This is a genomic window from Bacillus cereus group sp. MYBK101-2, assembly GCF_051918845.1.
GTDB classification, from domain to species: Bacteria; Bacillota; Bacilli; order Bacillales; family Bacillaceae_G; genus Bacillus_A; species Bacillus_A paranthracis.
The window spans coordinates 1-112,763 of sequence record NZ_JBQAIE010000012.1; the positions used below are offsets into that span (position 1 = coordinate 1).

A 112,763-nucleotide genomic window follows, 5' to 3' on the forward strand; every position below is an offset into this window, starting at 1 on the left:
CAAAGTCTCCTTTCATTTTAGGTTCTGGATAAACCTAGGGGGTACTTTGCCTTATTTTTTGCCTAAAAATGTTTACACATACTTTTATACATCATCGATATATTTTGAAAATCGCCGATATAAATTTCATGTACTATTGATTTTTTAAGTTATACGATTATTCCGTTACAACCGAAGCAATAAATGGTAAGTTACGATATTTTTCTGCGCAGTCGATGCCGTAGCCAACGATAAATTCGTCTGGAATTTGGAAGCCAACATATTCAGCTTTTAAGTCCACTTTACGACGCTCAGGTTTATCAAGTAGCGTACAGAATTTTAATGCTTTTGGTTTATGCATAAAGAAGTGATCTTTTAAGAAGTGAAGTGTTAAACCAGAATCGATAATGTCTTCTACGACAATTACGTTTTTTCCAGTAATGTTTACATCGATATCTTTTAATAGTTTTACTTTTCCAGTTGTTTCTGTTTGATTTCCGTAGCTAGATGCAGAAATAAAGTCGATTGTTACATCGTTTTTAATGTGACGAATTAAATCAGCAGCGAATACGAAAGATCCTTTTAATACAGCGATTACTACGATTTCTTCTCCCTCAAAATCACGTTCGATTTGAAGTGCTAGTTCTTTTACTTTTTCTTGTAATTGTTCTTCAGAAATTAAAGTGTTTTTTATTTCAATATTCATTGGAGTCCTCCTACAGTGTAAAACTTGTGAACATTTCGACTGTAAAGGATAGAAAGGAAAAAGTCAAAGGAGATAGTAATTTTTTACAAAATACCGACAAAATCATCTGATGATATGATATACTAATTACATTAAGAAAACGCTTCCATAAAGGGTGATTATAATGAAGAAGAAACAGTACACAACTGTAACATTTATAAAAGCATTACTTTTAACAATTGTTCTTGGATTGTTGGCTTATATAATTGATGTACCAGCAATTCGGATTTCACTAATTGGAATGACTTTAGTATTAGGCGCAATTTCCCATGGTATGATGTCGCAGCTACAAGAAGCTGGAATTGATGATGTGAAAGATCATATAGATAAGAAATGAGAGACCTTCACATAGGCATAGTGAAGGTTTTTTGTTTCTTACAAAAATGTAAGGTAGTTGTAAGGGAAATCGATAGTTGCATAGTAGTGTTTTGGATAAACTATGGGTGTAAGGTAAAAGGCAAGCATATTTTAGGTAAATTCAGTTTTAGGCACTCTATATGTGAAAAAGGAGTAGGAGGGCATGGAGAAACGTTGGACGACCTTTTCTTTGTTAGCAACTAGCAACACCGTAATGCTAGCTGGCGAGATGGATTTTTTGCACTTGTTTGATCGAGAAGACGATCATTCTTCTTCTAAATTTACAATGAAATGGAATAAATGGAGCGAAAGTTGTAGGTTGGAAGAAGAGGCCCCTAACGAAGCGCAAAAAATTATTTTGACAAACCCTATTAAAGCGTGGGTTGTTCAACGTCGTAAGTGTAACGTCAAAAATCACTTAAAGAAAACTGAGCCGAGACAATTAGTTATCGCTCCGGCCCATTCTACTTCTAAATCACGCGAAAGTAACATGTAAATATTGAGACACACACCCGAAAAAACATCGTATATATTGCGATGTTTTTTTATTTTTCTACAATGAAATCTTTAAATGAAATATATTTTATCTGCATCTTATATTTATATCTCTTGTTTATTCTAGTGATACATCCGATGCGAAGTGATGTAAAACGTATAAAAGGAGAGAAATAAAATGAAAAAGAAACTATTACCGATCTGTGCAATAGCACTTTTAACAGTAGGATATTCTTCAGTAGCAAGTGCGGATACTGGAACAGTAACGAAGGAAGAAGCAACGCAACAGCAGCAAGATAAAGCTAAAAAAGAAGAAGCGATTAAGATACAGCAAAAGAGTGATGCGGAGAAAAAGCAAGCGGCACAAGTACAAGAAAAAAATGATATGGCTAAAAAAGAGGAAGCAATAAAAGCTGAGAAAAAAAGTGAAGAAGAGAAAAAGAGAATAGCGCAAGAACAGTTAAAAAGTGATATGGCAAAAAAAGAAGCCGCAATTAAGGAACAGCAAAAAAATGATGTAGCAAAAAAAGAAGTAGCAAAGCCAGTTGTACAAGGTGAAAAATTACCAAACACAGCTTCTAATAATGTAGCAATGATGGCACTAAGCGCATGCCTTGTAGGGCTAGGGACATTATTTGGTTTGAATCGTCGCAATAAAGTTAAGGCGTAAATAAAATATTCTCCTATAAAGAATGGAATAATTTCATATATTAAAAATGGTAGGTTATTCCTACCATTTTTGGCATGGAGGGATGAAACATGAAGTTACTCAATTATATCGGTATCATATTGATGGCTATAGGGCTATTTATGGGATCATATTACGCTATAGAATGGTATAAAGGAAAAAGCTCTGCTCAGCAACTGACAGAAGAAGAAATAAAGAGTCTTAACAATATACAACATAATCAACTTTCACATGAAACACCCGTAACTTCTCAAGTGCCTTCTTCTCAAACAGAGCATAAAGAAGGAGAAAAGGTAGCGATGTTACATATACCGAAAATAAAAAAGAAGTTTTCTATATATTGGGGAGCAGATGATGCAACGCTGAAAAAAGGGGTTGGAATGTTCGTTAGTGACGTAACGACAACACCATCTGGAGGGGGACATACTGTACTAAGTGGACATCGAGATACTGTCTTTACAGATTTAGGAGAGTTAAAAGAAAGAGACACTCTTATTTTAGAGTATGATAATAAAACTTACACATATGAAATTCAAAAAACATGGATTACTCATGCGGATGATCGTACTGTTATTATAAAAAAAGAAGAACCGATATTAACACTGACAACTTGTTACCCATTTGATTATATAGGGGATGCACCAGATAGATATATTATAGAGGCGAAGTTAACTGGCAGTTATTCAAAGTGAAATTATAGTTTCTGAAAGCGAGAGGGGGATATATAAGTTATGTCAAAAAACATTTTAATTGTTGAAGATGAAGACATATTACGTGAAATATTAAAAGATTATTTTTTAAGTGAACAATATGTAGTGTTTGAAGCGAGGGACGGGAAAGAGGCTTTAGTTGTATTTGAAGAAGAAGAGGTTGATTTAGTTATTTTAGATATTATGTTGCCAGAACTCGATGGATGGTCTGTTTGCCGAAGGATTAGGAAGACGCCCGAGGTGCCTATTATTATGCTGACGGCACGTGTAGATGAAGACGATACGTTACTTGGTTTTGAACTTGGAGCAGATGACTATGTGACGAAGCCGTATAGTCCTCCAATTTTATTAGCAAGAGCGAAACGATTATTAGAAAGTAGAAAAGCATCGAAGAAACCTTTAGAGAACGAAGATGATACGTTATCGATTCATGGCATCCATGTCCATTTTCCGTCGCGTACTGTTACTGTTGATGAGGCAGATGTTAGTTTAACGCATACGGAGTTTGAAATATTGGTGTATTTCATGAAAAATCAAGGAATCGTTTTAACGCGAGAGCAACTCATTTCAAGAATTTGGGGATATGAATTTGCTGGCGATGATCGAACGGTTAATAGTCATATTCGTAATTTAAGAAATAAATTAGGAGAGAAAGCAAAGTACATTACAACTGTAGTACGAACTGGTTATAAATTTGAGGGAAATGTATGAGAAAAGGAATTGTACTAAAATTATTTACTCTTACAACAGCATTATGTATGTTGATTTTAGCGACGATATTTATTGGACAAACGATATTTTTTAAACAATATTATGCGAATCGAAAAGTGGAAGATATTAAAGTAAATTTAAATTCCTTTGAGAAGAATTATTTAAACTACACAGGAAACGTAGAAGGAATTCAGAAACTTGAGCAAGACTTTTTAAGAGAAAATAATACGTGGATTACGACATTAGATAAGAACGGGAATTTAAAACACGCAGATGATTTTTATTTTGAAGTAACAATAGATCGTAGGCAACAAAAGAGCTTTGGACAACAAATATTCAAAATTCCCTTAGGTAATCTCGTCAATATAGAGGAAATTGATAATAAATTATCAGAGCAGTTTTTAGGACAAGAAATTTATTTTTCTGGAGTGAGAAAAGAAGATAGTTTTATTCCATTCTCTTTTTCTTTATCTAAGCAGAATTTAAGCGGATCTAATAAACCGTTAGAAAAAGCATTTCAGGAGAAAATAAAATTAGATGAGGAGAAAAAGAGAGCGGCTGGGGAGCAACTTGCTAAGGAAAAGAAACCAGCTGTTCAGGAAGAAGCTGCTCAGGAATTAGGCGTTTACATAGGAGGACGTGTTACAAAAGTACAGTTACCAGATATAAACGGTCCTGTGAATCCAATTTATAAAAATAGCATATTTTTAGATAATATTAAGGGTTTTCAAACCGATTTATTATTAAAAGAAAGCAATAAAATACGATATACAACACAAACAATGGACTATGAAAAAAATGATATTAAATATAAATTATTAATGAAACCAATAAAAGAAAAAGACGGATCAGTAACATATATTTATGCGATGGCTTCTTTACAGCCCGTAGATGAAGCTGTACAAATGGTGCAAGATTATTACATCTATATCATTGCATTTGTAGTCGTTCTTATTTTTTTAGCTTCGTTCTATTACTCAAAACAAATTGCCAAACCGTTATTAAAAATAAATGATACGACGAAGAAAATAGCACAATTAGATTTTACAGAAAAAATACCGATTACTTCAAAAGATGAAATTGGAGATTTATCGAAAAATATTAATGTGCTATCGAATAAACTCAATTCGCATATTGGACAGTTAGAAGAAGATATTGAAAAGGAAAGAAAGTTAGAAAAGACGCGGAAAGAATTTATTTCTGGTGTTTCGCATGAATTAAAAACACCGCTGAGTATTATGAAAAGCTGTATTTCTATTTTAAAAGACGGGGTAGCTGAGCATAAAAAAGAGTATTATTTTCAAGCGATGGAGAGAGAAGTAGACAAAATGGATACATTAATTTTGGATATGCTTGAGTTAGCTAAATTTGAGTCAGGTACATATAAAATGAAAAAGGATCCATTTTATATTGATGCTGTAATTGAAGAGATATGTGAACACCTTTCTGTAGAAATAGAGAAAAAAGAACTTCGTGTTCATAAACATATAGGTCCATTTGAAGTAGTCGCAAATCAAGGACGGATTGAACAAGTCATTGTGAACTTCATTACAAATGCGATACGTTACACACCAAATAAAGAAGAGATTATTATTTCTACAATAGATGAAAAAAATCGTATAAAAGTATGTATTGAAAATAAAGGTACTCACATTGAAGAAAAGCAATTAGATAAAATTTGGGATCGTTTTTATCGCGTGGATGCAGCTCGTCAGCGTTCGCAAGGTGGAACAGGTCTTGGGCTTGCCATTTCAAAGAATATTTTAGAACTACATGATGCTGAATATGGAGTAAAGAATACAGAAGATGGTGTATTATTTTATTTCTACTTATTGAAAAAAGCGTAGATGATGCATGCTACGCTTTTTTTATTTATTTTCATATTATCTTTACCTAATCTTTATTTTTAAGAGATATAATCTGGTTAGAAAATGAGGTTATGTAAGGAGTAGATTAGCCGTGAATAGCAATTTACTAGGTATGGTAGTATTTATTTTTCTTTGCGCATTTATTGTATTTTTAATTGATATTACGATATGAAAAAAGAGCGCTCATTAAGCGCCCTTTTTGTTTGCATTTATTTGATAAGCATTGATGCTCTTGAATAAGCGTGGTGAAGTAAGGAATAAAAATATAAGTAAAACGGTACATAGAATATAGGAACCAATCATTGTACTACCATTTACGATTAATGAATATAGCACAGCTGATTGACCTTTCGGTGCATATTGTCCCCAGAAAATGATACCGACAATAAAGTGACAGAAGTAGCGGGCAAAGCTACCGATAAATGTAGCAAGGATAATATAAGCAAGGACTTTCTTTCCTTCGTTTTGTTTTGATGAAGGTTTGTCTTTACGGCTACCTAAACTTGATTGTTCTAAGTTATTTTCATTAGAAGTTAAAAGTGCTTTTTGAATTGGACGATAGAATAAGCCAGCAAATCCGATAAAAGCAAAGGCAATGAAGTACTCAATGAATGCTTGAACAGGTGTTAAAATGTAAGCATCTCCCACAACAATTTGTAATAGTCCCCAAACTAAACCACCTAAGAAAGCTGATTTAAAGCCCCAGCGGTAAGCAATAATAAAAATAGGAATCATAGCAAATGAAATGGAACCGCCTGTTGGAAGTTTAATTGATAATGGTAAAATATCGATGATCATGGCGAAGGCTGCAAGAATAGCAGATTCGATCATCGCTTGTAAATTGGTGTTACGCATGTTGTCTCCCCCTAAATCCAAGTTGTACAAAAAAGAATAGATATCATAGGAGGATACGAAATACGTAAATAAAAAAGAGGTATGTATTTCGGACGTTTGCACAATCCCTGCGTTAGCATTAACTAACAGGTTCGAAGGGTCGGAACGAAGTGTTCCCTCTCAGCGGCATGGCTCCCCCAGTGATAACGAGATTCTTTATTTGCTATTGTTTATTGTAAGCGAAATGGATGAGAATGGCAAACGAATACAGTATGACAATAATTGAAATAGAATTGTAGCGAAATGTTAATAAATATGAAGCAAAAGGGTATAGTACAAGAGAAATTGGGTGTGGTATAATTTTTTTGAAAATAATTATCATTCTCTTCTGAGGGGGAAGGTTATGAGCTTAGTAGATATTAAAATTGGAGAGAAAGTGTTAGTAAAAAGTATTCAGTCTTTAGATCAGCTATTAAAGCGTAGACTAGCTGCTTTCGGTCTTGCTGAAGGAAGCGAACTTCGCCTGAAACAGAAAGCGATGTTCAAAGGTCCTTGTACATTGGAGTGTCGTGGACAGTTAATTAGTATTCGTCATTGTGACGCGAAAATGATAAAGGTGGAATTAGCGTGAATAAGGTAGCTTTGCTAGGGAATCCGAATACAGGGAAAACATCATTATTTAATGCACTTACTGGTTCTTATGAGTATGTAGGAAACTGGAGCGGTGTAACAGTAGAAAAGAAGGTTGGTAAATTAAAAGATAAGCAAGGAACATTAATTGATTTACCAGGTGTGTATGATTTAAATCCAGTTTCGCGTGATGAAGGTGTTGTAACAAACTTTCTATTAACAGAAGAATTTCAGCATATGTTAAATATTGTAGATTCTTCGCAGTTTGAACGAAATATGCATTTAACGTTGCAATTACTTGAATTTGGTAAGCCTGTTTCAATTGGTTTAAATATGATTGATGTGGCGAAGCAAAGAGGAATTGTCATTGATGTAAAACGATTATCAGAACTATTAGGTGTGACAGTCGTTCCTGTCGTTGCAAGAAGTGGAAAAGGCTGTGAAGAACTGCTTGCGACTCTTAAAGAAAATGCCAAAAAAGAGAAAAAGCCATTCCATATTTCATATGGTGTACAAATGGATGAAGGAATTGGAGAAGTAATTTCTCTTTTAGAGAAAGCGAATTACGAGCATCCGAGATGGTTAGCACTTCAATTTTTAAGTAATAACGAAGTAGTAGAAAAAGAAATGAAAGCATTACCAATTTATAAGGAACTCATAGCCATTCGATCTCGCTTAGAAGGAAAACTTGATTGTACGTTAGAAGAGCACATTTACAAAACTCGTGAAGCGTATATTGAAAAGTTAAAAACAAATGTTATGAAGCATGAGAAAGAAGGAAAAATTCCTTTTTCAGAAAAAATTGATAGATTAATTACACATAAAATTTTAGGACTTCCAATCTTTTTAGCAGTTATGTTTTTTATTTTTCAGGTTACGTTTACGTGGATTGGGACACCTTTATCCGATATGTTAGATGAGTTTTTTGGTGGACAGCTTACAGATTGGGTGACAGCTGGGCTTACAAGTGTTGGAGCTTCTGATTTTATTCAAGCACTCGTTACAGAAGGTATTATTGCTGGTGTTGGTGCTGTATTAGTATTCGTTCCACAAATCTTTGCACTATTCTTTTTCATTTCATTATTAGAAGACTCAGGATATATGGCGCGAATTGCAGTTGTTATGGATCGAATTATGGAGTTCTTTGGTTTAAACGGAAAAGCGTTCATTCCGATGATTATCGGTTTTGGATGTAATGTTCCAGGTATTATGGCAGCGAGAACGATTGAACAAGAAAAAGAACGTTTACTTACAGTTCTTGTAACACCGTTTATGTCTTGTTCGGCACGTTTACCTGTATATGCATTATTTGCGGGAGTATTCTTCCCTCAAAGTCAGGCAACTGTTGTATTTTCTTTATATGTAGCAGGTATTGTTCTGGCATTACTTGTTACAAAAATTATGTCTCTTACCATTTTGAAAGCGGAAAAATCTATTTTCGTTATTGAACTACCGCCTTACCGCGTGCCACAAGCGAAAACGTTATGGCTAAGTACGTGGGAGAAAGGGAAGGGATTTGTTCGTAAAGCAGGTACATTTATCTTTGGTGGTTCTGTTGTCATTTGGCTATTAAATTATGCAGGTCCATCAGGATTTGGTGTTGATATGGGAGACAGTTTCTTAGCAATGATTGGTGGATTTATCGCACCACTATTTGCACCGCTTGGTTTTGGAACGTGGCAAGCTGCAGCTTCCCTTTTAACAGGATTTTTAGCGAAGGAAGTTGTCGTTTCTACAATGGCCATTATTTATGCAGTGAAAGAAGATGTGCTTGGAAATGTAATGGGAGCACATTATACAGCATTATCAGCTTATGCATTTATGTTCTTTATTTTATTATATGTTCCGTGTTTAGCGACGGTAGCTGTTATTAAACGTGAAACAGGATCAGCGAAATGGACGATTTTCTCAGTCGTGTATCCACTCGTAGTTGCTTATGTATTAACGCTCATTATATACCAAGTTGGATCCCTACTCGGATTCTAGAAGGAGATGTATTGTGATGATGGTCAATATTATAATTGGAGCTATCATTTTTGGTTATGCAGCATACACGTTAGTTAATTTTGTAAAGAGAAGTAAAAAAGGAAAATGCGCGGCATGTTCTTTAAATAAGTCATGTCAGTCGAATACTTGTAGTCCGGATATGGAGCAAATTGCTCATAAATAGAAAAAAGCTTTTCGAATTTGAATTGAACCCAAAAAGTTAGACAAATATATTAAGCAGCTAGCTACTAAGGATTGAACTCTGTATTGCACAGGGGGCAATCCTTTTAGTTTTGCTTTAATTCTTTTGTGATTGTAGTAATAAATATAAGTTTCTAGTTCTTGCTTAAATTGTTCCATTTACTGCTTGTATTTTATCCTTTGAAGAAAATTTAGCCATTTAATTATGTGTCTAACAATTGGAGGGCACTTCATTACAGACAGTCTTTTTAATCTACTTCAATATCTCGGCCTTCTGTCATCACTTTATTTCTCCAAAGCAAAAGTAATCTCCTAAATTCTGAAGTTTCTAATTTACATTGATTATTTGGTGGGCTAATGTAATAATTAATCGCGCTTGTATATTTAGGTTCAATAAATACAGCAGCAGCATTGTATTCTAGTTCATAACTAGGGTACTTTCCCTCTACGACATGGTCTAAAACTTCTATATATTCATCTGCTTCATCTTCATCTAGGTTTTCTATAAAGTCAGATACAATAGCAATTTCTTTTGGTAAACGAATTCTTAGTCCACCAAATGGGTCACGCCAAAATTCATGTGAATAATTCATTAATACAACCTCACTATCTTCTCGTATATTTTGGATAAGCAGTGGTAATTTCTCCATTTTCAATAATCATCTCAACCTTAAATCTAGAAGAAGTTTGCCCTACGTATTATTTAGAGCGATTTGAACACGATTGGTATATGCTTCTTTAATAGAATCAACTACCTGGACTCTATTCCAATCCTTAGGGAAAAATGCACCTCCAATTGTTAATTATGTGTCTAACAATTGGGGTGCACTTCATTTCGTGAAGCTGTTTTGTTTTACTTCTTAATTTTTACAAGTTGTGATGATTCTACACCATTCTTTCCAGGGAACTCTTTACTTGGATCTTTATCGAATTTTAATACACCTACAGATTTTTCTTCACCTTTTACATTTCCGTAAGTTGCATCATCAACAATTGCGAACATGTCGGCATATGCACGGCCACTTCCGATAATTGTGTTGCCTTCATATTTTAATTTTGCTCCATCAAGTGTAGCATTTTCTACTTTTTCTTTAGCAAATAATACACCTTGCTCTGCTGTTACAGCTGGTAATTTATCAAGTGGTTTCGTGTCGTCTTTTGCATCCACTTTGTTAAGTAATTCTTTCTTCACCAGTTCTTCACCAGTTTTCTTATCCATGACAAGAACTTTTTTACCTTCTAATGTTGTCATTTTCATTTTATAGAAGTCTTTTTCTTTCACTTCTTTTTTGTTCTTATCTGTAATTTGTTGAATTTGTTCTTCTGATCCGTACAGTACAAAACCGTTTGCTTTATCTCCTAATAAAGAACAACCTGATAATGCTCCGAATGAAATTGCTGCTGCTAATCCGATTCCTACTAATTTTTTCATGATGAATTTCTCCTTTTATATGTTTTATAGTTAATACATTTTTGTATTAGTTCTGAAATGATGAGAAGCTTGTTCGTTGCTTCTGGTATTAGTGTATAAGAAATATTGCAACGTAACTATCGAGTTAGCTTACAGTAACATTACAATAATGTAATTTAGTGAAATTGCATAAAAATAAGTTAATTCTCACAAGGATTAATGAGAATATATTAGGAATACAATGTTTTATATGGAATGTCATATTATAATGGATGTATTTTGGAAATAACATGTAAGGACATATTAGTTTTGTTATAATAAACACGTAGGCTGTAAAAATGAATATTCTTTACTGTTAAGGAAGATTTTTCAGTTTTCCAAGTAGTGAATTTGAAATATGAGGTATATTATAGGAGGAATTTAGATGTCTGTATTTAAACGATTAAGAGATTTAACAATGTCGAATGTATATTCATTAATTGAAAAAGCGGAAGACCCAGTTAAGATGACGGATCAATATTTACGCGATATGCAAGCGGATGTACAAGAAGCTGAGAAAAGTGTAGCAGCTCAAATTGCACTTGAGAAGAAATTCAAAATCTTATTTGAAGAGCAAGAAGCGCTTGTGAAAAAACGTGAAGAGCAAGCTCATATGGCTGTTCAAGCTAACAACTTAGATCTTGCGCGTCGTGCATTAGAAGAAAAACAAAATGCAGAGCAAAAGATGAATGAGTATAAAGCAAGCTATGAGCAAAACAAAGTTGCTGCTGATAATCTGCGCCTGAAGCTAGAAGAAATGCGTAAGCAATTAACTGAGCTAAAAAATAAACGTGAAACACTTGTAGCACGTGTAAATGCGGCGAAAGCACAAAAGAATATTAATCAGGCGATGTCTGGATTTGATTCAAACTCAGCAAAAGCTGGTTTAAGCCGTATGGAAGAGAAAGCTCTTCAATTAGAGGCTGAAGCAGAAGCGAGCGGTGAAGTGTATAAAAAAGAGAAATCATTAGATGATGAATTCGCAAGCTTAAACAAAAATTCTGCTGTTGACGATGAATTAGCTCGTATTATGAAGCAGTATGAGAAATAATATAGAATAGAGACAAATGAACCGACATGTCTAAATAAATTCATGTCGGTTTTCTATTACCCCGCATTAACGGGCAGTAAGACTCCCACCTTTACTTTTTGTGAAAGCAGAGAGGTGGGGGGAGATCTACTGCCCGTAAATGCCCGATTGGTTCAACTAATAATCAGCGGGGAATGAACACCTCCCCACTGATTAAAGTTTCACTTTATATTTAGAGGAGGTTTTGCAATGACATGGACAAATGTATTAGCGATGCTTGTATGGACTGGAGCGAGTGCAATACTTTTATTTGCAATTATGTGGGTTGATTCAATTTTTACTAAATACAATGATTTAAAAGAAATAAAAAATGGGAATACAGCAGTAACAACTCGTTTCGTTATGAAATTATTTGCGCAAGGGTACATTTTATCTCAATCGATAACGAAAGCAAATGACTTATGGCAAGCGCTACTTGCATCAGCAGTTTCTTTCGTTATTTTATTAGTGGTAGAAATGTTTATCGAATTTGTGTTAAAGAAAATGGCTGGTTTAGATTTAGAAGAAGGTACGAAAGAAGGCAGTGTTGCTCATGCGATGTTGGCCGGATCATTACATATTGTTGGTGCACTTATTTTAGGTGCGTGTTTATAAAGAGAGAAGGAGGGGTAGATCATGAGTTTATTTAAACGAATTAAAAATATAATGAAAAGCCCAGAACCACCGAAACCAGAGAAAAGTTTGTTAACGTTAGCTCCTGGCGATATGGTTGAAGTTTCATTAGTCATGTATGAATTAATTGGGAAAACGAGTATGCATTCTCGTAAAGAAATTGTTTTAACACTGCAAGACGGGAAAGATATTCGTTATTTAAAAATTGAAGACCGTGAAAATACGTATTACAAATTGTATACACCAATTGATGGTCGTTTAGATTCAATTGATGAAATTCCAACGACAATTGAAATGGATGATACAGAGTACCATATGGAAGAGCAATATAACGGACGGGTTGTTGTGATGGGAAAAACACCATTCTCAGCTTCAGAAGAACAGTATGTATGGGAGTTCCAATCAGATAATCGAAAATTATTGCGTATTGAATGGCAAAATGGTCGCACAATGATGTATGAGGGAGAAGCAATTATTCCTGCTGATGTACAAATTATAAGAGCAAAGTAAGGGGGCGTAATCATGTCAAACCGATTGTTTACCATGATTAAATCGTTCGTGATCCCTATACTTGCTATCGTTACATTACTTGTTGTTGCTGGATATGCCTTATCAGGTTGTCAGGGCGGGCAGACAAAGTCGATTCAAGACCGTTATCCGCTTGAATCTGTCGCAAAGGAAGGTAAACAAGAATCTTACGTGTATAGGGCCGCCAATCGGTCAGTTCCTGAAGTCGCGAAGGAACTCATGAATGAAAGAGAACCGAAGCAAGCATCTAAAGAAGACGAAAATCAAATGTTCCTCGTTTATTCTGATAAGATTTATAATCTGCAAAAGGATAAAGAGAAGCCATCTGATACGTTAATTGAAATAAGTAATAAAGAGTTTGTCCGTCAAAATTACCAACCGTCCTTCCTGCAAGGATATATTATGGGTAGTATATTAAATGATATATTCGGTTCACGAAAATCATCGTACGGTGATTATCGCGGATATAATGACAGACAAAATCATAAACCAGTTATTCCAGAGAGACCGCCTACGAAAGAAGAAAAGAAAACCCCGCCTCCAATTACGAAGGAAGGGAAAGGATCTATCATTAAGCGAGGCGATAATGTAGATTCGAAATCTTCTGTAGGAGATACAGGAAGTATTACGAAAAAAGGAAACAGCACGCCTCCGCCTTCTACTGGAAGCAAAGGGAAAATTACGAAAAATCCAGGTGGTTCAAGCGGATCAGATGTGAAGCCAAAATCATCTATTAAAACGCCGCCAAGGAATACATCTCCCCCGAAAACGAGGGTCGGAGGTTCAGGAAAGATTACGAAGAGAAGATAGTGTAGAGACCGAAAAGTGAAATTTGCTTTTCGGTTTTTTTATGGAAATCAATTCCTTTTAGCTGGTACAATTAAGTTATAAGGGGGGGATAGTATGACTATGTATAAAAGATTTAGTGTAATTATGTTCCTCGTATTATTCTTAAGTTTATTCATTAGTACAACGATGAAATTTCACTTTGTAGTAGGTATTCTATGGATACTATGTACATGTACCCTTTTTCTATATGTTCCGCTACGCTTTCAACAAGAAGTGCCCGCCTTTCAAAAATATGTAGCATGGATTAAGAGAGGAAGAAGATGGGGAGAGTAAAATTATATCAGCGATTATTAAAATATATCGACTTACCGACAAAAACTGACAACAATAACAGAAGAGGGTGTGCCAGCATATTGGCACACCCTCTTCTTTCATAATGATTAATGAATATCACGTTTCTTAAAGTTACCGCCTTTTACTTCTGCTACGTCATAAACTGTAATAAAGGCGTGTGGATCGATTTCATTAATAAGTTCTTTCATTTTACTTTCTTCTAAACGGTTAATTACACAAGAAATTTCTTTGAATTTCTCTCTAGAATAACCGCCGTATACTTCGTTATATGTTGCACTTCGGCCTAAACGATCACGAATTGTTTCTACCATCAATTCAGGCTCTTTCGTAATGATTTTAAATGCTTTCGAACCACTTAAACCAACTTCAACGATATGAATCACTTTCGAAGCAATAAAGTAAGCAATTGCCGAAAGGATAGCTCCTTGAAGGCCGAATACGGTTGATACGAAAATAAATACGAACATGTTTAAGAATAAAATAAGGTCACTCGTTCCGAATGGTAACTTACGAGAAAGCAATACAGCTAGCATATCGATTCCATCTAATGCCCCGCCGTTACGTAATGCTAGTCCCATACCAAAACCGATGATAATACCACCAACAACTGTAACTAATAATGTATCGCCTTCAATAATAGCTGGTATTCCGTGCATGACAACGGTACCTATTGCTAATGAAGCAATCCCGATAATGGAATAAATCGCAAAGCTTTTACCAATTTGCTTATATCCTAACCAAACGAAAGGAATGTTAATAATTGCGATTAGAGCTCCTAATGGCAATCCAAATAATCTCGAACTAACGATACTTAAACCAGTCACACCACCGTCTGATACGTTATTTGGAATTAATACTGCTTCTAATCCGTACGCTGTGATAAATGCCCCAATAATAATCATCAAAGCTTTTGAAGCGATTTTAAGCTTATTGGGCTTGTTTTTCATAATTTTCTCCATGTAATTTCCTCGTTTCAAACTAGTTTCTTGTTTGTTACATCATTCACACCTAAATTTTATTTTAACATTTAATTTGAAAAAATTCTCCTTTAATGGATGTATGCAGGGAATATTATGACCATATTAACTTTAAAATATTTTTGAAATGAGTATAAGAAATCCCATCCTTTCAAAGGATGGGATGCTATTAAGAAATGATAAAACTAAGCACGGATAGGAATAAAGCGAAGCCTAAAATAGTTCCACATATTTTCATATGGCGCTTACGTCCCATCACAACAATTGCGACATATTCACGAATCATTGCATTAGGCCAGTAATAAAATGCAGTTTTTGATCCGATTCCTTGGCTATTAAGACCTGCTTGTCTTGCATATATACCAGCGCGGAATAGGTGGAAGTTGTTCGTTGTAAAGATACTATTATACTTACCTTCAGGCTTTAAAGAATCCATAATTTCTTTAGAGAACAACATATTTTGATATGTGTTTACAGAGCGATTTTCTTGCACTGTATGTTCAAGCGGAATTCCTTTTTCAACAGCGTACTTTTGCATCGCTTCTGCCTCTGGAAGGCCTTCATCTGGACCTTGTCCACCAGAGAAAATAATTGTTGGTGGCGTATTTACAGCGGCTTGTTTCCAGTAAAAGTCGATTGCTTTATGAATACGACTTGCAAGTAAAGGTGGTACTTTATCATTAATTAATCCGCTACCAAGAACGATAATGAAATCTTGATTACGTCTTGGTCTGTTGAATTGGTATAAAAAATACGCGCTTAAGAAGTTAGATAAGTGTATAAAGAAATACATAGTTATAAGAGATATAGCAGCAAAAATAAATTGAAAATGCTCTGAGAATAAACTTGCTGGATTTATAATAGGGAGCATTATAAAGAATAAAATCCCTAAAGCAGCAATTAAAGTTAAAGAGTTTGTGAAGCGTCTTCCTTCACGTTGCATTAAAATTTTTGCATTAAGAAATAGCCCAAACATTAAAGCGACTATAGCAAAAGGTATCATTACAATGAGCGCTAACATCGGAATAATAACGATAAAATGTAAAGAATTACTACCAGACTCATATGAGGCTATAGCGCAAAATAATAGAAATGAACAGATAAAGGCATTAAATAAAAACCCATTTATTATTTTTCGCGGATCCTTTAAGTAAGAGATAAGAAAAATAATAAACAATATAAGGGGAATAATTCCGAAATACATAAATATAGTACACCTCAATTTGTATAAGAATTTGACATACCTTTTATATTACATGATTTTATAATTGAAAATGAAAGAAAAAGGATTTTGAATTTTCTCAATAAAATATATGGATACATATGTTACAATGTATGTAAAGCGATATATTAAAAGTAAAATGGTTGAAGGGGCACTCTATGGAGTGTCTTTTCTTTTTTTGTATGTAATTATGCATATTAGATTTATTTTCAAGTGAAGAGGATTAAAATATAAGTGGTAGACATACTTTATAAAACAGAATGTAATACAAACATTTCCCTCTACTTTTTGTATCTAACAATCGTATAACAATAAATAATTCTGTTTTATAGTGTCTGTTTATGGAAGGTGCCTTCTTTGAAGGCGCCTTTTTTGTTGTTTCATGTAGATACTTTTCACTGTTGATATAGTGGAAAGTATCTATACTAAACATTAGCAATCTTCCGTATAAATATTATCAATTTACTATATATTCCAGTAGTGTTAACCTACATATGAAAGGCTTTCTTTTTCAAAATATTACCCCTAATAAATTTTTGAAGAAGTCAACTGTCTCCAAAATTGCCATTCATGCTTAACAAAAAAGAATCCTGCAGGATTCTTTTTTGTGTTCGACAGAATATGACAAAATACATTTGAATAAATTGTTATATTGTTAAATGGTTATTATGGAAAGAGAAGGAGACTTAAGTATGAGATTTAAAAAATTAATTTTAACAGGTGCACTTGTTGCAACTACAGCATTTACTTCAATTGGAACAGCGGGGGCAAGCGCAGGTTTTAAAGATGTTCCAAACAATCATTGGTCTTATAAAGCAATTATGGATTTAGCAAATAAAAACGTTGTTGCTGGATACGGAAATGGGATTTTTGGATTTGGTGATAATGTAACGCGTGAGCAAGTTGCAGCTCTTATGTTCCGCCATTTAAAACCGACAGTAAAAGAACAGTATAACAATCCATATAAAGATGTTACGGATCGTTCAACTATGTTTAAAAAAGAGATTCTTGCTTTAACAGAGATGGGCGTATTCGTTGGAGATAACACAGGGAAATTCAGACCGAAAGATGCGTTAACTCGTGAAGAAATGGCACAAATTTTGACAAGAGGATTTCAATTGCAAATTAGAGGGGATCATAATTTCCCGGATGTAGATAGAAATGGATGGGCGAATCCTGCGATTACTGCAATTAAATCAAATTATATTACAGCTGGAACTGGTGACGGTACATTCGCACCTAAAATGCATGTAAGTCGTGAGCAATATGTTCAGTTCTTATATAATGCAACGTTACCACTTGAAGAAAGACCAGGAGCAAAACAACCACAGCCACAACCGAAACCGGAAGTAAAACCGGAAGTGAAACCAGATCCGAAACGTTTTGCTAACTGTAAAGAAGCAAACGATGCGGGATATTATGACATTACAAGAGATAGCCCGTATTATGGTAAGCATTTAGACCGTGATGGCGATGGAATTGCTTGTGAGAAAAAGAAAAAAGGTAAATAAGAAAAAAGCACTCAGTTTGAGTGCTTTTTTCTTATGGAAACATGCTATTTTTTTAGGCGCTTTTCATAAAATGAAAGTAAGGAAATGAAAGTAGGTGACAAAATGCCGTCAGTTGTGGAAGGGGTTATTATTGAAAACTGCAATGGAACGATTAATTTAGGGGATAAATATAACGTGCAACCGATTGAAAAAACGAAAGCTTATAACGGGTCGGGATCATCGAATACAGGAATGAAAGTACAAACATTTAGTGGTATTAGTACAGCGGATGTAGGGGATAGCGACGTGAATGATCAAGGAATACAGTTTACTTTATAGAGAAATATGCAAAGTTGCATAAAATGATGAACTTGCTCTGTGCTACAATCTAACTGTGAGCTGTTAATGATTCTTCTGTATTATAGTTGTTAGATTAGAAATATAACATCCTATCGAAAATCATACGTATAAAAAAGACACTTCAAAGGAAGTGTCTTTTTTCATTTTAGTGGTACCCTTTAGCAGAGTCTTTATGAATTTTATTTTTAAAGATACTGTAACTCCAAAGTTGATATCCAATAACAATTGGTACCATAACCATTGCAACGAAGAACATAATTTTTAAGTTTAATTGACTACCAGCTGCGTTATATAACGTTGTGCTGTATGCGTCGTTAATACGTGATGGTAACATTCTTGGGAACATACCTGCAAAACCAGTTGTCATAAACATTGCGATTGTTAAGCAAACGAATGTGAATGCAAGGCCGATTTTATGTTTGTACACCATAATAAGTGCGAGTACACTCATTAACATTGCAAGTACTGGAAGAATGAATAGTACCGGGTACTCTGTGAAGTTTTGGAATAAATTTGTACGATTTGCAGTTGCTACATAGAAAATAGCTAAAATGATAGCAGCTGCCATTGAAAATGGTCTTGCGATTTTATAAGCACGGTCGGATACTTCACCAGTCGTTTTAATCATAACCCAAAGGGCACCGGATACGACGAATATAGCAGTGAAGAACAACCCTCCTAAAATACCGTAATGATTTAGTAAGCTAAGTAAATTTCCTTCATAGCCATTTTTTCCGATTTGCAGTCCGTAATAAAGATTAGCAAATGTAACACCGAATAGGAAAGCAATTAAGAAACTACCAATTGCAAATGCCCATTTACAAGTTTTTTGCCAAATTGGTGAATCATCTTTATGCATGAATTCCAGTCCAGCAGCCCGAGCAAATAGTGCAAGTAATACTAAGAATAACGGTGTATATAAATAACTAAACATATTTGCATAAGTGACTGGGAAGGCAGCAAATGTTGCACCACCAGCTGTAATTAACCACACTTCATTACCGCCCCAGAACGGGCCAATTGCTTCTTGTAATTGATTTCGTTCTTGTCGATCTTTCGTAACAAAAGGAAAAATCATTCCGTTACCAAGTGCATACCCATCAAGAATGAAGTAAACTGTCCAAATCACGCCCCATAGACCAAACCAGATGATTGCAAGCATATCATGAGACATGAGCCACGCCTCCCTTAGTAGCAGGTTCTTCTAATGCTGCTGGTCCTTTTTTTGCGAACTTCAGCATTAAATATACGTCTGCGATTAAAAGTAAAGTGTAGAACAAGATTAAACTAATTAAAGAGAACCAAATTTGTGGGACAGATATAGGTGATACAGATTCTGCTGTACGCATTAGTTTATAAACTGTCCATGGTTGACGACCTACTTCGGCAACAATCCAACCAGCGTTAATTGCGATATATGGTAGTAAAACAGACCATATTGTAATTTTTAAGTAACGTTTTGAGTTTTCCAGTTTTCCTTTTCGGTTTAAGTAGAAACCGTACCAAGTTAATGCCATAAAGAACATACCAAGTGCAACCATTAAGCGGAAGCTATAGTACACAAGGTTAACATTTGGACGATCTTCTTTCGGAATATCTTTTAAACCAACAATTTCGCCATCAAATGAATTTGTATAGAAGAAACTTCCTAACTTTGGAATCGTAAGGAATTCAAGGTTCTTTTCATTTTTTACATCAGGAATTTGAACAATCGAGAAGCCTTGTCCTTTCCCAGTTTCCCAAACAGCTTCCATCGCAGCACCTTTAGCTGGTTGATATTTAGCTGCTGATACACCAGATTGATGTCCTATAAACGGTGTAATTGTTGCGGCGAATAAGCCTAACAGTAAACCAAACTTAAATGATTTTTTGAAGAATTCAACTTCATTTTTACGTAATAAGTGATAGGCACTAATTGCCATAACGAAGAAAGCACCAACAATATAACAACCAACTACAGTATGGAAGAACATATTCCATGCATATGGATTTGTAACGAGTGCCCAGAAATCATTTAATTCAGCGCGGCCGTTACGCACGACGTAGCCAACTGGGTTTTGCATAAAGCCGTTTGCTGTAATAATCCAAAGGGCGGAAATATTTGTTCCAAGTGCAACCATCCACATACAGAAGGCACGGAACTTTGGTGAGATTTTGTCTTTACCGAATAACCATATTCCCATGAAAGTAGATTCTAAGAAGAAGGCAACGAGTGCTTCGATTGCGAGAGGGGATCCGAAAATATCTCCCATATATTTGGAGTACTCAGACCAGTTTGTTCCAAATTGGAATTCCATCGTAATTCCGGTTATAATCCCCATTACGAAGTTAATTGTAAATAATTTACCCCAGAAATTTGCCATTTTGCGGTATGTTGGATTCAATGTGCGGGCGTATTGAGTTTCCATACATGCTACTAAAATGACAAGTCCGATTGTCAAAGGTACAAATAAAAAGTGATAAAAAATAGTAATTGCAAATTGAAAACGACTCAGTAACAGAACGTCGGACATAATAAATATTCACTCCTTTTTTACATTATCTACAATTAGTTTATAGTGAAAATAGGATTATAGTATGTGAGACTTGTTACAAAGCTGTGTGTATATTTTGAAAGAATTATGTCGATTATCTGAAAATATCTTATTTTTACTATAAAGCGATATCCTTTTTGAGTTTTTCATATTTTGGTACACTATTTATGTAGTGTAAACGAGAGAAAAGAGGGCCCTTTACTATGAAGTCATTAGAAGAGATTTTGCAATACAATGAGAAATTTGTTGAAGAGAAAAAGTATGAAGAGTTTGTAGCGGGGAAATTTCCAAACAAAAAGATGGTAATTATTTCTTGTATGGATACAAGACTTGTTGAACTATTGCCGAAAGCGATGAATATGCGTAACGGCGATGTGAAAATTATTAAAGTAGCAGGTGCTGTTATTTCACATCCGTTTGGAAGTATTATGCGTAGTATTTTAGTCGCTGTATATGAACTTGGCGCTGATGAAGTATGTGTAGTTGGTCACCATGATTGTGGTATGGCAAAGATTCAAGCGAGCAGTACAATTGAGAAAATGAAAGAGCGAGGTATAACAGAAGAGAAATTAGATATGCTTCGTTATTCTGGAATCGATTTAGAACAATTCTTGCGCGGTTTCTCTAGTGTAGAAGAAAGTGTAGAACATAGCGTATCAGTACTTCGCAACCACCCATTACTTCCGGAAGAAGTACCTGTTCACGGTCTTGTTATCGATCCTGATACAGGAAAATTAGATTTAGTTGTGAATGGTTACGACAATTAAGAATTTACTTTGTCATCCTTTTTATCTGGGACAGGATCAAATCCTCCTGGGTGGAAAGGGTGACATTTTAATATACGCTTACAAGTAAGCCAAAAGCCTTTGAATGCGCCATGCTTTTGAAACGCCTCTAATCCGTAATGAGAACAAGTTGGATAGAAACGGCAAGTTGGCGGTGTCATTGGAGAAATGAACTTTTGATAAAAGCGTATAATTCCAATAAAAATCTGTTTCATAATGGTCTCCTTTTCGGCATATTCTTAAAGTATTATAGCACGACTGTACATAATACTTTACTAATGTGCATTTCCGTTATATCATATTGGATATAACGGAATTAAATTAAAAGCGGGAGAGATGTTGTATGCCATCAGTAGAAAGCTTTGAATTAGATCATACGATTGTAAAGGCACCTTATGTAAGACATTGCGGAGTTCACAATGTAGGTAGTGACGGTATTGTAAATAAATTTGATATTCGTTTTTGCCAACCGAATAAACAAGCAATGAAACCAGATGTTATTCATACGTTAGAACATTTATTAGCATTTAATTTACGTAAATATATTGATCGTTATCCGCATTTTGATATTATCGATATTTCACCGATGGGCTGCCAAACAGGATACTACCTTGTAGTAAGCGGAACACCGACAGTTCGAGAAATTATTGATTTATTAGAATTAACATTAAAAGATGCGGTTCAAATTACAGAAATTCCAGCTGCAAATGAAACACAATGTGGTCAAGCGAAGCTTCACGATTTAGAAGGAGCAAAACGCTTAATGAACTTCTGGTTAAGCCAAGATAAAGATGAACTTGAGAAAGTGTTTGGATAAAGTGAGACTGCCTGTGAAAGGGCAGTTTTTTTTGTGGCATGATAATAAATGAAATTATATAAACGATTTTTCGAATATATCGACTGTAACTTGAAATATATAAACGATTTTTTTTATATATCGACGTTTCGACACTGGATATCGACTTACCGACAAAAGTTGATAAAAAATAATCCCTATTTTATTACGTGCTTGTAAATGCGAAATTGCTCAAGATTTCATTCTATACGTAGCGAAGGTAGTTTGATATGAGAACGAAGAGTGTAAGAATAGAGACGAAAAAAAACGGAATGCTCATTGATTTTCGTCCGGATATAATTTCGTTAATTCTGACAATAATAAAGAAACAACTGAGAATAAATTGTACTTATGGGAGAAGTGAGGAATGATCGGTAATCTGGATATAAGTGCAAAGAGAGAGTATGAGAAGCGTGAAAAGTCCTAAAACAATCCGTAATCCAATTAGCATGTAATTCCCCCTTAAATAGATTATTTATCGGAATATTTCTGAGAAGCTAAGAAATAAAGCACCAGCTCCAGCTATGAAAGCAAATATACCACTAGATTTTCTGTCTTGTTTTATTTCTCCTAGTCCTATAGTGAAAGCCATTAATCCTAAGAAAATGAACATGTAAGGCATCATTTCTCTATTATCAGTAAAATATCCATATATTGTTATGCACAATGCAATGAGTGCAAAAGTAATCTGTAATCCTTTTAGCATATATATTCCCCCTGTTATTTTATATAGCTACTGATGAAAACAATCCAAATGAAAGCTCCAGCAACAATACAAATAACTCCTGTTCCGGAATCCTTTTTCTTTATTTGTTCAATAGCAATGAGAAACATTAAAGCTCCTAATAGAAATTGTGAAAGGGGGAGAAAGGTATTTTGCCCCGTATAGAGTCCGATTGCTGACATAATAATTACAGTGAGCGCGATTCCGATGCGAAGTATACGAAACATATTATGAATTCTCCTTATTATTTTTTGTATAAGGATTATCTTCTAGTTTATCGACGGAATGTTTATAAGCGTAGCCTTTATTAATCGTCATGACGGAGAGTACTAATATGACTAGGACGATTATAATACCGATAATTAATATTTTAAACATGGAACCCCTCCTTTTCTTTATTTTACATAATTTTGTAATTGATGAAAACAATAGAAATAAAAAGGATGAAAGAAGGGTGTTACATGGAGCAGAAAAAAACATATTATATATCAATAGCAAACGGTCAAATTTCACAAGTGAAGACAGCGGATACGTATAATTTTGAGATTTCCGCAAATGAAGAGGAAATTACGGAGTTAAGAGAGTACTTTGATCAAGCGTATGTAGAGGATTTAGGTTCATTTGTACGCTCCCACGTTCCATTTGTTGAGTATCATCATGATTCAAATAATGACCGATATGATGAACAACTACAAAAAGCATATAAAATGATTTACGATTTAGGAAATCATGAGACGAAAGAATTAGTCGCACAAATGGGAATAATCAATGGATTATAATTGGATAATATTATGCAGAAAAGCGAGAATATGCTACAATTTGTGGTAGGAAAAACTTGTAACCATCAATAGGGGAGTAATGGCATGTACAAATTTAAAGATTATTACCACAACACTGTACAATTATCGTTTGAACGTTATCCATTTTCTCCTGAGCCAAAGCATGTTTGGGTTGTATGCCGGTACGGGGATCAATGGTTATTAACGCATCATTTACGTCGCGGTCTTGAATTTCCAGGTGGTAAAGTAGAACTCGGGGAAACACCGGAAGAAGCGGCAGTTCGAGAGGTTCATGAAGAAACCGGTGGCATAGTTTCTGATTTAACTTACTTAGGACAATATAAAGTATCTGGAAAAGACAAAATAATCATTAAAAACATTTATTTTGCAACAATTAGTGCGGTAGAAGAACATACGCATTACGAAGAAACGAAAGGATCTGTTTTATTAACAGACATTCCTGACAACATTAAAACGGATAGAAAATTTAGCTTTATAATGCGCGACGATGTATTGGCGCGTACGATGAAACATATAGAAGAAATCGGCTGTTTTACGAAGTAAAGTGGCCGGTTTCTTTTTTTGTGTGTAAAAATGTAAATATATCTTTACATTATTTTGGGTATATTATACAATTTTTGTAAAGATATATTTACATTTTAGGAGGGGGAAGATGGATAAAAGAAAAGAAACGATTGTTACTATTTCGATGGTTAAATTAAATGTCTATGCATTTCTTATAATATTTGTTTTGGCATTTGGAATTAGTTTTTTGCATGCATTTCTTTCAGGCGGGGTTCAATTTGACTTTACATTGCCTGTTATGTTTCTTTTAATTATTGGAATGATTGTTCTTGTTTGTATTCATGAAGCGATACATTTAATAGGATTTCGTTATATCGGAGGCGTTCCGTGGAGTGAGTTAAAATGGGGTGTCAATTGGAAATTGGGTGTTGCATATGCTCATTCTAAACAGGCGATTACAGTAAAGCAAATGAAGAAGGTGTTAATGCTTCCGTTTTTACCGACTGGAATTTTGCCAATTGTAATTGGGTTAGCTACGAATATGCCATTAATCTCATTTTTAGGAATTCTACTAACAGCAGGTTGCATGGGTGACATTGCCTTATATCAAAAAGTTTCAAAGTTTCCAGATGATGCGCTAGTTAAAGATCATCCGAGTAAACCGCAGTTTACAGTATATGAATCATAAGGGAAGAGGAGGCGTCGGGGAAACGAAGCCTCCTTTTACTATTGTCTTGTTTTTGTCTCTATCTCTAAAAACGAAAGCACCTCCAACAAATCATCCACCACACGCGAATGCTCAAAATCACCCCAAAATGAATCTCTTTTCCAAACACCAAGAATTCCTACTTGTTCAGAACCCAGTACATCATTTTCAGGATGATCCCCAACGTAAAGACATTCTTCCGCCTTCACATCTAGCTTTTTTAAAGCTCTTTCGAAAATTTCAGGATGCGGTTTTTTAATTCCTTCCGCTTCTGAAACGAGAATTGTATTTGTATACGTATGTATGTTTAGTGCGCGAAGATTATTTATCTGAAAGTCAGTAAAGCCGTTTGTAATAATACCAATTTTAATATTTTGTTGTGTTAAACGTCGAAGTAATTCATGCATGTTTTGGAAAGGGATACAATGATGTTGAAAATTTGTAATGTAGTCGTGCAGCAGTTGCTCTTGCGTTAAAGTAGTAATGTTGTATTCGGAAAGGAGAGTAGCATATACTTTATCCTTCCACGTATAGCCATTATTATCTAGTTCGAGAAATCGAGAACAATACTCGGATTTTTCTATGTTTATTAAATGAGAGGTAAAGCGATTATATTGATCATGAATAAATTGTTCTAAAGATTGACGACGATCTAATAGTGTTCCATCTAAGTCGAATAGGACTGCCCGAATCATAGGAAACCTCCTTACAATTTTTATAATTTATTATCGCATATTCGTTAAAAAATGATTATGATATTTTTGTAGAATGTATTGATGGAGGAATGTATGAAGAGACTGTATGGCAAGTTAGTAGGGGTTATCGTTGCAATCGGCTTACTAGCAGGATGCGAAAGTTCTATGAAGAGTGTGAAAGAAAAAGAAGTGTGTAAAACAGACGAAGAATGTGTGGAAATAGGAGATAAGAAACTTCAAAAAGTATATGAAAAAATAGATGGATTATCTGAGCTTGAAGCAGTAGAAGATTATGAAATAGAAGAGCATGAAAGTGCGGATATGAAAGAGGCAGAGCAGAAAAAAGAAGATGGTGATGAAAATTATTTCTTTTTAGCTTCTTATTATATTGATGGTGATGAAATTGTAGATCCTTATTTTGAAAAAATAGAACGGAAACGTTTAAATAAAGTATTTGCTGATGATAAAGAAGCGAAAGAAGAGGTGTTACAACAACGTCAAGATAGAGGGTATCATGAAGATTTATGGGATATGTATCGCACGCTTATTCCAGCTAAATATCGCGGGAATATAACAGAATTTGATCTAATAACGGATGGTTATGACGGTGTTGTTGCTCACGTTATGCCTAGTATAGAGAATCCGAAAGAATGGACTCTTAGCTTAGATACGCTTGATTCCGCGGTAAATATTGATGAAGTGATGAAAACATTAATTCATGAGACGGCTCACGTGTTGACGCTCGGGCATAAGCAAATACCAGTAGATGAAAACTATGTAAAGGATTTTGAAGAGGATAAAGATATTTCAACGTACCGAAATAAATGTGGAAATCTTTTCTTACAAGAGGGATGTGCGAAGGAAAACTCTTATATTAATCAATTTTATAATTCTTTCTGGAAGCCTATTGAGCAGGAGTGGACAGAAAAGAAAGTAGAAGAAAGTGAAGAAACGCAAATTGAATTTTTTAAAGAAAAACATGATGAGTTTGTATCACAGTATGGAACGACAAATGTAGCGGAAGATATTGCAGATACGTTTACAGCGTTTATTTTACAAGACTCAAAAAAGGTGAAAGAAGGAACAGAGTTAAAATATAAAAAAATCGCCTTTTTCTATCAATTCCCTGAGCTTGTAAAAATGAGAGCGGAAGTGTTGGCAGGATTATATGATGTTTCGAAAACGATAGAACAACGAAGTGGAAACTAATGCGGGTTATATATGTTAGCTAAGAAAACGTAAAGAATTGTAGTGCTTTACGTTTTTTATGTTGATAAAATTGAAAATTCTGTATTTTTGTTAAAAAGAAGAAGGAACTACCATTATAAAATAGAATTAGTATAAAAATGTCACAATTTAGACACAATTATAATGCGCGTGTTATAGGGACTATAAGTTTACTCTCGAGGAGGTAATGAAACGTATGAAAACGATTCTTGCTGTCGCTGGTCTCATTTGGGTAATGTCTCACGGTTTTCCGATTTTTGAAGGGGAGCAAATTCGTAGTGCATTGGATAAAAAGTTTAATGATTATCATGTAATAGATCGAAAAGATAATGTCGTTACAGTACGTGTGAAAGATTGTTTCCATACAGTTACGGTTGCGGATGGAAATGTTAAAAATGAAACAAAGATGTGTGATAAAAAGTAAAAGAAAGAAGCTGACTATAGTCTATCGCTCTAAGTCAGCTTCTTTTTCGTTTCCCAATTAGAAGTTTTTCAAATGCCTCAACAAACACATACATAAGTGTTGCGAGGACGCATGTGAGTAGTACGCTTAGTAAGACAAGTGTGAAATTAAATACTTGGAATCCGTAGCTAATTAAGTAGCCAAGGCCTTGTTTAGAGACGAGAAGTTCGCCGAATATAACACCGACCCACGATAATCCAACGTTCACTTTTAACGTTGAAATAATGGCTGGGAAAGATGCAGGGAGAACGACTTGTTTATAACATTGCCATTTATTTGCGCCAAATGTGTCCATCACTTTTATATAGTTAGAATCGACTTCTTGAAATGCGCTGTAAATAACGAGAATGGTAATGATGATAGAAATGATTACTCCCATTGCAATTGACGAAGAAATATTTGGGCCGAAGATTACAATGATAATCGGACCAAGTGCCACTTTTGGCATGGCGTTTAGGACGACGAGATATGGATCGAGTACGCGGGCGAGAAGTGGTATCCACCAAAGGAAAGTAGCAATAATGGCCCCGAGCACTGTTCCAAGAATGAAGCCTACTCCCGTTTCAAGTAATGTCGTCCATATGTGGACCAAAAGCGAACCGTCAAGCCATTTACTAAGGAAGAGCTCCCAAATGCTTGAAGGAGAGCTAAAGAGTAAAGGGTCAATCCATTCCTTTTTGCTAGCTATCTCCCATAGTGCAAAGAAAAGAATGAGCAGTAAAAGCTGTAAAGACCGTGCTAACCATGCGCGCCTGCGTTCTTTTTTCCGAAACTGTTCATGTAGTTGCTTTATATTATCCAAGTCGCTCCAGCTCCTTCCATATATTTTGGAAGAGGGATGGGAAGTCATGGTGGTGGCGTGATTGTAACGGTGATAAGGAACGGATGCTTTCTGGGACGATAAATGTTTTTGCAATTTTTCCAGGGTTCGCTTGTAGTAAATAAATACGATCACTCATCGCAATGGCTTCTTCAATATCATGTGTCACGAGTAGTGACGTTTTCTTATATTTGCGTAATAAGCTGAAAACGAGATCTTCTAGTTTCAATTTCGTTTGATAATCGAGCGCCGAGAAGGGTTCATCTAGCAATAAAATTTTCGGATCGGTCGCTAACGTTCGAACGAGAGCGGCACGTTGACGCATACCACCGGATAGTTCACGAGGGTATTGCTGCTCTACATCATGTAGACCGACTTGCTTTAAAAGCTGTAAAGTATGTTCTTTCGTCTGTTCATCATAAATGTTTCGGATATGAAGTCCAAGCATAATATTTTCTTCAATTGTCTTCCAAGGGAACAAGTAGTCTTGCTGCAACATATATCCCATAGATGAAGTTTTCGTTGTAATGGGCTCACCATCTAAAAAGACGATACCTTCAATTGGATCAAGCAGCCCAGCAATAATGGAGAGGAGTGTCGTTTTGCCACAACCACTTGGACCGAGTATCGAAATGAATTCGCCTTCTTCCACTTGTAAACTCATATCTTCAAGAATCAATTTGGCATTCTCTTTTGCGAAAAAGCAGTGAGAAACGTTACGTATTTGTAAAAAACTCATACACTTCGCCTCTATTTCTTAATAACGCTTTCGGCAATTTTTGTATTGACGAGCGCTTCATGTGGAACTTCTTTTTGTAATTCGCCAGCGTCTTTCATAATCGTTTGGAGCTGTTTCCATTCTTCAGCATCTAATAGCGGATTTGTCGCATAAGAATGTTGCTTTTTATACCGTTCAATTACTTTTACTGTAATGTCTTTTGAAGTGTCTTTAAATAACGGAGAAACGGCATCAGCAATCTCTTCAGGGCTATGAGTATCAACCCATTGTTGTGCTTTATACAGCGCCCGTGTGAATTTTTCAGCAGCAGCTTTATCTTTCTTTAAGAAACTTTCCTTTGCCATGAACGATGTATATGGAACAGTACCAGATTCATTTCCGAACGAAGCGACGATATATCCTTTTCCTTCTTTTTCGAATATACTTGCAGTCGGTTCAAAAAGCTGTACAAATTCTCCCGTACCAGATGCGTAGGCATTTGCAATATTAGCAAATTCGATGTTTTGAATTAAGTTTGTATCTTTGTGAGGGTCAATGCCATTTTTCTTTAAAACGTATTCTCCAACCATTTGCGGCATACCGCCTTTACGCTGTCCTAAAAACGTAACACCTTTTACGTCATTCCAATTAAAAGAGTCTAATTTTTTACGCGAAACTAAAAATGTTCCATCTGTTTGTGTAAGTTGTGCGAAGTTAATGACGGGGTCTTTTGCGCCTTGTTGATGAACGTAAATGGACGTTTCAGAACCGACGAGAGCAATATCAATCCCGCCAGATAATAAGGCAGTCATCGTTTTATCTCCTCCAGCTGTTGTTTGGAGGTCAACATGTAATCCTTCCTCTTTAAAAAATCCTTTTTCAATCCCGACATATAACGGGGCATAGAAGAGAGAGTGGGTAACTTCGCCGACTCGAACATTTTGAGTTTGTTCTTTCGTATCTTCTTTTTTACTACTGCAAGCAACAAGTGTGAAGACAGCTAGTAACATGATACAAAAAACAGCTATTAATTTTTTCACTATATAACACCTCCTAGAAGTCACTCTACAAGCATGATATGTAGGTAAGTGCCCACATGTGAGTGTAGATAGCAGGAATTTTTTGGGGGATAAAGAAGTACAAATATAAGGGGTGATAAAATGGAGTACGAATATGATGATAGCGTACATTTACATCTGGATTATTTCGGAACAGAATGTGATATGGAATCGATTGCTTATAAGCGGAAGAATGAAGACGTGTGGGATGTATATTTTAATTTTGGAGCATATGGTCTTCAGAAAGATGGGATTGAGACGGGGAAATTTATGGACGAATATGCTGGTTATTACGTTTTTTCTGTACATGCTCGTGATCTTAGTTGGGAATTTGGAAGTGCTCAATTTGAAGAGTGGGTTTTGAAAAATCATATCGTAGAAAAATCGCTGCAAAAATAGGGAGGAATTTTGTGGTCGATTTTCTCATTTTCTTGTTCATTTTTGTAGTCGGATTTTTTATTATGCAAGTACTCGTTTACCGATTTGCAAAGAAAAACATCCAAAAATACACAAAAATAAAATGGCTTCATATGTGGCTAGAGATGAATATGAAAAAGGGTCCGAGATTAGATTTTTTTGATTTTGTAGTTATTGTACTCGTATGTATCGTATGGAAAATATGGCTGTTTCCTTTTATATAATACACATGCTAAGGATTTTTTCTTTTATCATAAAATAACGAAAAGAACCTGTCTTGTGGCAGGATTTTTTCGTTATAGCAATAGTTGTAAAAAACTTGCATTTATAAGTAAAATAGTGAGTAGTATTGTGAAAGATATTTTGACAAATATAGAAACACATACATACGGAATTAAAGTGTGATTACAGAATGGACAAATTGGCTGTTTGCAAAGTGTGGGGTAATAAGAAAGAGGTCGTCCACCGTTGGACGACCTCTTTCTTATTATGCTTGGTTCGTGCGGAAGAATGGAAGCTTCTGCACAATGTGAATTAATCCGTATGCAAGAATTAAGCACATAAGGGGATTAATGAAAAATCCATAGCGATTAATTGCTAAGAATAAGTTTGAGAAGATAATGTAAATAATAGAACTTGCTACTAGCATCATAACGCGTTTATGTTTAAATGAATTTAGCATGAAGCAGAAGCTGCTCAAGAATGTACCGATGATAAACACTCTATGACATAGTTGCATAAAGTTGTGAATACGGTATTGGTCTACAGCAGGAGCTGTTTTGAATAATTCAATTGTTTTACCGACAGTGAACCAAGAGAACCAATAAGTGAAGTCCGTCTTAAAGCCGTTCTTGATTAATTCTTTTGCGTATGCCCCTTTGTCATCTAGGCCTTTGGCTCTCATTTCATTTACTATATTTTCATATCCAATTTTATTAAATGGATCAGCACCGGCAATTAGTGGATCAGCACCTTGGGTTGAGAATAAAATAAATTGGTTGAGTGCTAAATAGTTACGAACAACCCATGCACCAATAATAAAGAAAGGTCCGATAAACCATAACAATCCGATTCGAATGGAGTCTTTAAATCCATATGTAAATAATACAACAAGAACAGGAATGAGCATCATTGGAGCTGGATTTGGACGGAACATAAGTAAAATTGAAACGACAATTCCAAACCATATATGGAATTTCACTTTATTGTATTTCCATGCGAGAACAAATACATATACACATAACGCTAATAAGAATATGGATGGAACTTCTGTTAGCAATGTACGGAAGTATGTATAGTTACTTGGATAAATAGCATATAAAATACTTGCAACAATTCCATAAATGTTTTTTTCGAACAATTCTTTTCCTATTAAGAATACTAATAGCACTGTGCATAGGTTCATAATCATGTTAATAACAGTTGCTACGTAATAGTAAGGAATTGATGTAATATCAGAAATAATCATAGCGCCAGCTAATAGTAATGGCTGACCTGGTGTGATATATGCATTTTTCCCTGGAACTTCACTAGGTTCTAAATACACATAACCAAATACACCATGTTTTAATAGTTGTTCAGCTGTTAACGAATAGTTAAAGGCATCATTTGCACCATATGTTACTTTGACTAACTCTCCATCTAATCCTGGCTGTTTTACTAAACAAAAAACGTGCAACAGGAAAGAAAGCGCCAAAATTGCATATACCGCTTTAGGCAAACTCTTAAACTTAGTAAGCAAAAATGAGCAACTCCTTTTTTATTAATTCTTTCGTATTTTCATGTGAAATCTTTAATAGTATTAAGGATTTCCAAAACATAGTTATTATATCATAAAGTGGAATGCTGAAATTAAGTTTTTCAAGAATGAGTAATTTGTATGGCATAATTTAAATGTTTATTAAGGGAATATTAAGACAATACATTTATGATAGAAGCAAGTATGCAGACGAAATATGTCATATATGTTATTTTAATAGAAATAGTTCTTTCGATGCGGGGGAAATTAAGACATAGAAACGAGGGAATGAATTGAAGTATGGTTCTACACTTTTTGATCTTCCAAAAAGAAATATATTAATTTCTAGCATTATAAGTAGTATGGTGACTTTATTAGTAATAACTATGCTGTTTATGCTTTTAAAGGTTTTTAATTTAGACATAATGAAAGCTCATTTAAATCAAAATCTTGTTTTAATTGTTATGATGATTTTCATATGGGGCATAACATTTTATATTTCACATTTTAATAAAAAAGAGATGTCTACACTTAGGGCATCCCTACGAGTGCATTTTGTATTATTTTTACTAGCTCATACAGTAGCGTTATTTTATATTGTCATGCAAGTTAATATGAGTTTTATAGAGGCAATGAATTGGATTTACTTGTATAACATGCAGTTTATATTAAGTTTTGTAGCAATTTATGCAATATACATTCTTGTTTATAATTTAATAGGCAAGGTTTTTCTAAGTATGATTTTAACGAGCTGTACGTTAGTCATTTTAGGTATTGTGAATTATTTAAAGCTTATTTTTAGAGGTGATCCGCTGTATCCTTCTGATTTCACACAAATTATGCATATGCAATCTGTTATACCGATGGTGATGGACTATTTTAGCTGGAGTTATATTTTTGTCATTATCTTAAGTATCGTGGCTTGTATTGTAGCAGGGATATATATGAGAAGGTATATTCAAAATGTAAAGACTCATCTAGGAATAAGAGCCTTATTAGTAGTAGGTTCTATTTTTGTTCTATATGCGTACGGTAATTTTGCGAACACATTTATGAATAAAGTATTTCAAAAATCAGGTGTAGATTTTGTTTTGTGGGATCAAAATGAGAACTATGCTTCAAATGGTTTTGTACTTGGGTTTATTAGCAATTTAGATACAACAGTTATGGAAAAACCAAAAAATTATTCTAAAGAAAATATGCTTCAAATAGCAAACGATATAAAAAAACAATATAGTGGAAATATAGGGAGCCAAAAGAAAAAAGAGAAACCGAATATTATTTTTGTAATGAGTGAATCGTTTTGGGATCCGACGAAAGCAACTAACCTTTCTTTTAGTGAAGATCCTGTACCAAATTTACATCATTATATAGAAAACTTTCCTGGTGGACAAACTATTTCTCCTACATTTGGGGGAAATACGGCGAACGTTGAATTTGAGGCATTAACGAGTTATTCAATGAGTTTGTTAAAGCCAGGTTCTATACCATATCAGCAGGTTATTACAAATAAGAAAGAAATTCCATCAATCCCTACGGCGTTGAAAAAAGAAGGGTATTACACAAGTGCAATTCATTCATTTGGTCGCACATTCTTTAAACGTGATGATGTATATAAGGTGTTAGGATTTGATAAATTTAATGCAGCTGATACGATGGAAAATGTAGATGTTGATGGAGATTATATTAGTGATTTAGCGATGAGTAAAGAGATAATTGCTGAGTTAGAGAAACAAAAACAACCTACATTTATTCATGCAGTTACGATGCAAAATCATTTTCCATTTACAGAGGGCCGATTTGGTGAAAACCTAATAGAAATTAGCGGGCTAGAAAATGAAGAATCAAAGGGAGAATTAGAAACGTATACAGAAGGGTTAAGACGTTCAGATGAGGCCCTTCAATATTTAATAGAGCAACTAGATAATTTAGATAGACCTACATTATTAGTATTCTTTGGAGATCATCTTCCATCATTAGGAACAAATAAATCTTTTTATAAAGAGAATGGGTATATAACGAATGAAAAAACACCGAGCGAACGTTTAGCGATGGCCCAAACGCCGCTATTAATGTACGCAAACTTTGATATGCCAAATGATAATTTAGGTGTAGTAAGTCCAATTTATTTTTCTAATCTTATTTTTGATTATGCAGGATTAAATAAATCTTTATTTTATCAATTTTTATCGGCATTTTACAAGGAAATACCGGTGCTTAGAGATGAATTAAAAATTGATAAAAATGGAGAAGTAATCAATGATTTAACAAAGAAACAAAAAGAAATGTTAGAGCAATATAAAATGCTCCAATATGATTTACTCGTCGGAAATCAATATAGTAAAGATATCCTCTTTAAGTAAAAGAAACAAAAAGAACTTGTATAACGATACAAGTTCTTTTTTATAGTATTTAACGGGGTAACCAGACAAGCTGGGTTTAGGGAGTATTACCTGTACATTTAGTATAAATGAAAATGTAATCGTTTTATCAGTTGATTTGTGAGAAATGTGTGAATTTTAACGTTTTTGAAAACTACGTTCCTATCGATACGATTTGGCATAGGTTTTTATGAATGCAAAAACTTTATAAGTTCTTCGTTTAATTCATCCGCTTGATCGATTGGGGAGCCGTGACCACTATTGGTGAGAGGATGTAACTGAGAATTTTTAATCCGCTTTTGCGTAAGTTCAGCGCTTTTGTATGGGATAAGTTGATCGTGAATACCGTGGAATATTTTTGTTGGCACGTTAATTTTACTTAAATCTTTCGTTACATCTTCATTTGCAGCTGCTTGCAATATTTTGATGAGGGCATAGGAAGCAGACTGCATACCGAGATAAGAAAACCATTCTAACGTAGCGGATCCTAAGTTTCTATTAAAAAATGATAAAGATACATCATTTAAAAATTTAGGGAGATTGGCATACATTTGATTAATGAGAGTATCTGCTTGTTCTTTTGGGGTGATTTTCCTCAAATGTTCGATTTATCTTTGTTTGTATAAGAAAATCATTTATTATAATAAATGGTATTCTTAGAGATATTATGTTGAAGGGGTGTTGAAGTGAAAGAAAGTTTTCTATCATATAAAGAAGAAGAAAGGAATGCCAAAATCTTTTTGTGGGTGCTATACGTCATTGTTGTTTCATACCAAATTTTCTATGCAATCGTATTAGAAAATAAATCACTAACGGATAAGGGACATAGCATACTATGGCAAGTTATTTGCGGAACTGCAATACTCGGTGTAAATGTATATTTAATAAAAAAAGAGAAAGTGAATTTTGTGAAATATGCATGTGTATTTGCATACATAGGAATAGAAATTGCTAACATATTTTCGTATATGCTTTATAATGAGGCGGCATTTGATGGGGGAAATATAATAGAAATTATTTTCATCTTCTTTGTACCTATATTTTTAAATAAAAAATATTTTGTGTTTTTACTTTCAACTATTGTAGGGAAATATGTAATTTACTTATTTGTATTAAAAGAAGTAAAAGGATTTATGTTCCTCATTATGTATACACTCGTATTAATAGCAGCATACATTATTTTAAATCGATTTATACAATACCTTTCAGCGGTAAAGGAAAGTATTAAGATTGCTAGTGAATCACAAAAATTAGCAGTAATCGGAAAGATGGCAGCGACAGTGGGACATGAAATTAAAAATCCACTTGCTTCATTGAAAGGGTTTACGCAATTACAACGAGAGAAGCATGAAGAGGACCCTATTTATAAACAGATGATTTTTGAAATAGAAAATATGAATAATATGATAAGTGAATTGATGGAAGTTGCTACATGTAAACCCTCTATTTATAAAAAACATAATATAGGTGAAATTGCATTACAAGCAGTAGCAATTCTTCGAGAAAAAATGAATGAATCTACTGTCCAGCTTATGTCTAATATCGAAGAAAAGATAATAGAAGTTGAATGTGATGAGCGAAAAATAAGAGGAGTCTTTCTATATGTCATAAAAAATGCTCTGGAGGCAATGGAGCAAGGTGGCACATTAGAGTTACGATTAGAAAATAAAGGACAAGATTATGTAATATTAAGTGTAATCGATAATGGTTACGGTATTAAGAAAGAAAATTTGGCTCGTGTTACAGAAGCTTTTTATACAACAAAACAGGATAAAATTGGTTTGGGACTTACGGTAGCAGATCGAATTGTCAACGAACACCTTGGTACGTTACATATTTCAAGTGAAAGAGATAAGGGAACGAGAATAGATATTATTCTTCCAAAAAAGTGTGGAAATAATGAAATACAAGTGGGAGAAAAGCTAGGAGTTACCATATGAATAAAGACGATATATTTAAAAATGAAGAAATGAAGGCGCTGAAAATATATTTAAGTTTATTTTTCATTATATTTTTTGTATACGATCTTGCCTACGAATTTGTTGTACCTTTAATAGGAGGAGAGCAAGAAGGAGTAGGACAATTTGAAGATGGTTTAGGTTTATGGCTTTATTTTCTGATGGTGGTTTTATTTTGCATTGGAATATACTTTATGAAATGGAAAAATCCATTTGCAGTAAAGTATATTATTCTAATTGGATATAATCTATTAGATTTTATCCATAATATTATGATTTACTACGGTAGTGATGCTGAGTTTGATGGTGGAAATATAGTAGAAGGATTTTTTATTTTATTTGCCCCACTTTTTGTGAATAAAAGATATTTTTGGTTAGTTCCGAGCATACTTGTTGGAAAATATGCTCTTATAGGAATCATGATTCACTCATCACTCGTTTTAATCCCGATGGCATTATATAGCGTATTTACTATCATATGTTGGATTATGTTTTTAAGGTTCCAATCTTACGTTCGTACGCTTGAGATGATGAATAAAGAAATACAACAAACAGAAAAGTTAGCAACTGTTGGGAAAATGGCTACGGTTATTGGTTCCAAAATTAAAAGACCTTTAGCTAATTTAGATAAATTTGTAAATAAGCAAGCGGTTAAATATCCAGAGGATAAAATATATAGTGATATTATGAAACAAGAAGTAGAACGAATTCATACAATCGCTACAGAACTTAGTGGATTTGAGAAATCTAAATCAATAGAATCAGAAGTTCATAATATAGAAGAAATTATCGCTTATGTTATTCGAGTTATGGGGAAGCCTGCTTTAAATCAAGGTGTGCACATACAAGGTATTTATAGTAAAGACATACCATCGATTACATGCGATGAAAAACGATTAAAACAAGTGTTTTTTAATTTAATTAAAAATGCGATTGAAGCAATGTCAGTTGGCGGAACGATTACGATTAAAGTGACTGTAGAAGATGCAATCGTTGTTCAAGTTAAGGATGAAGGTTGCGGCATTCCAAAAGACAAAATCCCGAAGCTAAATGAAGCCTTTTACACAACAAAAGAAACGGGAACAGGTTTAGGCTTAGTAGTTACAGAAAAAATTATTAAAGATCACAACGGTAAAATGAGTTTTGAAAGTGAAGTTGGGGTTGGAACGACGGTGAAGGTTGTATTGCCGATATCATGAAAAGTTATTTTAAAAAGGGAGATCACTTATTTGAGAGTGAACTCCCTTTTTTTGGAATAAAAATTCAAAATTGTTCACACTATTAGTGCAGTATATGGAAAATAAAATCCGAAATATAGTTATTTTGCAGTGAAAGTATATAATGAACTTGTCTGTTATTTGTTAACCCGAATCTCGGGTCTTTTTTGTGGAATAAATGGTTTTAAGTGTGAGTTTATAGATCAGTGATTAGGAAAATAGAATATACAGCACTCGCAGTAATTCCAGGGTTAATATAAAGGGATATAGCATCCCCTCTTGAAACGGGATTTCCAGTTGTAATGCTAGTCCAAGTTACAGTAGCGGGACCTACTGCCGGAGTAGGATTAAACACTTGAATTTGTCCCGATCCAGTATCCGTCGGTTTAATGGAAAATACTATAGTTCCGGTAATTTTGTCTGTGGTAGTTAAAGTAATAGTAGTTAGAATGTAACTGGAAGTAGGAGCGGTGAGGTTTGTAGGGACATTCCTGCAAATATTAATCGTATAAACAGCAGCAGGTAAGTTATTTACATTTATAGACGCAGCAAAGCCAACTATGCTACCGGTCCCAGCAGTGACATACGGAATAACATTGGAGTCAATTCCAGGAGATCCGGCTATACGTTGAAAACCAGCATTTGTTCCTTGAAACACAATACTTTTTGCTGAAGCACTACCAGCGGATCCAGTGGGTCCAGTACTTCCAGTGATGCCGGTAGGTCCAGTGATGCCGGTGGGTCCAGTGCTTCCGGTAGATCCGGTGATACCAGAAGGTCCAGTGCTTCCAGTAGATCCGGTGTTCCCAGTGGGTCCAGTGCTTCCAGTAGATCCAGTGCTTCCAGTAGATCCGGTGCTTCCAGTAGATCCGGTGTTCCCAGTGGGTCCAGTGCTTCCAGTAGATCCGGTGTTCCCAGTGGGTCCAGTGCTTCCAGTAGATCCGGTGTTCCCAGTGGGTCCAGTGCTTCCGGTAGATCCGGTGATGCCAGTGGGTCCGGTGATGCCAGTAGATCCAGTGATGCCAGTGGGTCCAGTGCTTCCAGGAGATCCGGTGCTTCCAGTAGATCCGGTGTTCCCAGAAGGTCCGGTGCTTCCAGTAGATCCGGTATTCCCAGTGGATCCAGTATTCCCGGTAGGTCCGGTGCTTCCAGTAGCCCCACTTTCTACTAAGACAATATAATCTGGAGATACATTAGGAAATCCTTGAGGTGCATCCTTTTTTACAACATAGCCGCTGCTCGTATAAGTAACAACTTGTCCGGCTTTATAGTTTGGAGCGGCTGCAAGACTAAAGGCGGTAGTACTTTGTAAACCAGCTCCTGTACCCCCAGTAGCGCCGGTAGCTCCAGTGGGTCCGGTGATGCCGGTGGGTCCGGTGATGCCGGTGGGTCCGGTGATGCCGGTAGGTCCAGTGATGCCAGTGGATCCGGTGATGCCAGAAGGTCCAGTGATGCCGGTAGGTCCGGTGATGCCGGTAGGTCCGGTGATGCCAGTGGGTCCAGTATTCCCGTTAGAACCACTGGGGCGTCTGCCATCGCAACTAAAACAATTACGTGGGTACATGTATGTTCTCCTTTCTATATTTTGAAAATCTAGTTTTTAAAATAGAACTACTATATGTATATTAGGAATTCTATATTTTTGTGTGGTTGATTGTATTGTGTGTCTAGATTTTAACAGTAGGGTGAAAGTGTATTATATATCGAATTTTTTTCTATTTTAAGTTTAGTAAAAAGAGATAGCTAAATTAGCTATCTCTTTAAAAATTTATAACCACCATTTTTCCTGTGGAACCAAAGTAACATCCACTTCAAAATTCTCTTTAAACCAATCATACATCAATGTTTCTTTCACTTACTACATACATTGTATATTGTTCATAATTTTCTGTATATATTTTTAAAGAAAAATGGTGGTACAATATATGAAGGATACGAGAGAGGATGAACATTAACATATGTACGTTACTGTAACAGAAGCAGCATATAAAAAAATTATGGATACGATTCCAAATGAAGCGAAATATATAAAGTTATTTTACGATAATGAAGGTTGCGGTTGTGTAATGAGCGGAATTATCGATTTAGTAGCTGTAGCAGAAAAAGATGAGCGCGATGTGGATATCGAATCTAGCACAATGAATTTTATCGCAGATCGCACAAAGCTTGTATTTATGGATGATAAGTTAACAGTTGATTGGCATGAAGGTGGAGGGACGTTTCAGCTGAAGAGCCCGAGCCAGTTTTATAATCCAAATATGAAGTTACACGTTCGAGTGTAGTAAAAAAAGGTGGTTCCAAAACGTATTTTGGAACCACCTTTTTTATTGTATAAGTCGCTATTATTGTCGTTTTTTGTTGATAAGTCGATATATTTAAAAAATCGCTGATATAATTCGAGTTGCGCCGATATATTTTGAAAATCGCTGATATAATTCGAGTTGCGCTGATATATTCAGAAAATCGCTGATATAATTTCATGCACCAAAACGTTTCATACAATACAAAGATTTTTTCACATAATGAAATGTACATATGATTGAATTTTCTGTATAATTGTTTTTGCGGAGGGGATACGCATGAGAAGATGGGGAATTGAGTTATTAATTTTAGCAGTCGTTATTATTTGGGGGATTAATTTTACGATTGCGAAATATGGACTTTTAGAATTTACAGCAATTGAGTTTACTGCACTTCGGATGATATCGGCGGCACCGCTTATGTTACTCCTTACATTTTTTATTGAGAAGTCGGTTTATATGGAGAGAAAAGATATACCTAGATTAATTATCGTTAGCGTTGTAGGTATTGTACTGTATCAAACGTTATTTATGGAAACTGTTAAATATACATCCGCTACCAATGCCTCTTTACTCATTTCTATTTCACCTATTTTTACAACTGTATTTGCGATTTTCTTGAAACAAGAAAAGTTTTCTTCTCGAAAGCTTATCGGTTCTATCGTTGCTTTTTGTGGTGCAGCATTAGTTTTAGCAGCGGGACATTCACTTGTTAGTTCCTTTTATGGAAATGGGATTGGACTCATTACATCAATATGTTGGGGGCTTTATCCTGTTTTAGCAAGTCCATTAATTAAAAAATATTCAGCGCTACGTGTTACCGCATGGTCAGCACTAGTTGGCGCTATTCCACTCTTGCTTTTAAGTGGACCATACGTATTTATAATGCCATTTCACATTACACATGGAATAACACTATTCGCTTTACTATATTCTATTTTCTTTGTAACAGTATTTGGTTTAGTGATGTGGTATGTTGGTGTACAAAAAATTGGAGCGTCACATACGATGGTATATATGTATATAACGCCACTTGTAGCTGTTTTATTTGCAGCTGTATGGGCAAATGAATATGTATCGTTTCAACAAATAATCGGTGGAATTATTATTTTCTTCGGTTTATGGTTTGTGAAATCGGAGAAAGTAAAAGTGCATTCTACTGCAGGGGAACCTATATCAAAATAGGAAAACAGATCACCTATGATCTGCTTTCCTATTTTTTTATTTTTGGTAAGAAGATGAGAAATAAGATAGCAGTAATAAGAGGAATTAAGTTTAAAAATGGAATACGGAAGAGTGTGATAAGAATAATACCCGGAAGAAGGACACCGAGGACAGCGTAGAAAATACTATGGTTTTTCGTGTACCAATACAATGAAAGTCCAATAAGTGCAGGGATAATGAGGTGAATGAGAGCCATTAAAAAATAAATCATTAGACGCCCCCTTTATTTGTGTACTTATTACATCATATCCGTATGTTCATAGATTGATATCAATTTTTTCATAAATGGACGAAAAATGTTTGAAAAAACGTCACAAATTATGAAAATATGATGTTTAAAATCTTGTATAATATTATTTTCTAAAAACATTTAAACAACATAAACATACCGTTTATGTTGTTTTTTATTTGAGTGAAATGGGTTTAAGTAGTATGAACTTGAAAGAAGTCTTTTGTTGGATAGATAAAAATTACTGAAGAAGAGGAGAACAGCATGATTAGTATGTCGTTAAGGTCGTTTAAAATTCAATCGTATTATATACTAGGTTTTCTTTTGCTAGGCTGGATGGTAACACCGTTTTCAGCACATTTTTTAGGTGCAGGAATTGGACTTATTGTAAGTATGTATTGCGTGTGGCTTTTAGGGAGACGAATTGAGAAGCTTGGAGATAGTATCGTAAAGAAAACGAAAGCACCGACGCTCGGTATGTTTAATCGTTTTGCGGCTGCTATTTTGGGCGCTATTATTATGTACGAAATTGAGCACCATATGGTTATGTGGGCATTTGCAGTAGGGATTATGGGCGGTTATTTTTTAATCGTCGTTAACTTAGGTTATTATAGTATGAAAGATGAAAAGGAACTAACCAAAAGATAAAAAGCCTCTTTTTAGATGGAATAGAGGATCTAGCGAGGGATATATCCGTAAGTTATATGTGTAAAAATGAATTTACCCTGGAATAAGGGATCCGGCGATGAATAGTACAATAGGAAGCGAAACTTTTCATAAAATACAGGTTTCTGCTTCCAATAAGTTAACATAAAATCACGTAATAGTATGACTTTTATGTTCTTTAAAAAAGTTGGATATAATACAAAAAACTATTCCGGTAATTAGAATAATATATTTTATCGTTTCACTTGTATGCTCAAATAAATTAACGTTAAGCATTACAAGTCCCCAAAACATTTGGAACGCTCCGTAACTGAATAAAATTTTTCCTGTACGAGAAAAATTTTTCATAGGTTTCACCCCTTCCTATATATGTAAATTATATCATAAAAAACTAAAAATAAATAAATATAAAGTGAAATTTCTGTAAATTAACAAACTAAGTCACAGATGAAGAGAGTAACGTTTCACTTTATATAAGATATAGAAAGAAGCTTACGTAAAAAACGTAAGCTTCTTTTTTATGTAAGTGTGTGTAACCGTTAAGCCGCATTGGGTTTTGTCGGTGAGTACGCGAAACTTTACGGTTACACGACACTTATTCATATGAGTAAAGGGTTATTCCAACAGAAAGTTTGCACTTAAGCGATTGGGCCGCCTAAGTTAATAATGTCTTCAGATACGCTGTCGAACTTTTTGAAGTTAGCTTTGAATTCATTTGCAAGTTCGATTGCTTTTGCTTTGTAAGCAGCTTTATCAGCCCAAGTTTGTTCAGGCATTAACACTTCGTCAGGTACACCTGGTACGTGAAGTGGAACTTCAAGACCGAAGATGTCATGTTTAGCTGTTTCAGTTTTTGCAAGTTCACCGTTTAATGCTGCTTGAATCATTGCACGAGTGTAGCCTAAGTTCATACGTTTACCAACGCCGTATTCGCCACCAGTCCAGCCAGTGTTTACTAAGAATACTTTCGCATCGTGTTTCTCGATTTTTTCACCAAGCATTTCAGCATAGCGAGATGCATCAAGTGGTAAGAATGGTGAACCGAAGCAAGTTGAGAATGTTGCTTGCGGAGATGTAACGCCGCGCTCTGTTCCTGCTAGTTTACTAGTGTAGCCACTTAAGAAATGGTACATAGCTTGTTCTTTTGATAATTTGCTGATTGGAGGCAATACGCCAGATGCATCAGCAGTTAAGAAGATAATTGTATTTGGGTGTCCTGCAACACTTGGCAGTACGATATTGTCGATCGCATGCATAGGGTATGCAGCACGAGTATTTTCTGTTAAAGTAGTATCGTTATAGTCTGCGATACGCGTTTGGTCATTAATGATAACGTTTTCTAAAACGGATCCAAATGTGATTGCATCGAAAATTTGTGGTTCTTTCTCGTGAGAAAGGTTTACACATTTCGCGTAGCAACCGCCTTCAATATTGAATACACCGTTATCAGACCAACCATGCTCATCATCACCGATTAATTTACGGTTTGGATCAGCAGATAATGTTGTTTTACCTGTTCCAGATAAACCGAAGAATAGTGCTACGTCGCCTTCTTCACCTACGTTTGCAGAGCAATGCATAGAAAGGATATCTTGTTCAGGTAATAAGAAGTTCATAATAGAGAAGATTGATTTTTTCATTTCTCCAGCGTATTCTGTACCACCAATTAGTACGATACGTTTTTCGAATGAAACCATAATGAATGCTTCAGAGTTTGTACCGTCAACAGCTGGATCAGCTTTGAAATTCGGTGCAGAAACAATTGTGAACTCTGATTCATGAGTTGTTAATTCTTCTTCAGTTGGACGAATGAATAATTGATGTACAAATAAATTGTGCCATGCATATTCGTTAATAACTTGAATTGGTAGGCGGTAATTGCGGTCCGCGCCTGCAAATCCTTTGAAGACGAATAACTCTTCTTTTTCTTTTAAGTATTCTAAAACTTTCGTATATAATTTATTAAAATGTTCTTCAGAAATCGGTTGATTCACAGCTCCCCAAGCAATTTTGTCAGCAACCGATGCTTCTTTCACAATAAATTTATCTTTAGGAGAACGTCCTGTATATTTTCCAGTTGAAGCAGAAACGGCACCAGTCGAAGTTAATTTCCCTTCATTTCGCATTAATACTTTTTCCACTAATTGCGGAACACTTAGTTGAATCTGTGCATTGCTTCCGTTCAATAATTCGTGTAAACCAATTTGGACATTCACAGTACTCATATTTATATACCATCCTTTTCATTTAATGAAATATTTCTCGTAATCCCCAACAAGAGTATAACACAATTATATAAATAATGTATACTATTTATTTCTTTTTGTTTGTGTGAATACATTATTTCCTTATTAATATTTCATTTTAGGCGCATTGAGAAAAACTTTCACGAAAATGTGAATATTAATTGACAAATGAATATCATTTCTTTAGTATAGGTTGGGACGGATACTCTCTTATCCCGAGCTGGCGGAGGGACAGGCCCGATGAAGCCCAGCAACCTCACTTGTAGTGGTAAATACAGGTGAATAGGTGCTAAAACCTGTGCGAGGCTACAGGTCTCGAACGATAAGAGCGAAGGGCAAAAAGCAGTATGCAAGTAGCAAATTAAACCTTTCCTCTATGTAAAGTGGGAAAGGTTTTTCTGTATGCTTGTGGGAGAATAAATGTATGTCGCAGTTTGTGGCAAATTAAGGATGAGTTCCGTACAATATATACAATTACTGTAGGGAGGTTTACCACATGACAAAAAAACGTCATCTGTTCACATCTGAGTCTGTAACTGAAGGACATCCAGATAAAATTTGTGACCAAATTTCTGATTCAATTTTAGATGCGATCTTATCAAAAGACGCAAATGCACGTGTAGCTTGTGAAACAACTGTAACAACTGGTTTAGTATTGGTAGCGGGGGAAATTACGACTTCTACTTACGTAGATATTCCAAAAATCGTTCGTGAAACAATTCAAGGCATTGGTTACACACGCGCAAAATACGGATTCGATGCAGAAACTTGTGCAGTTTTAACATCTATCGATGAGCAATCTGCTGACATCGCTATGGGTGTTGACCAAGCGCTAGAAGCACGCGAAGGTCAAATGACTGACGCTGAGATTGAGGCAATTGGTGCAGGAGACCAAGGTTTAATGTTTGGTTTCGCATGTAATGAAACACAAGAGTTAATGCCGCTTCCAATCTCGCTTGCTCACAAATTAGCTCGCCGTTTAACTGAAGTACGTAAAAATGATACATTATCATACCTACGTCCGGATGGAAAAACGCAAGTTACAGTTGAGTATGATGAAAATGGTAAACCAGTACGTGTTGATACTATCGTAATTTCTACACAACATCACCCAGATGTTACATGGGAAGAAATCGATCGCGACTTAAAAGAGCACGTAATTAAAGCTGTAGTACCAGCAGAATTAATCGATGGAGAAACGAAATTCTTCATTAACCCAACTGGCCGCTTCGTAATTGGTGGACCACAAGGTGATGCTGGTTTAACAGGACGTAAAATCATCGTTGATACTTACGGTGGATACGCTCGCCACGGTGGCGGTGCATTCTCTGGTAAAGATGCAACGAAAGTTGACCGTTCTGCAGCATATGCAGCTCGTTATGTTGCGAAAAACATCGTAGCAGCTGGTCTTGCTGAAAAAGCAGAAGTACAACTTGCATACGCAATCGGTGTAGCACAACCAGTATCAATTTCAGTTGATACATTCGGCACTGGTAAAGTATCTGAAGACGTACTAGTAGAACTAGTTCGTAACAACTTCGATCTTCGCCCAGCTGGTATTATTAAAATGCTAGACTTACGTCGCCCAATTTACAAACAAACAGCAGCTTACGGCCACTTCGGACGTACTGATGTAGATCTAACATGGGAACGTACAGACAAAGCTGCAGCTTTAAAAGAGCAAGCTGGTCTATAATATATGAAAAAAAGCTTTGCGCAGTGAGCGCAAAGCTTTTTTATTTTGTTTTACTTACAATTTGAATGCATGAGTTACAATACACTTCGCCATCTAGCTCAATATACTTTTTCATATTCGTCATACCATTTGCCGGAAAGGGCATATGAATCCATGCTTTTTCATATGTTTGTATTTCTTTTTCACATGATTTACAAAGGGTGGGTTTCTTACCGAACATAGATAATCATCCTTTCATTTGACGTGCTTTACCTGCGCAAAAGGCACTGCTTAGTAAAAATAGTGTTGCGAATATAATACTTACTAATGTAGCGTATGGAATTGCGCCTTTTAGAGAAAAGCCGACAGTGATGGAAGCGATAAATAAGAGGATGAATGTTGTTGTTAGTTTTTTATAAAGTTCCATATTGAATAAATCTCCTTATTAAGAAATTTTTGCATAGCATCATCTATCTGGTATATATGTGGAAATTATTCCTGTAGAGTGAGTAGTACCACCAGCACGTACGTAAGTGTGGCTTAATTGTAAACCTAAATTTCCCACAGTATTTGAAGTTCTAATTTTCGTATTCATTTGAGCTGTTTTTGGTACAGGGTTAAATAGGTTTTTCTCCAGCGTCCAACTGCCATAGTTTTCACTTAATGATGAGTTACTGTTTATACTGAATCCAGTTAAATTTCGAAAAAGGAATAGTGGAAGCATAGTGGAATCTGGTTCATAATTTATTAACTTTTGAGATGAATAAGGTACAGATAATTGTGTATTCCAGCTTATAAAAGGTGGATTTATAACTGTGTTTTTAAGAGTATGAGATGCTGTAATATCCCAAAAAGATCCTATTTTTCCGTTAATATCCGCGTCAGAACTGTCTTGACTAAATGTAATAGTTGTTGTTAATTTAGCTCCAGAATAAAGAGAGTAATGATAACTTCTACTTGCTTGAAAGGACTCAGTAGTATATGCAGTGGAGTGTGCATTTTTTTCTAAAGTGTGTATACTTTCTTTTTGAATTGCTTCTATGTTTTCTGTTTTCGCTTCTGAGAAGTAATAGTCTCTATAGCTGATTTTGTTTATATAATAATTAGATACAGCAAATAAATATAAATTTGTTTTTGGAGAAGATTCTAAGATGTTTGTTTTAATTGGATTACCGTTATTATGATAGAGCTGAATTTCAGCAGATTTTGTTGTAAGTAGGGGATTTAATTTTTGATCAGGCGTATTTTTGTCTTCACTCCAAGTTGTTTTGTTTACGGGTATAACATTCGTATGTTTTTTTTCAGCATGAACGGTAGAAGAAAAGCATAGCCCTAATAAAGAAATGAAAAATAATAATTTTGTATAAATTGTACTATTTTTCATATTTAACTCCTTTAATTCGGTGTTGTTTCCATACAAAATCTACAAGGTAGGCAAGGGCAAGTGGAATGACTGTACTAGTCAAATAGTAACGAATACCACCATCAGTCATAAGCACATATAATTTTAAAAAGTTAATATGAAATCCGTAAGCGATGCATTGGAAAAGGGATAATATAATTAGGAATGGTATAATGGGTACGTATCGTTTCATATTTTGAATCATGTAAAGCTCCTTTAGATGGATAAATATACTTTTATTGTATCATATTGGATTCTTTAGTTTATACATAATTTTAAAAAGTTAAATGAGAGGGAAGATGAAAAATGAGCGTAACCGAACATAAAAAACAAGCGCCAAAAGAAGTGCGCTGCAAGATCGTAACAATCTCCGATACACGTACAGAAGAGACAGATAAGAGCGGACAACTATTACATACATTGTTAAAAGAAGCAGGCCATACAGTAACATCTTATGAAATTGTAAAAGATGATAAAGAAAGTATTCAGCAAGCGGTGTTAGCTGGTTATCACAGAGAAGATGTTGATGTCGTGTTAACAAATGGTGGTACTGGAATTACGAAACGTGATGTGACGATTGAAGCGGTATCAGCGTTATTACATAAAGAAATTGTCGGGTTTGGTGAGTTGTTCCGCATGATTAGTTATTTAGAAGATATCGGAAGCAGCGCAATGTTAAGTAGAGCGATAGGTGGCACAATTGGGCGCAAAGTTGTCTTTTCCATGCCAGGGTCTAGCGGAGCAGTTCGTCTTGCGATGAATAAATTGATTTTACCGGAATTAGGTCATATTACATTTGAGCTACATCGACAATGAGTAAGTGGGCTGGAATTGTATTAGCAGGTGGTATGTCGAGTAGATTTGGTGAGCCGAAAGCGTTAGCGAGTTGGCAAGGTAGTACGTTTATTGAACATATTGTGAAAGTGATGACAAATGCGCTTCAAGAAGTTGTAGTCATTAGTCATTCGGATCTAAAAGAGCGAGTAGAGCAACTCGTACAAGTTCCTGTTATAGAAGATATTCCGCATTATAGAGGAAACGGCCCACTTGCTGGAATTGTATCAGGAATGGAATACATAGAAGCAGATTGGTACGCTATTATGCCATGTGATGCGCCAAATGTTTCGCATGAGTGGTTTACCATTTTATTAGAAAAAACAAGCAATGAATATGATGCGATTGTACCTATTATTAATGGAAGAAAACAACCGTTACTTGCAGCGTACCATAACCGCGTGAAAGAAAAGATTTATGCTTTGCTTCAAGAAGAAAAAAGAAGTATGGGTCAGCTTTTATCACAATGTAATGTGAAATACATTGCTGGTGAAGATGTACAAGCAAATGCGGATTGGTTTATAAATGTGAATACGAAAGAAGAATATGTGCAGGCTCAAAAAGACCTTTCAAATGAATGAAAGGTTTTTTTGATATACAGAAATTGGGGAACAATTACTGTATAAAGGTATGTGAGTAAGTTGATTTTAAGGGGAATCTCTTAAAATCACTATACAGTTAAAATACTGTATAACCATATATTAATTTTTATGGGTTTTTATTACAAGTCTGTTTAGTTATGTATCTTTTTGTTATAATGAATATAGAAATAAAGTGATACTTCACCTTATGTATCATTTAGTAAACTAAAATTTATAACTGTGTAATAAACTCCCTCCGTTTTTGAAGGGAGTTTTTCTGTTTAAGCGAGTAATTCTGATGCGGTGTTCTGAAGGACTTCTTCATATTGGTCAAGTAACCCACGAAAAATCTCATCCCAGCTTTTGGTTTTCGCATAAGACGAAGCCGCTATGCCCATTTGTATAAGTTGCTCTTCATTTTGCAGTAAAGAATAAATGGATGATAGAAATGCGTCCTCGTTTTTGGGTGGACAAAGAACTCCCGTTTTTCCATCAGTAATAATATTTTTAACTCCGCCACTATTTGCACCGATGACAGGTGTACCGCATGCAAGTGATTCGAGTACGACATTTCCGAACGTTTCAGTAGCGGATGGAAATACCATGATGTTAGAACAAGCATACGCTTCAGCTAAATCCTTACCTTGTAAATATCCAGTAAAAGTGACATTTGTTTTCGGAACAGCTTCACGCAAATTTGTTGCTAGCGGACCGTCTCCTGCGATGAGCCAATGAATGTCGTTTTGAGTATGCGTCGTTTTTACGATAAGGTGTTGCAATGTATCAATGTCCTTTTCAGGAGCAATCCGTCCAATATAGGAAAGGACGGACTTCGCTGTAATATTATATTTTTTTCGGAATAGGTCTGTATTGTAAGCTGGATGAAAGAGATTGCAATCTACACCGCGTCCCCAAATAGAGAGAGCTTGAAAGCCTTTATGTTTTAATTGATGTAATGTTTCAGGAGAGGGAACGAAATTTTTTTGCATATGACTATGAAACCATTTTAAATAGTTCCAAAGCATATTGGAGAGAAATTCAATTTTGTAATAGCGTAAATAAGCATCGAAATCAGTATGATAAGAACCGACAACTGGGATGTTTAACTTTTTTGCATAATACAATCCACAAAGTCCCATGTTGAAAGGTGTAGCAATGTGAATCATGTCAGGTTTAAAGGAGAGAAGTTCTCGTCTAATGCGCGGAGTAGGAAAAGAAAAGCGACATTCTGGATATAATATTGTTAATGGGATACTTCTCATCTTGTTCACATTCGCTACGAAATTATCTTCAGCTGTATGCTGAGGGGCGAAAACAGAATAGGCGATTTTTTCTTTCTGAAAATATCGTGTTAACCGCTCTAACGTTTTCGCAACCCCGTTCACTTGTGGTGTAAAAGTATCGGTAAAAATGGCGACTCTCATCATATCACTCCTTTATGTGAAAAGTGGGATGAATTGATAAAAAGAGATGATGCCAGAGCAAGTGCCGAGGCACATACCGACAAATACATCAGATGGATAGTGGAGCCCTAAATAAATGCGCGAAATACCGACGCATAATGCTAACGGTAATAGGAAAATAAGTAAGTTTGGATTATAGCAAATAAATGGAATAAAGACAGAGAAAACGGCTGTTGTATGACCAGACGGGAAAGAGTGGTCTTGTAATGGATGGACTGGATATTTTGCATCCTGAATTGTTAAATAAGGACGTTTTCGTGGATACCATCTTTTTAATATTTGCACAGGAATATGGCTAATTGCTAACGAAATAGCAGTTGCAATTGCAGCTTGATGCAAAGTTCCACTTGCAAAAATTAAAAAGAACAGTGTGAGTGCGATAGAGAAAGTCGCGCCACCGATATGAGTAATATTGCTGAAAAAGATATTTAACGTTTTTTGATCAAAGTATCGGTTAATTCCTTTGAAAATGTAACATTCTATTTTATATAATCCACTGACCTTCATGAAAATTCTCCTCCCTCATCTACATATATATGGAGATATTAGCTTTTATTTTAATAAGATTTTGTTGAGGGAGTAATAATGTTTTGTAAAGAAAAAGTTAGATTTTATATAAAAAAAGCTGCCAGTGTTATGGCAGCAGTAAAATCATTTTTGTAGTGATTTATAATATTGGCCTTTTTCAACGTATTGCGTGCGAATTCGCTCCATGTCTTTACGGTCTTCTTCTGTTAACTCACGAACGACTTTCGCTGGACGACCGAAAGCTAACGTGTTTGGCGGGATTTTCTTTCCTTGTGAAACGAGGCTTCCAGCACCGATAAAGGCTCCTTCGCCAATTTCAGCACCATCTAATATAATAGATCCCATTCCAATTAAAGCATCTTTCTTAATATGACAGCTATGTAAAATAACTTGATGCCCAATTGTTACGTCATCTTCTAAAATAAGAGGATATTGCGGGCTTTGATGAAGTGTACATTGATCTTGTACATTTACCCGGTCTCCGATAATTGTTGGTGACACATCACCGCGGATGACTGTATTAAACCAAATACTTGATTCCTCGCCAATTGAGACATCGCCTGTAATGGTAACATAGTCAGCGATAAAAGCACTACTCGCAATTTTCGGATTTTTTTCTTTGTAAGGATATATCATGTAAAGCCTTCCTTTCCTAGAGACTAGTTTCAGTGTACCAAATTATGAAAAAGAGTGAAATGGAGGAGAGCCGTATGTGGAATTATGAAGCTGAAGAAGCAAAGGCTGTAATCGTTATCGTGCACGGCGCAATGGAATATCACGGACGCTATGAAGCCGTTGCGGAAATGTGGAATCATATCGGCTACCATGTCGTGATGGGGGACCTTCCGTCACATGGAACGACTTCAAGAAATAGAGGACATATTGATTCGTTTGATGAATACATAGAGGAAGTTAAATTATGGGTGAAAGAGGCAAGAAAGTATCGGTTACCTATTTTTCTATTTGGTCATAGTATGGGTGGTCTTATTGTCATTCGTATGATGCAAGAAACGAAGAGAGAAGATGTAGACGGCATTATTTTAAGTTCGCCATGTTTAGGTGTATTAGCTGGACCTTCTGCACCGCTTCAAGCTGCCTCAAAAATATTAAATATTATTGCTCCAAAATTGCAATTTGCAACGAATCTTACAGTGGAAATGTCAACTCGTAATCATGAAGTGAGAGATGCGATGGAGAATGATTCATTGTTCTTGCGCAAAGTATCAGTACGTTGGTATAGTGAATTGATTAAGTCTATCGAAATGGCTCATAAGAAAATAAACGATTTTCCAGATGTTCCGCTCTTGCTAATGCAAGCATGTGAGGATAAACTTGTAGATAAAATACGTGTCCGCACTTGGTTTGATAATGTTAAAATAAGTGATAAGGCTTTTAAAGAATGGCCGAATTGTTATCATGAGTTATTAAATGAGTATGAGCGCGACGAAATTTTGAATTATATTCAGTCATTTACTGAAATACGCATCAATAACATAATAGAAACAAATAAGTAAATTATTTGTACATTGAATAGAGGAGATGAAGGAAGAAGTGAACGTACCGAGTAATCCCATAACGCTCATGGCGAAAGTATACCGTGATGTGTTTCCGGTTGTACACCATGAGCTAGCGATGTGGAAAGAGCGTGCCTACCATATTCCGAATGATGAGCTTCATAGTCAGGCAATCGCAAGTATTGAGCATAAAACGTTTCATTGCGAAGGCGGTGGCATTTTAGCACTATTAGCAAATGAACACCGTGAGGAATGTATTCGTTTTATCGTCGCATATCAAACGATTAGTGACTACTTAGATAATTTATGTGATCGCAGTACATCACTTGATCCGAATGATTTTGCCGCGTTGCATGAATCTATGTTAATGGCATTATCACCTGAAGTAGAAGGTGGCGGTAATTATTATCGCTATCGTGATGATCAAGATGATGGTGGTTATTTAGATGAACTTGTTGAAACATGCCAAGATGTTTTAAAGAAAACGAAGCACTATGACAAAATTGCTCCTATTCTTCATGAACTTGCTTGTTATTATTGTGATTTGCAAATTCATAAACATGTGAAATTAGAAGAAAGAGAACCACGATTACAAACATGGTTTGAAGCACATAAAGAAAACTTACCTGAGATGAGTTGGTTTGAATTTTCAGCATGTGCCGGTTCTACTCTTGGAATCTTCTGTCTTGTAGCATATGCTTTTCATGATGAATTACATGATGAAGATATTGCGAAAATTAGACAAGGATATTTTCCTTACGTACAAGGACTTCATATCTTACTTGATTATTTCATTGATCAGGAAGAAGACCGTATAGGTGGAGATTTAAATTTCTGTAGTTATTACGAAAACGAGCAAGTGATATTAGATCGTATGAAACATTTTGTAGAAGAAGCAGAGAAGAGCATTGGTGACTTGCCTCATGCGAAGTTTCATCGCCTTATAAGCCGAGGATTACTTGGTATTTATTTATCAGATCAAAAAGTATCAGCACAAAAGAATATGCACAAAATGGCACGGCGCATTGTAAAATACGGGGGCCTCACTTCACGATTCTTCTATTGGAACGGGAAGATGTACCGAAAGAAAACAGCGCAGTGATGAAGAAAACCACTCATGTAGAGTGGTTTTTTGTTATAATATGGTAAAGGTGGTGTCGGAAATGAAGCGATTGTTTCAAAAGCTATATGACAATATTGAGGTAACGTTACTCGCGCTACTTTCCGTTTCATTTGTAACTGGAATGTATATGATGATGAATAGGCCAAGTGGTCCTACTATGATGGATTATGTGCCACAAGTAATAATTGGCGCAATTATTATAGTAGATATTGTCTTTTTAATAAGTGGTAGAAAAAAAGAAAATAGTAAATAAAAAGCATTTGTACACGGTAGTACAAATGCGTTTTCATTATGATCGTATTTTTGAAAAGATATATATAAGAAGTTCAACCGCAAAAATAACTAACACAGACAGTCCAAATAAAGGCATGACAGCGCCTAGTATAACCATCATGATAAAGAAAACGATTATGCCTTTCTTATCTTTTTGCTTTGGCGGTGCTGCTAATTTTCCTTTCGGTTTTCTTGCTAACCACATTTTTATTCCGTAATAAATGAGAAGTAGTAGAGATAATGTCGTTAGTAAGCATAATATTTTATTGGGCCATCCGAATAAATGACCTTCGTGAAGCGGGATACCGTAAGTGAACCATTGTGCAAGTAAGCCATAATCACAATAGTCTGTTTTGGAAATGAGCTCTCCGCTATATTGATCAAAATAAGCTGTTATTTCTTCATTTGGTGCAACATGCATACCTGTAATACCGGAACCGCTTGATTTCGAAACAGTGAACACACCTTTTGGATCAGCTGGTAGTGAAATAACATATGGTTTCTTTATTTTAATTCCTTTTTGCAATTCATCGACAGAAATTGCTTTCGGTTCATTTGAATTCGATTCAGGAGGAGCTTCTTTTCTTGTTGCCCACGGTAATTCTTTTACCTTTGATTCAGGCGGCGCCATATACAATTTCGGATATCCGAGTGATTCATTTGATGATGCAATTTTATAAATTTGGTTACCCATAAATCCTGACCACGGCAATCCAGATGCAACTAACAAAACGAGAGGAATTGTAAATATAATACCGATAATAGAATGACGTCGTTTTGCTTTTTCTCGCTTATTGGATGCCGGTGTGTTTTTGAATTGGCGTATACTCATGTACAACCCAGTTACAATTAAGAAGATTGTCCAACATGCCGCAAGTTCTACAGTATAGTTAACGACAGTGCCACCAACTAAAAGAGAACTATGTAATTCCCGCATGATATTGGCAAACGTTTCACTTGCGTTTTGATCCCCAACAATTTGATTATTATTATCTAAATACACATATTTTTGTTGCCCAGTATACTCATTTGCAATCGTAAGTCTCGTATTATAATCCCCATTAAACTCACTAATTTTCGCCACACTATAATGTGGATATTTTTTCTCTGTTAAGGAAATAGAATCAGCCATCGAAATAGATTCTGTTTGAGCACTCTTCCCAAAATATAAATCTTTATAGATGAAATCCTCAACCTCTTCCCGAAATAAATACCCAATTCCGCTCAGTGACAACGTAATAAGAAGCGGCGTAATAAAAAGCCCAGCATAAAAATGCCAACGCCAAAAAATGTAATGAAGCGAACGATTTACTTTCATACTTTCAGTTCCCCTAACCTTCCCTATATGAATAACTACTTATTTAATATAGCGAGATTAAGTGTGGATACTTTGAAAGAATTGTGAAGAAAGTTAAAAGTTTTGGGGATTTTTATTGGCGAGACATACAATAAGTAATGCAAAGCTTAGTTGAATGAATCAGCTCTTCATCTCCTTTTTGTAGCCTGATTTGAAGCGCTTTTTGAAAACAAGTAAGGGCGGTGTGGAAGTCACCCTCATCTAATTTGCTTTTTCCATAATGTTGGTAGAAGAAGTCTTTATAAGTAGGAACGTTCGGCAACATATGTTGAAGCTCGGTAAAAAGTGTATTTGCCGTATGGAAATTTTGTTCCCAATGATATGTATGTGCGAGACGAAGTTTGTTAATAAAAATCCCTTGGATGTTGTCTGTTTGTGTGTAATATTCAATGGCCTCCTGTAAGTAATACTTACTGTCAGAAAGGTTGCCAACGATTCGTTCATAAACACCGATTAATCCGCAGTTTTTTCCGTATAACGATTCTTTATGTAAATGTTCTTTCACAAATACAATCCCTTGCTTCATTTCAGCAAGGGATATAGGCTTTTCTCTAAGATTTTCATCAAATGTGTATCCCATTTCAAAAGGTATATTCATTTGGACCCCCTTATATTTTCTACATACATCCTAACAATTGCTTTTGCAAGACATTGAGAGGAATCAACAAAATCCTCACTCGCCACCACATTCAAATCGGTACATGCGATAATTGCCGTATCAACTTCCTCTCTCAATTTTAAAACGAGCGCATTCCACAATTCACGAGCTTCTTCAATCTCTCCAGATTTAATCCAAGTAATAATTTGATTAATCATTTCCTGCCATGTTTCATGATGAATGTACTCTATATCACGTTTTGTAATCTCATCTTGGTAAATCCCAGCTTGAACAGTTGCTTCTGTTGCAAGAAGAGCGACTCTTTTTGCAGTTTCAGGAATCGTTTTTAACGTTTCATCAACTATATTCAAAATAGGAATAGAAAGAGAACGCTGTAATTCTTCAAAATAAAGATGCGCTGTATTACACGGCATAGCGATAAAGCTTGCGCCAGTACTTTCAAGTTTTTGTGCTCCTTTAATAATCGCTTTTTTCATCGCTTCGTGATCAATAGGGCGATCCATGTAAAACGGGGTTGGGCACGAGTAAATCATCATATGAGGAAAGTCCATATCATGCTTTGCTCCGTATATTGTTTGGCACTCTGCTACAACTGTATCAACGAATGGCCCAGTTGATTTTGGCCCCATTCCTGCTAGTATTCCGATCATTGTTTCGTCTCCTTTACTATGTAATTAAAAACGTTTTTTGCGAACGATAAAAAGGAATAAGGTAAATAATAAAAATGAATATACGATAGCCCAAGCTGTTAGCCATAAAGTGTGAGTCAGTATATTATATTTGTATTGTCCAAGCATTAGAAAGCTTTCGACAGGTGGTAAAAACCATAGTAACTCTTTTTTAAAACGGATAGAGGCGATCGTTATAAGTAATATGAATGTAAGACTAAGCCAAGCGGTGCTTGCTTTTGGAATCATATTTCTAGTAAATAAAGATGCGATTGAAGTTCCAAGTATAGAGAAAGACATATGAGCGAGAAATCCGACTAAAAATAAAGAAACTGTCATTTTTTCATTAAACATTTGCAAAATAATTGGGTAGATTACGGATATAAAAGATAAAACAGTACAAATGAGAAGAGCTGTAATATATTTCCCTACATATAGTGCGGAAATATTATTTGTGTGAGAAATCGTAATTTGTTCTTGTACAGGATCTTCCGTATGAAAAATTGTGACCGTAATCCAGGCAGATAATAAATAAAGCGCGAGAGCTGTTTCTAAATATGTCGGTACAATAGGAGTCGGTTTATATGCATATACAAAAAGTAAGCTCATGAAGTACATCGCAATAGGAGGGACGTACTTATACGATTTTGTATAGTCGAGAAAGTGATAACGAATAAGAGCAAACATAATAAACCTTCTTTCGATTTAAAAGTTAGGTTGTAGCAGTGTGATAGATGCTTTTTTATGTAATAAAAACTGAAGTATGTCATTTGTATATTCTTTTTCGATGTGCAATTGAATAAGGTTTTGATTTGAATTGTGTGCAACGTGTATAAAACCGGATTGTTTTTGTAGTTCTATCGCTGAAAATGTTTCGTGAACAATTGCTTCAATATAGACTTGTTCTGCTCCTTTTTGTGCAGAGATATTTTCTGTGATTGTATGATTTGCTAACTTCAAAATTCTATCAGCGAAGTTTTCTAATAGTTGTTTTTCGTGACATGTAAATAACACGGATATACCTTGTTGTTTTAATGAGAGTAAAATATGTTCTAATTCTTGCTGAGAGTTAGGATCGAGCCCAGAAAGCGGTTCGTCTAAAATTAATAAATGTACGTCCGTAAGTAACGCTTGCATAATGCCTGTTTTTTGTTTCATACCTTTTGAAAAGTTTCGTACAACGGAATGTCTTGCATGAAGTAAATGAAACCTTTCAAGAAGCAGCGGAATTTTATCTTTTACATATTTTGTTGATAAACCGTGAATGCGGCCGAGATGAAATAGATAATCCTCTAATGTAAAACGAATCCCTTCAGGAAAATGTTCAGGTACATAGCCGATTTGTATATGTTCTTTCCTTTGAATTGTCCCTGCCGTATGTGAAATAAAGCCTGCAATTATTTTGAGTAGAGTACTTTTTCCAGTCCCGTTCCCGCCAACAATGGCGAGTGCTTCTCCTTCTGGAATGGATAAATCAATGTTGTCTAGTATAAGTGATTTGCCATACTTCTTTTGAATTCCCTTTAGTTCTACTAGCAAAGTTCTATCCTCCTATACAGTGTATATATCCATTATATAGGAGAATAACAAAAAGACGTGCAGTAAGTGCACGTCTTTTTTTGTTATCTTTTGTCGAATCGTCGCTATATTATCGTTTCTCAATTGCCACAATAAATGGCGGGTTATTTTGTTGGTTAATGAAGCCGTAGCGCAGTACGTGTGCTTGTTTTTGGTCTAATTCTTCGGCAAATTTGAGAACAGCGTCCCGTTCTACTTGTCCTTCTGGATGTCCGTGGTAAATAACAAGGACGATGATTCCTTCTGGTGCCATTACTTCTAGTAATTGTTCGATCGCTGAAATTGTTGAGTTCGGTTTTGTAACGATATGCTTGTCTCCGCCTGGAAGATAACCTAAGTTGAAAATTGCGCCTGTTACTTTTCCTTTTGCATCTTCTGGTAATACGGATAGAAGTGTATCGTGACTATCGTGAACTAAAATAGTGCGTTCGAAAAGTTCTTTTTCTTTTAAACGGGTCATCGAGCTTTCAATTGCTTCTTTTTGAATATCAAATCCAAATACTTTTCCGTTTTCTCCAACGATTTCAGCTAGGAAGCAAGTGTCATGTCCATTTCCTAAAGTTGCATCTACAGCGTAATCGCCTTCTTTTACTGCCGTTTGCAGAAGCGAGCGAGCAAACGGTAATACACGTTCTAATTTCATTTTTGTTTCTCCTCATTTGCATATTTTCCTTGCCAGCTTCCGCGGCGTACAAATTCTGCATCGATGGAATTTAATACTTCCCATTTATTTAAGCTCCACATTGGGCCGATCATTAAATCAGGTGGACCGTCACCTGTGATGCGGTGCACAATTACGTCTTCAGGAATAATTTCAAGTTGGTCAACAACGAGACTTACGTAATCCTCAAGAGAAAGGAACTCGAGTTGTCCTTTTTCATATTGTTTTACCATTGGCGTTCCTTTTAATAAATGAAGTAAATGAATTTTAATTCCTTGTACGTCAAGCTTTGCTACTTCGCGAGCTGTTTTCATCATCATGTCGTAATCCTCAAGTGGAAGACCGTTAATAATATGAGAGCAAACTCTAATGCCATGCTTGCGTAATTTATTTACACCTTCCACATAAGAAGGATAATCGTGAGCGCGGTTAATAAGGTTTGCAGTACGTTCATGAACAGTTTGTAGTCCGAGTTCAACCCAAAGGTATGTGCGCTTATTTAAGTCCGCTAAATATGCAACGACATCGTCTGGTAAACAATCTGGGCGAGTCGCGATAGAAAGACCAACAACGTCTTTTTCAGCTAGAAGCGGTTCGAATTTTTCTTTTAACACTTCAAGTGGTGCGTGTGTATTTGTATACGCCTGGAAATAAGCGATACATTTTCCGTCTTTCCACTTTGAGCGCATTTTTTCTTTCATTTCATGATATTGCGTTATAACATCATCGCGGCGATCGCCAGCGAAGTCACCAGATCCGGCAGCACTACAAAATGTACAACCGCCATAAGCAACTGTACCGTCACGGTTCGGACAATCGAAGCCAGCATCTAATGAAACTTTAAAGATTTTTTCACCAAATTCATTTCGTAAATGGTAATTCCATGTATGATAACGTTTATTGTCGTTTGTATATGGAAAAGGGTTTTGGACCTTCATTACTTTCCCTCCTAAGCCGAGTCAAAATGAAACAAAATCCATTATAACATACTCATAAGGTTCATATGGAAGGGACACACTAAAGGGGAATTGAAGCAAGGAGGGACAATTATGGCAGAGCGTCAATCACTTGAATCGTATATTACACAAGCGGAACAAGCTGTGGAATATGCGAAAGAACAATTAGACCAAGGTATGAGACAAGAGCATTACAATACGATGGAGTATTCGGATGCGCAGTTAAAATTAGAACAAGCATATAACGATTTACAAACGATGCAACAACATGCGAATGATGAGCAACGTGAGCAATTAAATAGAGCACGCATGGCAATTCGCCAACTGCAACATCAAATGATTATTACACCGCACTAAGAAGGAGTGAATGTAATGGCGAAACGTTCAGATCAAAATAACCCAGAGCAAAAAACGCAAAATGGACATAACGCTGAATTTTCAAATGAGCTTGATCCAGTTGTTCAAGTAAAACAACGCAACAGTAAAAAAGGACAACCTCAAAGATCAAAGCAATCAGAGTAAACCAGGTCGCAATATGACCTGGTTTTATTTTGCTATATGACAATAATGTAAGATTTCTGTAAGGTTTGTCGATAGTTGTAAGATAACATCTCTAGTAGAGTAAGGGAGGATTAAATTTTGGACAAGGAGTTGCTTTATGGGGAACAACATTACAAACAAACGAATTGATGAGTTAGATTACATTCGTGGCTTTGCGCTACTGGGAATTATTTTAGTAAATATTCTTGCACTACTTAACATTAAAATTCCAGATCCTAATACAGTAGATGCTAGCTATCAAAGGTTTCTATACTTATTTGTAGAAGGTCGTTTCTTCTCGATTTTCTCATTCTTATTTGGAGTGGGATTCTATATCTTTATCTCGAGAGCAATTGCAAAAGGGAAAAATGGATATGTTCTATTTTTACGCCGTCTAGTTGCGCTATTTATTTTCGGTTTGCTTCATTACATGTTTCAGCCTGGCGAAGCGTTAACGTTATATGCAATCTGCGGGTTAATCGTTTTACCATTTTATAAAGCGAAAAAAGAAGTGAACTTAATAATTGGTCTTATTTTGACAATTGCTTTTAGTGTGATGGGCGTTAAAGAACTATTACCACTTGGCTTAATTTTATTAGGTCTTGCTGCAGGGCAATATCGTGTATTTGAAAACCTCTCACAAAACATAAAGAAAGTCGCTATTTTTACAGGTGTTATGTTCGTTTTAAGCGTCGTAGCTATATGGTATCAATATGGGCATGTTCCTGCTGAGCCATTTGTAAATATGATAATTATGACTGAGGATGGAACAATGGATGCTGCAGGTCAATTCTTAAAAATTGGTGTTACAGTTGGACCAATTATTTCAGCTTTCTATGTAGGAGCATTAATTTTATTACTTCAGTTAAAACTAGTTCAAACATTGTTAGCACCACTCAAATACTACGGTCGTATGGCATTAACAAATTACATTGGACAAACGGCAATGATTTTAATTGCTGGTAGCGTATTTCACTTCGCAGAAAACTTAACATACATGCAGACGTTATATGTATGTATCGCAATTTATGCAATTCAAATTGTGTTTAGTGTAATTTGGATGAAAATCTTTAAAATGGGTCCGTTAGAATGGATTTGGCGTGTTATTACGTATTGGACGGTAACGCCTTTAAAAAAATAAAGAGAGAAGTGGGCTGTTCCTTTCGCGGAACAGCCTATTTTTATTGTCATCTTTTGTCGATAAGTCGATATATTTTGAAAATCGCTGATAAAAGTGTAAGAACCGCTGATATATTTGAAAAATCGCTAATAAAATTTCATTTACCAATGAAGTTGATCAAAAAGAAAAAACGAACCTTACGCGCGCACCACTTCTATCTTACAAAAGTGTAAGGTAATTGTAATGTTAACAAATAGCAGTTCATCTCCAAAAGGCGCAAAATAGGTAATGGAAAAACAAGCGTAGGAGGATATATATGACGAAACCAGTTGTAGACGTGAAAAACGTTCAAAAAGTGTACGGTAAAAAAGGTGAGAACCAATCACATGCATTAAAAGGTGTATCATTCTCAATTCAAGAGGGTGAGTTTGTTGGGATTATGGGACCATCTGGTTCTGGTAAAACGACATTATTAAATGTAATTTCAACGCTAGATAAAGCAACGGGCGGCGTTGTTGAAATTGCAGGAACGGATATTACACAAATGAAGCAAGGTGAGCTTTCAGATTTCCGTTCACAAAAATTAGGATTCATCTTCCAAGACTTTAACTTATTAGAGAACTTATCTATTTACGAAAACATTGCACTTCCACTTTCTCTTCAAGGTGTCTCGTCGCGAAATATTGGGCCAAAAGTAGAGAAGGTAGCAGATATGTTAGGCATTTCAGCAATACTTCAAAAGTATCCATCTGAAGTATCTGGTGGACAGAAACAACGTTCAGCAGCGGCGCGCGCACTTGTGCATGAGCCTGCAATTATTTTAGGGGACGAGCCAACAGGAGCGCTTGATTCTAAAAATGCAACGAGTTTACTTGATGCGATGACAAACTTAAATAAAGATCAAGGTGTATCGATTATGATGGTTACACATGATCCGTACAGTGCAAGTTACTGTCAGCGTATTTTATTCATTCAAGATGGTGAGCTATATAAAGAAATTCACCGCGGTGGTACACGTGAAGAATTTTATAAAGAGATTTTAGATGTGCTTGCAGACTTAGGCACACAAAAAGCGTAAGAAAGGAGGCTCCAGTATGTTATTTAAACTTTCCATGTCAGGACTGAAAAGTAAGCTGAAAGATTACATCGTCTTACTTGTCGGCCTTGTCATGTCGATTTCAATTTTTTATATGTTCCAAACGTTAGCGCTGAATAAAGCGTTTATCGAATCTAACTCAGTTATTCAATCGATTGGATTTGTATTCCAAGCAGGTTCATTTTTACTCGCTATTATAACGTTCTTCTATATTTTATATGCGAACTCTTTCTTATTATCTCTTCGTCAAAAAGAGTTTGGTATGTATATGATGTTAGGAGCAAAAAAACATAAAGTTACATTACTTATGTTTATCGAAACAATCGTATTAGGCGCTGCGTCTCTTGCGATCGGTATTACAGTTGGTGTAGGACTTGCAGAAGGTATCGGTCAGTTATTAATGAAACAATTAGAATTTGCTGGTGAAGGCTATAAAGCATTTTACCTTCCATCAATGACTGTTACTTGCATTTTCTTCTTCGCACTATTTGTATTATCAGCAATTATGAATAGTATTAAGTTATCACGTATTTCTGTATTGCAACTTGTACATGCAGATGCACAAACAGAACGTGTTGCAGTAAAAGGGAAAATGACAGGCGTAGTTGCATTCCTTGCGGTTATTTTATTAGGAATTGGCTATGCATCAATGATTTACATGGAAAAACTAAGAGAAATGGGAATCCTTATTGCATTAATTACAACAACAGCTGGTACTTACATGCTATTTGGATCACTTCTTCCGGTTATTATTAAAAAATTAAAAAGTAATAAAAAACGTAGTGAAAAAGGGCTTAACGCTTTTACATTTGCACAATTAAATTTCCGTATTAATAGTTTAACAAAGGTACTTGCAACAGTAGCAATGTTAGTTGCGCTTGGAGCCGGTGCAATTTCAGGTGGTATGGCGTTTAAAAATAACGTTATAAAAATGGTTGATGGTTTCGTAATATATGATTCAGTAGTTCATAACCCAACAGCTGAAGAAAAGAAAATTTTAGACGGTATTACATTTAAAGAGAAAAGCGAATATCGTTACAAAGTGGATGATAAATACGTTTACTATGTAAAAGAGGATTTAGAGAAAAATCGCCCTTTAGTAAAAGATATGGCAAATATGGAGTCGATGAAGGATTTAGTGAATACGAAGAAAGTTTCAGAGGAACTACCAGTAGGTGCAGTTTCTAGAGAAATGAATGAGAAAGATGCGAACGCTAAAGAACTTCCACAAGAATGGGTTGATGCTTTTAGTACAATTCATCCATATTATATATATGAAGATCATGCAATTAAAATTGTAGATCAAAAAATGTACGATGGGATGAATGGTAAAGAAGGTATAGCATTTATCGGAAAAACAGATGATTTCTTAACATATACAAAAGAATGGAAAAAACTTGACGAGTTGCAGCTAGATAAATATAAAAATGTAACAGCTGAAAGAATGAACAGTAAATATCAATCTTACGATATGTTCTACGGAGTTGCGAGCGGAACAGTATTTATGGGCTTCTTCCTTGGAATTGCTTTCTTAGCAATGATGGCAAGTTGTTTAATGTTTAAAATTCTTTCTGGTGCATCAAAAGATATTACGCGTTATCAAATGCTTCGTAAAATCGGTGTGCGCCGTGAATTATTAACGAAATCCATTTATAAAGAGTTATTCTTAGTCTTCCTATTCCCAGCAATTGTAGGTATCGCCCACGTATTAGTTGGTATGAATATTTTCGGATTTATTTTAATGGATCCTTACTTCCGTATTTGGGTACCAATCGTAATTTTCGTAGTAATTTATGCGATTTATTACTTCATTACAGTTCAATTGTATAAAGGAATTGTTCTTCCGAAAGAAGATTAATACGTAAAAAGCCGAGTGAAAATGCTCGGTTTTTTATATTTTCAGAAAAAAACACTTTAATGTTACTGAAATATATAATAAAATGTAAATAAGTAACATAATATGTGAGTATCAGCAATCGAAAAGTGAAAGGAGGAATCCACTCTAATAGAAAGAAGCTGAACTTGTACCCCCTATTTTTCTACCCACACGACATTTGTACAATCATAAATTTCCAAATGAAAAATTGTCAGATCTAAGTCGTATATTGTGAAAATAATGGATAATACATGGAAATCCTATAGCATGATAAGGTAAAATGAACAGGATAATGAGAAAATTACCGTTCATAAGATGAGGAGAATACATGTATGGAAGTTGTAGAGGCATTAAAAGATATAAGCCAAATTGAGGCTATGAAAAAGTATTTAAAAGAGCATTCACAGCGAGATTATCTTTTATTTGTTATTGGAATTAACACAGGATTAAAGATTACTGAGCTACTTAGTATGAAATTTGAAGAGATATTAAATGAAGATGGAACTGTTAAAGAGTTTTATTCTCTTCCTGTGAAAGATGAAAAGTTTAAACAAGATATTTATTTAAATACAAAAGTAAAAGAAGCACTTTTAGAGTACGTACAATCTATTGATGTGAAAAGAGAAAACTACGTATTTCAATCTAATAAAACGAAAAATTCAATTACACGTCAACAAGCGTATCGTGTAATTCATAATGCTGCTGAAGCGGTTGGGATTGTTGGTAAAATCGGAACAAACTCAATGAGAAAAACGTTTGGATTTCATGCATACAAAAGAGGGATAGCGATTGCACTATTGCAAAAGCATTTCCATCACGCAACGCCATCAGAGACGCTCAAGTATTTAGGAATCTCAAAAGATGAAGAATTTAAAACCGAGATTGATGTTGATTTGTAAAAGCCGTAACTAAAAACTTTAGGAGGCGGGAATATGAATATTCGAGAGAGTGAATTACCGGGCATTGGATGTAAGTTTGAAGTAATTACAAAAGGTAATGAAAAGCTGGTTATTGTTATTCACGATGATGGCCGAAGAGAAATGTATCATTTTGATGCAGATCATGATGAAAGTATTTCAAGTATTTCTCTTCGTGATTCGGAAGCGAGACAAATTGCAGCTATATTGGGCGGAATGGTATATAGACCACAAGCGTTAGACACGATTGAGATGGCTTTTGAAGGATTATCAATTGAATGGTTTAAGGTGGAAAATCATGCACCAGTCGTACAAAAAACAATTGGTAGCTTACATGTCAGAAAAACATATAATGTAACGATTATTGCTATTTTAAAAAAGAATATGAAGAAATTCTTTAATCCAGGTCCAGACTCTATTATTGAAGCTGGCGATATGCTCGTGTTATCAGGCGCGAGACATGAAGTGAAAAGAATTATTAATGAATTGCTTTCATCAGGAGGTGATTCATAATCGATGGATACTTTAATCTTTGAAGTTGGAACTGCGTTAGTATTAGTAGCTTTTGCAGCTATCCTCGCTGCGAAGTTAAAGTTCTCGATTATTCCGTTTCTCATTATACTCGGTATGTTAGTGGGGCCTCATGCCCCCGATCTAGGACTTATCGATTTAAGGTTTATTGAAAGCGGAGAAGTTATTTCCTTCCTCGGCCGCGTTGGCGTCATATTCCTCCTATTCTATTTAGGTTTAGAATTCTCAATAAAAAAATTAATTAAATCAGGAAAATCAATTGCTTTTGGGGGGACTGTCCACATATCACTTAATTTCATATTAGGTTTGCTTTATGGATATGTTATGGGCTTCCCCTTATTAGAGACGTTAATTATTGCTGGAATCATTACAATTTCATCGAGTGCAATTGTTGCAAAAGTAATTGTTGATTTAAGAAGATCTGGTAATAAAGAGACTGAATTAATATTAGGAATCATCATGTTTGATGATATTTTTTTAGCTGTATATTTATCAGTCGTTTCAGGGTTAGTACTCGGTGGTGCCACATCATTTGTAGGTGCTCTTACATCGGTGTTAATTGCAGTAGGATATATGCTACTATTCTTTGTAATCGCTAGAAAAGCTACGCCGTTTTTAAATAAAATATTAGATATTTCCTCAAATGAAATTTTTATTATCGTAATATTCGCTATTTTATTCTTCGTAGCAGGATTTTCAGAAACGATTCATGTCGCTGAGGCAATTGGAGCGTTATTGTTAGGACTCGTCTTTTCTGAAACAGAGCATAGTGATCGGATTGAGAAGCTCGTCGTCCCATTCCGTGATTTCTTTGGAGCCATATTCTTTTTCAGCTTCGGTTTAAGCATAGATCCGTTTTCGCTTGGAGGAGCAGTGTGGTTGGCATTAGGAGCAGTTTTCATTACTCTAATCGGCAATTTTACTGCTGGAATGGTTGCGGGACGTAAAGCCGGGTTATCCCATAAGGCTTCTACGAATATAGGTTTAACACTTGTATCACGCGGGGAATTTTCTATTATTGTAGCGAATATCGGCATTGCCGGTGGCTTAATGGCAGCGATTAAACCGTTCTCTGCTTTATATGTTTTAATATTGGCATCGTTAGGACCGTTATTAACGAAAGAGTCTGGGAGAATATACTCTCTACTAGATAAGGTATTTAAATGGAGTGCTAAAGAACGTGCAAAGCGAGAAAAGGAAGTTGGATAGTATAAAGAGGCTGCATGAACTTCATGCAGCCTCTTTATATATTGTTATTGTTGTCATTTTTTGTCGGTAAGTCGATATATTCTAATAATCGCTGATATATTGCAAGTTGCGCCGATATAATTTGATAATCGCTGATATATTTCGAGTTGCGCCGATATATTTCCAAAATCGCTGATATATTTTCAAGTGGCAATCAAGATGATTTCATTTACCGCAAAACCATTATCTGAATTTCATCAACTATTAATCAGTTGCCTTCCTATTTAAAAACGACTACAATTTTACTGTTATAGATGAACGAAAAAATAGAATAGGAGGGGAGACTATGCCAAGGAAAGTATGGCTATTAGTAGCTGGGATGATTATTAATGTCACGGGTGCTTCTTTTTTATGGCCTTTTAATACAATTTATTTGCATGATCACCTAGGGAAATCTTTATCTGTGGCCGGAATGGTATTAATGATCAACTCGCTTACTGGTGTAATCGGAAACTTGCTCGGCGGTGTTTTATTTGATAAATGGGGCGGTTATAAATCAACTTTAGTAGGGATTGTCATTACACTCGTATCGATTTTAGGTCTTGTGTTCTTCCACGGTTGGCCGTTATATGTTGTGTGGCTAGCGTTAATCGGCTTTGGTTCTGGAATGGTCTTCCCATCGATGTATGCGATGGTTGGTACGGTTTGGCCAGAGGGCGGAAGACGAGCATTTAATGCGATGTACGTTGGACAAAACGTTGGTATTGCGATTGGAACAGCGTGTGGTGGATTAGTTGCATCGTATCGTTTTGATTATATTTTCTTAGCAAACTTTATTTTATACTTTGTATTCTTCTTAATTGCTTTTATTGGATTCCGTGGTATGGAAGATAAGAAAGAGCCAGGAGTGCAAAAAGAAGTTGAAACGAAAAAAGGTTGGTCGCTTACACCTGGATTCAAAGCACTTCTTATCGTATGTGTAGCATATGCTTTATGCTGGGTTACATACGTACAGTGGCAAGGAGCAATTGCAACACATATGCAAGAGTTAAATATTAGTCTTCGTCACTATAGTTTATTATGGACGATAAACGGAGCGATGATCGTTTGTGCACAGCCACTAGTTAGTATGTTAATTCGCTGGATGAGGCGTTCGTTAAAACAACAAATTATGATTGGGATTCTTATTTTTGCAGTGTCATTCATTGTATTAAGTCAAGCGCAGCAATTTACGATGTTCCTCGTTGCGATGGTAACATTAACAATTGGTGAGTTATTTGTTTGGCCAGCGGTTCCGACAATTGCAAATATACTTGCGCCAAAAGATAAGTTAGGGTTTTATCAAGGTGTTGTAAATAGTGCGGCGACTGTAGGGAAAATGTTCGGGCCGGTCGTTGGCGGAGCAATTGTGGATTTATACAATATGGAAGTATTGTTTATAGCAATCATGGTAATGCTTGTAGTAGCGCTTATCGCAACGAGTATTTATGATAAACGAGTAAAAGTAGAAGAAACAGTTGAAGAAAAAATTGCAGTTTAGTTTGACGGAACATGTTCACATGTTTTAGAATATATTTAAATAAAACAACCTTTCGAACAAGGGAGATAGCTCGGCTGTCTTAAGACGAATTCGTTAGTTATTAAAAGTAACGATTAACCGAGAAGCCCCGCTTTAAGTAAGCTCTTTAGAGATACGAAGTGGAGGGTAGTTCAAATTAACTCATATGTGTAATAACAGTGAGAAGGAGTAGTAGTAATAGAAGCTGGTTTAGAGAGTTGACGGTCGGTGCAAGTCAATCCACGTTTCGTTATGAACTCGCCTTTGAGTTGCAGTTGTGAAATTAATAGTAGCAATTGCCGTTAATCCACGTTACGGATCTAAGCGAATGTATATTTGTACATTAATTTAGGGTGGTACCGCGGGAATCTATAACCTCTCGTCCCTTTCTAGGGATGAGAGGTTTTTTGTATTTTGGGCGGTGAAAATAAATAGAATTTCAAGGAGGGTATCTCATGAGCTTTAATCATCAAGAAATTGAGAAGAAGTGGCAAGGGTACTGGGAAGAGAATAAAACATTCCGTACGCCAGATGAGACAGAAAAACCAAAATTTTATGCACTAGATATGTTCCCATATCCATCAGGTGCAGGCTTACACGTAGGACATCCAGAAGGTTATACAGCAACAGATATTTTATCTCGTATGAAGCGTATGCAAGGATATAACGTTCTTCATCCAATGGGATGGGATGCATTCGGTCTTCCAGCAGAGCAATATGCACTTGATACTGGAAACAGCCCAGCTGAATTTACAGAGCATAATATTAATACATTCCGTAACCAAATTAAATCATTAGGTTTCTCTTACGATTGGGACCGTGAAGTAAATACAACAGATCCAAACTACTACAAGTGGACACAATGGATTTTCCTAAAACTATTTGAAAAAGGCTTAGCTTACGTTGATGAAGTACCTGTAAACTGGTGTCCAGCACTTGGTACAGTACTTGCAAACGAAGAAATCATTGACGGTAAGAGTGAGCGCGGTGGACATCCAGTTGAGCGTCGTCCGATGAGACAGTGGATGTTAAAAATTACAGCTTACGGAGATCGTCTATTAGAAGATCTTGATGAGCTTGATTGGCCAGAAAGCTTAAAAGATATGCAACGTAACTGGATCGGTCGTTCTGAAGGTGCCGAAGTACACTTCAATATCGATGGTACAGACGAGAAGTTCACAGTTTTCACAACGCGTCCTGATACATTATTCGGTGTAAGCTACTGTGTACTTGCTCCAGAACATGCACTTGTTGCTGATATTACAACTGCTGAACAAAAAGAAGCTGTAGAAGCTTACATTAATTCTGTAAAAATGAAGAGTGATTTAGAGCGTACAGAACTTGCGAAAGAGAAAACTGGTGTATTCACTGGTGCTTACGCAGTTAACCCAGTAAATGGTGAGAAATTACCAATCTGGATCGCTGATTACGTTCTTGCAACTTACGGAACAGGTGCTGTAATGGCAGTTCCAGCTCATGATGAGCGTGACTATGAATTTGCATCAACGTTCAATCTTCCAATGAAGGAAGTTGTAAAAGGCGGAGACATTACGAAAGAAGCATACACAGGTGATGGTGAACACGTAAACTCAGCATTCCTTGATGGTTTAAATAAAGAAGAAGCAATCGCAAAAATGATTGAATGGCTTGAAGTAACGAGCGCAGGAAATCAAAAAGTAACATACCGTCTACGTGACTGGTTATTCAGCCGTCAACGTTACTGGGGTGAACCAATTCCAGTTATTCACTGGGAAGATGGCACAATGACAGCTGTAAAAGAAGAAGAATTACCATTAGTTCTTCCGAAAACAGACAACATCCGTCCTTCAGGTACAGGTGAATCACCACTTGCTAACATTGACGAGTGGGTAAATGTTGTTGATCCTGAGACTGGTAAAAAAGGTCGTCGTGAAACGAACACAATGCCACAATGGGCTGGTAGCTGCTGGTATTACTTACGTTACATCGATCCAAACAATAGCGAAGCACTTGTAGATCCTGAAAAAGTAAAACAATGGCTTCCAGTTGATATTTATATCGGCGGAGCAGAGCACGCTGTACTTCACTTACTATATGCTCGTTTCTGGCATAAAGTATTATACGATATCGGTGTAGTTCCAACGAAAGAGCCGTTCCAACAATTATTCAACCAAGGTATGATTCTAGGTGAAAACAACGAGAAAATGAGTAAATCAAAAGGTAACGTTGTAAACCCTGATGATATCGTAGCAAGCCACGGTGCAGATACACTTCGTCTATACGAAATGTTCATGGGACCATTAGATGCTTCAATCGCTTGGTCTGAAAATGGTCTTGACGGAGCTCGTCGTTTCCTAGACCGCGTATGGCGTCTATTCGTTCAAGATAATGGTGAATTAAGTGAGAAAATTACTGATGCACCAAATAAAGAGCTTGAAAAAGCTTATCACCAAACAGTGAAGAAAGTAACAGAAGACTATGCAGAGCTTCGCTTCAACACAGCGATTTCTCAAATGATGGTATTCATCAACGATGCATACAAAGCTGAAACACTTCCGAAAGAATATGTAGAAGGTTTCGTAAAAATGATTGCACCAGTTGCACCTCACATCGGGGAAGAGCTATGGAGCAAACTTGGATACAATGAAACAATCACATATGCAAGCTGGCCAACATTTGATGAGTCTAAACTTGTAGAAGATGAAGTTGAAATCGTTGTTCAAGTTATGGGTAAAGTTCGCGCAAAACTAACAATGAGTAAAGACGCATCAAAAGAAGAAATGGAACAACTTGCACTTGAAGCAATTAAGGACCAAATTGAAGGGAAAACAGTTCGTAAAGTAATTGTAGTTCCTGGAAAACTTGTTAACGTTGTTGCAAACTAATTCATTCAAAAAAGCTCAGAGGATTTATACTCTGAGCTTTTTTGTGTAGAAAATAATTTCTGGATTACCTTAGTCTAAGTTTTCAATTATTCCATTACGTACAAATAAAAGAGCGGAATTCCCATGCAGACAAACACCTATTTTTCTATAGGAAATATGATAAAAAAGGTAGGCTAAAATGAGTAGAAGAGGTGAAAGGAATGAAAGGGATGGACAATAATGCACCACACGGATTTTTCGGAGGTGGATCGGATAGTTATGAACAAATGATGTTAATGGGAGGGGCTGGCCAACAAGGATACGGTGGAATTCCGAGCTGGATGGATGGAGCAGCAGGAGGTTTTCCAACATCAGTAGCCGGCATACAAACTGGAATGCCGACATCAATGGGAGGTTTTTCGACATCAGGGGCTGGAATGCCTACAGTAACAGGAGGATTTCCAGTAGGAGCACCAACTACATTTCCTTCTTTTGTTGGAGGAGTGCAGACAGGATTTCCGGTACCAGGAGTAGGTGTTGTAGCTGGAGGAATAGGTGGGTATCCGCAATTTGTTCACGGTCAACATGGACATCACCACCATCACCATCAAGGTCACCACGGCCATCATGGACATCATGGACATCATCATCACCATCAAGGTCACCAAGGTCAACATGGACATCATCACCATCAAGGCCACCACGGTCAACATGGACACCATCACCACCAAGGTCACCACGGTCACCAAGGTCAACATGGACATCATCAACAACAAGTACATCACCACGGACACCATCATATACATCCACAGGCTGTTCTTTATCAAACTCATCAAGGTCACCAAGGTCACCAAGGTCACCATGGCCACCACGGCCATCAAGGTCACCAAGGTCACCAAGGTCACCACGGCCACCAAGGTCACCAAGGTCATCAAGGTCACCAAGGTCACCAAGGTCATCAAGGTTACCAAGGCCAACAACACCAACAACACCAACAACACCAACAATACCAACAGTATCAACAACAATCTTCTCCTTGGACAGGTGGAATTGGAGCAGGAGGAGCGGGGGCAGCAGCAGGAGCGGCTAGCATTAGTGGAGCTGCAGGACATGCGGGACACGTGGGTCATTAATGATTGCCAGAAAAAAAGACATAATAAAAAACTGCTAGGAAATCCTAGCAGTTTTTTTCAGCTTCTTGGCGTTGACGTTCGATTTCAGCACGAAGTTGTGGTTCTGGTGCTTGCCAGCCTTCTGGTTTTAGAATTTTGCCGTCGCCTTCACGGAATCGAGGTTTTCCATCAGGGAATAGTTTTGCCATGTTTGCGTTATTTACAATTTCGAATCCTTTATCAGGACGTACGCCCATTTCGGCAAATGTTCCGAATGCAAAATAAATAAGGTCAATTAGTGCATCATATTGATCTTCAACAGTCGTTGCTTCCAGAAATTCTTCTAGCTCTTCTTGCATAAAACTCGCACGGATTTTTGCACGTTCTTCTGTTAGTTTTGTTGGAGTATTTGTCACAGGGTGTCCGAACTCTTTATGCATTTTTGCAACAAGTTCGTACCCTTTATCTAAACCTTTTTCGTTTGTCATGTTGTTTCATCCTTTCTCGCTTTGTCCGAATCTCATTGTAACATAGGGTGATTATGAAATGAAAAGGGACTGTCCAAAAGTTTTAGCTTTTAGTTAAGATAGGGAAAGACTATATCGAATAAACGACAAAACATAACCCATTAATAAAAGAAAGCCATCCCGGAATACTTTTGGGACGGCCCTGCTCGTTATTTTTCTTCTTTTATTAAAATGGATAAAATAAGGTCGATGCCAAACATACCAACGAGCAACATTGGTATAACGACAAGTAAATAACGTGTGAAGGAAACATTTTTTAAATATGTATGAGCAAATAAAAAGACGCCGAGAAATAAAATACCATTTAAAATAGGCTTTACTAATTTTTTAGACATAAGCTCCCCCATAAATATCTTCTCTCTCTATCTAAAATAAAAACTCCTCTTTCCGTTGTATCATGCTGGAGAGAGGAGTTCAATCATTTCTCATTCAATTACACCAGAATTTGTAATATTTACGGTGTATTTTATAGTAACTGGAACATCTTTGTACATTTGTTTCCACTCCTCTAACTTGAATGGGCGATAATGTTGCTTATATTTAGCACCTAGCCCGAGCGGATCGACGCCTAAAGACTTAAGTTGCTTAATTAACTTAGCAGCTTGTTTATCTAATTGTTTTTGGATGTTTTTTTCAATGTTTTTTGTGTTCTTGTTATTTTCTAAGTTAATTTGCTTCGATAGTTCTTGAATACGTGCATCAAGATGAACGTGAATGAAAAAAGAAGGCTTCCCGTTTTTAATTTTTATATCGTAAGTTGGAACAGAACGAATATTATTAATCATTACGTACGCGGAATCCGTTTTGAATTCATGTGAATCTAATTTATGTTTCTCTAATAGTCCTTTAAAGATGAACATATCTTTTTCTGCGATTTTACCGATATATTTATCCTTTTTAAAAAGACCAATTCCGTTGATTTTTATTTTATCACCATGCTTCTTTAGAATGGGAATATAGTAGTCTTGCCCTTCTTGATAATAACGGAATGCTCCTACATGCAGATTATCTGTTGGTAAAGGACCGGTCTCCATATTATGTTCTAACAACTTTTTTATATAAATTGCAACGTTGTATGAAGTCGAATATTTGCCTTTTAAAAGTTCAGTACCATTCCCCTCTAATAAACCAACATATAAAGCGTTCCCTATGTTTACATCTCGAAGTAATGTATCGAATGAAGTAGACATTCCTGTTTTGGCAAGTCTTATCGTATATAGAGCGACACGCATTTGCCCACTAGCAAATGGTTGAGAAGACTCTAAAGATGTTTCAGCTTTTACTTGTTTTACCGCATTTGCGGTGCCTTCAAAAACTTGAACTTTATTTCCTTTTTTCTGAATGGGACAAACGAATGTCACTTTTAGTTTTTTATCTTTTGCAACATCAAATACTGTTCCTTGAATAAGTTGTACATCATCGATAATATTTTTTTGTAAACACCCAGTTAGACTGAAGAATGTTATACAAGAAATCAGTATTAATTTGCTTGTGCTTTTGATTTTTTCCATTTTCTTTTCACCCACACAATAATAAATAGGATTGGGATGTATACATAAATAAGCCAAAAACTCCCCTTTGATGCATTACTAATAAAATTATTAATATCGTGTCTGTTTGTTAAAAGTTGTGAAACAATGAGAGTGATAAACATAAAAGCGATTAAAACACCTCTTTGTTTTACACGGAATATTTCATGTGTTGCTCTCGTTGCTGCCCATAAAGGGAGGATAAAACTTGAAATAATAACGAGTGCATAGCCTGAAATTGCAATATATTCGAGTCTTTCTATAAACGGTAATTGAATGACTTGGGTCATAGAAAGTTGGGGCCATATCGTTTTTAATAATTGTTTTTCACTAAAAAATGCAAAGGCTAAAAGGGTGCTAAATACATATAGAAGATTTGAAAATAGTGCTCCAAGCTGAGCGTATTTATGAGATTGCATAGGCTTTTTCACAAATGGATACACCATGAGGTAAATCTCAAAACCAGTCATACTGTAGATTGACACTTGAGCGGATTTTAAAATGTCTGAAAAAGAATGTGTGAATATAGGCAGTAAATTCTCCCAATGTGAATATTTCAAAACGAATAAGCTTAAAAATAAATATCCCAATGTACCACCAACAGAGATGACGCAAATACCGGTAATGACACGAAATCCAGAAGAGACAATGTAATAGCTAACTAAGCATAAAAAGAGTGTTAACATCCACGTGGAAGCAGTTGGGAACATCCATACTTGAATAATTTCAACATACGTTCGAATGACCGAAATACTGACGATTAAAAAATAAGCTGCAAAGATGATATTAAAGATATTCCCTATCCACTTTCCAAACGTTTGTCGTTGTAAATCAATTAAATTTCCATTTGTTTCTTTTAATAAAAAATACATCATCCATATAAGAAGATGGATACAGAGTCCTGTGATTACAACGCCCATCCAGCCGTCGTATCCAGCGGCCTTTGCGGTGATTCGAGCGAAGCCGAGAACGCCAGCACCGAACTGTGCACCGTGAATTAAGAAGAAAACGAAAATAGGAGATATTTGATATTTTTCTTGAACTTTACTCATCGAATGCACCTCATTTCTTAATCATCAAAGTCTGATCTATGTTTTGTTGAAATTCCTTTCGCTGCTTTTTTTACATGTTGTGGCCTTGCTTGTACATCCCGTGTATCAATCATTGTTAAAGGAAAACGAATCCAAGAGTCTTTAACAGACTGTTGTCTTGTCGGATAAAACAAAGCGTACGGCTTACGTAAGGAAGTAAGTCTAAATAGATGAGTAAATAAAAAGATAAATCCAAGAGAAATCCCGAACAATCCGCCTATTTCTGCAAACATAAGAAAAGGAAAACGTAGTAGTCGAACCGCATTACCCATTTTATAAATAGGTGTAATAAAGGAGGCGAGTGCTGATAAGGCAACGATAATTAATAAAATATTACTCGTTAAACCAGCTTGTACAGATGCTTGCCCAATTACGATACCGCCTACAATACCGAGCGTTTGACCAACTTTCATCGGTAACCTCGCGCCAGCTTCTCTCAGTAAATCGATTGCGAGTTCTAAAAAGAGTGCTTCAATTAAAGGCGGGAATGGTACTTGCGCCCTTGATAAAATTAAAGTTTCAAGTAAATCACTCGCAATGAGTTCATAATGATAATTTAAAACTGCAACGTATAACGGTGTAGCGCAAATTGAAAATAGAACGGCAATTAATCTTAAAACCCTTGAAAATGTAGCATACATCCAGGAGACGTTATAGTCTTCTGGGGAAATGAAAAAATCGAAATAGGATACAGGTGTTAGTAAAACACTTGGAGAGCCATCCACAAAAATAGCGATTTTCCCATCGATTAGTGCTTTTGTAACTCTATCAGTGCGTTCTGTATTGATATAGAGAGGGAAAATCGACTTTTCTCCCATCAATTCTTGTAAATAAGCACTATCATTAATTTGATCATATTCAAGAGCACGTAAAGACTCCTCTAGAAAATCAACATTATCTTTTTCAGCAAGGTTGTCTAAATACATCATGACAACTTTTGTTTTGGAAAACTCACCGATAATCATCTCTTTTGTTTGTAAATCTAAAACAGGAAGACGTTTTCGTACTAAATTTATGTTTGTATCAATATCCTCTACAAAACCTTCTTGCGGACCAATAACAGTCGATTCATTTAAAGGAGGAGTTGGTGCACGATAATTATCAATTGCAATATTTGCGAGCATACATTTTTGATCTTTCTGATTCAACTGAATAATCGCATGCCCCTTTAAAACCATATCTTCAATTTTTTGTAAGTCGTTCGTAATTGTAATGCCACTCATTGGAATATGTTCTTTTAGCTCTTCTAGTGAAGCACAAGGTCGTTCTAAAAGAGTGGGCATTAAATATTTTTGTAATTTCTCTCCATCAAGCGAAGGACGATAGTAAGAAATCCAATAAGGCATCGTTTCATCGTCAGATGTGTGATAATTAACAAAATCACTAGACTGTTTGAGCTTCTCTATTAAATCTTGTAGAGAATGAATATGTTCTTTTTCTGGTTTCGTAAAATCATAAATACTATTACCTTTAGAATTTTGTTGCTGCTGCCCTTGATCTGAGTTGTTGTGTTTAGAGTGTTGTTGTTGATCTTGCTCCGAGTTGTCTTGCTTGGAATGTTGCTGTTGATTTTGCTCCGAGTTGTCTTGCTTAGAATGCTGCTGTTGATCTTGCTCCGAGTTGTCTTGCTTGGAATGTTGCTGTTGATTTTGCTCCGAGTTGTCTTGCTTAGAATGCTGCTGTTGATCTTGCTCCGAGTTGTCTTGCTTAGAATGCTGCTGTTGATCTTGCTCCGAGTTGTCTTGCTTAGAATGCTGCTGTTGATCTTGATCTGAGTTGTCTTGTTTAGAATGCTGCTGTTGATCTGATTTGTTTTGTTTAGAGTGTTGTTGTCCTTGAGAAGATTCGTCTTGTTTAGCACTTTGTTGCTGTTTCTGATTCGATTTGTTTTGCTGCTTATCTTTGGAAGACTCCTTGTGCTCCTCTTTTGGTTGCTCGCCATTGCTATCTTTATTATGTTTCATACTTCTAGTCTGTTGTTTGCTATTATCCTCTTGATTGTTAGGGTGTTGCTCTGAGTTATCTGTTTCGTTTTTCTCTGTTGTATTTGATTTTTTTTTCTTACGTAGCCAATTCCAAATCATATGTATGCCCTCTTTGATTGTGTAATATAGTGCTATTTTGTGGCTAATTTTGTATATTATTCATTTATTTATGAAAAGAAGGAGGAGATGGGTTTGCATAGAAAAAATCCTTTAGTAAGCAGTACATACTATGACGAGAAGAGGGCGAGTCTGTGCAAATTGTAAAAAAGGAGAAATTTATTTTAAAGGAGTTTACATTTGAAAATGGTAGGACAATTCCTGTTCAAATGGGGTATGAGACGTATGGTACTTTAAATAGAGAAAGGTCAAATACGATTTTGGTTTGTCATTATTTTAGTGCAACTAGTCACGCAGCAGGAAAATATACAGCGCATGATGAGGAGTCTGGTTGGTGGGATGGTTTAATTGGACCGGGAAAAGCAATTGATACAAATAAATACTTCGTTATATGCACTGATAATATTTGTAATGTGCAGGTGAAGAACCCTTATGTAATTACAACGGGACCGAAATCGATTAATCCGAAAACTGGAGATGAATATGCGATAGATTTTCCGGTTTTTACATTTCTTGATGTAGCTCGTATGCAATATGAGTTAATAAAAGATATGGGAATCGCAAGGCTACATGCTGTAATGGGACCGTCAGCTGGCGGGATGATTGCGCAGCAATGGGCTGTTCATTATCCTCATATGATAGAGCGGATGATTGGTGTTATTACGAACCCGCAAAATCCAATTATTACGTCGGTAAATGTAGCGCAAAATGCAATTGAGGCTATCAAGCTGGATCCAAGTTGGAAGGGCGGAAAATATGGAGAAGAGCAGCCAATGAAGGGGCTTCAGTTAGCAAATAGAATGATGTTTATGAACGCGTTTGACGAGCATTTTTACGAAACGACATTTCCTCGTAATAGTATAGAGAAAGAGCCTTATGAAACATTTTCTGCATTAACATCATTTGAGAAAGAAATTAACAAAGTGACAAATAGAAGTATAGCTTTAGTAGATGCAAATTCGTGGATGTACACTGCAAAAGCAGTTTTATTACATGATATTGCACATGGATTTTCGTCTTTAGAAGACGCACTGTCTAATATAGAAGCAAATGTACTTATGATTCCGTGTAAACAAGATTTGCTTCAGCCTTCACGTTATAATTATAAAATGGTAGACCTATTGCAAAGACAAGGGAAGTATGCGGAAGTATATGAGATAGAGAGTATAAATGGGCATATGGCGGGAGTATTTGATGTTCATTTGTTTGAAAAGAAAGTTTATGAATTTTTAAATCGGAAAGTGTCTAGTTTTGTGTAGAAAATAAATGATGTGAAAAAGGTGCAATGTATGTAATAGGCACCTTTTTTTACATGATTTGTAGACGAAAAATATATGTGGCAATTGCTATACCGAAGAAGGCGATACTAAGCAATAGAAACAAGAATGACATTTCTTGTGGTGATTTTATCTTTCTATTATTTTTCATACTAAGAGCAATAATTGCAGCGATTAAGAAAATGATGCCCATAATGAAAAGAAAAAGTGTCATTTTCATTGGCTCCTTTCATAAAACAAGTATATTGAGGATACAATGCAAGAGTTATGTTTGTAAAGGATAAGTTTTACGAGAAAATTGAGAAATAAATTCCCTATTCTTTGCGTTCTTTCTTTCGCATGCTAAAATTGATGAGAAATGGTTGTTTAAAGAAGAAATTAAAGGTTTTATTGTATATAAGGAGGAACGACATATGACAGAAGTGAAAACAATTACTACAGAAGAAGTGCAAGAGCGTTTAGAAAAAGGAGAAACGTTATTTTTAGTAGACGTAAGGGAAGATGAAGAAGTAGCAGCAGGAAAAATTCCAGAAGCTGTACATATTAAAATGGGTGATATCCCAAATAAAGTAGATTTCTTTGATAAAGAGAATGAATATATCTTTATTTGCCGTTCGGGAATGCGTAGTGAAAATGTATGCCATTATTTAAATGAGCAAGGCTTTAAAACAGTGAACATGGTTGGCGGTATGCTTCAATATGAAGGCGAAATCAAATAAGTAGTTTAAAAAACTTGAAACGAGTCTGTTTCAAGTTTTTTTCTTTTGCATACAGTGTACAAAAGGGGGATAGGTAAATGGGGATTAACTTACGGAAAGTAAAAATTATAAATAATACAGGGGCTGTTAATGTCGGCGATTGTTATGATATCTCACCTTTAGCTGTAGCGAAAGTGTATGCAGGTGCTGGAGGATCGAGTGTGGCTATTTTTTTAAATGGAAAAAGACAGCCAGAAGCGGTCATTAGAACATCGGTGTTTCTTCCGCCATTAGCAACGAGTACACGTACATTAGGCTCATAGAAGAAAGGTAGAGTGTAATTATGCCTGCTCATATAAAAGAGTTCGTTATTGTGAATAACACTGGGAATATATTTACTGGTGATAATCTGAGTGATACGTCATTTACTGCTTCGAAATCGTATAGTGGTTCGATGGGGTGTACTTGGATTGATGTTGTTACAGTAATAGGGACGGAGACGAAGCTTTGTTTACAGCCAGGAGATTCTGTCACAACAACGTATACGAGAGGTACTCCTGCTGGTACTGTAACAGGAACAAATATGGGGCAAAGTGTAAATGCATCGGGTATAGCACAAGCTGTCCCTAATACAGATAATATGGATTCAGTTGCTGGACTCCCTTAAGGAATTAAGGGAGTTTTTATTATTTAAAATAAAAATAGTCTTTGAGATTATTTTTGTAAATACATATTAAGAAGAGGTTTGTAATGTAAAAAAGATGGTGTGTAGGTGGTGAAAGTGTGAGAGAGCGCGATAATAGAAGGCAACAACATTCGTTAAACCCTAATTTTAGAATTTCACCAGAACTTATTGGGCCCACTTTTCCTCCCGTTCCAACGGGATTTACTGGTATTGGGATTACTGGTCCAACCGGTCCACAAGGCGCGACTGGCCCACAAGGACCAAGAGGATTTCAAGGTCCGATGGGAGAAAGGGGGCCAACAGGGCCTCAAGGTGTGCAAGGTATACAAGGAGCGGTTGGACCAATAGGTGCAACGGGATCAGAAGGACAGCAGGGGCCACAAGGATTGAGAGGACCACAGGGAGAAACCGGAGCGACAGGATCTCAAGGAGTACAAGGGTTACAAGGGCCGATTGGTCCAACTGGAGCGACTGGGGCACAAGGAATACAGGGAATACAAGGATTACAGGGGCCAATTGGAGCGACAGGACCTGAGGGATCTCAAGGAATTCAAGGAGTGCAAGGAGTACCGGGAGCAACCGGTCCACAAGGAATACAAGGAGCACAAGGGATACAAGGACCACAAGGACCGAGTGGAAATACAGGAGCAACCGGAGCGACTGGTCAGGGGATAACCGGTCCGACGGGAGTAACTGGTCCAACAGGGATCACTGGCCCATCAGGAGGACCTCCTGGTCCGACGGGGCCGACTGGTGCGACAGGTCCGGGTGGTGGACCGAGTGGAAGTACAGGAGCAACCGGAGCAACGGGAAATACTGGGGCTACAGGAAGTACAGGGGTAACAGGAGCAACGGGAAGTACAGGTCCGACTGGAAGCACGGGAGCACAGGGCTTGCAAGGAATACAAGGGATTCAAGGGCCAATTGGGCCAACAGGTCCAGAAGGTCCGCAAGGAATTCAAGGTATTCCTGGTCCGACGGGAGTAACCGGTGAACAAGGAATTCAAGGAGTTCAGGGTATTCAAGGAGCAACGGGAGCAACAGGGGATCAAGGTCCACAAGGTATACAGGGGACTATAGGGCCACAAGGGGTAACAGGGGCCACAGGAGATCAAGGTCCACAAGGAATACAAGGAGTACCAGGGCCATCAGGAGCAACAGGTCCACAGGGAGTTCAAGGGATACAAGGTCCGATGGGTGATATAGGACCAACAGGTCCAGAAGGCCCAGAGGGACTTCAGGGCCCGCAAGGAATACAAGGTGTGCCAGGCCCAGTAGGAGCAACGGGTCCAGAGGGTCCCCAGGGGATACAAGGAATTCAAGGACCGGTAGGAGCAACCGGCCCACAAGGTCCACAAGGAATTCAGGGAATACAAGGTGTGCAAGGGATAACGGGAGCAACTGGAGTACAAGGAGCAACTGGAATTCAAGGGATACAAGGGGAAGTAGGAGCAACGGGTCCAGAGGGTCCCCAAGGAGTGCAAGGTGCTCAAGGGGTGATTGGTCCAACAGGTCCGATGGGGCCACAAGGAGTGCAAGGAGTACAAGGAATTCAAGGAGCGACGGGCGCACAAGGAGTGCAAGGTCCACAAGGAATTCAAGGAATCCAAGGTCCGACGGGGGTAACAGGAGATACGGGAGCAACTGGGGCAACAGGGGAAGGCACTACAGGCCCAACAGGGGTAACAGGCCCATCTGGAGGACCAGCAGGACCGACCGGCCCAACGGGGCCATCAGGTCCGGCGGGAGTAACAGGTCCATCTGGTGGACCACCTGGCCCGACAGGAGCAACCGGGGCGACAGGAGTAACAGGAGATACTGGGGCGACAGGCTCAACTGGAGTGACAGGAGCGACAGGAGAAACGGGAGCAACCGGAGTGACGGGTTTACAAGGTCCGCAAGGAATCCAAGGAGTGCAAGGAGAGATAGGCCCGACGGGTCCCCAAGGTGTTCAAGGTCCGCAAGGAATTCAAGGAGTAACGGGGGCAACAGGAGATCAAGGTCCGCAAGGGATTCAAGGCCCACAAGGTGACATAGGTCCAACCGGCCCACAAGGAATTCAAGGCTCACAAGGTTCTCAAGGAATCCAAGGAGCGACAGGGGGAACAGGAGCACAAGGCCCACAGGGAATCCAAGGTCAGCAAGGTGACATAGGTCCGACCGGGCCACAAGGTCCAACTGGAATCCAAGGGATACAAGGAGAGATAGGTCCAACAGGTCCAGAAGGCCCAGAGGGACTTCAGGGCCCGCAAGGAATACAAGGTGTTCAAGGGCCAGTTGGAGCAACGGGTCCAGAGGGTCCTCAGGGAATACAAGGCATTCAAGGACCGATAGGAGCAACCGGTCCACAAGGTTCTCAAGGAATACAGGGAATACAAGGTGTGCAAGGGATAACGGGAGCAACTGGAGCACAAGGAGCAACTGGAATTCAAGGGATACAAGGGGAAATAGGAGCAACGGGTCCAGAGGGTCCCCAAGGAGTGCAAGGAGTACAAGGAGCGATTGGTCCAACCGGTCCGGTGGGTCCCCAAGGAGTGCAAGGAGTACAAGGAATTCAAGGAGCGACGGGCGCACAAGGAGTGCAAGGTCCACAAGGAATTCAAGGAATCCAAGGTCCGACGGGAGCAACAGGAGATACGGGGGCAACCGGAGCGACGGGAGAGGGAACTACCGGTCCAACAGGAGTAACCGGTCCAACAGGGGTGACTGGCCCGTCAGGAGGACCAGCAGGACCGACCGGCCCAACGGGGCCATCAGGTCCGGCGGGAGTGACAGGTCCATCAGGTGGGCCACCTGGCCCGACCGGAGCAACAGGTGCGACAGGAGTAACAGGAGATAACGGGGCGACAGGCTCAACTGGAGTGACAGGAGCGACCGGAGCAACGGGAGCAACCGGAGTGACGGGTTTACAGGGTCCGCAAGGAATCCAAGGTGTTCAAGGCGATATAGGTCCAACCGGTCCACAGGGTATTCAAGGTCCGCAAGGAATCCAAGGAGTAACGGGGGCAACCGGAGCACAAGGTCCACAAGGAATTCAAGGCCCACAAGGCGATATAGGTCCAACCGGCTCACAAGGAATTCAAGGTCCACAAGGTCCTCAAGGAATCCAAGGAACGACGGGGGCAACCGGAGCACAAGGCCCACAGGGAATCCAAGGTCCGCAAGGTGACATAGGTCCGACCGGCCCACAAGGTCCCCAAGGAATTCAAGGCCCGCAAGGAATTCAAGGTCCAACGGGAGCTACAGGAGCAACCGGAGCAACAGGTCCCCAAGGAATTCAAGGCCCACAAGGAATTCAAGGCCCGCAAGGAATTCAAGGTCCAACGGGAGCTACAGGAGCAACCGGAGCGACAGGTCTCCAAGGAATTCAAGGCCCACAAGGAATTCAAGGCCCGCAAGGAATTCAAGGCCCGCAAGGAATTCAAGGTCCAACGGGAGCTACAGGAGCAACCGGAGCAACAGGTCCCCAAGGAATTCAAGGCCCGCAAGGAATTCAAGGTCCAACTGGGGCAACCGGAGCAACCGGTTCACAAGGTCCAACTGGAGATACAGGTCCAACCGGAGCTGGAGCCACTGGAGCCACTGGAGCGACCGGGGCGACTGGAGTTAGTACAACTGCAACATATGCATTCGCGAATAATACATCAGGAAGTGTTATTTCTGTTTTGTTAGGTGGCACGAATATTCCGTTACCGAACAATCAAAATATTGGCCCAGGAATAACCGTTAGTGGTGGAAATACTGTATTTACAGTTGCGAATGCAGGGAATTATTATATAGCCTATACAATTAATTTAACAGCAGGTTTACTTGTAAGTTCCCGTATAACTGTAAATGGCAGTCCGCTTGCGGGAACGATAAATGCTCCGACAGTGGCTACTGGTTCATTTAGTGCAACAATCATTGCTAACTTGCCTGCTGGAGCTACTGTTAGCTTACAATTATTTGGAGTAGTTGCGTTGGCTACATTATCTACGGCAACGCCAGGAGCTACTCTAACGATTATTCGCTTAAGTTGATAAGGGGAGAGCCTTGAAACTTTTATGCTTCAAGGCTTTTTATTTGTTAGAGCAAAAACATCGCAGTTCGAAAATATATTATAATAGAATGAAAAGAGAGAAATTTGGCAGAAAGGGAGGGTGGCGATGCAGGAGATGGTTACAGATTTTTTTGGACGCCCACTTCAAGATTTACGCATATCTGTCATTGATCGTTGCAATTTTAGATGTACATATTGTATGCCAGCGGAAGTGTTTGGGCCAGATTATGCTTTTTTGAAAGATGAGTTTTTACTGACGTTTGATGAAATTGAGCGATTGGCAAGATTATTTGTTAGCATCGGTGTACGAAAAATTAGACTTACTGGTGGCGAGCCACTACTTCGTAAAGATTTAACAAAACTTATTGCACGACTCGTGAAAATTGACGGGCTGTTAGATATAGGGTTAACGACCAATGCAATTCATTTAACGAAGCAAGCAAAAGTATTAAAAGAAGCTGGATTACATAGAGTAAATGTTAGTTTGGATGCAATAGATGATGATGTATTTAAGGCTATTAATGGCCGAAATATTAATACGAAACCTGTTATAAAGGGAATTATGGCTGCAAAAGAAGCCGGGCTTGATGTAAAGGTAAATATGGTTGTGAAAAAAGGGATGAATGATCATCAAGTACTTCCGATGGCTGCGTATTTTAAAGAGCAAGGAATCCCGCTTAGGTTCATTGAGTTTATGGATGTTGGTAGTACAAATGGATGGAATTTTGATCAAGTTGTTACGAAGCGAGAGTTAATTGAGATGATTCATCGCGTGTATCCGCTTGAGCCAGCTGAAGCACATTATTTTGGTGAAGTTGCGAAGCGATATCGTTACGTTGGAACAAATGTTGAAGTCGGTTTTATTACTTCTGTTTCTGAGTCCTTTTGTTCCTCTTGTACGAGAGCGAGAATTTCAGCAGATGGAAAGTTTTATACTTGCTTATTTGCGACAGAGGGACTCGACCTAAGGGAACTTCTTAGAGGAAATCTTTCGGATGAGGAGTTAGTAAGCGTTATACAAGATGTATGGATGAATAGAAAAGATAGGTATTCGGATGAACGGACAGAAGAAAGTGCGAAAAATCGTCCGAAAATTGAAATGTCTTATATAGGGGGATAAGAAGGGAGGCTATCGTATGCAGGAGCGATATTCAAGGCAAATATTATTTGCTGGTGTTGGAGAAGAAGGACAGAGAAAAATTAGAGAGAAGCATGTGCTTATTATTGGTGCTGGAGCTCTTGGTGCAGCAAATGCAGAAGCGATTGTTAGAGCAGGTGTTGGAAAAATAACAATTGCGGATCGTGATTATGTAGAGTGGAGTAATTTACAAAGGCAACAATTATATACAGAAGAAGACGCAACGCAGTATAAACCGAAGGCGGTAGCAGCGGCAGAGCATTTAAAAGCGATTAATTCTGAGGTGGAAATAAATCCGGTTGTAACTGATGTAACAGTGCAGGAAATGGAAGAGCTAGTGAAGGGGATAGATTTAATATTAGATGCGACAGATAATTTTGAAACGCGTCTTCTTATTAATGATATTTCACAAAAGTATAATATTCCGTGGATATATGGTGGTTGCGTTGGAAGCTACGGAGTAACGTATACAATTGTACCAGGAAAAACACCGTGTTTCCGCTGTTTAATGGAGCATCCAGCAAGCGGAGCAACATGTGATACGGCTGGCATTATACAGCCAGCAGTACAATTAGTAGTTGCGCATCAAATAACGGAAGCGCTGAAAATATTAGTAGAAGACTATGGGGCGCTTCGCGAAACGATGTTATCGTTTGATCTTTGGAATAATCAACAGATGGCATTTAAAGTGAATAGACAGAAAAAAGACACGTGTTTATCTTGCGGAAGATTACGTACATATCCGAGTTTAACATTTGAAGCGCAAACGAAAACAGAAGTGTTATGCGGACGAAATACAGTACAAATCCGTCCAGGTGTGCGGAATGAATTCAATTTAGAAGAAATTAAAAAGCGCTTACAAAGAAGTGTGGATGTAAAAGCTACTCCGTATTTAGTATCGTTTTTAGTAGAGGAATTTCGTTTTGTTTTATTTACAGATGGTAGGGCGTTTATTCATGGGACGAATGATATAAATGTGGCAAAACGTTTATATGCCAGATATATAGGTTGAACCTAAAGGGAACCCCTTTAGGTTCAACAGGGAGAAGATTAAGACTTTCTCGTATAATCTCCACTTTTTCCACCTGTTTTTTCAAGTAAGTACGTTTCACCAATAATCATACCTTTATCAACAGCTTTACACATATCGTACACGGTAAGAGCGGTAGCGGAAGCAGCTGTTAAAGCTTCCATTTCAACACCGGTGCTACCTTCTGTTTTAACTTTTACTTCAATCAGTAATCGATATTGTTCATCGGATTGTTTCCAATCGAAAGAAACGTCAACACCTTTTAATAATAAAGGATGGCACATTGGGATAATATCGGAAGTGCGTTTTGCAGCCATAATACCAGCGATTTGTGCAACTGCTAATACATCACCTTTCCCGATTTCGTTATGAGAGATTTTATCGTAAATTTCTTTTGTAACGACAATGCTAGAGCGCGCAATTGCTGTTCGAACGGTTGCTTTTTTATCGCTTATATCAACCATTTTCGCGCGTCCTTGGTCATTAAAGTGTGTGAATGAAGACATGGAATTCCTCCTTGAAGTAATTTCTATTTAATATATAAAGTTTAATCGAGATAAAAAAAATTGCAAATATGGGGTGAGAAACGATGGTAGAAAAACGAATTCCGATTCAAGTTGCTGATGCAGTAGAGAGAGTAATGGAATATGCGAAAATTGGTGAAGTAGAAGAAGTTTCTATTACGGAAAGTTACGGAAGAATTCTTGGAGAGGATGTTGTCTCTGATCATGACGTTCCTCATTTTGATCGTTCTCCTTACGATGGTTTCGCAATTCGAGCAGAAGATACGAAAGAAGCAAATCAAGAGAATGCAATTGAGTTTGAAGTAATAGGAGAAATCGGGGCGGGGTCTGTTTTTCTAGATACAGTAGGATCTTTTCAGGCGGTTCGTATTATGACAGGAGCAGCTATTCCAGCGGATTGTAATGCAGTCGTAATGCTAGAACTGACGGAAGGCTTTGAGAAGAACGGAAAAACATATATGAAGTTAAAGCGTCCTTTTCATAGTGGCGACAATGTGTCATTTAAAGGGGAAGATATAAAACAAAATGAAGTTCTCGTTCAGAAAGGTGTTGCAATTAATCCAGGTGTTGCGGCCTTATTAGCGACGTTTGGATATAGTACTGTGAAAGTTGTAAAACAGCCTGTTGTTGGTATTGTGACGACAGGAAGTGAATTGTTAGAAGTACATGAGTCGTTACAGCCAGGGAAAATTAGAAATAGTAACTCTTATATGATTGCTGCTCAAATTATGAAAGCGGGAGGTAAAGTCCGATATTATGGCCAACTTGCCGACGAGTTAGATGCGTGTTTTACCGCCGTTCAATCAGCGATGGATGAAGTTGATATTTTAATTACGACAGGCGGTGTGTCGGTAGGAGATTATGACTACTTGCCGGCTATTTATGAAAGATTACAAGCGAATGTACTCTTCAATAAAATAGCGATGAGACCAGGAAGTGTAACGACTGTAGCTGAAGTTGATGGAAAGTTACTTTTCGGTTTATCAGGGAATCCGTCAGCTTGTTACGTAGGATTTGAGCTATTTGTGCATCCAGTTATAAAAACATATTTGTATGCGAAAGAACCTCACGTATATAGAGCAGATGCTATTTTACAAAAAGATTTTCCAAAGCCGAATCCGTTTACTCGTTTTGTAAGAGCAAAGGTGACAATCGTGGACGGGGCATTACAAGCGATGCCGGTCGGTTTAGATAAATCGAGTGCGGTATCTTCACTTGCAGATGCGAATGCTTTTATTGTGTTGCCTGGAGGAACGAGAGGCTTTGAGGCAGGGATGAAAGTGTCTGTATTATTGTTAGAGCACGCTGAGGGATGTGATTGGCCATGGGCAAAGCCCCTTCGCTCTTACAAATAGTAGGGTATCAAAATAGCGGGAAAACAACACTTGTAGAGAAAATTGTGCATGCATTAGCTGAACGGAAAATGAAAGTTGCTACCATTAAACATCACGGGCATGGAGGGTTTCCAGAAGTAGCGCAAAAAGATAGTGAAAGGCATAGAAAGGCCGGTGCTGTCGTAAGTAGTGTAGAAGGTGCTGGATTACTTTCATTGTCGTCATTAAGAGAGGAATGGTCCTTGCAAGAAATTATCCGTTTATACGAGTTTTTTGAAGTGGATACAATTTTAATTGAGGGCTATAAAAAAGAGAGCTATCCGAAAGTGGTGTTACTTCGTTCTGAAGAAGACGTTGAACTTTTACTTAAAGTAGAAAATATAGTAGCGGTTATTACGTGGCATGATGCTCCTGCAAACTTACGAGAAGAATATAAAGTATTTCATATAACAGAAGAAGAGTTGTATATAGACTGGTTTTTACAAACGGTAAGGAGTGCGAAATGACACATACGTATTATGAAGTAATTGATACAGAAATTTCAATTGAAGAAGTAGCGAATAAGGTTATTCGCCGCGAATGTGGTGCTGTTACAACATTTATTGGAACGGTTAGAGAGTTTACGAAAGGGCGTCGTACATTATACTTAGAATATGTCGCTTATAAAACGATGGCAGAAAAGATGCTAGAGAAAATCGGATCAGAAGTGAAGGAGAAATGGCCAGGTACACACGTTGCGATTACACATCGCATCGGTACACTGCAAATTTCTGATATCGCGGTTGTTGTGGCTGTTTCAACGCCGCATCGTAAAGCGGCTTATGAAGCAAATGAATATATTATGGAACGCATAAAACAAATTGTTCCGATTTGGAAAAAGGAGTTTTGGGAAGATGGAGATTCTTGGATCGGCGATCAATTAGAAAAAACGCCATATCCGGCGGGAGAGCCTGGGAAGGAGCTATAAGTATGATTCGAGTATTGTTATTTGCGAACTTGCAAGAAGAAGTAGGAAGAAGTGAATTACAAATAGAGAAAGAAAATATTACGGTTGCAGAGTTAAAAGATATTGTTGCAAAAGAATATAATGTACCAGTCACAGAACCAATTATGGTTGCGATTAATGAAGAATATGCAAATGAAGATGACAGGGTCCAATCTGGTGATGTTGTTGCACTAATCCCGCCAGTGAGCGGTGGTTAATATTGGATTCATTAAAACGACTTTCCTATGTAGGGAAAGTCGTTTTTTTATGGCGTTTTTGAGAACACTAACGTATAGAACAAGGAGGGCGTTATGAAAAAATTATATGTAATGCTAACGATGATATGCTCTATCTTTTCCTTTTTTCCAAGTTATTCTTTGGCAAAAGAATCGAATGAACAACTTTTAGAAAGTGCATTATTAAATCGATATTATTCTGTGATAAGACAAGTGACAGAAGACCAATATGAATGTGCTTCAGTTATAAATATAAAGCGTCTCGGCAAAAACGGTGAGTTCGTTCCTAGGTTTGAAATTACGCTACAATTTCTTACATTTCAAGGAGCACATAATCCGCCAAATGATAAAGTTACGCTTACTTTGGAAGATTATTTAGATCACGTAAAGATAAAGAAAGTGGAGCGAGAAAAGAATGTTTCTGGTGCTATTGCAGAAAAGATTTGTGAAAGGGAAAAAGAAAAAATAAAAGCTCACTCTACTGATTCAGAGTGATAACTTATGACATTTAGTAAAGAAAGGTAATGAGCGATGGATATATTTTTAGCGATTTTACCAGCTATATTTTGGGGAAGTATTGTGCTATTTAACGTAAAACTGGGCGGGGGACCGTATAGTCAAACGCTCGGAACAACGCTTGGCGCGCTTATTTTCTCGATTGTTGTTTATATTTTTATGAAACCAGTATTGACTCCTACTGTTATCGGAGTTGGTATTGTGTCAGGTTTATTTTGGGCTCTCGGTCAGGCGAATCAATTAAAAAGTATTGATTTAATGGGCGTTTCGAGGACGATGCCGATTTCAACAGGACTTCAATTAGTTGCGACAACTTTATTTGGAGTCATCGTATTTCATGAGTGGTCCACAACAATATCAGTCGTCCTTGGTGTATTAGCTCTCGTTTGTATTATTATCGGTGTTATTTTAACATCTCTTCAAAGTGAAGAAGAAAAGAATGCAGAGCAAGCGGGCAATTTTAAAAAAGGCATTATCATTTTATTGATTTCAACAGTCGGTTATTTAGTTTACGTAGTAGTGATTAGACTGTTTAACGTAGATGGTTGGTCAGCTTTGTTGCCACAAGCAGTTGGTATGGTGTTAGGAGGGATTTTGCTTACTTTTAAACATCATCCATTTAATAAATATGCAATACGAAATATTATTCCAGGATTAATTTGGGCAGCTGGAAATATGTTTTTATTCATTTCGCAACCGCGTGTCGGAGTGGCAACAAGTTTCTCGCTATCGCAAATGGGAATTATTATTTCGACGCTTGGCGGGATTCTTATATTAGGTGAAAGAAAAACGAAACGCCAATTAACAGGGATTGTTGTCGGTATCGTTTTTATTATCGTAGCTGGAATTATGTTAGGGATAGCGAAAAGTTAAAGGGGGTATTGGAATGTATAGTGACTTAGAAGGAAAGGTTGTCGTTATTACAGGATCAGCAACTGGTCTTGGAAGAGCGATGGGAGTAAGGTTTGCAAGGGAGAAAGCGAAAGTAGTGATTAACTATCGCTCACGAGAATCAGAAGCGAATGATGTGTTAGAAGAAATAAAAAAGGTAGGCGGAGAAGCTATTGCTGTAAAAGGTGATGTAACGGTCGAATCAGATGTGGCGAATCTCATTCAATCTGCTGTAAAAGAGTTTGGTACGCTTGACGTTATGATTAATAATGCAGGGATAGAAAATGCGGTACCATCGCATGAAATGCCGCTTGAAGATTGGAATAGGGTAATTAACACAAATTTAACAGGTGCTTTTTTAGGAAGCCGTGAAGCGATTAAATATTTTGTAGAACACGATATTAAAGGATCTGTCATTAATATGTCGAGTGTTCATGAGAAAATTCCGTGGCCCTTATTCGTGCACTATGCAGCAAGTAAGGGTGGTATTAAACTGATGACAGAAACGTTAGCGTTAGAATATGCACCAAAAGGTATTCGAGTAAATAATATAGGGCCAGGTGCAATTAATACGCCGATCAATGCAGAAAAGTTTGCTGATCCTAAAAAACGTGCTGACGTAGAAAGTATGATACCGATGGGCTACATTGGAAAACCGGAAGAAATTGCAGCAGTCGCAACGTGGCTCGCTTCCTCAGAGGCGAGTTATGTAACTGGAATTACGCTATTTGCAGATGGTGGAATGACGTTATACCCATCGTTTCAAGCTGGGCGTGGGTAATAGAAAAGGACGAAGAGATAAAACTCTTCGTCCTTTTTTTACACAAAAAAAATAGCGGCCAGCTATTTTAAATTTAGTGATTAATAGTGTCTTGCAGATATTCTGTTGCTTGATGTTCAGAAACATTTTGTACGAGTGCAACTTCACTAATCATCATTTTTCGGGCGTTATCTAGCATTTGTTTTTCGCTCGCATTTAAAGCTCTCTCTTTATTGCGGCGAAGTAAATCTCGAACAACTTCTGCACTATCTTGCAGATTGCCGTTTTTCATTTTTTCCATATTCATTGTATATCTTTGTTTCCAGGAAAGTGATGTATCTGATTCCCCGTTTTGAAATTCAAGAAGTATATCATCTAACGTACCTTTATCTACGATATAACGAATACCTGATTTTTGTAATTGATCCATCGGAAGCATTACTTGCATATCTTTACTAATGATACGTATTACACAATATTGACGTGTTGTTCCTAATATTTCTTTCTCTTCAATGGCTTCGATGACTCCTGCGCCGTTCATTGGATAAACGATTTTATCACCAATTTGAAACAAATCATCCACCTCCATATGTGGTAACCATCTTTAATGATAGCATAAGTGAATGAAAATGTCAAATTTTATATAATACCATAATAATTATATTTGAGTCAATAAGTAAAAGTTCCTTTTATATATATTTTTTTGCTTCTATTTATTGATGATTTTGTTAGAAAAATAGTACAGGCGGAGAAAGGAGGCATATCCACTTATTTTTAAGCATAAAATGTAAAATCGCTAATACAATATACCTAAATCCGTTCTTTGCAAAGGAGGGAGAGAAGGTGGGGCGCACAATAAAAATTGATATTACAAATAAAGTTGTAGCTAAATTTAGGCCAGATTATTTGGAATTATATACGAGTAAATTTATGATAGGTAAGTTTTATGTCTATACTGAAGGTAAACAATATGTGTTAGAAGACGGATATATATATGAAGACGGAAAATTTTATCGCATCATAGATACGCACCGTGGCAATAATCAAGCGGCGGAGGGCTGCGATCTAGGATGGTGTTAACATGATTCGTGTAAAAGTGTTTGATGAAAGTCACGAAAAAGACTTAGAAGACGCTGTAAATGTTTTTTTGAAAAAAATTGATGATAGTAACTTTGTAGATATTAAGTACCAAGTCGGTGTTTCTATTAATGATGACGAAAACCAAATTTATTGTTTTTCAGCAATGATCGTTTATAAAGCATAAAAAAGAGCTGGGTGAGCCAGCTCTTTTTTATGTTTTATGTTGGGACAACATGTGTCGGTAATACGTTCATAATAGATTGGGTTGTGCCTAATTGTTTTGTAGTTAAAAGAGGCTCCCCTGTCTGATGATTTTGGGCATCTTTACACATACCAAGGTGATAACGATCACCTAAAAATGGATCAATATAAAACCCGTTTTTGAATACTTTATCATTCGGATGTTTTTCATGGTGAATGTCAGAGCAGTTAATGCAATAGAACATAGCGTTCAACCCCTTTTTATTTTTGTTTGAAAAAAGTGAGTCGGTAGTCATTTCGCTCCTAAGGAAATGTTGAGGAGAAGAGAAATAACTACCTACTCAAATGGTGGGCATATTCCTTCTGATTTTCCATATCTCGCGTAGTGTCCCTGAGGGAAGGAGGAGAGACGAAATACGCATGATATACGTAAGGCGCTTCTTCCAAGATGAATGATGGAGTTTCATGTTGAGAGAAGTTTTTATTTTTTGTTGCCTTTGTGAGTATATTATGAGGAAATGCTCGGAGGGTGTTTGTCCTGTTGAAAAAATGTTGAGAATTTCTCAACAGTAAAAAAGAGTTAGTGTTGACATGAAACTAAAAGGTGTTATATTATCGAAGTGTAACCAAAAGGTGTTATATTTGATTACCGAATAAAGGAGAATGGAAATGGAACAACAACATACATTAACTGACATTAAACAAACGATCGTTTTTAACGCGTCTATTCAAAAGGTGTGGAATGTAGTATCAACTGCAGAAGGGATTGCCTCATGGTTTATGCCAAATGATTTCGTATTAGAGGTAGGACATGAATTTCATGTACAATCACCATTTGGACCATCACCATGTAAAGTATTAGAAATCGATGAGCCAAATCATCTATCTTTTTCATGGGATACAGATGGCTGGGTTGTTTCATTTCATTTGAAAGACCTAGGAGATAATAAAACAGAATTTACGTTAATTCACGGCGGCTGGAAACACCCTGATGAAATTCTTCCGAAAGCGAATGCGAAGAGCTCTATTATTCGCGACAGAATGAGCGGAGGCTGGGTAGCGATTGTAAATGAAAAACTGAAAAAGGTTGTTGAAGGCTAAGTGTCCTCATCAGCAGCGAAATATGATGTGTTTCAAGCAATTGCTGATCCAACCCGCCGAGAAGTAATACGGTTATTAAGTGATAAAGAGTTACCGATTTCCAAAATAACGGATCATTTTCCGATGAGTCGTACTGCGGTTGTAAAGCACCTTCATATTCTTTCAGAAGCGAATTTAGTAAGTGGAAGAAAAAGCGGAAGAGAGAAAATATATCGCTTGCATCCAGAACCATTAGAGGAATTACAACAGTGGCTCTCGTATTATGAACGTTTTTGGGATAATAAATTGTCCATGTTGAAACATATTGTGGAGAATGAAGAGTAAATTTTGAATAAAAAGGATATGGGGAAAGTGTTCTCCACATCCTTTTTTGTGCTTGAATCTCTTTTTCTCTGTCAAAAATGATAAAAAAGAAAAGGGATATATAAAGTATGCTATTTAACTATAGAGTGAAGCATTATGGATGAAAAAGGTATAGCTATCGATATGCTTAGTTTCGAAGGCTGAAGTTGTAGTAGAACAAGCTTTGCTGGAAATTTTGGTGATTATAGTTGTTAGAAAAGAATTCTATATATAGTCTTCTTTATATATAACCTTTGGAAATCTGTCAGTATTACTTAAATTTAATGTTTGAAATATTAATTTTTTTATCGAACAAGGAATCGAAAATCGAATAAATGATGTTTGATTTGTATTTTTTTGTTTTATTTTAACAAATTATAGAAAATAAATAATGAATCGTGTAAACTAAACCGGGTAGGGTATTTAAAACTATAAAAAGGGGATGTTGAGATGAGTTGGAAAATGAAGTGCCTGGGGATTATATCTGTATTTTTTCTTGCTTTAGTAGGTTGTCAAACTGATAAAAGTGTAGAGACGACTCCAAAGGATAAAGCAGCCTCTACAGATTCAAAATCAACTGGAACGAAGGAATCTGAAGGTGGGGAAAAGAAGGCTGATTCGAAAAGCTCAATTAAATTGGGGAAAGTGGAAAAACAATTGGGTAAGGAAAGTTTTACTAATTTTGAATTAGATGAAAAAGATGAAAGAAGAATATATTTAATTGCAGATGGTGATAATTTAGGGGTTCTATTTGAAAAAGATTTTACACCTTATTTCTCCAGTTATTCGAATGGGAAATGGCAAAAAGATAAAAAACTTGAAGTTAAGTCTATGTACCCAGAGGGACGTATTATAGGGATTGGAGAAGGTTATTTAGAAGTAGCAACGGGAGAAAAAGAGGGAACACTTCTATTTTTAAATTATAAAGGAGAAGTTGTATTTAAAGAACAACCGAGAGAACTTACCAGAGATCAAAGTGGGGTAGTTGGTGGAAGGAATAGTAGAGTAACTAGTTCTAGCAAAGGGAATGTCATTATACATCAAGACGATAAAAACGAAAATGAAAGAATTTTAATATCCCAGAGAGATGGGAAAGAGATTATGAAATTAGATGGAGTCAAAGATTTTCCTCCATTTCCAGGGTATTTGGATTTCGATAAGAAATTAATGTTCCAAAACAAAGAAATTTACGATTTTGGAAAGAAAAAATTTGTGTATGATACGAGTGGACAAAAACTTGAGCCAGATAGAAATGGTAAAGTAGTAGGATCAGATGGTGGTAAATATTTCTTTGTCGATAAATCTGATACAGAAAAATCTAATGGTCTCAATGTAGGCAAATTTGACTTGTACGAACAAAAATTAGGGCCAGAGAATGAGAGGGAAAACAAGACTAGATTTACGGGTCCTTATGTGTGGGAAGAGAGCATTGCTATAACTAATTTAGATAATAAGATATATTATTACAGCTATTATAAATTTGAGGATAAACCGGCAATATATATGACGGAAATGACGTATAAAAATAATAAAAGTAAGAAGTAGTATAAGTAGGGGCCTATAATCTAATGCGGGTTATAGCCTCTTTTAATTACAAAAGTGTAATCGTTGCAGTAATAAAGGGAAAAAGCTTTGGTGTCGGTTCTGATGAGAATAAGAAGAAAAAACAAGGATATTAGGTTTCGGTGCTAAAAAAGATCTGAAGATACATGTATCATTCTAAAATTTTATCCATAAATTCGTAATTCTTCATCGTATAAAAAAGGATGACCAAAATAAAATGGTCATCCTCTTTCTTATTGCTCACTCGTTTGTGTAGCGGGCTTTAATAAAAGCCAAGTGATAATTAATGTACATACTGCCAATACAAAAGTACTCATATAAATGACGTGTACACTTGATGCTAATGCGGATTGTGATTCAGTTACTACGTTTGTTGTAGTACCTCCATGTCCGCCAGATACAAGATCAAGGTTTTTAATACCACGTGCGTGAATCATCGTATTGAAAATTGTGCCGAATATTGCAGCACCTAATGTTTGACTAAATGTATTAATAAATGTGTTTAAACCAACGGCTGTTCCGCGTGTATGAGCTGGTACGGCTGCTTGAATTGTTACCATGTAAATCGGTGTTACAAGCCCCATACCTAAGCCGAATAATCCGACTGCTACATAAATAAGGAATGATGGTGAATGTGTTGATAATGTAAATAATAAGAACGTAGCCACTGATAAAATGCTAGCTCCAAGTAAAATGATTTGTTTCGTTTTTAATTTTCCTACTAAGTTACCAGAGAAAATAGCGCCAAATGTCCACATAACAGGGATTGGCATTAAAATAAGTCCAGCTTCAGTCGCATTTTTTCCTAGTACACCTTGGCTCCAAATTGGAAGGTACATCGTAATACTAATAATCATTGCGCCAGCAATAAGCGTTAATATATTTATCGTAGATAATGTACGGTTAGAGAAAAGTGCTAGCGGAATTAATGGTTCCGGAGATTTTTTCTCGATGAATAAGAAAATAATGAATGAAACGACGGCGAAAATTAATAGGCCGATAATTGTTACATCTCCCCAGTTTTGTTTACTGCTACCTGTTAATAATGCGTATAGTAGAGCAATCGTACTTAATGAGAAGACTGTTGCACCAAGATAGTCGATATGGTGTTTAGCTGGCTTAATAGATTCTTTGTAGTAAATGGCAATCATTAAGCAGGCAATAATTCCAAATGGAACGTTTAAGAAGAAAATATAACGCCAAGAAAGAGAATCAACTAAAAATCCACCTACTAACGGTCCGATAACACCTGAGACACCCCAAACGGCACTCATCCAGCCTTGTGCTTTCGCGCGGTCTTTCGCTTCGCTATATAAGTCTCCAATAATCGTCATTGTGATCGGCATAACAGCACCAGCACCGATACCTTGAAGAGCGCGGAAGAAGATTAATTGTTCCATTGATGTAACGACACCGCAAAGTGCAGAACCGACTAAAAAGATTGTAGCTCCAATAAGTAAAACTTTTTTACGACCAAATAAATCAGCTAGCTTTCCGTATATGGGAGTTGAAACCGCTGTGGCAAGCATGTAAATTGCGTAAACCCAGCTAACAAGTTCAACGCCGGATAAATCACTCGTTATACGAGGGATTGCTGTACTAACAATCGTTCCTTCTACCGCAGAAAGAAACGTCATTAGCATTAAAGACATCATGACTTTTTTTCTCATATGTTTTCCCCTTACCCTTTTTCAAATATTCAACAATATAAAATATAAAGGTACTAAGGTATATAAAGCAACAAAAAAGCAATGGGAAGTTACATGGAGCGGATATTTGTCGCTTCTTGTCGGTAAGTCGATATATTTGAGAAATCGCCGATATAAGTTGTAGAATCGCTGATATATCTGTGTAATCGCCGATAATAATTTCATGTACCTATAAAAAAAGAAACAGGAATCCCTGTTTCTCAGTTTAATATTGCATTTTCGCGTTTTCTCCAGCTGTTGTTCCGGCAATTCTACCAGTAACGAGAGCAGATGTAATATTATAGCCACCAGTATAACCGTGAATATCAAGAACTTCCCCGCAGAAATATAAGCCGTTCGTGAATTTAGAAGACATTTCTTTTGGGTTAATTTCTTTAACAGATACACCGCCGCCAGTAACGAATGCTTTTTCAATGGACTGCGTACCATTTACGTTTACAGTAAATTCTTTAAAGTCTTTCACAAGTGCACGAATTTTTTCGTGAGAAACTTGTCCAGCTTGTTCACTACCGTCAATTTCATTTCTTTCTAATAAGAATAGGAAGTAACGTTCAGGTACATAACCTTTTAACACGTTTTTAATTCCTTTTTTCGGATCTTCTTTCATTTGTTTCAGCATGCGCTGGAATAGTTGTTCACTATTTTCTTCTGGCAATGCATCGATGCTCATTTGCACTGTATTCGTTTTGAACTTCTTCAGTGCTTTTACAACGAATTGACTACAGCGAAGGGCAGCAGGACCAGATAAACCGAAGTGAGTGAAGAGCATGTCCATTTTGTGAGAAATGATAGCCTTTCCTTTCGGGTTTAATACACTTAAGTTTACGTCTCGTAAAGCAAGTCCTTGAAGTGAACGGTCTCGAATAAATGGTTCGTTTGAAAGGATTGGTACTTCTGTTGGGAATAATTCTGTAATTGTATGACCTGCTTTTTCTGCCCAAGCATATCCGTCTCCAGTAGAACCGGTTTGCGGAACTGATTTTCCGCCGACAGCGATAACGACGTGATTTGTTTCTAGCACTTCGCCAGTCTTTAGTACGACTGCTTTCGTTTGACCATTTTCATATTCAATCGTTTCAACAGGTGTATTCGTGCGGATCTTTACACCTAAATCTTTTAATCGTGTTAAAAGTGCGTCTACTACCGATTGCGCTTTATTTGAAACAGGGAACATGCGGCCATGATCCTCTTCTTTCAGTTTTACACCGAGATTTTCGAAGAATGTAATAATATCTTCATTATTAAAAATAGAAAAAGCGCTGTATAAGAAGCGGCCATTTCCTGGTATATGTTTAACGATCTCATCAAGTGGTAGACGGTTCGTTACGTTACAGCGGCCGCCACCAGAAATCGCAAGTTTACGCCCTAGTTTATTTCCTTTATCAAGAAGTAAGACGCTTGCGCCTTCTTCTGCAGCACCGATTGCAGCCATTAGCCCAGAAGGCCCACCGCCGATGACAATAACATCATAATGCATAATATATCGACCTCATTTTCTACATTTCCTGCCTAAAAGAATAGCATGTTTTCCCTTAAAAGAAAAATAGAGTGAAGTACTGCTTAAGGAGAGAATTGTGGTACAATACAAAAGTTAGAGTTCAGCACTATCCTGTTATTTGTGGGCCATAGGACTAAAACCTTATGAGTTAGGGGAAGTCTAATAGTTCTCGAATGCTCGAATAGTTCAATTTATTATAGTTTTACTGTACCCCGCTATTTGCGGGCAGTAAGACTCCCGCCTTAAAGTTAAGTGGGAGATTAACTGCCTGTAAATGCCCGATTGGTGGGGGCTAATAATCAGTAGGGAAGAACACCCCACTGATTAAAGTTTCACTTTATGTAGATGTAGGAGGATTTTTGTATGTCCGATTCGAAATTTCTGCGCGGAACGCTTATTGTTACGTTAGGGACATTTTTAGTGAAGTTCTTAGGCATGATTTACGTCTTTCCGTTTCATGCATTAGTAGGGACAGAAGGCGGAACGCTCTATACATATGGATACATTCCATATACGATTTTTTTAAGTATTGCAACGGCAGGGGTGCCGCTTGCTGTTTCAAAATTCGTTTCCAAATATAATGCGCTTGGCGATTATAAAACGAGCCGGAGAATGTTCCGCTCGGGAATGGTTATGATGATAGTAACAGGAGTTCTTTCATTCCTAGTACTGTACATGACGGCGCCGTTGTTTGCAGAAGCAATGCTCGGTAAACAAAGTGTACACAGTAATATAGGAGAAGTTACGACGATTATTCGTCTTGTAAGTTTTGCGCTTATTGTTGTGCCGGCAGCGAGTTTAATTCGTGGTTATTTCCAAGGTCACCAATCGATGGGACCAACTACTGTTTCGCAAATTATTGAACAAATTATTCGTATCGTCTTTTTATTAGCGGGTAGTTTTATCGTTATTAAAGTACTTGGCGGTACAGTTGCAACAGCGGTAGGGGTAGCGACATTTGCTGCATTCGTTTCAGCAGTTGGAGCGCTCGGTGTACTCATTTGGTACTGGCTAAAACGTAAAAAACATTTAGATCAATATTTAATTGAACAAACTGTACCAGAGTCGACAGTGAGTACGGTTCAATTATTTAAAGAATTATTTGCATATGCGATTCCTTACGTTGTAATTGGGTTAACAATTCCTTTATATCAACAAATTGATACATTGACATTTAACTCAATTATGCAAGCGATTGGCCAAGGTGATATTGCAGAGCGAGCGCTCGGTATTTTCACAATGTGGACGCATAAATTAATTATGATTCCTGTATCACTTGCGACAGCGTTTAGTTTAACGCTCGTACCAGCGATTACAAAATCATTTACTGAAAAGCAATACCGTTATTTAAAGTTACAAATTACACAAACATTCCAGGCAAATATGTTCTTAACATTGCCAGCAGTTGTCGGTATTTCATCACTTGCCTATCCGATTTATACTGCATTTTACGATTCAGATCCATTAGGTGGACAAGTATTAATGTGGTATGCACCGGTTGCGTTGTTATTTGCTTTATTTACAGTAACAGCGGCAATTCTGCAAGGTATTAACCAACAAAAGCATGCGATTATCGCACTTATAATGGGTGTTATTTTGAAATTTGTATGTAACGTAATTTTTATTCGTTACTTCGGTACAGTAGGGGCAATTCTAGCAACAGCTGTTGGTTTCTTAGCTTCTGTTTGGTACACAAATCAACAAATTAAAAAATACGCACACTATTCATTCGGTGTTGTATATAAGAGAACGTTCCAAATTGCAGTATTAACATTTGTAATGGTTGTGGTCGTAAAACTATCACAATGGATTCTATCCTTCATGATTTCGCCGGATGGCCGAGTTGGCGCTCTTATTACAGTTGCGATTTGTGCAGGTCTTGGCGGTCTCGTTTACGGATTGTTAGCGATTCGCACAGGAGTACTTGAAAGAGTATTTGGCGGAGAAGCGTTAGAGAAGATCCAACGTAAACTTGGCAATAGATTCAAAATAAAGTTGAAATCAAAAGGGGCGTAATTACGTCCCCTTTTCTATGATAAATAAAGAAGGTGAAAAACGTGAGATTAGATAAATTATTAGCAAATATGGGATATGGAAGTAGAAAAGAAGTAAAGAAATTATTGAAAGACGGCGTTGTGAAAATTGATGGAATATCGGTGAAAGATGCAAAGGTTCATGTAAATGTAGAGGAACAAGAAGTTATGATTCACGGTGAAGTTGTGGAATATAAAGAGTTTGTTTACTTAATGATGCATAAACCACAAGGCGTTATTTCAGCGACAGAAGATGATAATCATGAAACGGTAATAGATTTATTAGAGTTAGAGGATGCGATTTTTAATCCGTTCCCAGTTGGAAGACTTGATATTGATACAGAAGGTTTCTTATTAATAACAAATGACGGGAAGTTATCACATCAATTGTTATCTCCGAAAAAGCATGTGCCGAAAAAATATTATGCACACGTTGCAGGAGTAGTAACAGAAGAGGATGTAAAAGAGTTTGCTAAAGGTGTTATTTTAGATGATGGCTATGAGACAAAGCCAGGTGCACTTACAATATTAAAAAGCGATGATATTTCTGAAATCGAGCTTGTCATTACAGAAGGAAAGTTCCATCAAGTAAAGCGTATGTTTGAAGCGGTAGGGAAAAAAGTAGTCTACTTAAAGAGAATAGAGATGGGACCGTTAGTGTTAGATGAAGAGCTAGAACTTGGACAATACCGTGAGCTAACAGATGAAGAAGTAGAGATGTTAAAAACATATCAAGTAGATACTGAGAAATAGTGCTATTTTTAGGCGCAGAAAAGACCCCTTTCTAATGAGTTAGAAAGGGGTATGTATTTATTTACATACAATTATTTTTCGTTATGAGGTCATTCTCACTTTCTTTCCTGTTGTTGTCCACTTACCGCGGCAAGGGCTATACACGAGTTCATTAAACTGCAACACATTTAGATCACGTTGTATCGTTCGCGGTGTGATCCCGAACTCATCTACAAGGTCTTTCGTCGTTACCGTTCCGTTTTCATTGATGTACATATAAATTGATTTAATGCGTGTTAGCATACGAGTAGTTGTAGGTTTCAAGAGAAAACCACTCCTCTACTAGTTTTTTTGACCCCATTCAGGAAAGAAGGTCGTTACTACCATTGTACTCTACATGATAAAATTCATGCTTTAATCTACTTAAATTTTACAGAAATTTAACAAATATTCATATAGAAAAATATTGGTAGTTGACATTGTATATATGGTCAGTCAACTAACACATAAAATTCTACGTAAAACGCCAAATTCCTGCAAATTTTTTTAGAAAAATAAAAGAAAAACTAATAAGAAATATCTGAAATATTACAATTGTTCGGTATTTGGTTTTCGTGTATGGCATAAGAGATTTCGGTTTGTTATGATGAAAGAAACAATATAGTGAAGGATGGATGCGTGATGTCAGCAATTAATTGGACAGAAGAAGTTGCAAAACGAAAAGATGATTTAATTCGTGATACACAACAATTTTTACAAATTAAAAGTGTATGGGAAGAAGAGTCGGCAAAAGAGGGCGCACCGTTCGGTGAAGGTGTAGAAAAAGCTTTATCTTTCATGTTACATAAAGGAGAAACGGAAGGTTTTACTTCTAAAAATTTAGAAGGGTATGCAGGTCATCTTGAAATGGGACAAGGAGAAGAATTAGTAGGTATTCTTTGTCACGTTGACGTTGTACCAGAAGGAGATGGTTGGACGACTCCTGCATATAGTGCAGATATTCGCGATGGAAAGATTTTTGCACGTGGTGCAATTGACGATAAAGGCCCAACGATGGCAGCTTATTATGCGATGAAGATTGTGAAAGAATTAGGTTTACCTCTTTCAAAACGCGTTCGCATGATTTTAGGAACAGATGAGGAAAGTAATTGGAAATGTGTAGATCATTACTTTAAAAACGAAGAAATGCCAACAATCGGTTTTGCGCCAGACGCGGACTTTCCAATTATTAATGCAGAAAAAGGAATTTCTGATATACAAGTTGTGCAAAATGGTAGTGGAGAGAAGAAAGGTACATATGAACTTGTTTCATTTGAGTCAGGTCGCCGTTTAAATATGGTTCCTGATTTTGCAGAAGCGGTTGTTACAGGAGAAGATGTAAATGCACTTACAGTAGCATATGAAGAGTATTTACAAACTGCTAAAAAAATAGGTGAAGCAATTGTAGAAGGTAATACAGTAACGTTGCAAATTAAAGGAATTTCAGCTCACGGATCTACTCCTGAAAAAGGAGAAAATGCAGGTTTATTACTGGCAAACTTCTTAACGAAAGTTGCTCTTGATGGAAAAGGGGCTTCGTTTGCGACATTTGTAGCAGCAACATTTATTGGTGATATTTATGGTAAAAAGGCTACTATCGCTTATAAAGATGAGGTTAGTGGTCCGTTAACAGTGAATGTTGGTCGCCTTTCTTATACGAAAGAAAATGGTGGCAATTTAGGATTAAACGTACGTTACCCAGTTACGACTAACTTTGAAGAAATGATTGCAAAGTTAAAAGAATATGTGGGGACTCATGGATTTGAAGTAGCTGATTATTCAAACTCTCGTCCGCATCACGTTGATAAAGACCACGTATTAATTCGTACGTTGCAGCGCGTATATGAAGAACAAACAGGTGAAAAAGCAGAACTATTAGCAATTGGCGGTGGTACTTACGCTCGTTCGTTAAAAGCTGGTGTTGCATTTGGCCCATTGTTCCCTGGAAAAGAAGAACTTGCACATCAAAAAGATGAGTATATTGAAATTGAAGACTTATTAAAAGCAACAGCAATTTACGCGCAAGCAATTTATGAATTAGCGAAGTAATGGATATATAAATAATAAAAGACCGTCCCGATACATTCTTTGGGACGGTTTTCTATTATGTGTCGTTTGTTGGTAAGCAGATGTTCCTTGTCGAAATGTCGATATCATTTCATCTATTAACGCGACCTGAACTTGGTTAGACTTGTAGGGAAGTTGGATTCTTTTTAATGGAATGAGATAAGAAAGAAAAGCAACAATAGAAAGAAGGAGAAGATGTACATGGAACTGCATTATTTTGTCGCGATTACGTTACCAAATCATATAAAAGAAGTGCTATCTAACTATAGAGAGGAAATGCAGGAGGAATTACCATTTCGTTCGTGGGTACATAAAGAAGACTATCATATTACCCTTTCATTTTTAGGGAGTGCGACAGAGGAACAATTAGAAGGAATACAGAATGGATTACAAATACTTAAAGAAACAAAGGAACTCTCGTTTACGTTACAAGGATTTTCAACGTTCGGTATGGAAGATAGGCCACGTATTTTTTGGGCGAAGGTAAGCGAGAATCAAGCTTTGTTTCAAGTGCAAAAGCAAGTACACGCTATTTGTGAAGGGAATGGATTTTCTTTAGAAACGCGCCCGTATCATCCGCATATTACTGTTGCCCGTAAATGGGTAGGAGAAGAAAAGTTTGATTTAGAGCATATAAAGGAAGTGCCTGAAATATCATTTCAAGCGGATACGATTACTTTATACGAATCTCACGTAAAGGAGACACCGAAATATAAAGCAATTGCTGAAATAAAATTACAAAAATAGAATGTATGAAAACGTTTTTTATACAGGTGAATATACTATAAAGAACAATGTGTTACTGTATAGGGCTTCGCTGATAAGAAAAGCCTTATCATTTGCAGCTCGTTTCATTTTAACTTTAAGAATGATGGTGATTTTTTTATGTTGAAAGTAAAACGTCCATTTGATGCCTATTTAGATGAAATGAATAAAATTACAATTTTGCTCCCACATGCGTATGGAACAAGTCGGACATTTCGTTTGCAAGAAGGAAGTAACGTGAAAGATTTACCGATTGCTCATACAATTGCGCTTCCGGATGCAACGAAGTATGAGTGCTTTATAGAAGAGCCGCTAGATGTGGGGAAGTATTATACAGTACGAGATGAACGGAATGAAGAAACAGATTTACAAATAGGTGCTGTCATAAGAACAGCGATTTTCGATGAGAAGTATTATTACGAAGGTACAGATTTAGGGGCAGTACACCAAAAGGAAGCAACTACATTTAAAGTATGGGCTCCAACTGCGAGGCTTGCGAAAGTAAGAATTTATAAAAGTGATAAAGAATATACAGATTACGAAATGTACAGAGAAGAAAATGGAGTTTGGGCTCATACATTGCACGGCGATTTAGCCGGTGAAAAGTATACATTTCTTGTTTGTATAAATTTAATATGGAACGAAGCTGTGGATCCTTATGCAAAATCAGTGACTGTAAATGGGAAGTACGGCGTTGTTATTGATTTGGAAAAGACGAATGTAACAAAGCTAGGGCAATTACCACCTTTACAAGCAATGACAGATGCCATATTGTATGAACTGCATATTCGTGATGCTACTATTCATCCAGGCAGTGGAGTGAGTAAAAAAGGAACATATAAGGGACTAATGGAAGAAGGAACGACAGGGCGAAATGGGACGTTAACAGGTTTGTCTCATATAAAGGATTTAGGTGTTACACATGTTGAACTATTACCCTTATATTGTTTCGGTGGTGTAGATGAGGCGAATCCTTCTTCTGCCTATAATTGGGGGTACAATCCATTATATTACAATGCACCAACGGGATTTTATGCTACAAATCCTTCTGACCCGTATAACAGGATCGTAGAGTGTAAACGGCTGATTGAAACATTTCATGAGCACGGCATTAGAGTGATTATAGATGTTGTATATAATCATGTGTATGAAAGAGAGCTCTCATCATTTGAAAAGCTTGTCCCAGGATATTATTTTCGTCATGGTGAAAATGGTATGCCTTCTAATGGGACGGGAGTCGGAAATGACATAGCATCTGAACGGAAAATGATGAGGAAATTCATTGTAGAGTCTATTTTATATTGGCTTACAGAGTACAATGTTGATGGATTTCGGTTCGACTTAATGGGAATTTTAGATGTTGATACAATAAATATAATAGAAAAAGAAGTGCGAAACATAAAGCGAGATGCACTGCTATTAGGAGAAGGGTGGGATTTACAAACACCACTTCCTCTAGAGGAAAAAGCAACGTTAAATAATGCAAAGAAAATGCCGCATATTGCGCAATTTAATGATCAATTTCGTGATGGGATAAAAGGGAGTACCTTTCATATAAATAAACGTGGTTTTGCATTTGGTGGGTATGTAGACTGTAATCATTTGCAGTATATTGCATCAGGAAGCCTTTTGAGTATGAAAGAAACAGGTTTGTTTCTAGAGCCTGTGCAAAGCATTAACTATGTAGAATGTCATGACAATATGACGATGTGGGATAAACTAATGCGCAGTAATGAAGAGTCGGAAGAGATTTTGAAAAAACGGCACCTGCTAGCAACTGCAATGGTGATTCTGTCGCAAGGCATCCCTTTCTTACATGCTGGGCAAGAGTTTTATCGTACGAAGCAAGGAAATGAAAATAGTTATAATGCAAATGATGAAATTAATCAATTAGATTGGGATCGAAAAGAGAAAGAAATAGAGACCGTTAACTATATAAAAGGTTTAATTGCGATTCGTAAAGAGCACGGAGCATTCCGGTTACAAAATGCAGACCTTATAAAAAAGTATATGACTTTTTTGCAAACATCTCCAGAAGTACTTGCATATCATTTAGAAAATGTAGAGTCGTTTGGACAGTGGAAAGAAATTGTCGTTTTATTTAATAGCAGTTTAGAAGAGAAAACGGTGCAACTGCCGAAAGAAGAAACGTGGCATGTGTTAGTAAACGAAAAGCAAGCTAAAATAGAGCCAATTTCTTCATTTAGAGGAAAGGAACTTAGGCTCGCTCCGATTAGCACGTATATATTGACGATAATGTGACAAATCGCTACTTGACGATGAGAATGTAATAAATGTAGAATTGACAAAGGTGACGATTTTGATAAGTTGTCATTCTATGGCTGGTTTTGTAAAATAAAATAGAGAATTTTTGGCTTATGCCAAGTTTTCTTTTCATTTACAGTAAAATATATATGAATCCACAACATGTGTAGAAATGTTGCGGTTTTTCTTTTCATAACTATAAAAGATAAGGATTTGTTAACGGGTAATGAATATGGAATGGTTGGAACAATTATTAGGAAAAGAGTGGAGTCTTGTACCGGCTGGTGGAGTAACGGGCGATGCATATATTGCGCAAAACGGACAACAGAAGTTATTTTTAAAGCGGAATACATCGCCCTTTTTAGCGGTATTGTCAGCAGAAGGAATTGTTCCAAAATTACTTTGGACAAGAAGGGTAACGAACGGTGATGTAATTTCTGCTCAAAAATGGCTTCCGGGACAGAAGTTAGAGCCAGAGGATATGAAACTAGAACGTGTTGCGAAACTTTTGAAGAAAATACACTCATCTAAAGCACTTGTGCAGATGATTCAGAGACTTGGGAAGCAGCCGCTTCACGCACAAGAGTTATTACAACAACTGCAACTTGTTTTAAGAGGAGATATAAGGGATGAGGAAACAATTCAGCAAGGTCTTCAATATTTAATGGATTCATTAAAAGATATTGAATACAACGAATTCGTTGTATGCCATTGTGATGTAAACCATAACAATTGGCTATTGTCGGATGAAGATGAGTTGTTTTTAATTGATTGGGATGGAGCTGTAATTGCTGACCCAGCTCTAGACCTCGGTATGTTATTATATTGGTACATTCCGCGCCAAGAATGGAGTGAGTGGCTCGGTTACTATGATATTGAAATGGATGAATCGCTGCTTAAACGTATGAGATGGTATGTGATAGCACAAACGATTTTGTCTATTCAATGGCATACAACAAAAAAACAGCAAGCAGAAGCTGAATATTGGCATCAATATTTACAGCAACTACTTGCTTCAGAGTAATACTTAAGAAAAATTGTCCATTCCAGCAATCCACTGAGTAAGTTGTTCTTGATTATTGGAAATGTGGTTGTCCAAATTAGAGGAAGATTTACCCGATTGACTATAAGAATATACATCGTTTAGCATTGCTTTAGCGTCACTACTTATATTATCGTTTGCGAGTAACGATTGAATGAGACGCTCTAATTGCTCGCATTCAGAAACTGTCCCGCAACAATCACTTTGGTGATTGACTAAAATATCTTTCAGCACTTCTAATTGATGTTGTTGATTAATTGGCATGAACGGATCATCCTTTCGATTGTTTTTCTCTTCTTAGAAAAGTAAGAGAAAAAGCTGTTTCGTCATGGAATGTTTAATGCTGTATGTAGTTTTTATCAAAATGGTACATCTTATACTTGAAAGAAACGGACCGAGTGCTCGTACGTACTTGGTTTTTTGTTTGGTAGATTGATTAAAAACAGAAAGAAGGAATTATTCCTTTAAAATAGCTATGTAAAGAGAGGGAAACATCTATGCGTTTAAGACATAAACCATATGCAATGGATCGAATTAATGAGTATTCACATATCGTAATCGGAAACCCAGAGGAGCGCGCTGGTAACTGGAAAGAAGTATTTGGAAATGAGCAACCCATTCACATCGAAGTAGGTACAGGTCGTGGCCGCTTTATGTATGATATGGCAAAAGCGAATCCTCATATTAATTATATTGGAATTGAAAAATTCACAAGTGTTGTTGTAGATGCACTTGATAAATTAATTGAAGAAGAATTACCGAACTTAAAGTTAATTAATAAAGATGCTGAAGATTTAACAGTTTTCTTTGCAAAAGGTGAGATTGATCGCGTGTATTTAAACTTCTCAGATCCATGGCCAAAGAAACGTCATACGAAGCGTCGTTTAACGTACAAAACGTTTTTACGCAATTATGAAGAAGTGTTAGTAGAAGGCGGAGAAATTCATTTCAAAACAGATAACCAAGGTTTATTTGAATATTCTCTTATGAGTATGGCTGAGTATGGTATGTTACTAACTTACTTAAGCTTAGATCTTCATAACAGCGACTTTGAAGGTAACATTATGACTGAGTACGAAGAGAAATTCTCTAGTAAAGGTCATCGCATTTACCGAGTAGAAGCAAAATATCGTACAGAGCCTATGCAGTAATGCATAGGTTTTTTGTATCTAAAATAATCAGAATTTTATGTTAGTATTGTAAGGAAAGGGGGAGGAAAAATGGAACAGTTACAAATTGGAGATATAAAAGTGACGTGGCTAAAAGGGGGGAACACACATTTAGATGGAGGGGCAATGTTTGGCGTTGTGCCGAAAGTACTTTGGTCACGTAAATATAAACATAATGATACAAATCATATTTATTTACGAACAGATCCGTTACTTTTGCAAACGAAAGACGGTAATATGCTCATTGATTCTGGAATAGGAAACGGTAAATTGAATGAAAAGATGAAGCGGAATCAAGGTGTAACGGAAGAGTCGTCAGTTGAGAATTCTTTAGAAAAGCTGGGACTAAAGCCTGAAGATATTCATTACGTTTTAATGACGCACCTTCACTTTGATCATGCATCTGGTTTAACGAAATGGGAAGGTGATCAACTTGTACCAACTTTTCCAAATGCGAAAGTTTACGTAAGTGAAACAGAGTGGAATGAAATGAGAAATCCAAATATTAGATCCCGTAATACATATTGGAAGGAAAATTGGGAGCCGATTGTAGATCAAGTTGTTACGTTTCAACAAGAAATAGAAATTACGGATGAAATAAAAATGGCGCATACGGGCGGCCATAGTGACGGACACGCAGTGATCGCTTTAGAAAGCAAAGGGGAAACGATGCTGCATTTAGCAGACCTATTGCCGACGCACGCCCATCAAAATGTATTATGGGTCATGGCTTATGATGATTATCCGATGACATCGATTGAAAATAAGCAAAAGTGGATGAAGTATGGAGCTGAAAAGGATGCTTGGTTTACATTTTATCATGACGCATATTACCGTGCAGTAAAGTGGAATGAGGAAGGGCATATCGTAGAAAAGATAGAGAGAAAAACGAGTATAGAAGCATAAAAAGAGCAGGTTGTTCCAGAATATTTGCTGGAGCGACCTCTTTTTTATTGTCGGCTTTTGTCGGTAAGTCGATATAATTGGGAGATCGCTGATATAAACCGAGTTGCGCCGATAAATTTAGAAAATCGCTGATATAAACCGAGTTGCGCCGATAAATTTAGAAAATCGCTGATATAAATTGAGTTGCGCCGATAAATTTAGAAAATCGCTGATATAAACCGAGTTGCGCCGATATAATTTCAAACACTACCCATAATTAAAAAATAAGAGGTTCACCTAATGGGAACCCTCCTGTTTATGCTGCTATAACCTCTAAAACAGTACCTGTTTTAGCATCAACTAAAAATTCAAATCGTTCTTGTATATCATTTAACATCGTTGTAAGACCGCCGCGATACACTTCATACGCGACATCATATTTTTCAAATGTCTCTGGAACCATATGTACCCAAGAGCCAGTAATTTCACCTTTATGACTTAATGCTTGTTTCACCATTTTCAATGCTTTTTCTGAAGAAATATGGGATTGTTCTTGTACTTTGTTTGCAACGAAATAACCAGCTGCGAACCCAACGCCAAGACCTGCTACTAAACCTTTCCAGCTCATATATTCACCTCAATTCTATAAAATAAAAATAGTGTACCGATAATAATTATAAAGCAAATACAGCTAAAAAAGAAGAAACTAGAAACATTTCGAAAATTTCGTTACAATAAAAGAGGTATTCTACTAAGGTTTGAAAGAAGGGGACTTCGTGAATAAAGAGACATTACAATTATTTCGTACGTTAACAGAATTACAGGGTGCATCAGGTTTTGAACATGATGTACGCCGTTTTATGAAGCAAGAATTAAGCAAATATGCAGATGAAATTGTACAAGACGGTTTAGGTAGCGTATTTGGGCTGAAAAAAGGGGACGAAACTGGCCCGCGTGTTCTTGTAGCAGGTCATATGGATGAAGTAGGTTTCATGATTACGCAAATTACGAAAAACGGAATGCTTCGTTTTCAACCGTTAGGCGGCTGGTGGAGCCAAGTACTATTAGCTCAGCGCGTACAAGTGATGACGAAGAATGGCCCTGTTATTGGGGTTGTTGGTTCTATTCCTCCTCATTTATTAAGTGACGCGCAACGTGCAAAACCGATGGATATAAAAAATATGTTAATTGATATAGGCGCAGATAGCTATGAAGATGCGATTGAGATTGGTGTAAAACCAGGACAACAAATCGTGCCAATCTGCCCGTTTACGCCGATGGCAAACGAAAAGAAAATTATGGCGAAAGCTTGGGACAACCGTTATGGATGTGGCCTTGCAATCGAATTACTAAAAGAATTAAAAGACGAAACATTACCAAACACATTGTACTCTGGTGCGACTGTACAAGAAGAAGTTGGTCTTCGCGGTGCGCAAACTGCTGCAAATATGATCCAACCAGATATTTTCTATGCGCTTGATGCAAGTCCAGCAAACGATGCATCTGGTGATAAAACACAGTTCGGTCAATTAGGAAAAGGTGCTCTTCTTCGTATTTATGACCGTACGATGGTAACGCATAGAGGAATGCGCGAATTCATTTTAGATACAGCAGAAACAAACAACATTCCGTACCAATACTTTATTTCACAAGGCGGTACAGATGCGGGACGTGTACATACAAGTAACTCAGGTATCCCATCAGCAGTAATTGGTGTTTGCGCACGTTACATTCATACACATGCTTCTATTTTACATGTTGATGACTATGCGGCAGCGAAAGAGCTAATTACGAAGCTTGTAAGAGCAACGGATAAAACGACGTTAGAGACAATTAAGAATAACGCGTAGAGAAGAAGGGCTGAAGAGCCTTTCTTTTTTTAGATTGAATAGATGACCCATCCATGAATGGTAGCGGTCAGTGCTTAATGGGTGCTCGAATGGTGTATTAAGAGCGCGGGTAGGAAGCGAGAGGAAGACTATTTTTGTGTTCGAGGTCTGTAATTGAGGGAAGCCACCTTTCTTTTTGGATTGAATAGATGCCCGGCGATGTGCGGGAGCGATCGGCAATGTTGTGAGAAAACCATTCTTTTTTTAGATTGAATAGATGCTCGAGCCATGTATGGTAGCGGTCAGTGCTTAATTGATTCTCGTACGGGGATTAAAACCTCGGGTAGGAAGTGAGAGTAAGGTTGTTTTTGGGTTCGAGGTCCGCAATGTTGTGAGAAAAACTCTTCTTTTTTAGAGTGAAGAGACAAACAAGCGATGTGTGGTGGCCGTGCTCCCGTGTATAAAGAACAATTTGATTAAGGGAAAATGATAAATTTTTATAGAGGTGAATGAAATGAAAGTAGTAGTTGGATCTAAGAATAAAACGAAGGTTGGAGCTGTGGAGAAGGTTTGGAAAGGTGCTACAATTACATCTCTTTCTGTTCCTTCAGGAGTAGCAGCACAACCGTTTTCAGATGAAGAGACGATGCAAGGAGCGATCAATAGAGCGAAGCGAGCGCTAGAGGAAGGGGAAGCTCAAATTGGCATTGGACTAGAAGGCGGCGTAATGAAAACAGAGCACGGTTT

At 36.8% G+C, this 112,763-nt stretch carries 126 protein-coding genes, 3 pseudogenes, 2 riboswitches and 1 other annotated feature (1 of these 132 running past the window's edge); of the genes and pseudogenes, 78 read left to right on the forward strand and 51 right to left on the reverse strand.

Annotated elements, in window-relative coordinates:
- Positions 1-157 precede the first annotated feature (157 nt).
- Positions 158-685, reverse strand: coding sequence for a hypoxanthine phosphoribosyltransferase (gene hpt, locus ACTFSI_RS20365; RefSeq protein ID WP_001019312.1), 528 nt, complete (start codon positions 683-685; stop codon positions 158-160).
- A 160-nt stretch (positions 686-845) separates the two neighbouring features.
- Here hpt and ACTFSI_RS20370 point away from each other — a divergent pair, with 160 nt between their 5' ends.
- The 6 genes from ACTFSI_RS20370 (at position 846) to ACTFSI_RS20395 (ending at position 5,532) form a co-directional block, all read left to right on the forward strand.
- Positions 846-1,061 carry a hypothetical protein gene (locus ACTFSI_RS20370; RefSeq protein ID WP_138322590.1) on the forward strand — a complete coding sequence of 72 codons (216 nt, stop codon included), beginning with the start codon at positions 846-848 and terminating at the stop codon, positions 1,059-1,061.
- A 183-nt stretch (positions 1,062-1,244) separates the two neighbouring features.
- Positions 1,245-1,577: a hypothetical protein gene (locus ACTFSI_RS20375; RefSeq protein ID WP_138320892.1), complete on the forward strand. Its 333-nt coding sequence runs from the start codon at positions 1,245-1,247 to the stop codon at positions 1,575-1,577.
- A 177-nt stretch (positions 1,578-1,754) separates the two neighbouring features.
- Positions 1,755-2,246 carry an LPXTG cell wall anchor domain-containing protein gene (locus ACTFSI_RS20380; protein ID WP_138320894.1) on the forward strand — a complete coding sequence of 164 codons (492 nt, stop codon included), beginning with the start codon at positions 1,755-1,757 and terminating at the stop codon, positions 2,244-2,246.
- Positions 2,247-2,335: 89 nt separating this feature from the next.
- Positions 2,336-2,956, forward strand: coding sequence for a class D sortase (locus ACTFSI_RS20385; protein WP_044793610.1), 621 nt, complete (start codon positions 2,336-2,338; stop codon positions 2,954-2,956).
- A 39-nt stretch (positions 2,957-2,995) separates the two neighbouring features.
- Entirely contained in the window at positions 2,996-3,685 is a 690-nt protein-coding gene (locus ACTFSI_RS20390) for a response regulator transcription factor (RefSeq protein ID WP_440045603.1), read from the forward strand.
- Positions 3,682-5,532 (forward strand): sensor histidine kinase, encoded by a 1,851-nt coding sequence (locus tag ACTFSI_RS20395; protein ID WP_138320896.1) that lies wholly within the window; start codon positions 3,682-3,684, stop codon positions 5,530-5,532. Before ACTFSI_RS20390 ends, ACTFSI_RS20395 begins: the two co-directional genes overlap by 4 nt.
- Before the next feature lie 207 nt (positions 5,533-5,739).
- Here ACTFSI_RS20395 and thiT read toward each other — a convergent pair whose 3' ends face one another.
- Positions 5,740-6,408 carry an energy-coupled thiamine transporter ThiT gene (thiT, locus tag ACTFSI_RS20400; protein ID WP_440045604.1) on the reverse strand — a complete coding sequence of 223 codons (669 nt, stop codon included), beginning with the start codon at positions 6,406-6,408 and terminating at the stop codon, positions 5,740-5,742.
- 86 nt (positions 6,409-6,494) lie between these two features.
- A riboswitch (TPP riboswitch) is annotated at positions 6,495-6,596 on the reverse strand.
- A gap of 194 nt (positions 6,597-6,790) precedes the next feature.
- On the opposite strand from thiT, the gene ACTFSI_RS20405 reads away from it, so the two are divergent.
- The 3 genes from ACTFSI_RS20405 to ACTFSI_RS20415 are packed head-to-tail and all read left to right on the forward strand — an operon-like array spanning position 6,791 to position 9,187.
- A complete protein-coding gene (locus tag ACTFSI_RS20405; RefSeq protein WP_000060512.1) occupies positions 6,791-7,018 on the forward strand; it encodes a FeoA family protein in 228 nt (75 codons plus the stop codon).
- On the forward strand, positions 7,015-9,003 hold the full coding sequence (gene feoB / locus ACTFSI_RS20410) for a ferrous iron transport protein B (RefSeq protein WP_138320898.1): 1,989 nt from the start codon (positions 7,015-7,017) through the stop codon (positions 9,001-9,003). Before ACTFSI_RS20405 ends, feoB begins: the two co-directional genes overlap by 4 nt.
- A gap of 16 nt (positions 9,004-9,019) precedes the next feature.
- On the forward strand, positions 9,020-9,187 hold the full coding sequence (locus ACTFSI_RS20415; RefSeq protein WP_000989595.1) for a FeoB-associated Cys-rich membrane protein: 168 nt from the start codon (positions 9,020-9,022) through the stop codon (positions 9,185-9,187).
- 56 nt (positions 9,188-9,243) lie between these two features.
- On the opposite strand, the pseudogene ACTFSI_RS20420 reads toward ACTFSI_RS20415, so the two are convergent.
- From ACTFSI_RS20420 to ACTFSI_RS20430, 3 genes and pseudogenes are all read right to left on the reverse strand, one after another.
- Positions 9,244-9,363 (reverse strand): annotated as a pseudogene (locus tag ACTFSI_RS20420) (IS3 family transposase); the annotation flags it as partial.
- A gap of 89 nt (positions 9,364-9,452) precedes the next feature.
- Positions 9,453-9,854: a hypothetical protein gene (locus ACTFSI_RS20425; protein WP_000413492.1), complete on the reverse strand. Its 402-nt coding sequence runs from the start codon at positions 9,852-9,854 to the stop codon at positions 9,453-9,455.
- Between the two features lie 203 nt (positions 9,855-10,057).
- Positions 10,058-10,636 (reverse strand): lipoprotein BA_5634 family protein, encoded by a 579-nt coding sequence (locus ACTFSI_RS20430; RefSeq protein ID WP_000737463.1) that lies wholly within the window; start codon positions 10,634-10,636, stop codon positions 10,058-10,060.
- A 403-nt stretch (positions 10,637-11,039) separates the two neighbouring features.
- Here ACTFSI_RS20430 and ACTFSI_RS20435 point away from each other — a divergent pair, with 403 nt between their 5' ends.
- The 5 genes from ACTFSI_RS20435 to ACTFSI_RS20455 all read left to right on the forward strand — a co-directional run bounded on the left by ACTFSI_RS20435 (position 11,040) and on the right by ACTFSI_RS20455 (position 14,006).
- On the forward strand, positions 11,040-11,705 hold the full coding sequence (locus ACTFSI_RS20435) for a PspA/IM30 family protein (protein ID WP_000110282.1): 666 nt from the start codon (positions 11,040-11,042) through the stop codon (positions 11,703-11,705).
- A 228-nt stretch (positions 11,706-11,933) separates the two neighbouring features.
- Positions 11,934-12,338 (forward strand): DUF350 domain-containing protein, encoded by a 405-nt coding sequence (locus ACTFSI_RS20440; RefSeq protein WP_000220319.1) that lies wholly within the window; start codon positions 11,934-11,936, stop codon positions 12,336-12,338.
- Between the two features lie 21 nt (positions 12,339-12,359).
- Positions 12,360-12,866, forward strand: coding sequence for a DUF4178 domain-containing protein (locus tag ACTFSI_RS20445; RefSeq protein ID WP_440045605.1), 507 nt, complete (start codon positions 12,360-12,362; stop codon positions 12,864-12,866).
- Positions 12,867-12,878: 12 nt separating this feature from the next.
- Complete coding sequence (locus tag ACTFSI_RS20450; protein WP_000071210.1) at positions 12,879-13,694, forward strand: DUF4247 domain-containing protein; 816 nt, start codon at positions 12,879-12,881, stop codon at positions 13,692-13,694.
- 93 nt (positions 13,695-13,787) lie between these two features.
- Positions 13,788-14,006 carry a hypothetical protein gene (locus tag ACTFSI_RS20455; RefSeq protein ID WP_000180096.1) on the forward strand — a complete coding sequence of 73 codons (219 nt, stop codon included), beginning with the start codon at positions 13,788-13,790 and terminating at the stop codon, positions 14,004-14,006.
- Positions 14,007-14,113: 107 nt separating this feature from the next.
- Here ACTFSI_RS20455 and ACTFSI_RS20460 read toward each other — a convergent pair whose 3' ends face one another.
- Both ACTFSI_RS20460 and ACTFSI_RS20465 read right to left on the reverse strand, forming a co-directional pair.
- Positions 14,114-14,986: a YitT family protein gene (locus ACTFSI_RS20460; RefSeq protein ID WP_000411467.1), complete on the reverse strand. Its 873-nt coding sequence runs from the start codon at positions 14,984-14,986 to the stop codon at positions 14,114-14,116.
- 187 nt (positions 14,987-15,173) lie between these two features.
- Positions 15,174-16,208 carry a YdcF family protein gene (locus ACTFSI_RS20465; RefSeq protein WP_000273523.1) on the reverse strand — a complete coding sequence of 345 codons (1,035 nt, stop codon included), beginning with the start codon at positions 16,206-16,208 and terminating at the stop codon, positions 15,174-15,176.
- A gap of 710 nt (positions 16,209-16,918) precedes the next feature.
- On the opposite strand from ACTFSI_RS20465, the gene ACTFSI_RS20470 reads away from it, so the two are divergent.
- Positions 16,919-17,737, forward strand: a complete 819-nt coding sequence (locus ACTFSI_RS20470; protein ID WP_001211244.1) for an S-layer homology domain-containing protein — start codon at positions 16,919-16,921, stop codon at positions 17,735-17,737.
- Positions 17,738-17,821: 84 nt separating this feature from the next.
- Positions 17,822-18,055 (forward strand): spore germination protein, encoded by a 234-nt coding sequence (locus tag ACTFSI_RS20475; RefSeq protein ID WP_011040784.1) that lies wholly within the window; start codon positions 17,822-17,824, stop codon positions 18,053-18,055.
- A 166-nt stretch (positions 18,056-18,221) separates the two neighbouring features.
- On the opposite strand, the gene cydB is transcribed toward ACTFSI_RS20475, so the two are convergent.
- Both cydB and cydA read right to left on the reverse strand, forming a co-directional pair.
- Positions 18,222-19,250 (reverse strand): cytochrome d ubiquinol oxidase subunit II, encoded by a 1,029-nt coding sequence (gene cydB, locus ACTFSI_RS20480; protein WP_000017662.1) that lies wholly within the window; start codon positions 19,248-19,250, stop codon positions 18,222-18,224.
- A complete protein-coding gene (gene cydA, locus ACTFSI_RS20485; protein ID WP_138320900.1) occupies positions 19,240-20,589 on the reverse strand; it encodes a cytochrome ubiquinol oxidase subunit I in 1,350 nt (449 codons plus the stop codon). The genes cydB and cydA overlap by 11 nt, the downstream gene beginning before the upstream one ends.
- Positions 20,590-20,813: 224 nt before the next feature.
- Between cydA and ACTFSI_RS20490 the strand changes: the two genes are divergently transcribed.
- Entirely contained in the window at positions 20,814-21,377 is a 564-nt protein-coding gene (locus ACTFSI_RS20490) for a beta-class carbonic anhydrase (protein ID WP_000838159.1), read from the forward strand.
- On the opposite strand, the gene yidD is transcribed toward ACTFSI_RS20490, so the two are convergent.
- Entirely contained in the window at positions 21,374-21,610 is a 237-nt protein-coding gene (yidD, locus tag ACTFSI_RS20495) for a membrane protein insertion efficiency factor YidD (RefSeq protein ID WP_000809330.1), read from the reverse strand. The genes ACTFSI_RS20490 and yidD overlap by 4 nt on opposite strands.
- Positions 21,611-21,738: 128 nt before the next feature.
- Between yidD and luxS the strand changes: the two genes are divergently transcribed.
- Positions 21,739-22,212, forward strand: a complete 474-nt coding sequence (luxS, locus tag ACTFSI_RS20500; RefSeq protein ID WP_001141369.1) for an S-ribosylhomocysteine lyase LuxS — start codon at positions 21,739-21,741, stop codon at positions 22,210-22,212.
- Positions 22,213-22,705: 493 nt separating this feature from the next.
- Here the strand turns inward: luxS and ACTFSI_RS20505 are convergent, their stop codons facing one another.
- Genes ACTFSI_RS20505 through ytzI form a run of 3 tightly spaced genes read right to left on the reverse strand, consistent with a single transcriptional unit; the run spans position 22,706 to position 23,332 of the window.
- Positions 22,706-22,936, reverse strand: coding sequence for a YczI family protein (locus ACTFSI_RS20505; protein ID WP_000911963.1), 231 nt, complete (start codon positions 22,934-22,936; stop codon positions 22,706-22,708).
- A gap of 14 nt (positions 22,937-22,950) precedes the next feature.
- On the reverse strand, positions 22,951-23,181 hold the full coding sequence (locus ACTFSI_RS20510; protein ID WP_000488457.1) for a DUF3953 domain-containing protein: 231 nt from the start codon (positions 23,179-23,181) through the stop codon (positions 22,951-22,953).
- Position 23,182: 1 nt separating this feature from the next.
- Positions 23,183-23,332, reverse strand: coding sequence for a YtzI protein (ytzI, locus tag ACTFSI_RS20515; RefSeq protein ID WP_000472798.1), 150 nt, complete (start codon positions 23,330-23,332; stop codon positions 23,183-23,185).
- Between the two features lie 83 nt (positions 23,333-23,415).
- Here ytzI and ACTFSI_RS20520 point away from each other — a divergent pair, with 83 nt between their 5' ends.
- The 3 genes from ACTFSI_RS20520 (at position 23,416) to ACTFSI_RS20530 (ending at position 24,946) form a co-directional block, all read left to right on the forward strand.
- Positions 23,416-23,733 (forward strand): hypothetical protein, encoded by a 318-nt coding sequence (locus ACTFSI_RS20520; protein ID WP_000435819.1) that lies wholly within the window; start codon positions 23,416-23,418, stop codon positions 23,731-23,733.
- 84 nt (positions 23,734-23,817) lie between these two features.
- Complete coding sequence (gene mutTA / locus ACTFSI_RS20525; protein ID WP_000276386.1) at positions 23,818-24,297, forward strand: antimutator 8-oxo-(dGTP/GTP)ase; 480 nt, start codon at positions 23,818-23,820, stop codon at positions 24,295-24,297.
- A gap of 109 nt (positions 24,298-24,406) precedes the next feature.
- On the forward strand, positions 24,407-24,946 hold the full coding sequence (locus ACTFSI_RS20530; protein ID WP_000361272.1) for a DUF3267 domain-containing protein: 540 nt from the start codon (positions 24,407-24,409) through the stop codon (positions 24,944-24,946).
- Between the two features lie 38 nt (positions 24,947-24,984).
- On the opposite strand, the gene ACTFSI_RS20535 is transcribed toward ACTFSI_RS20530, so the two are convergent.
- Positions 24,985-25,659, reverse strand: a complete 675-nt coding sequence (locus ACTFSI_RS20535; RefSeq protein WP_000617318.1) for an HAD family hydrolase — start codon at positions 25,657-25,659, stop codon at positions 24,985-24,987.
- Between the two features lie 93 nt (positions 25,660-25,752).
- Between ACTFSI_RS20535 and ACTFSI_RS20540 the strand changes: the two genes are divergently transcribed.
- Both ACTFSI_RS20540 and ACTFSI_RS20545 read left to right on the forward strand, forming a co-directional pair.
- Positions 25,753-26,868, forward strand: coding sequence for a hypothetical protein (locus tag ACTFSI_RS20540; protein WP_044793594.1), 1,116 nt, complete (start codon positions 25,753-25,755; stop codon positions 26,866-26,868).
- A gap of 214 nt (positions 26,869-27,082) precedes the next feature.
- The gene (locus ACTFSI_RS20545) at positions 27,083-27,310 is read left to right on the forward strand and encodes a hypothetical protein (RefSeq protein WP_000849109.1); all 228 of its coding nucleotides are present in this window, start codon (positions 27,083-27,085) and stop codon (positions 27,308-27,310) included.
- A 34-nt stretch (positions 27,311-27,344) separates the two neighbouring features.
- On the opposite strand, the gene ACTFSI_RS20550 is transcribed toward ACTFSI_RS20545, so the two are convergent.
- The 3 genes from ACTFSI_RS20550 to ACTFSI_RS20560 are packed head-to-tail and all read right to left on the reverse strand — an operon-like array spanning position 27,345 to position 29,927.
- Positions 27,345-28,151 (reverse strand): ABC transporter permease, encoded by an 807-nt coding sequence (locus tag ACTFSI_RS20550; protein ID WP_138320902.1) that lies wholly within the window; start codon positions 28,149-28,151, stop codon positions 27,345-27,347.
- The gene (locus ACTFSI_RS20555; RefSeq protein ID WP_044793592.1) at positions 28,144-28,908 is read right to left on the reverse strand and encodes an ABC transporter ATP-binding protein; all 765 of its coding nucleotides are present in this window, start codon (positions 28,906-28,908) and stop codon (positions 28,144-28,146) included. Before ACTFSI_RS20555 ends, ACTFSI_RS20550 begins: the two co-directional genes overlap by 8 nt.
- A gap of 11 nt (positions 28,909-28,919) precedes the next feature.
- Positions 28,920-29,927 (reverse strand): ABC transporter substrate-binding protein, encoded by a 1,008-nt coding sequence (locus tag ACTFSI_RS20560; RefSeq protein WP_000733215.1) that lies wholly within the window; start codon positions 29,925-29,927, stop codon positions 28,920-28,922.
- A gap of 120 nt (positions 29,928-30,047) precedes the next feature.
- On the opposite strand from ACTFSI_RS20560, the gene ACTFSI_RS20565 reads away from it, so the two are divergent.
- The 3 genes and pseudogenes from ACTFSI_RS20565 to ACTFSI_RS20575 all read left to right on the forward strand — a co-directional run.
- Positions 30,048-30,344, forward strand: coding sequence for a DUF3986 family protein (locus tag ACTFSI_RS20565; protein WP_000455572.1), 297 nt, complete (start codon positions 30,048-30,050; stop codon positions 30,342-30,344).
- An 11-nt stretch (positions 30,345-30,355) separates the two neighbouring features.
- Positions 30,356-30,586, forward strand: a complete 231-nt coding sequence (locus ACTFSI_RS20570; protein WP_000227435.1) for a hypothetical protein — start codon at positions 30,356-30,358, stop codon at positions 30,584-30,586.
- A 106-nt stretch (positions 30,587-30,692) separates the two neighbouring features.
- Positions 30,693-30,767: pseudogene (locus ACTFSI_RS20575) on the forward strand (DUF2196 domain-containing protein); the annotation flags it as partial.
- A gap of 82 nt (positions 30,768-30,849) precedes the next feature.
- On the opposite strand, the gene ACTFSI_RS20580 reads toward ACTFSI_RS20575, so the two are convergent.
- On the reverse strand, positions 30,850-32,103 hold the full coding sequence (locus ACTFSI_RS20580; protein ID WP_000956217.1) for a glycosyltransferase family 39 protein: 1,254 nt from the start codon (positions 32,101-32,103) through the stop codon (positions 30,850-30,852).
- Positions 32,104-32,393: 290 nt separating this feature from the next.
- On the opposite strand from ACTFSI_RS20580, the gene ACTFSI_RS20585 reads away from it, so the two are divergent.
- Positions 32,394-34,463, forward strand: a complete 2,070-nt coding sequence (locus tag ACTFSI_RS20585; RefSeq protein ID WP_138320904.1) for an LTA synthase family protein — start codon at positions 32,394-32,396, stop codon at positions 34,461-34,463.
- A 206-nt stretch (positions 34,464-34,669) separates the two neighbouring features.
- Here the strand turns inward: ACTFSI_RS20585 and ACTFSI_RS20590 are convergent.
- Positions 34,670-35,065, reverse strand: a pseudogene (locus ACTFSI_RS20590) (alpha/beta fold hydrolase); the annotation flags it as partial.
- A gap of 102 nt (positions 35,066-35,167) precedes the next feature.
- Here ACTFSI_RS20590 and ACTFSI_RS20595 point away from each other — a divergent pair.
- Together ACTFSI_RS20595 and ACTFSI_RS20600 are read left to right on the forward strand one after the other, a co-directional pair.
- Positions 35,168-36,421 carry an ATP-binding protein gene (locus ACTFSI_RS20595; RefSeq protein ID WP_070807021.1) on the forward strand — a complete coding sequence of 418 codons (1,254 nt, stop codon included), beginning with the start codon at positions 35,168-35,170 and terminating at the stop codon, positions 36,419-36,421.
- Positions 36,418-37,638: an ATP-binding protein gene (locus ACTFSI_RS20600; protein ID WP_138320906.1), complete on the forward strand. Its 1,221-nt coding sequence runs from the start codon at positions 36,418-36,420 to the stop codon at positions 37,636-37,638. The genes ACTFSI_RS20595 and ACTFSI_RS20600 overlap by 4 nt, the downstream gene beginning before the upstream one ends.
- A 214-nt stretch (positions 37,639-37,852) precedes the next feature.
- Here ACTFSI_RS20600 and ACTFSI_RS20605 read toward each other — a convergent pair whose 3' ends face one another.
- Positions 37,853-39,220, reverse strand: coding sequence for a collagen-like protein (locus ACTFSI_RS20605; protein ID WP_440045606.1), 1,368 nt, complete (start codon positions 39,218-39,220; stop codon positions 37,853-37,855).
- A gap of 394 nt (positions 39,221-39,614) precedes the next feature.
- Between ACTFSI_RS20605 and ACTFSI_RS20610 the strand changes: the two genes are divergently transcribed.
- Together ACTFSI_RS20610 and ACTFSI_RS20615 are read left to right on the forward strand one after the other, a co-directional pair.
- Entirely contained in the window at positions 39,615-39,938 is a 324-nt protein-coding gene (locus ACTFSI_RS20610) for an iron-sulfur cluster biosynthesis family protein (protein WP_000289565.1), read from the forward strand.
- A 297-nt stretch (positions 39,939-40,235) separates the two neighbouring features.
- Positions 40,236-41,141, forward strand: a complete 906-nt coding sequence (locus tag ACTFSI_RS20615) for a DMT family transporter (RefSeq protein ID WP_138320909.1) — start codon at positions 40,236-40,238, stop codon at positions 41,139-41,141.
- Between the two features lie 28 nt (positions 41,142-41,169).
- Here the strand turns inward: ACTFSI_RS20615 and ACTFSI_RS20620 are convergent, their stop codons facing one another.
- Positions 41,170-41,391 carry a hypothetical protein gene (locus ACTFSI_RS20620; protein WP_000639042.1) on the reverse strand — a complete coding sequence of 74 codons (222 nt, stop codon included), beginning with the start codon at positions 41,389-41,391 and terminating at the stop codon, positions 41,170-41,172.
- Positions 41,392-41,673: 282 nt separating this feature from the next.
- On the opposite strand from ACTFSI_RS20620, the gene ACTFSI_RS20625 reads away from it, so the two are divergent.
- Entirely contained in the window at positions 41,674-42,057 is a 384-nt protein-coding gene (locus ACTFSI_RS20625; protein ID WP_000624920.1) for an ATP synthase subunit I, read from the forward strand.
- A gap of 168 nt (positions 42,058-42,225) precedes the next feature.
- On the opposite strand, the gene ACTFSI_RS20630 is transcribed toward ACTFSI_RS20625, so the two are convergent.
- Both ACTFSI_RS20630 and pckA read right to left on the reverse strand, forming a co-directional pair.
- A complete protein-coding gene (locus ACTFSI_RS20630) occupies positions 42,226-42,423 on the reverse strand; it encodes a hypothetical protein (RefSeq protein ID WP_138320911.1) in 198 nt (65 codons plus the stop codon).
- Positions 42,424-42,713: 290 nt separating this feature from the next.
- Positions 42,714-44,300: a phosphoenolpyruvate carboxykinase (ATP) gene (gene pckA / locus ACTFSI_RS20635; RefSeq protein ID WP_000108802.1), complete on the reverse strand. Its 1,587-nt coding sequence runs from the start codon at positions 44,298-44,300 to the stop codon at positions 42,714-42,716.
- A gap of 228 nt (positions 44,301-44,528) precedes the next feature.
- A riboswitch (SAM riboswitch) is annotated at positions 44,529-44,650 on the forward strand.
- Between the two features lie 167 nt (positions 44,651-44,817).
- On the opposite strand from pckA, the gene metK reads away from it, so the two are divergent.
- Positions 44,818-46,017 carry a methionine adenosyltransferase gene (metK, locus tag ACTFSI_RS20640; RefSeq protein WP_000163127.1) on the forward strand — a complete coding sequence of 400 codons (1,200 nt, stop codon included), beginning with the start codon at positions 44,818-44,820 and terminating at the stop codon, positions 46,015-46,017.
- 40 nt (positions 46,018-46,057) lie between these two features.
- Here the strand turns inward: metK and ACTFSI_RS20645 are convergent, their stop codons facing one another.
- Genes ACTFSI_RS20645 through ACTFSI_RS20660 form a run of 4 tightly spaced genes read right to left on the reverse strand, consistent with a single transcriptional unit; the run spans position 46,058 to position 47,603 of the window.
- Entirely contained in the window at positions 46,058-46,237 is a 180-nt protein-coding gene (locus ACTFSI_RS20645; protein WP_000467126.1) for a hypothetical protein, read from the reverse strand.
- A gap of 6 nt (positions 46,238-46,243) precedes the next feature.
- On the reverse strand, positions 46,244-46,423 hold the full coding sequence (locus ACTFSI_RS20650) for a hypothetical protein (protein ID WP_000424797.1): 180 nt from the start codon (positions 46,421-46,423) through the stop codon (positions 46,244-46,246).
- A 39-nt stretch (positions 46,424-46,462) separates the two neighbouring features.
- On the reverse strand, positions 46,463-47,380 hold the full coding sequence (locus ACTFSI_RS20655; RefSeq protein WP_139896377.1) for a hypothetical protein: 918 nt from the start codon (positions 47,378-47,380) through the stop codon (positions 46,463-46,465).
- Positions 47,370-47,603 (reverse strand): hypothetical protein, encoded by a 234-nt coding sequence (locus ACTFSI_RS20660; protein ID WP_139896379.1) that lies wholly within the window; start codon positions 47,601-47,603, stop codon positions 47,370-47,372. Before ACTFSI_RS20660 ends, ACTFSI_RS20655 begins: the two co-directional genes overlap by 11 nt.
- Before the next feature lie 101 nt (positions 47,604-47,704).
- On the opposite strand from ACTFSI_RS20660, the gene ACTFSI_RS20665 reads away from it, so the two are divergent.
- Together ACTFSI_RS20665 and ACTFSI_RS20670 are read left to right on the forward strand one after the other, a co-directional pair.
- Positions 47,705-48,214: a MogA/MoaB family molybdenum cofactor biosynthesis protein gene (locus tag ACTFSI_RS20665; RefSeq protein WP_000117140.1), complete on the forward strand. Its 510-nt coding sequence runs from the start codon at positions 47,705-47,707 to the stop codon at positions 48,212-48,214.
- Complete coding sequence (locus ACTFSI_RS20670; RefSeq protein ID WP_139896382.1) at positions 48,211-48,813, forward strand: molybdenum cofactor guanylyltransferase; 603 nt, start codon at positions 48,211-48,213, stop codon at positions 48,811-48,813. Before ACTFSI_RS20665 ends, ACTFSI_RS20670 begins: the two co-directional genes overlap by 4 nt.
- Before the next feature lie 281 nt (positions 48,814-49,094).
- Here the strand turns inward: ACTFSI_RS20670 and ACTFSI_RS20675 are convergent, their stop codons facing one another.
- The 3 genes from ACTFSI_RS20675 to ACTFSI_RS20685 all read right to left on the reverse strand — a co-directional run bounded on the left by ACTFSI_RS20675 (position 49,095) and on the right by ACTFSI_RS20685 (position 51,440).
- The gene (locus ACTFSI_RS20675; RefSeq protein ID WP_139896384.1) at positions 49,095-50,237 is read right to left on the reverse strand and encodes a glycosyltransferase family 4 protein; all 1,143 of its coding nucleotides are present in this window, start codon (positions 50,235-50,237) and stop codon (positions 49,095-49,097) included.
- 12 nt (positions 50,238-50,249) lie between these two features.
- Positions 50,250-50,783, reverse strand: a complete 534-nt coding sequence (locus ACTFSI_RS20680; protein WP_000868587.1) for a phosphatase PAP2 family protein — start codon at positions 50,781-50,783, stop codon at positions 50,250-50,252.
- A gap of 144 nt (positions 50,784-50,927) precedes the next feature.
- Positions 50,928-51,440, reverse strand: coding sequence for a gamma carbonic anhydrase (locus tag ACTFSI_RS20685; RefSeq protein ID WP_000640195.1), 513 nt, complete (start codon positions 51,438-51,440; stop codon positions 50,928-50,930).
- A 74-nt stretch (positions 51,441-51,514) separates the two neighbouring features.
- Here ACTFSI_RS20685 and ACTFSI_RS20690 point away from each other — a divergent pair, with 74 nt between their 5' ends.
- The 3 genes from ACTFSI_RS20690 (at position 51,515) to ACTFSI_RS20700 (ending at position 53,694) form a co-directional block, all read left to right on the forward strand.
- The gene (locus ACTFSI_RS20690) at positions 51,515-52,318 is read left to right on the forward strand and encodes an alpha/beta hydrolase (protein WP_042514590.1); all 804 of its coding nucleotides are present in this window, start codon (positions 51,515-51,517) and stop codon (positions 52,316-52,318) included.
- Positions 52,319-52,355: 37 nt separating this feature from the next.
- Entirely contained in the window at positions 52,356-53,420 is a 1,065-nt protein-coding gene (locus ACTFSI_RS20695; RefSeq protein WP_001102457.1) for a tetraprenyl-beta-curcumene synthase family protein, read from the forward strand.
- A gap of 61 nt (positions 53,421-53,481) precedes the next feature.
- On the forward strand, positions 53,482-53,694 hold the full coding sequence (locus ACTFSI_RS20700) for a hypothetical protein (protein WP_000825353.1): 213 nt from the start codon (positions 53,482-53,484) through the stop codon (positions 53,692-53,694).
- A 36-nt stretch (positions 53,695-53,730) separates the two neighbouring features.
- Here the strand turns inward: ACTFSI_RS20700 and ACTFSI_RS20705 are convergent, their stop codons facing one another.
- The 7 genes from ACTFSI_RS20705 to ACTFSI_RS20735 form a co-directional block, all read right to left on the reverse strand.
- Positions 53,731-55,032, reverse strand: a complete 1,302-nt coding sequence (locus ACTFSI_RS20705; RefSeq protein ID WP_440045607.1) for a PepSY-associated TM helix domain-containing protein — start codon at positions 55,030-55,032, stop codon at positions 53,731-53,733.
- A 112-nt stretch (positions 55,033-55,144) separates the two neighbouring features.
- Positions 55,145-55,669, reverse strand: a complete 525-nt coding sequence (locus ACTFSI_RS20710; RefSeq protein ID WP_138320925.1) for a hypothetical protein — start codon at positions 55,667-55,669, stop codon at positions 55,145-55,147.
- Positions 55,666-56,340 carry an aspartate/glutamate racemase family protein gene (locus ACTFSI_RS20715; protein WP_138320927.1) on the reverse strand — a complete coding sequence of 225 codons (675 nt, stop codon included), beginning with the start codon at positions 56,338-56,340 and terminating at the stop codon, positions 55,666-55,668. Before ACTFSI_RS20715 ends, ACTFSI_RS20710 begins: the two co-directional genes overlap by 4 nt.
- Before the next feature lie 24 nt (positions 56,341-56,364).
- Positions 56,365-57,045 carry an ABC transporter permease gene (locus tag ACTFSI_RS20720; RefSeq protein WP_138320929.1) on the reverse strand — a complete coding sequence of 227 codons (681 nt, stop codon included), beginning with the start codon at positions 57,043-57,045 and terminating at the stop codon, positions 56,365-56,367.
- Between the two features lie 18 nt (positions 57,046-57,063).
- On the reverse strand, positions 57,064-57,897 hold the full coding sequence (locus ACTFSI_RS20725; protein WP_138320931.1) for an ABC transporter ATP-binding protein: 834 nt from the start codon (positions 57,895-57,897) through the stop codon (positions 57,064-57,066).
- A gap of 109 nt (positions 57,898-58,006) precedes the next feature.
- A complete protein-coding gene (locus tag ACTFSI_RS20730) occupies positions 58,007-58,579 on the reverse strand; it encodes a class I SAM-dependent methyltransferase (RefSeq protein WP_139896386.1) in 573 nt (190 codons plus the stop codon).
- Positions 58,576-59,535 carry a TIGR01212 family radical SAM protein gene (locus ACTFSI_RS20735; protein WP_000868022.1) on the reverse strand — a complete coding sequence of 320 codons (960 nt, stop codon included), beginning with the start codon at positions 59,533-59,535 and terminating at the stop codon, positions 58,576-58,578. The genes ACTFSI_RS20730 and ACTFSI_RS20735 overlap by 4 nt, the downstream gene beginning before the upstream one ends.
- A gap of 111 nt (positions 59,536-59,646) precedes the next feature.
- Between ACTFSI_RS20735 and ACTFSI_RS20740 the strand changes: the two genes are divergently transcribed.
- The 11 genes from ACTFSI_RS20740 (at position 59,647) to ACTFSI_RS20790 (ending at position 72,355) form a co-directional block, all read left to right on the forward strand.
- Complete coding sequence (locus ACTFSI_RS20740; RefSeq protein WP_000840868.1) at positions 59,647-59,910, forward strand: YtzC family protein; 264 nt, start codon at positions 59,647-59,649, stop codon at positions 59,908-59,910.
- Between the two features lie 15 nt (positions 59,911-59,925).
- Positions 59,926-60,075 carry a hypothetical protein gene (locus ACTFSI_RS20745; RefSeq protein WP_001129345.1) on the forward strand — a complete coding sequence of 50 codons (150 nt, stop codon included), beginning with the start codon at positions 59,926-59,928 and terminating at the stop codon, positions 60,073-60,075.
- Positions 60,076-60,211: 136 nt separating this feature from the next.
- Entirely contained in the window at positions 60,212-61,234 is a 1,023-nt protein-coding gene (locus tag ACTFSI_RS20750; RefSeq protein ID WP_000527721.1) for a DUF418 domain-containing protein, read from the forward strand.
- A 295-nt stretch (positions 61,235-61,529) separates the two neighbouring features.
- A complete protein-coding gene (locus tag ACTFSI_RS20755) occupies positions 61,530-62,291 on the forward strand; it encodes an ABC transporter ATP-binding protein (RefSeq protein ID WP_000165859.1) in 762 nt (253 codons plus the stop codon).
- A 16-nt stretch (positions 62,292-62,307) separates the two neighbouring features.
- Positions 62,308-64,167 (forward strand): FtsX-like permease family protein, encoded by a 1,860-nt coding sequence (locus ACTFSI_RS20760; RefSeq protein WP_000897781.1) that lies wholly within the window; start codon positions 62,308-62,310, stop codon positions 64,165-64,167.
- Between the two features lie 350 nt (positions 64,168-64,517).
- Entirely contained in the window at positions 64,518-65,084 is a 567-nt protein-coding gene (locus ACTFSI_RS20765) for a tyrosine-type recombinase/integrase (protein WP_000454214.1), read from the forward strand.
- 33 nt (positions 65,085-65,117) lie between these two features.
- Positions 65,118-65,615, forward strand: coding sequence for a cation:proton antiporter regulatory subunit (locus tag ACTFSI_RS20770; RefSeq protein WP_001026039.1), 498 nt, complete (start codon positions 65,118-65,120; stop codon positions 65,613-65,615).
- A gap of 3 nt (positions 65,616-65,618) precedes the next feature.
- Positions 65,619-66,842: a cation:proton antiporter gene (locus ACTFSI_RS20775; protein WP_000380186.1), complete on the forward strand. Its 1,224-nt coding sequence runs from the start codon at positions 65,619-65,621 to the stop codon at positions 66,840-66,842.
- Positions 66,843-67,167: 325 nt separating this feature from the next.
- Complete coding sequence (locus ACTFSI_RS20780; protein ID WP_044790848.1) at positions 67,168-68,361, forward strand: MDR family MFS transporter; 1,194 nt, start codon at positions 67,168-67,170, stop codon at positions 68,359-68,361.
- A 188-nt stretch (positions 68,362-68,549) separates the two neighbouring features.
- Positions 68,550-68,769, forward strand: a binding site (T-box leader).
- Between the two features lie 65 nt (positions 68,770-68,834).
- The gene (leuS, locus tag ACTFSI_RS20785; protein ID WP_044790847.1) at positions 68,835-71,243 is read left to right on the forward strand and encodes a leucine--tRNA ligase; all 2,409 of its coding nucleotides are present in this window, start codon (positions 68,835-68,837) and stop codon (positions 71,241-71,243) included.
- A gap of 200 nt (positions 71,244-71,443) precedes the next feature.
- Positions 71,444-72,355: a hypothetical protein gene (locus ACTFSI_RS20790; RefSeq protein WP_440045608.1), complete on the forward strand. Its 912-nt coding sequence runs from the start codon at positions 71,444-71,446 to the stop codon at positions 72,353-72,355.
- Between the two features lie 44 nt (positions 72,356-72,399).
- Here the strand turns inward: ACTFSI_RS20790 and ACTFSI_RS20795 are convergent, their stop codons facing one another.
- From ACTFSI_RS20795 to ACTFSI_RS20815, 5 genes are all read right to left on the reverse strand, one after another.
- Positions 72,400-72,822 (reverse strand): hypothetical protein, encoded by a 423-nt coding sequence (locus ACTFSI_RS20795; protein ID WP_000180559.1) that lies wholly within the window; start codon positions 72,820-72,822, stop codon positions 72,400-72,402.
- Between the two features lie 188 nt (positions 72,823-73,010).
- Positions 73,011-73,196 (reverse strand): hypothetical protein, encoded by a 186-nt coding sequence (locus tag ACTFSI_RS20800; RefSeq protein WP_000038782.1) that lies wholly within the window; start codon positions 73,194-73,196, stop codon positions 73,011-73,013.
- Positions 73,197-73,286: 90 nt separating this feature from the next.
- Entirely contained in the window at positions 73,287-74,372 is a 1,086-nt protein-coding gene (gene gerHC / locus ACTFSI_RS20805) for a spore germination protein GerHC (protein WP_044792467.1), read from the reverse strand.
- Positions 74,342-75,442, reverse strand: coding sequence for a spore germination protein (locus tag ACTFSI_RS20810; RefSeq protein WP_044792469.1), 1,101 nt, complete (start codon positions 75,440-75,442; stop codon positions 74,342-74,344). Before ACTFSI_RS20810 ends, gerHC begins: the two co-directional genes overlap by 31 nt.
- 17 nt (positions 75,443-75,459) lie before the next feature.
- The gene (locus ACTFSI_RS20815) at positions 75,460-77,565 is read right to left on the reverse strand and encodes a spore germination protein (RefSeq protein WP_440045609.1); all 2,106 of its coding nucleotides are present in this window, start codon (positions 77,563-77,565) and stop codon (positions 75,460-75,462) included.
- 152 nt (positions 77,566-77,717) lie between these two features.
- Between ACTFSI_RS20815 and ACTFSI_RS20820 the strand changes: the two genes are divergently transcribed.
- Positions 77,718-78,842 carry an alpha/beta fold hydrolase gene (locus ACTFSI_RS20820; RefSeq protein WP_044793732.1) on the forward strand — a complete coding sequence of 375 codons (1,125 nt, stop codon included), beginning with the start codon at positions 77,718-77,720 and terminating at the stop codon, positions 78,840-78,842.
- A 49-nt stretch (positions 78,843-78,891) separates the two neighbouring features.
- On the opposite strand, the gene ACTFSI_RS20825 is transcribed toward ACTFSI_RS20820, so the two are convergent.
- The gene (locus ACTFSI_RS20825; protein WP_000171883.1) at positions 78,892-79,074 is read right to left on the reverse strand and encodes a hypothetical protein; all 183 of its coding nucleotides are present in this window, start codon (positions 79,072-79,074) and stop codon (positions 78,892-78,894) included.
- Between the two features lie 199 nt (positions 79,075-79,273).
- Between ACTFSI_RS20825 and ACTFSI_RS20830 the strand changes: the two genes are divergently transcribed.
- From ACTFSI_RS20830 to ACTFSI_RS20855, 6 genes are all read left to right on the forward strand, one after another.
- A complete protein-coding gene (locus tag ACTFSI_RS20830; RefSeq protein WP_000141202.1) occupies positions 79,274-79,579 on the forward strand; it encodes a rhodanese-like domain-containing protein in 306 nt (101 codons plus the stop codon).
- 77 nt (positions 79,580-79,656) lie between these two features.
- Positions 79,657-79,881: a spore germination protein gene (locus tag ACTFSI_RS20835; RefSeq protein WP_044793734.1), complete on the forward strand. Its 225-nt coding sequence runs from the start codon at positions 79,657-79,659 to the stop codon at positions 79,879-79,881.
- 20 nt (positions 79,882-79,901) lie between these two features.
- Complete coding sequence (locus ACTFSI_RS20840) at positions 79,902-80,225, forward strand: hypothetical protein (protein ID WP_001110853.1); 324 nt, start codon at positions 79,902-79,904, stop codon at positions 80,223-80,225.
- A gap of 116 nt (positions 80,226-80,341) precedes the next feature.
- Positions 80,342-84,262, forward strand: a complete 3,921-nt coding sequence (locus ACTFSI_RS20845) for a BclA-related collagen-like exosporium protein (RefSeq protein ID WP_440045610.1) — start codon at positions 80,342-80,344, stop codon at positions 84,260-84,262.
- Between the two features lie 126 nt (positions 84,263-84,388).
- Complete coding sequence (gene moaA / locus ACTFSI_RS20850) at positions 84,389-85,402, forward strand: GTP 3',8-cyclase MoaA (protein ID WP_001157148.1); 1,014 nt, start codon at positions 84,389-84,391, stop codon at positions 85,400-85,402.
- Positions 85,403-85,418: 16 nt separating this feature from the next.
- Positions 85,419-86,432: a molybdopterin-synthase adenylyltransferase MoeB gene (locus ACTFSI_RS20855; RefSeq protein ID WP_001158071.1), complete on the forward strand. Its 1,014-nt coding sequence runs from the start codon at positions 85,419-85,421 to the stop codon at positions 86,430-86,432.
- Positions 86,433-86,470: 38 nt separating this feature from the next.
- Here the strand turns inward: ACTFSI_RS20855 and moaC are convergent, their stop codons facing one another.
- Positions 86,471-86,956 (reverse strand): cyclic pyranopterin monophosphate synthase MoaC, encoded by a 486-nt coding sequence (gene moaC / locus ACTFSI_RS20860; RefSeq protein WP_000094151.1) that lies wholly within the window; start codon positions 86,954-86,956, stop codon positions 86,471-86,473.
- An 83-nt stretch (positions 86,957-87,039) separates the two neighbouring features.
- Between moaC and moeA the strand changes: the two genes are divergently transcribed.
- The 7 genes from moeA (at position 87,040) to ACTFSI_RS20895 (ending at position 91,717) form a co-directional block, all read left to right on the forward strand.
- Complete coding sequence (gene moeA / locus ACTFSI_RS20865; RefSeq protein ID WP_000229666.1) at positions 87,040-88,329, forward strand: molybdopterin molybdotransferase MoeA; 1,290 nt, start codon at positions 87,040-87,042, stop codon at positions 88,327-88,329.
- Positions 88,299-88,814 (forward strand): molybdopterin-guanine dinucleotide biosynthesis protein B, encoded by a 516-nt coding sequence (gene mobB, locus ACTFSI_RS20870; protein WP_000513648.1) that lies wholly within the window; start codon positions 88,299-88,301, stop codon positions 88,812-88,814. The genes moeA and mobB overlap by 31 nt, the downstream gene beginning before the upstream one ends.
- A complete protein-coding gene (gene moaE / locus ACTFSI_RS20875; RefSeq protein ID WP_000149943.1) occupies positions 88,811-89,275 on the forward strand; it encodes a molybdopterin synthase catalytic subunit MoaE in 465 nt (154 codons plus the stop codon). Before mobB ends, moaE begins: the two co-directional genes overlap by 4 nt.
- Before the next feature lie 2 nt (positions 89,276-89,277).
- Positions 89,278-89,511, forward strand: coding sequence for a molybdopterin converting factor subunit 1 (moaD, locus tag ACTFSI_RS20880; protein WP_440045611.1), 234 nt, complete (start codon positions 89,278-89,280; stop codon positions 89,509-89,511).
- A 93-nt stretch (positions 89,512-89,604) separates the two neighbouring features.
- Positions 89,605-90,024 carry a DUF3888 domain-containing protein gene (locus tag ACTFSI_RS20885; RefSeq protein ID WP_440045612.1) on the forward strand — a complete coding sequence of 140 codons (420 nt, stop codon included), beginning with the start codon at positions 89,605-89,607 and terminating at the stop codon, positions 90,022-90,024.
- Between the two features lie 36 nt (positions 90,025-90,060).
- Positions 90,061-90,918 (forward strand): glucose uptake protein GlcU, encoded by an 858-nt coding sequence (gene glcU / locus ACTFSI_RS20890; RefSeq protein ID WP_044790891.1) that lies wholly within the window; start codon positions 90,061-90,063, stop codon positions 90,916-90,918.
- A gap of 13 nt (positions 90,919-90,931) precedes the next feature.
- The gene (locus ACTFSI_RS20895; RefSeq protein WP_139896364.1) at positions 90,932-91,717 is read left to right on the forward strand and encodes a glucose 1-dehydrogenase; all 786 of its coding nucleotides are present in this window, start codon (positions 90,932-90,934) and stop codon (positions 91,715-91,717) included.
- Positions 91,718-91,790: 73 nt separating this feature from the next.
- Here the strand turns inward: ACTFSI_RS20895 and ACTFSI_RS20900 are convergent, their stop codons facing one another.
- Positions 91,791-92,285 (reverse strand): CarD family transcriptional regulator, encoded by a 495-nt coding sequence (locus ACTFSI_RS20900; protein WP_001993652.1) that lies wholly within the window; start codon positions 92,283-92,285, stop codon positions 91,791-91,793.
- Positions 92,286-92,539: 254 nt separating this feature from the next.
- Here ACTFSI_RS20900 and ACTFSI_RS20905 point away from each other — a divergent pair, with 254 nt between their 5' ends.
- Positions 92,540-92,776: a DUF2553 family protein gene (locus tag ACTFSI_RS20905; RefSeq protein WP_000533800.1), complete on the forward strand. Its 237-nt coding sequence runs from the start codon at positions 92,540-92,542 to the stop codon at positions 92,774-92,776.
- 1 nt (position 92,777) lies between these two features.
- The gene (locus tag ACTFSI_RS20910) at positions 92,778-92,960 is read left to right on the forward strand and encodes a sporulation protein Cse60 (RefSeq protein WP_000621751.1); all 183 of its coding nucleotides are present in this window, start codon (positions 92,778-92,780) and stop codon (positions 92,958-92,960) included.
- A gap of 34 nt (positions 92,961-92,994) precedes the next feature.
- On the opposite strand, the gene ACTFSI_RS20915 is transcribed toward ACTFSI_RS20910, so the two are convergent.
- The gene (locus ACTFSI_RS20915) at positions 92,995-93,222 is read right to left on the reverse strand and encodes a DUF3973 domain-containing protein (RefSeq protein ID WP_000498992.1); all 228 of its coding nucleotides are present in this window, start codon (positions 93,220-93,222) and stop codon (positions 92,995-92,997) included.
- Between the two features lie 424 nt (positions 93,223-93,646).
- Between ACTFSI_RS20915 and ACTFSI_RS20920 the strand changes: the two genes are divergently transcribed.
- The 3 genes from ACTFSI_RS20920 to ACTFSI_RS20930 all read left to right on the forward strand — a co-directional run bounded on the left by ACTFSI_RS20920 (position 93,647) and on the right by ACTFSI_RS20930 (position 95,965).
- Positions 93,647-94,078, forward strand: a complete 432-nt coding sequence (locus ACTFSI_RS20920; RefSeq protein ID WP_000437669.1) for an SRPBCC family protein — start codon at positions 93,647-93,649, stop codon at positions 94,076-94,078.
- The gene (locus ACTFSI_RS20925) at positions 94,079-94,402 is read left to right on the forward strand and encodes an ArsR/SmtB family transcription factor (RefSeq protein ID WP_000098837.1); all 324 of its coding nucleotides are present in this window, start codon (positions 94,079-94,081) and stop codon (positions 94,400-94,402) included. It abuts the gene before it with no gap.
- A 468-nt stretch (positions 94,403-94,870) separates the two neighbouring features.
- Positions 94,871-95,965: a hypothetical protein gene (locus tag ACTFSI_RS20930; protein WP_000118575.1), complete on the forward strand. Its 1,095-nt coding sequence runs from the start codon at positions 94,871-94,873 to the stop codon at positions 95,963-95,965.
- A gap of 251 nt (positions 95,966-96,216) precedes the next feature.
- Here the strand turns inward: ACTFSI_RS20930 and ACTFSI_RS20935 are convergent, their stop codons facing one another.
- Both ACTFSI_RS20935 and ACTFSI_RS20940 read right to left on the reverse strand, forming a co-directional pair.
- On the reverse strand, positions 96,217-97,653 hold the full coding sequence (locus ACTFSI_RS20935; protein ID WP_440045613.1) for an MDR family MFS transporter: 1,437 nt from the start codon (positions 97,651-97,653) through the stop codon (positions 96,217-96,219).
- Positions 97,654-97,897: 244 nt separating this feature from the next.
- Positions 97,898-99,169, reverse strand: a complete 1,272-nt coding sequence (locus tag ACTFSI_RS20940; protein WP_044790887.1) for an NAD(P)/FAD-dependent oxidoreductase — start codon at positions 99,167-99,169, stop codon at positions 97,898-97,900.
- A 384-nt stretch (positions 99,170-99,553) separates the two neighbouring features.
- Between ACTFSI_RS20940 and ACTFSI_RS20945 the strand changes: the two genes are divergently transcribed.
- Positions 99,554-101,206 carry a putative polysaccharide biosynthesis protein gene (locus ACTFSI_RS20945; protein ID WP_001284047.1) on the forward strand — a complete coding sequence of 551 codons (1,653 nt, stop codon included), beginning with the start codon at positions 99,554-99,556 and terminating at the stop codon, positions 101,204-101,206.
- A gap of 41 nt (positions 101,207-101,247) precedes the next feature.
- Positions 101,248-101,976, forward strand: coding sequence for a pseudouridine synthase (locus tag ACTFSI_RS20950; protein WP_001234933.1), 729 nt, complete (start codon positions 101,248-101,250; stop codon positions 101,974-101,976).
- Positions 101,977-102,057: 81 nt separating this feature from the next.
- Here ACTFSI_RS20950 and ACTFSI_RS20955 read toward each other — a convergent pair whose 3' ends face one another.
- Complete coding sequence (locus ACTFSI_RS20955) at positions 102,058-102,279, reverse strand: DeoR family transcriptional regulator (RefSeq protein ID WP_000805512.1); 222 nt, start codon at positions 102,277-102,279, stop codon at positions 102,058-102,060.
- A 357-nt stretch (positions 102,280-102,636) separates the two neighbouring features.
- On the opposite strand from ACTFSI_RS20955, the gene pepV reads away from it, so the two are divergent.
- The 4 genes from pepV (at position 102,637) to ACTFSI_RS20975 (ending at position 108,115) form a co-directional block, all read left to right on the forward strand.
- Positions 102,637-104,043 carry a dipeptidase PepV gene (gene pepV, locus ACTFSI_RS20960; RefSeq protein WP_044790886.1) on the forward strand — a complete coding sequence of 469 codons (1,407 nt, stop codon included), beginning with the start codon at positions 102,637-102,639 and terminating at the stop codon, positions 104,041-104,043.
- A 219-nt stretch (positions 104,044-104,262) separates the two neighbouring features.
- Entirely contained in the window at positions 104,263-104,808 is a 546-nt protein-coding gene (gene thpR, locus ACTFSI_RS20965) for an RNA 2',3'-cyclic phosphodiesterase (protein WP_044790885.1), read from the forward strand.
- A 138-nt stretch (positions 104,809-104,946) separates the two neighbouring features.
- Positions 104,947-107,088, forward strand: coding sequence for a type I pullulanase (gene pulA / locus ACTFSI_RS20970; RefSeq protein WP_167495096.1), 2,142 nt, complete (start codon positions 104,947-104,949; stop codon positions 107,086-107,088).
- A 229-nt stretch (positions 107,089-107,317) separates the two neighbouring features.
- On the forward strand, positions 107,318-108,115 hold the full coding sequence (locus ACTFSI_RS20975) for a phosphotransferase family protein (RefSeq protein ID WP_001055736.1): 798 nt from the start codon (positions 107,318-107,320) through the stop codon (positions 108,113-108,115).
- Between the two features lie 3 nt (positions 108,116-108,118).
- Here the strand turns inward: ACTFSI_RS20975 and ACTFSI_RS20980 are convergent, their stop codons facing one another.
- A complete protein-coding gene (locus ACTFSI_RS20980) occupies positions 108,119-108,397 on the reverse strand; it encodes a YtzH-like family protein (protein WP_001122234.1) in 279 nt (92 codons plus the stop codon).
- Between the two features lie 233 nt (positions 108,398-108,630).
- Here ACTFSI_RS20980 and trmB point away from each other — a divergent pair, with 233 nt between their 5' ends.
- Entirely contained in the window at positions 108,631-109,284 is a 654-nt protein-coding gene (gene trmB, locus ACTFSI_RS20985; protein WP_001239380.1) for a tRNA (guanosine(46)-N7)-methyltransferase TrmB, read from the forward strand.
- 69 nt (positions 109,285-109,353) lie between these two features.
- On the forward strand, positions 109,354-110,208 hold the full coding sequence (locus tag ACTFSI_RS20990; RefSeq protein ID WP_044790883.1) for a YtnP family quorum-quenching lactonase: 855 nt from the start codon (positions 109,354-109,356) through the stop codon (positions 110,206-110,208).
- A 295-nt stretch (positions 110,209-110,503) separates the two neighbouring features.
- On the opposite strand, the gene ACTFSI_RS20995 is transcribed toward ACTFSI_RS20990, so the two are convergent.
- The gene (locus ACTFSI_RS20995) at positions 110,504-110,815 is read right to left on the reverse strand and encodes a PepSY domain-containing protein (protein WP_000118540.1); all 312 of its coding nucleotides are present in this window, start codon (positions 110,813-110,815) and stop codon (positions 110,504-110,506) included.
- Positions 110,816-110,963: 148 nt separating this feature from the next.
- On the opposite strand from ACTFSI_RS20995, the gene ACTFSI_RS21000 reads away from it, so the two are divergent.
- Positions 110,964-112,037 (forward strand): M42 family metallopeptidase, encoded by a 1,074-nt coding sequence (locus ACTFSI_RS21000; RefSeq protein WP_001031503.1) that lies wholly within the window; start codon positions 110,964-110,966, stop codon positions 112,035-112,037.
- 493 nt (positions 112,038-112,530) lie between these two features.
- Positions 112,531-112,763 carry the 5' portion of a DUF84 family protein gene (locus ACTFSI_RS21005; protein WP_139896361.1) on the forward strand. It continues 277 nt past the right edge of the window, so the window shows 233 of its 510 coding nt (coding positions 1-233); the start codon lies at positions 112,531-112,533; the stop codon falls past the right edge of the window.

Bases quoted from the DNA above. Each gene is read 5' to 3' on its own strand.
- hpt (WP_001019312.1), bottom strand. From the start codon at position 685: ATGAATATTGAAATAAAAAACACTTTAATTTCTGAAGAACAATTACAA.
- ACTFSI_RS20375 (WP_138320892.1), top strand. From the start codon at position 1,245: ATGGAGAAACGTTGGACGACCTTTTCTTTGTTAGCAACTAGCAACACC.
- ACTFSI_RS20380 (WP_138320894.1), top strand. From the start codon at position 1,755: ATGAAAAAGAAACTATTACCGATCTGTGCAATAGCACTTTTAACAGTA.
- ACTFSI_RS20385 (WP_044793610.1), top strand. From the start codon at position 2,336: ATGAAGTTACTCAATTATATCGGTATCATATTGATGGCTATAGGGCTA.
- ACTFSI_RS20390 (WP_440045603.1), top strand. From the start codon at position 2,996: ATGTCAAAAAACATTTTAATTGTTGAAGATGAAGACATATTACGTGAA.
- ACTFSI_RS20395 (WP_138320896.1), top strand. From the start codon at position 3,682: ATGAGAAAAGGAATTGTACTAAAATTATTTACTCTTACAACAGCATTA.
- thiT (WP_440045604.1), bottom strand. From the start codon at position 6,408: ATGCGTAACACCAATTTACAAGCGATGATCGAATCTGCTATTCTTGCA.
- ACTFSI_RS20405 (WP_000060512.1), top strand. From the start codon at position 6,791: ATGAGCTTAGTAGATATTAAAATTGGAGAGAAAGTGTTAGTAAAAAGT.
- ACTFSI_RS20415 (WP_000989595.1), top strand. From the start codon at position 9,020: ATGATGGTCAATATTATAATTGGAGCTATCATTTTTGGTTATGCAGCA.
- ACTFSI_RS20425 (WP_000413492.1), bottom strand. From the start codon at position 9,854: ATGGAGAAATTACCACTGCTTATCCAAAATATACGAGAAGATAGTGAG.
- ACTFSI_RS20430 (WP_000737463.1), bottom strand. From the start codon at position 10,636: ATGAAAAAATTAGTAGGAATCGGATTAGCAGCAGCAATTTCATTCGGA.
- ACTFSI_RS20435 (WP_000110282.1), top strand. From the start codon at position 11,040: ATGTCTGTATTTAAACGATTAAGAGATTTAACAATGTCGAATGTATAT.
- ACTFSI_RS20440 (WP_000220319.1), top strand. From the start codon at position 11,934: ATGACATGGACAAATGTATTAGCGATGCTTGTATGGACTGGAGCGAGT.
- ACTFSI_RS20445 (WP_440045605.1), top strand. From the start codon at position 12,360: ATGAGTTTATTTAAACGAATTAAAAATATAATGAAAAGCCCAGAACCA.
- ACTFSI_RS20450 (WP_000071210.1), top strand. From the start codon at position 12,879: ATGTCAAACCGATTGTTTACCATGATTAAATCGTTCGTGATCCCTATA.
- ACTFSI_RS20455 (WP_000180096.1), top strand. From the start codon at position 13,788: ATGACTATGTATAAAAGATTTAGTGTAATTATGTTCCTCGTATTATTC.
- ACTFSI_RS20460 (WP_000411467.1), bottom strand. From the start codon at position 14,986: ATGGAGAAAATTATGAAAAACAAGCCCAATAAGCTTAAAATCGCTTCA.
- ACTFSI_RS20465 (WP_000273523.1), bottom strand. From the start codon at position 16,208: ATGTATTTCGGAATTATTCCCCTTATATTGTTTATTATTTTTCTTATC.
- ACTFSI_RS20470 (WP_001211244.1), top strand. From the start codon at position 16,919: ATGAGATTTAAAAAATTAATTTTAACAGGTGCACTTGTTGCAACTACA.
- ACTFSI_RS20475 (WP_011040784.1), top strand. From the start codon at position 17,822: ATGAAAGTAGGTGACAAAATGCCGTCAGTTGTGGAAGGGGTTATTATT.
- cydB (WP_000017662.1), bottom strand. From the start codon at position 19,250: ATGTCTCATGATATGCTTGCAATCATCTGGTTTGGTCTATGGGGCGTG.
- cydA (WP_138320900.1), bottom strand. From the start codon at position 20,589: ATGTCCGACGTTCTGTTACTGAGTCGTTTTCAATTTGCAATTACTATT.
- ACTFSI_RS20490 (WP_000838159.1), top strand. From the start codon at position 20,814: ATGAAGTCATTAGAAGAGATTTTGCAATACAATGAGAAATTTGTTGAA.
- yidD (WP_000809330.1), bottom strand. From the start codon at position 21,610: ATGAAACAGATTTTTATTGGAATTATACGCTTTTATCAAAAGTTCATT.
- luxS (WP_001141369.1), top strand. From the start codon at position 21,739: ATGCCATCAGTAGAAAGCTTTGAATTAGATCATACGATTGTAAAGGCA.
- ACTFSI_RS20505 (WP_000911963.1), bottom strand. From the start codon at position 22,936: ATGCTAAAAGGATTACAGATTACTTTTGCACTCATTGCATTGTGCATA.
- ACTFSI_RS20510 (WP_000488457.1), bottom strand. From the start codon at position 23,181: ATGTTTCGTATACTTCGCATCGGAATCGCGCTCACTGTAATTATTATG.
- ytzI (WP_000472798.1), bottom strand. From the start codon at position 23,332: ATGTTTAAAATATTAATTATCGGTATTATAATCGTCCTAGTCATATTA.
- ACTFSI_RS20520 (WP_000435819.1), top strand. From the start codon at position 23,416: ATGGAGCAGAAAAAAACATATTATATATCAATAGCAAACGGTCAAATT.
- mutTA (WP_000276386.1), top strand. From the start codon at position 23,818: ATGTACAAATTTAAAGATTATTACCACAACACTGTACAATTATCGTTT.
- ACTFSI_RS20530 (WP_000361272.1), top strand. From the start codon at position 24,407: ATGGATAAAAGAAAAGAAACGATTGTTACTATTTCGATGGTTAAATTA.
- ACTFSI_RS20535 (WP_000617318.1), bottom strand. From the start codon at position 25,659: ATGATTCGGGCAGTCCTATTCGACTTAGATGGAACACTATTAGATCGT.
- ACTFSI_RS20540 (WP_044793594.1), top strand. From the start codon at position 25,753: ATGAAGAGACTGTATGGCAAGTTAGTAGGGGTTATCGTTGCAATCGGC.
- ACTFSI_RS20545 (WP_000849109.1), top strand. From the start codon at position 27,083: ATGAAAACGATTCTTGCTGTCGCTGGTCTCATTTGGGTAATGTCTCAC.
- ACTFSI_RS20555 (WP_044793592.1), bottom strand. From the start codon at position 28,908: ATGAGTTTTTTACAAATACGTAACGTTTCTCACTGCTTTTTCGCAAAA.
- ACTFSI_RS20565 (WP_000455572.1), top strand. From the start codon at position 30,048: ATGGAGTACGAATATGATGATAGCGTACATTTACATCTGGATTATTTC.
- ACTFSI_RS20600 (WP_138320906.1), top strand. From the start codon at position 36,418: ATGAATAAAGACGATATATTTAAAAATGAAGAAATGAAGGCGCTGAAA.
- ACTFSI_RS20605 (WP_440045606.1), bottom strand. From the start codon at position 39,220: ATGTACCCACGTAATTGTTTTAGTTGCGATGGCAGACGCCCCAGTGGT.
- ACTFSI_RS20610 (WP_000289565.1), top strand. From the start codon at position 39,615: ATGTACGTTACTGTAACAGAAGCAGCATATAAAAAAATTATGGATACG.
- ACTFSI_RS20615 (WP_138320909.1), top strand. From the start codon at position 40,236: ATGAGAAGATGGGGAATTGAGTTATTAATTTTAGCAGTCGTTATTATT.
- ACTFSI_RS20620 (WP_000639042.1), bottom strand. From the start codon at position 41,391: ATGATTTATTTTTTAATGGCTCTCATTCACCTCATTATCCCTGCACTT.
- ACTFSI_RS20625 (WP_000624920.1), top strand. From the start codon at position 41,674: ATGATTAGTATGTCGTTAAGGTCGTTTAAAATTCAATCGTATTATATA.
- ACTFSI_RS20630 (WP_138320911.1), bottom strand. From the start codon at position 42,423: ATGAAAAATTTTTCTCGTACAGGAAAAATTTTATTCAGTTACGGAGCG.
- pckA (WP_000108802.1), bottom strand. From the start codon at position 44,300: ATGAGTACTGTGAATGTCCAAATTGGTTTACACGAATTATTGAACGGA.
- metK (WP_000163127.1), top strand. From the start codon at position 44,818: ATGACAAAAAAACGTCATCTGTTCACATCTGAGTCTGTAACTGAAGGA.
- ACTFSI_RS20645 (WP_000467126.1), bottom strand. From the start codon at position 46,237: ATGTTCGGTAAGAAACCCACCCTTTGTAAATCATGTGAAAAAGAAATA.
- ACTFSI_RS20650 (WP_000424797.1), bottom strand. From the start codon at position 46,423: ATGGAACTTTATAAAAAACTAACAACAACATTCATCCTCTTATTTATC.
- ACTFSI_RS20655 (WP_139896377.1), bottom strand. From the start codon at position 47,380: ATGAAAAATAGTACAATTTATACAAAATTATTATTTTTCATTTCTTTA.
- ACTFSI_RS20660 (WP_139896379.1), bottom strand. From the start codon at position 47,603: ATGATTCAAAATATGAAACGATACGTACCCATTATACCATTCCTAATT.
- ACTFSI_RS20665 (WP_000117140.1), top strand. From the start codon at position 47,705: ATGAGCGTAACCGAACATAAAAAACAAGCGCCAAAAGAAGTGCGCTGC.
- ACTFSI_RS20670 (WP_139896382.1), top strand. From the start codon at position 48,211: ATGAGTAAGTGGGCTGGAATTGTATTAGCAGGTGGTATGTCGAGTAGA.
- ACTFSI_RS20675 (WP_139896384.1), bottom strand. From the start codon at position 50,237: ATGAGAGTCGCCATTTTTACCGATACTTTTACACCACAAGTGAACGGG.
- ACTFSI_RS20680 (WP_000868587.1), bottom strand. From the start codon at position 50,783: ATGAAGGTCAGTGGATTATATAAAATAGAATGTTACATTTTCAAAGGA.
- ACTFSI_RS20685 (WP_000640195.1), bottom strand. From the start codon at position 51,440: ATGATATATCCTTACAAAGAAAAAAATCCGAAAATTGCGAGTAGTGCT.
- ACTFSI_RS20690 (WP_042514590.1), top strand. From the start codon at position 51,515: ATGTGGAATTATGAAGCTGAAGAAGCAAAGGCTGTAATCGTTATCGTG.
- ACTFSI_RS20700 (WP_000825353.1), top strand. From the start codon at position 53,482: ATGAAGCGATTGTTTCAAAAGCTATATGACAATATTGAGGTAACGTTA.
- ACTFSI_RS20705 (WP_440045607.1), bottom strand. From the start codon at position 55,032: ATGAAAGTAAATCGTTCGCTTCATTACATTTTTTGGCGTTGGCATTTT.
- ACTFSI_RS20710 (WP_138320925.1), bottom strand. From the start codon at position 55,669: ATGAATATACCTTTTGAAATGGGATACACATTTGATGAAAATCTTAGA.
- ACTFSI_RS20715 (WP_138320927.1), bottom strand. From the start codon at position 56,340: ATGATCGGAATACTAGCAGGAATGGGGCCAAAATCAACTGGGCCATTC.
- ACTFSI_RS20720 (WP_138320929.1), bottom strand. From the start codon at position 57,045: ATGTTTGCTCTTATTCGTTATCACTTTCTCGACTATACAAAATCGTAT.
- ACTFSI_RS20730 (WP_139896386.1), bottom strand. From the start codon at position 58,579: ATGAAATTAGAACGTGTATTACCGTTTGCTCGCTCGCTTCTGCAAACG.
- ACTFSI_RS20735 (WP_000868022.1), bottom strand. From the start codon at position 59,535: ATGAAGGTCCAAAACCCTTTTCCATATACAAACGACAATAAACGTTAT.
- ACTFSI_RS20740 (WP_000840868.1), top strand. From the start codon at position 59,647: ATGGCAGAGCGTCAATCACTTGAATCGTATATTACACAAGCGGAACAA.
- ACTFSI_RS20745 (WP_001129345.1), top strand. From the start codon at position 59,926: ATGGCGAAACGTTCAGATCAAAATAACCCAGAGCAAAAAACGCAAAAT.
- ACTFSI_RS20750 (WP_000527721.1), top strand. From the start codon at position 60,212: ATGGGGAACAACATTACAAACAAACGAATTGATGAGTTAGATTACATT.
- ACTFSI_RS20755 (WP_000165859.1), top strand. From the start codon at position 61,530: ATGACGAAACCAGTTGTAGACGTGAAAAACGTTCAAAAAGTGTACGGT.
- ACTFSI_RS20760 (WP_000897781.1), top strand. From the start codon at position 62,308: ATGTTATTTAAACTTTCCATGTCAGGACTGAAAAGTAAGCTGAAAGAT.
- ACTFSI_RS20765 (WP_000454214.1), top strand. From the start codon at position 64,518: ATGGAAGTTGTAGAGGCATTAAAAGATATAAGCCAAATTGAGGCTATG.
- ACTFSI_RS20770 (WP_001026039.1), top strand. From the start codon at position 65,118: ATGAATATTCGAGAGAGTGAATTACCGGGCATTGGATGTAAGTTTGAA.
- ACTFSI_RS20775 (WP_000380186.1), top strand. From the start codon at position 65,619: ATGGATACTTTAATCTTTGAAGTTGGAACTGCGTTAGTATTAGTAGCT.
- ACTFSI_RS20780 (WP_044790848.1), top strand. From the start codon at position 67,168: ATGCCAAGGAAAGTATGGCTATTAGTAGCTGGGATGATTATTAATGTC.
- leuS (WP_044790847.1), top strand. From the start codon at position 68,835: ATGAGCTTTAATCATCAAGAAATTGAGAAGAAGTGGCAAGGGTACTGG.
- ACTFSI_RS20790 (WP_440045608.1), top strand. From the start codon at position 71,444: ATGAAAGGGATGGACAATAATGCACCACACGGATTTTTCGGAGGTGGA.
- ACTFSI_RS20795 (WP_000180559.1), bottom strand. From the start codon at position 72,822: ATGACAAACGAAAAAGGTTTAGATAAAGGGTACGAACTTGTTGCAAAA.
- ACTFSI_RS20800 (WP_000038782.1), bottom strand. From the start codon at position 73,196: ATGTCTAAAAAATTAGTAAAGCCTATTTTAAATGGTATTTTATTTCTC.
- gerHC (WP_044792467.1), bottom strand. From the start codon at position 74,372: ATGGAAAAAATCAAAAGCACAAGCAAATTAATACTGATTTCTTGTATA.
- ACTFSI_RS20810 (WP_044792469.1), bottom strand. From the start codon at position 75,442: ATGAGTAAAGTTCAAGAAAAATATCAAATATCTCCTATTTTCGTTTTC.
- ACTFSI_RS20815 (WP_440045609.1), bottom strand. From the start codon at position 77,565: ATGATTTGGAATTGGCTACGTAAGAAAAAAAAATCAAATACAACAGAG.
- ACTFSI_RS20825 (WP_000171883.1), bottom strand. From the start codon at position 79,074: ATGACACTTTTTCTTTTCATTATGGGCATCATTTTCTTAATCGCTGCA.
- ACTFSI_RS20830 (WP_000141202.1), top strand. From the start codon at position 79,274: ATGACAGAAGTGAAAACAATTACTACAGAAGAAGTGCAAGAGCGTTTA.
- ACTFSI_RS20835 (WP_044793734.1), top strand. From the start codon at position 79,657: ATGGGGATTAACTTACGGAAAGTAAAAATTATAAATAATACAGGGGCT.
- ACTFSI_RS20840 (WP_001110853.1), top strand. From the start codon at position 79,902: ATGCCTGCTCATATAAAAGAGTTCGTTATTGTGAATAACACTGGGAAT.
- moaA (WP_001157148.1), top strand. From the start codon at position 84,389: ATGCAGGAGATGGTTACAGATTTTTTTGGACGCCCACTTCAAGATTTA.
- ACTFSI_RS20855 (WP_001158071.1), top strand. From the start codon at position 85,419: ATGCAGGAGCGATATTCAAGGCAAATATTATTTGCTGGTGTTGGAGAA.
- moaC (WP_000094151.1), bottom strand. From the start codon at position 86,956: ATGTCTTCATTCACACACTTTAATGACCAAGGACGCGCGAAAATGGTT.
- moeA (WP_000229666.1), top strand. From the start codon at position 87,040: ATGGTAGAAAAACGAATTCCGATTCAAGTTGCTGATGCAGTAGAGAGA.
- mobB (WP_000513648.1), top strand. From the start codon at position 88,299: ATGGGCAAAGCCCCTTCGCTCTTACAAATAGTAGGGTATCAAAATAGC.
- moaE (WP_000149943.1), top strand. From the start codon at position 88,811: ATGACACATACGTATTATGAAGTAATTGATACAGAAATTTCAATTGAA.
- moaD (WP_440045611.1), top strand. From the start codon at position 89,278: ATGATTCGAGTATTGTTATTTGCGAACTTGCAAGAAGAAGTAGGAAGA.
- ACTFSI_RS20885 (WP_440045612.1), top strand. From the start codon at position 89,605: ATGAAAAAATTATATGTAATGCTAACGATGATATGCTCTATCTTTTCC.
- glcU (WP_044790891.1), top strand. From the start codon at position 90,061: ATGGATATATTTTTAGCGATTTTACCAGCTATATTTTGGGGAAGTATT.
- ACTFSI_RS20895 (WP_139896364.1), top strand. From the start codon at position 90,932: ATGTATAGTGACTTAGAAGGAAAGGTTGTCGTTATTACAGGATCAGCA.
- ACTFSI_RS20900 (WP_001993652.1), bottom strand. From the start codon at position 92,285: ATGGAGGTGGATGATTTGTTTCAAATTGGTGATAAAATCGTTTATCCA.
- ACTFSI_RS20910 (WP_000621751.1), top strand. From the start codon at position 92,778: ATGATTCGTGTAAAAGTGTTTGATGAAAGTCACGAAAAAGACTTAGAA.
- ACTFSI_RS20915 (WP_000498992.1), bottom strand. From the start codon at position 93,222: ATGTTCTATTGCATTAACTGCTCTGACATTCACCATGAAAAACATCCG.
- ACTFSI_RS20920 (WP_000437669.1), top strand. From the start codon at position 93,647: ATGGAACAACAACATACATTAACTGACATTAAACAAACGATCGTTTTT.
- ACTFSI_RS20930 (WP_000118575.1), top strand. From the start codon at position 94,871: ATGAGTTGGAAAATGAAGTGCCTGGGGATTATATCTGTATTTTTTCTT.
- ACTFSI_RS20935 (WP_440045613.1), bottom strand. From the start codon at position 97,653: ATGAGAAAAAAAGTCATGATGTCTTTAATGCTAATGACGTTTCTTTCT.
- ACTFSI_RS20940 (WP_044790887.1), bottom strand. From the start codon at position 99,169: ATGCATTATGATGTTATTGTCATCGGCGGTGGGCCTTCTGGGCTAATG.
- ACTFSI_RS20945 (WP_001284047.1), top strand. From the start codon at position 99,554: ATGTCCGATTCGAAATTTCTGCGCGGAACGCTTATTGTTACGTTAGGG.
- pepV (WP_044790886.1), top strand. From the start codon at position 102,637: ATGTCAGCAATTAATTGGACAGAAGAAGTTGCAAAACGAAAAGATGAT.
- thpR (WP_044790885.1), top strand. From the start codon at position 104,263: ATGGAACTGCATTATTTTGTCGCGATTACGTTACCAAATCATATAAAA.
- pulA (WP_167495096.1), top strand. From the start codon at position 104,947: ATGTTGAAAGTAAAACGTCCATTTGATGCCTATTTAGATGAAATGAAT.
- ACTFSI_RS20975 (WP_001055736.1), top strand. From the start codon at position 107,318: ATGAATATGGAATGGTTGGAACAATTATTAGGAAAAGAGTGGAGTCTT.
- ACTFSI_RS20980 (WP_001122234.1), bottom strand. From the start codon at position 108,397: ATGCCAATTAATCAACAACATCAATTAGAAGTGCTGAAAGATATTTTA.
- trmB (WP_001239380.1), top strand. From the start codon at position 108,631: ATGCGTTTAAGACATAAACCATATGCAATGGATCGAATTAATGAGTAT.
- ACTFSI_RS20990 (WP_044790883.1), top strand. From the start codon at position 109,354: ATGGAACAGTTACAAATTGGAGATATAAAAGTGACGTGGCTAAAAGGG.
- ACTFSI_RS20995 (WP_000118540.1), bottom strand. From the start codon at position 110,815: ATGAGCTGGAAAGGTTTAGTAGCAGGTCTTGGCGTTGGGTTCGCAGCT.